Genomic DNA, 113,926 nt, shown 5'->3' on the forward strand with positions numbered 1-113,926 from the left:
TGCAGCGTTGGAGGCCTTCATCTGTTCACCAGATCGATCCAAGATCCTCAGATCGAGTGGTCACAACCCCTCGACCAACGTCTGGGGACATCACAACTAGTGCGGCCCCGCACTGGTGGTCACCCCCGCGAGCCCGGTGTCCTGGTCGCATGAGCACACACCTGAAACGGCTGGCGGCCGGCGTCGTCCTGGTCGCCGCGGCCGCATCCGTCCCCGGTGGCCCCGCCGCGGCCGCCACCAACGCGTGCAGCAACCCCGTCCTGGCGAGCAACCTCAACGGGTGGGGTTCCCTGGACGGCGGCTGGGTCACCCGCGACCCGGTCGGTGATCTCGCCGGTGCGTCCTGGGCGTTCGACACCGGCGGTCACGGGTTCTACATGCCGTCGGTCCCGGTCAGCGCCGGTCAGACCTGGACGTTCGGTGCGCAGGACCGGGTCGTCTACGGCTCGGGCACCGCCCGCCTCACCGTCGAGTGGTACAACTCGTCCGGTCAGTACCTGAGCGAGCAGTCCGGGTCGGCCACGGCACTCCCCGCCTCCACCCCGAGCGGCGGCACGTGGACGCCGGTGAGCGTGACCGCCACCGCGCCGGCCGGGGCCACCTCGGCGCATGTGCTGCAGGCCGGCGACTTCGGCACCGCCACCGGCACCAACTTCAAGGCCACGAAATGCGACTACCAGCTCGGCGCCGCCGCACCCAGCGATGCCGCGGCGGTACGGTACGGCTGGGGGACACCGGTCGCGACCCAGTCCGACGAGTACAACGGCACCGCGGTCGACCTCGCCAAGTGGGGCCTGATGGGCACCGGCCCGGGCAGCACCACCGGCTGCTCCGCCGGGCACGACGGCAACGGTCAGCGGTGCGCCTCGCAGACCCGGGTCTCCGGCGGCTATCTGCAGGTCACCGGCACCGCCGACGGGAAGACCGGCGGGCTCTACAGCCGGATGCGGGCGTTCCGCTACGGCCGGATCGAGGTGCGGGAGCGGGCTCTGCACACCGCGAGCAACGGTGGCCGGTCCTACCACGCCGTTCCCCTGTTGTGGCCGCAGGACACCACCGACTACCGCTCCGCCGAGATCGACTTCGCCGAACGGGACGTGGCCTCGCCGGAGGTGACGCTGTTCGTCCACCATGATCTGTCGCAGTCGTCGTGTGACAGGACGGTCGACTCGACGCAGTTCCACAACTATGCCGTCGACTGGAGCCCGTCGTCGGTGAAGTGGTACGTCGACGGGGATCTCATCTGCACGGTGAACGCCTCCATCACGGCGTGGAACAGCAGCAACGGCGGCGCGCAGCTCGACATGTTCGCGCCGACCGGGACGCTCATGCGGCCGGCGCGACAGGAGATCGACTGGATCCGGATGTACCCGAACGCCGGCACCCAGTACCGCTGAGAACCCCGTCATCGTGCTCTGCGGCGGTCGGCGAGGTAGGTGACCGCCCAGAGGGCGATGCCGATGATCAGCAGGATGCCGGCCACCCGGTAGTCGGCGCCGGCCCGGCCGGAGAGCGGGCTGGCCAGGAAGGCGCAGGTCACCGCGCCGATGACCGGGATGGCGGTCGGGGCCCGGAAGTGCTGGTGCTCCACCGGGTCGCGGCGCAGGACCAGGACCGCGAGGTTGACCACCGTGAAGACGCAGAGCAGCAGCAGGGAGGTCGTGCCGCCCAGGGCGGTGAGGTCGGCGAACCAGATCAGCGCGAAGGCGATCAGGGTGGTGAAGACGATCCCCACCCACGGGGTACGCCGTCCGGGGTGCAGCCGGCCGAGGGCGCGCGGCACCACGCCCTCGTTGGCCATCCCGTAGAGCAGGCGGCTGGCCATCAGCATGTTGATCAGGGCCGAGTTGGCCACCGCGAACATGGTGATGAACGCGAAGACCCACAGCGGGAAGCCCGCCGCGCCGGCCTCGACGACCTTGAGCAGGGGTGCGTCGCCCTCGCCGAGGTCGGCCGGGGCGACCAGGGCCACCGCCGAGACGGAGACGAGGACGTAGATCAGGCCGGTGACGCAGATGCCGAGCAGCATGACCCTGGGGAAGACGCGTTCCGGGTCCTTGGTCTCCTCGGCCATGTTGACCGAGTCCTCGAAGCCGACCATGGCGAAGAACGCCAGCGCGGTCGCCGCGGTCACCGCGAAGAACGGGGACTCGCCGTCGGCGGCGGAGAAGTCGGTCAGCCGGGACAGGTCGCCCTCGCCGCCGCCGATGGCCCACGCGCCGATGCCGATGACGATCAGCAGGCCGGTGAGTTCCACACAGGTCAGCAGCACGTTGAGTTTGACGCTCTCGCCGACGCCGCGGAAGTTGACCAGCGCGATGAGGGTCATGAACGTGAGCGCGACCGCGGTCAGCCCGAGGCCTTCGCCGAGCGTCAGGTCGAACGCCTCGCCGAAGTTCTCGGCGAACGCCTTGGCCGCGCTGGAGGCGCTGGTCAGCCCGGAGCACATCACCGCGAACGTGACCAGGAACGTCAGGAAGTGGATGCCGAACGCCTTGTGCGTGTACAGCGCGGCCCCGGCCGCCCGGGGATACTTCGTGACGAGTTCCAGGTAGCTGAACGCGGTCAGCAGCGCCACCACGAACGCGCAGAGGAACGGCAGCCACACCGCGCCGCCGACCTCGTTCGCGACGCGGCCGGTCAGCGCGTACACCCCGGTGCCGAGGATGTCGCCGACCACGAACAGCAGCAGCAGGCCCGGTCCCATCACCCGCTTGAGAGTGGGCTCCTCCGTCTGTGTCATCCCCATGACGGTAGGTGATGATCCGCTTACCCGCCCGGCGACGTACCGCGGATGTGGTAGCCGGTTGTCCGCATTCGGACGATGCGGCCGGGCCGTTCGCGAGCCATTGTTCCAGAGGCATTGTGTTCCAGAGGCATGGTGTTCCAGAGGGTCCGGTGACGGTGCGGGGTCCGGAGCGACGTGAGGATGTGGGGAATGTGGTGACGGAGACGCCCGCCAGTGCCGTCGCGGTGGTCGCGTGGGCCGGGGACCTCGGCGGTGCGCGGGCCGGGGCGCTGCGGGAGCTGCTCGCCGGTGCGGCCCGGTCCGGCCGGCACGTGGTGCTGGACCTCGCCGACGCGGGGGTGCTCGACCCGGACGGGCTGGCCGTGCTGGTCCGCGCCCGGCAGCAGGTCCGCCACGAGAACGACGGCCGGCTGTGCCTGTCCGCGCCGTCCCGCCTGATCCTCACCGTCCTGCACACCATGCGCCTCGAGCCGGCGTTCCCCACGTTCGCCGACCGGTCGTCGGCGGTGCGGTGGCTCGGCGCGGGGGACGGCACGCCCGCTCCGCTGTGGACCGCCGGTTGACCGACCGGTGGTAAAAGGTCCCGGCGGCCCACAACCGAACCCGGGAATTCCCCGTCTTTGTTCGTGACATGCGGACGGGAGCGGTGATGACTGAGAGTTCGGACGCGGACTACGTCGCCTACGCGCACGGCAGGACACCCGCGTTGCGACGATGGGCGTACCTGCTGTGCGCCGACGTGCACCAGGCCGACGACCTGGTGCAGGAGACGCTGACCACGGTCTACTCGCGATGGCAGAAGGTGTCGCGGGCCGACAACATAGACGGGTACGTGCACCGGATCCTCGTGCGGACGTTCCTCGACGAGCGCCGGCGCCGGTGGTGGAAGGTCGGGCTCTTCGGTGACCACACCCCGGAGCGGATGACCGGCGACCACGGCATCGAGGAGCGCACCGATCTGCGTACCGCGCTGTCCCGGCTGGCTCCGCGCCAGCAGGCGGTGCTGGTGCTGCGGTTCCTCTGCGACCAGAGCGTCGCGGACGTCGCCCTGCAGCTCGGCTGCAGCGAGGGCACGGTGAAATCCCAGACCAGTCACGCGCTGGCCGCACTGCGCAGGATCCTCGGCGACCGGGAGCCGAGCTTGAACACGGGAGGATCGCGGTGACCACGACAGACGAGCGCGACGCGGCCGAACTGCTCGGACCGCTCGCGGCGGACCCGCCGCCCGGCCCGTCACGGGTCGACGTGGCCGAGACCATGCGGGCCGGCGCCCGGCGCCGGCGCAACAGGCGGGTGAGCAGCGCACTGGCGTTCACAGCGGTGGCCCTGGTGGCGGTCGGCGGCGGCTCCTGGGCGATGGCGTCGGCCCGGCGGGACCCGGGCCGGCCGCTGGTGCCCCCGGCCGCCTCGACGGCGCCGGCCCCCCGGAAGTCGGTGGTGCCACGCGCGGTGAGCTGCGAGGTCACCCGGCTGCCGACCGGCGGTATCGAGAAGGCCGTGGTCAGCGGCGCGGACCCCAGCGGCCGGTGGATCGTCGGCCGGACGTACCCGACCAGGAAGTTCAGCTATCCGCTGGCGATCTGGAAGGACAGCAAGCTCGTCGAGTCGGTCGAGATGCCCGGCCAGGACCAGCATCTGTACGACATCAACAGCAACGGTGACGCGGTCGGCTCGAGCTTCGGCGACTCGGACCACGAGACCGCGTACGCGTATGTCGGCGGGAAGCTCAGGACGCTCAAGGGCGGCAACGGCACCGCCGGCGTGATCACCGAGTCGGGCCGGATCGGGGGCCGGCTCAACGAGCCGGGTGCACTCGAGGGCCGGGCGGTGGTCTGGGATTCGGCGAGCGCCGAACCGGAGCTCGTGCCGCTGCCGCCGGGCACCACGGAGTCCGGGATCGTCGGGATCGGTGAGGACGGCACGGTCGTGTTCACCGCCGGCACCGACGACGGCAGGTCGACCGGTTACCTGTGGCTGACCGACGGCACGATCCGCAAACTCCCGCTGCCGGCCGTGGACACCCACGACCTGGGCCGCAAGAAGGCGACGTCTTTTTCGCCGGATGCGATCAACGGCGGATGGGTCTCCGGCACCGCGCGCTACGAGAACGAGCAGGGGATCTACTGGTCCGGCTACCGGTACCGGATCGCCGACGGCCGGACGGAGCTGCTCGGGGACGTGCAGAACCCGGACGTGATCGCGGCTAACGGCTGGATCGCGTCGGGCGGCTCGACACCGGTGCTGTTCACCGGTGACACGGTGGTGAAGCTCCCCGGGTACGGCAAGGGCAGCCGGGAGGCCGGCTACGAGATCCGGGGGATCAGCGACGACGGCCGCACGGTCGCCGGTTACCAGTCGGGCGTGGGCCTCACCAACCATCCCCTGGTGTGGCGCTGCGAGTGACGCCCCGGCCGATACAGTGTTGATCATGGCGTAAGCCCGCTCGTGAGAACAGCCGCCGGACGGATCGAACCGTCCGGCGGCTCGTCCGTTCTCCTGGGTGACACTGTTCATCGCTCCAGTCAGGACGTTCTGGTGAAGTTTCTCCGCCGGCCCCTGCGGGTCCTCGGTGCCCTGGTGGCCCTCGTGCTGGTCGCGGTGGTCGCGATCTACGCGTGGCCGCTGCGCAGCGACCACCTCACCCACGCGACCGCGGCCACCCTGTCGTTCGCCGACGCCCGGGCGAAAGCCACCGCCGTGGTGACCGCCGACACGGCCGACGCCACGGTGACGCCGGAGTGCCGCACCAAGGCGCTGGTGCACGAGGGTCGCGCGGCCAAGGCCGTACTGATGCTGCACGGCTACACCGACTGCCCCGCACAGTTCGACGCTCTCGCCAAGCTGTTCTTCGACCAGGGCTACAACGTGTTCGTGCCGCGCGCGCCCCGGCACGGGGTGACCGACCAGGAGGCGCACGCCGGTCTGCACGCCGATGAACTCGTCGACTACGCCTCCGACGCGCTGACCGTGACCAGCGGCCTCGGCGACGACGTGGGCGTGGTCGGACTCTCCGGCGGGGGCGTCCTGGCGACCTGGCTGGCCGGTTACCGCCCCGACGTCGTCGCACACCTGCTGGTGCTCTCGCCGTTCTACGCCCCGGCCGCCGGCCAGGCGCCCTCGTGGCAGGTCAAACCCTTGATCGTCCTGTACGGCAACCGGTTGCTCCCGGACCACTTCAACGACCACGGATTCTCGTACGCGGCACTGGCGCAGTATCTGCGGATCGCCCGGACCTATCCGGAGGATCCGCAGAACCCGAGGCTCGTCAGCGTCGGGATCGTGACGTCACCCAACGACACGTTCATCGACCTCGCCAAGGCCACCGAGATCCCCCGCGACCTGGCCCTGGCCAACGACGTGACACCGCTGGACCACACAATCCCCGCGGACTGGAACGTCGGCCACGACACGGTCGACCCGGCCGGCCTCGGCACCCACGCCGACGAACTCAACAAGAGCTACCTCAACCTGTACGAGGGCCGGGCCGCGCTCACGCGTTGAGCACACGTCCCGCCGATGTCCCGGATGCCCCGTCGCTGAGTGCGCCCAGCAGGCGCAGCCCGTCCTCGGCGGGGCTTCCGGGGGCCGCGGACAGCACCAGCAGCTCGGCCCCCGAGCCGTCCGGCAGGGCGAAGTTCTCCTGGTGCAGTTCCAGCAGCCCGATCAGCGGATGCCGGTAGGCCTTGCGTCCATGGGTGCGGGCCCGCACGTCCGCGCGGGCCCAGAGGCGGCGGAAGCGCTCGCTGCCGATTGCCAGCTCGCCGATCAGCGCGGCCAGGCGGGGGTCGTCGGGGTGCTTTCCCGCGGTCAGGCGCAGGTGCGCGACCACGTCGAGGGTGCATTGTTCCCAGTCCGCGTAGATGCCGCGCTCGGCCTCCTCGAGGAAGAGGTGCCGGGCGGTGTTGAATCCCGGCATGCCCCGGCCGTAGAGGAGCCCGGCGAGGCGGTTTCCCGCGACCACGTCCATCCGGTGATTGATGATCATGGCTGGTGCGCCCGTGACCAGGTCGAGCACGCGGAGCAACTCCGCCCGTGGGCGCCAGCCGGGTGGTTTCGCCCGGTGCCGGCGCTGCCGGGCGAGCCGGTACAGGTGCCCACGCTCGATCTCGTCGAGGTCGAGGACCCGGGCCAGCGCGTCGAGGACCTGCTCGGAGGGCTGGGTGGCGCGGCCCTGTTCCAGGCGCACGTAGTAGTCGACGCTGACCCCCGACAGATGCGCGACCTCCTCGCGGCGCAGCCCGTCGACGCGGCGGCGGCTGTCGGCGGAGATGCCGACCGCGGAAGGGTCGACCCGGGAGCGCCGGGTCCGCAGGAACCCCGCGAGATCGTCCATGTCCCCAGTATCGCCGCACCGGACCCGGGGAGGGTGGTCCTGCTGTTACCAGGAAGTCCCGTCCGACGGACGCGGCGCCCCTGAACGACACGGCCCCGGAGGCCGAGCATCGGTGGCGACACCCGTCGTCGAAGGGAACACCCGTGAAGACCCTCATCGTGTACGCGCACCCCGAGCCGCGTTCGCTGAACGGCTCACTGAAGGACCTCGCCGTGACCACTCTCGAAGCCGCCGGGCACGAGGTGCTGGTGAGCGATCTGTACGCACAGGGCTGGAAGGCCACGGTCGACGCCGCGGACTTCGGACCGCACGCTACCGGCCCGCTGCGGGTGATCCCGAGCTCGGGTGGGGCGTACGCCGCCGGCGCGCTCACCCCCGACGTGGTGGCCGAGCAGGAGAAGCTGCTGTGGGCCGACACCGTGATCTTCCAGTTCCCGATGTGGTGGTACACGATGCCGGCGATCCTCAAGGGCTGGGTGGACCGGGTGTTCTCCTTCCGCTTCGCGTACGGCGTCGGGGTGCACGACGAGACCCGGTACGGCGAGCGTTTCGGCGAGGGAACGCTGCGCGGACGGCGGGCGATCCTGTCCGTGACCGTCGGGGGCCCGGAGTCCCACTACACCGACCGTGGGATCAACGGCCCGATCGAGGACCTGCTGTTCCCGATCCACCACGGGATCCTGTTCTACCCGGGGATCGAGGTGCTCCCACCGTTCGTGGTCTACGGCGCCGACGGTCTCACCGGTGATGACTTCGAGAACGCCGCGAAGCTGTGGAAGGACCGGCTGCTGTCGCTGCGCACGACCGAACCGATCGCCTTCCGGCGGCAGAATTTCGGCGACTACGAGATCCCGTCCCTGCGGTTGAAGCCGGGCCTGGAAGCACCGGGCCGTCAGGGTTTCGGCCTGCACACCCGCGCTTAGGGCGGTTTATCTCCGGCTTATCGGCCGGTCGCCACGATCAGACGATGCGAGCAAAGACGACCGGCGGCGTCGTGGCGGTGATGATCGGGCTGGTGGTGACCGGGCTGGCGGTGGGGGTTCCCGCACCGGCGCTGGCGATCGCGCACGGTGAGGACGTCGCCGGGGGACGGTACGCGTTCTCGGCGCTGCTCAGCATGACCGGGCTGCCGGCCCCGGATCACGGGCGGCGGGACAGCTCCTGCTCGGGGGCGCTGATCGCGGCGACGTGGGTGATCACCGCCGGGCACTGCTTCCGCGACGGCGACGGGGAACGGGTCGGGCGGACGGTCGCGGAGCGGACCACCGTCACGGTCGGCCGGGCCGAGGTGGGCGGGGACGGCGGGCGGGAGTCCGAGGTCGTCGCGGTCCATCAGTCGCAGACGGCCGATGTGGCGCTGGTGGAGATCGACCCGCCGATCGACGACATCGAGCCGCTGCGGGTGGGCGTCACGCCGGCCGGTGTCGGGGAGGTTGTCCGCCTCACCGGTTTCGGGCTGCTCGACGGGTTGTCGGGGCGGCCCGCCGACCGGTTGCAGACCGGCGAGTTCACGGTCACCGGGGTAGGGGAGTCGACGCTGTCGGTGGCCGGGCTCGCACCCCGGGCCGACACCAGCGCGTGCGCCCACGACTCGGGCGGCCCGTATTTCCGGGCCGGCCCGGACGGGCACGCCGAGCTGGTCGGTGTGGTCAGCCGGGGACCGACATGCCCGCACGAGGGCGACGACGTGAGCGCCCGGACCGACAACCTGACCGGATGGATCTCGGACACGATGGACGGAAAGGACGGCCTGCTCCTGGGTTGGGGCTGGGGATGGTGGGCGGCCCTGGTCGTGGTCTGCGGGTCGGCGGTCGTCCTGATCGTCCGGCTCGCGACGGCCAGGCCGTCAGAGGCCCACGCCGATCATGCAGCCGCCCGTGCCCAGCATCCGGCCCCCCATGATCGGGGCCCGGCCGGCTATGACCGGCAGCAGACCGGCCGGCGAGGGGCAGCTGCGGGGCCGCGGACGACCGTTGCCGGCCGGGGCCGGACCGCGGCCGGGCGACGGCACGGGTGAGGCGGAAGGCGGAGGTGGGCGAGTCCGCGAGGTGGGGGTGGGGGCGGGTAATCGTGGTGCCGGGTGGGGGCCGGGGCGGGTAGCCTGGGCGCCGTCGGACGAGGGTGGGAGCAGTTGTGTCAGGTGACGACGACATCGCGGGGTGAAGGCCCTGATGCGGCCGCCGCAGTGCGCGCGGCCCCTGTTGTCATGCCCTGATCCAGACCATGCCCTGATCCAGACCTTGCCTTGAGCACATCTTGGCCGATCGCTGAGGTTCACCATGTCCATCATCTGCTCCGCGCTGTCCTTTTCCTGGCCGGATGACACCCCGGTCTTCGACGAGCTCTCCCTGTCCGTGCCGGCCGGCCGCACCGGTCTCGTGGCCGCCAACGGGGCTGGGAAGTCCACTCTGCTGCGGCTGATCGCGGGGGAGCTGACTCCCGCCGGCGGGTCGGTCAGCGTTGCGGGGGTGCTGGGCTATCTGCCTCAGCATCTGCCGTTCGCGCTCGACCGGACCGTCGCCGAGGTGCTCGGGGTCGACCGGATCGTCGCCGCGCTGCACGCGGTCGAGGCCGGGGACGCCGCCGAGGAACATTTCGCCACTATCGGGGCCGACTGGGACGTGGAGGAGCGTTCGCGGTCCGAGCTGGACCGGCTCGGTCTCGGGGAGGTGGCGCTGGACCGGCCGCTCGGCTCGCTCAGCGGTGGGCAGGTCGTCTCCCTGGGGCTCGCCGCCCAGCTGCTGAAACGGCCCGATGTGCTGCTGCTCGACGAACCGAGCAACAACCTCGACGGTACGGCCCGGGCGCGGCTGGGCGACGTCCTGCGGACCTGGACCGGGTGTCTGCTGGTGGTCAGCCACGACCGGGCGCTGCTGGACGGGATGGACCGGATCGCGGCTCTGGAGCACGGGGAGGTCCGCTGGTACGGCGGCAATTTCACCGAGTACCAGCAGGTGGCCCACGGTGAGCGGGAGGTCGCCGAGCGGCAGGTCCGTGACGCCGAGCAGGATCTCAAGCGGCAGAAGCGGGAGGCTCAGCTGGCGCGGGAGCGGTCCGCCCGCAAGTCGTCGACCGCCGTGCGCAATCTGAGTGACGAGGGGCTGCCGAGAATCGTGGCCGGGAAGCTGAAGCGGCAGGCGCAGGTGTCCGCCGCGAAGTCCGCCGAGACGCACGGTTCCCGGGTGGACGCGGCCCGGGCCCGGCTGGACGAGGCCGGGTGGGCGGCCCGGCAGGACGACCGGATCGTCATCGACCTGCCCGCCACGCGGGTGCCGGCGGGACGCACCGTGTTCCACGGGGAGGGTCTGCGGGCGCGGGGCGTGTTCAGCGATGTCGACCTGACGATCCGGGGCCCGGAGCGGATCGCGCTCACCGGGGCGAACGGCGCCGGCAAGTCCACGCTGCTGCGGCTGATCACGGGGGAGCGGGTGGCGTATCTGTCACAGCGGCTGGATCTGCTCGACCCGGACCGTACGGTGGCCGAGAACTTCGCCGATTCCGCACCGGGACTGGCCGATGCCGAGCGGATGAATCTGCTGGCCCGCTTCCTGTTCCGGGGCGGCCGGGTGCATCTGCGCGCCGGTGTGCTCTCCGGTGGGGAGCGGTTGCGGGCGACGCTGGCGTGCGTCCTGTTCGCCGAGCCCGCGCCGCACCTGCTGCTGCTCGACGAGCCGACGAACAACCTCGACCTGGACAGTGTCGCGCAGCTGGAGAGCGCGCTGACCGCGTACCAGGGAGCGTTCGTCGTGGTCAGTCACGACGAACGCTTCCTGGACGGGATCGGCGTCGACCGCCGGCTCGACCTGGCCGGGGGCCGGCTCACCGAGCGCTGATCACAGGGCGCTGATCACAGGGCGCTGAGCTCGTCCTCGAACCGTTTGCGCAGCGCGGCCCGGTCGGCGTCCGGCAGCCAGCAGGCGTCGACGCCGGCCAGGGCCATCGCGCGGAGCCGGTCGTGCGGCACGGCCAGGTCCTCGGCGAGGATCCGGTATTCCTCGTTGAGCGAGGTCGGGAACATACCGGGGTCGTCCGAGGCCGGGATCACGTTCAGCCCGGCCTCGAGCATCGCGGCGATCGACGCCCGCCGCCACGGCCGCCAGGAGCGGCGCGACGTGGTGGAGGCGACCAGGAACGGCACCTGCTCGGCCCGCAGCCGGGCGACCACCGCGTCGTCCTCGAGCACGAAGTAGCCGTGGTCGATCCGGTCGCAGCCGAGCACGTCCAGGCAGGTGATCGTGTTCGCGGCGATCGGGGCGTGCTCGGAGGAGTGCGCGGTGCGCCGCAACCCGGCCGCCCCGGCGAGCCGGTAGGCCGCCGCGAACCGCTCGGGCGGCCCGGCGGTCTCCAGGTTGTCCAGGCCGATGCCCGCGACGTACTCGTGCGGGTTGCCGGCCACCTCGCGGACCCGGGCCAGGGCGTCGTCGCCGCTGAGGCTGCGGTCGATCGCGGCGATGAGCCGGCCGGTCATGCCGAAGTCGCGCTCGGCGAGCCGGATGCCCTCCGCGTAGGCGGCGACCGAACCGGCATACCCGAGACCGGCCAGGTGCCCGGGCACGGTGTCGAACGACATCTCCAGGTGGCGCACATTGTTGTGGTGCGCGTCCTCGAACGCCTCGTACACGATCCGGGTCAGGTCGTCGGCGTCGCGCAGGGCCGCGATGACCCACGCGGACACCTGGAACAGCGAGTAGGACACCTCCGGCTCACCCGGCGCCCGGCCCGCGGGCACCGGGATCCGGGTGTTCAGGTACAGCGCCGGGTCCGGGGGCAGCGAGTTGATGTCGGCGTAGATGCGCTCCGGCTCGGCGGGCAGCTCGAGCCCGGCCCGGCGGGCCAGGTCGGCGAACGTGCCGGCCCGGACCGTGCCGATGAGGTGACAGTGCAGGTCGACCTTGGGCAGGTCGGATACGAAGGACATGCTCAGCTGCCGGTGACTTCGCGGGCGAAACGGTCGACCCAGTCCTTGCGGGTGGGCACCAGCTCCTTCGGGTCCAGCGTGGCGTACCCGGCGGCGGTGGGGTCCTTGGCGAGGTCGCCGACCACGGCGGTGAGGTTCGCCGGGACGGTGGCCTGCGGGTTGACCGGCAGGTCGCCGACGAGCTCGGCCGACTTTCCCTGCGCCTCGGTGGACAGCAGGTAGTCGATGAACTTGCTCGCGTTCTCGGTGTTCTTCGAGCTGGTGGGGATCATCGCGCGGTTGGTCGCCATGTACCTGCCGGTGGCCGGCGGGGTCCAGGCGATCTTCTCGCCGGACGCGACCAGCGAGGTGGCGAAGCCGTTGAGCGAGTCCGCGGCGATGATCTCGCCCTGGGTGAGCAGGTTCGTCACCTCGGTGGACGAGCTGTAGAACTGCAGGATGCCCGGCTTCCATCCGGCCAGGGTCTTCAGCGCGGCGTCGATGTCGTACGGCCCGGAGCCGTACGTCGCGGCCACGCCGGAGACCATCAGCTGGCCGGCGGTCACCGAGATGTCGGGCAGCGCGACCTTCTTGGCGTTGACACCGGCATAGACGTCCCACTTCGCGGCGGCGTCGGCGGTCAGCTTCCCGGTGTTGAAGATGGTGCCGTTGAGCTGGTAGCTGTACGCCGGGCCGAGGTAGGACTCCTCCTTGGCGAACGCGGCGATGCCCGACAGGTTCGGCACCTTGTCCGCGGCGACCTGCTGGAACAGCGTGCTCTCCTGGCCCAGCGCCGCGTAGTAGTCGGAGATCAGCACGACGTCGGCGGACGCCTTGTCCCCGGCGGCCTGCAGTTGCGAGAGCCGGTCGGCGTTGGAGCCGGTCTCCACCTCGACCTCGATGCCGGTGGCCTCGGTGAACGGGTCGATGACCGCCTCGGTGAATTCCTCCACCCCGAACGGGAACGTGCTCAGCACGAGTTTGTCGTCGGACGAACCGGAGCCCGACGACGAGCAGCCGGCCGAGGCCGCCACGACGGCCGCGGTGCACGCGGCGAGAAGAACACGGCTCAGGGAAGCCATGGGCTATTCCTTATCTGCGAGGGGTACGAGATGACGTGCGGGGGCGTGCACCGAAGTGCTCACCCCAGGGGTCAGATCGGTGTCGCCACGGACGTCGGCGATGAGGCGCACCGGGGCACCGCTGCCGTCCACGGCGTCGAGGGTCACGAGCCGGTCGACGCCGCGGTAGGCGGTCGACACCACCGTGGCCGGGAGCATGAGCCCGGCGTCGCCGGAACCCAGGGACAGGTGCTCCGGTCGTACGGTGAAGGTCTGGCCGTCGGTGTCCCGCAGGAAGTTCTCGTAGCCCAGGAAGTCGGCGACGAAGCGGTTCGCGGGCCGGGTGAAGACGTCCTGCGGCGTGCCCTGCTGCATGATCCGGCCGCCGCGCATCAGCACCATCTCGTCGGACATCTCCAGCGCCTCGTCCTGGTCGTGGGTGACCAGCACGACGGTGAGCCCGGTCTCGGCCTGGATCCGGCGCAGCTCGGCCCGCATCTGCACGCGCAGCCGGGCGTCGAGGTTGGACAGCGGTTCGTCGAGCAGCAGCAGCCGGGGCCGGATCGCGACGGCCCGGGCCAGCGCGACGCGTTGCTGCTGACCGCCGGACAGCTTCTTGGGCCGGCTGGCCGCGAGGTGGGCGAGCCCGACCAGGCCGAGCGTCTCCTCGACCCGGCGCTGACGTTCGGCTCGGGCGACCTTGCGCAGCTTGAGGCCGTATCCGACGTTGTCCGCGACGCTCATGTGCGGGAACAGCGCGTACGACTGGAACACCATGCCGAGGTCGCGTTTCTCCGGGGGGAGCCGGGTGCAGTCCTGGCCGTGGATCCGGATCGTGCCGGCGGTCGGTGCGCTGTATCCGGCCAGCATCCGCAGCGACGTGGTCTTGCCGCAGCCGCTCGGGCCCAGCAGGGTGGTGAGTTTGCCCTCGGCGATGGTGAGGTCGATGTCGTCGACGGCGGTGAAGTCACCGAACTTCTGGGTGACGCCGGCGAACTCGGCTGCGGGCGTGCTCATCGGTTGATGCCTCCGAAGATCTTGGCGAAGCCGACGGTGCGTTCCGCGATGACGGCGATGACGACGGTGCCGGCCAGGATCAGGGTGGCCATGGCGGCGATACGCGGGTTGTAGCTCTGCTGGACGTAATCGAGCATGGTGACCGGCAGGGTGCGGAATTCCCGGTCCTGCAGCAGCAGCGACAGCGGCACGTTGTTGAACGACGTGACGAAGCCGAGCAGGCTCGCCGAGAAGATGCCCGGGCGCAGCAGCGGCAGCGTGACGGTGAAGAACGCCCGGACGGGGGAGGCGCCGAGGCCGCGGGCGGCCTCTTCCAGCGCCGGGTCGGCCAGGGCTAGGGAGGCGCCGGTGACGCGTACGGCGTACGGCAGCAGCAGCGCGGTGTGCCCGACCAGCAGCGTGGTGGTGTTGTCGAGGCCGAGCCCGATCATGAGTTGCTGGTAGAGAGCGAGGCCCACCACCAGTTCCGGCACGATCAGCGGGGAGAGGAACAGGCCCTCGAGGAGTCCCTTGCCGGGCAGCTTGCCGCGGTGGATGGCGAGGGTCGCCGGCACGCCGAGCAGCAGTGCGAGGATCGTGGCGCCGACCGCGAGTTCGAGGCTGGACAGCAGCGAGTCCATGAACGGGTCGTAGGTGACCGCGGCCTCGAACCATTGCAGCGAGAAGCCCTCGGGCGGGAAGCGCAGCGTGCGGCCGGAGCTGAACGCGGTGGCGACCACGAACAGGATCGGCACGATCATGATGACGTAGCCGAGCACGGCGAGCGTGGCGGCGACCGGGCGGCGGGTCTTCACGAGGTCGCCGCCTTCCTGGCCGCGAGTGACGAGAGCCCGGAGACCAGGAAGACCAGGATGGTCATGATCAGCGCGGTCGCGGCGGCCGCGGACCAGTCGACCGAGACGCTCGCGTAGGAGAACAGCTGCGTCGCCAGCATCCGCTGGGAGGAACCGCCGAGCAGGTACGGCGTGGTGTACGCGGTCACCGAGCCGGCGAACACCAGCGTGGCGGCGACCACGACGCCGGGCAGGGCGAGCGGGAACACCACGGTCCAGAACGTCCGGGCCCGTCCGGCGCCGAGGCCGCGGGCCGCGTCGTCGAGCCCGGGGTCGATCTGGGCCACCGCGGAGTAACAGGAGATCACCGCGAGCGGCAGGAACAGCTGGGTCAGCCCGAGCACGATCGCCAGCGGCGTGTACAGCAGCTGCGGCGGGTCGTCGGTGAGGCCGCTCGCGGTGAGCGCCCGGCCGATCGCGCCGTTGGCGCCGAGGACCACGAGCCACCCGAACGTCCGCACCACGTTGCTGAGCAGCAGCGGGAAGATCGCGATCGCGAGCAGCACCCCGCCCCACCGCGACGTCGAGCGGGCCAGCAGGTATGCGATCGGCAGCCCGAGCGCGACGCAGACCACGGTCACGATCAGGGCGAGCAGCACCGTACGGCCGATGATGCGCAGTTCGTAGGGATCGGTGAGCATCTCGGTGAAGCGGCTGACCACCGTGCCGGCGGACTCGCCGGGGGGTGCGAGGAGCATCGCCACGGCCGGGGCGAGGAACCCGACGAGGAGGAACGCGAGCCCCGGCAGCAGGAGCAGAGCGGTCTTGCGGGACACCCGGTGTCTCCCCTCCTCGGTACTTTATGGTGAATAGTCTGATGCAACCGGTTGCACAACCGGTTGCACGCAGCCTACGACGTCGAAGATCATGACGTGGTAGCGACCGTTGTTAACTCCCTGTTACGGAGGACGAAAAGTGGCGACCCTGGCGGATGTGGCGGCCCTGGCCGGCTTCTCGAAGTCGACCGTGTCCCGCGCGTTGGCCCGGCCCGAGATGGTCGCCCCGGAGACGATCGAGGCGATCACCGAGGCCGCCGCCCGGCTCGGGTACGTGCTCAACCGCACGGCCAGTCAGCTCGCCCGGGGCCGCACCGGGCTGGCCGCGTTCGTGGTGCCCACACTCGAGAACGCGTTCTTCGCGCCGATCATCGACGGCGCCCAGGCCCGGGCCGCCGAGTCCGACCTGCACCTGACCGTGGCGGTCCAGCCGCTCGAGACGGCGGCCCAGGTCGAGGCGCTCAGCACGCTCGCGGCGCAGGTCGACGGGCTCATCCTGGCCGCGCCCCGGGGCTCCGACGCGAATGTCGCCGCGCTCGGTGTGATCAAGCCCACGATCTTGGTCGACCGGGAGGTCGCCGGGCTCAGTTCCGTGGTGGCCGACACGGCGGGCGCGATCGGCACCGTCGTCGAGGGGCTGTTCCGGCGGGGGCACCGGCACGTGGCGTATCTCGGCGGTCCGTCCGGTTCGTGGCAGGACCCCGGGCGCGAGGCGGCGGCCCGGGGCGCCGCCGATCGCTCGGGTGGGAAGCTCACCGTGCTCGGCCCGCTGCCCGCCTCGTTCGCGGCCGGCGTGTCCACCGTGGACGCGATGCTGGCCAGCGGATGTACGGCCGTCGTGCCGTACGCGACAGCCATCGCCCTGGGGTTGATGTTCGCCCTTCGCGGCCGCAACGTCGACGCCCCGGGCGACATCGTGGTGAGTGCCGAGGCGATGGTCGTCGACGCGCTCGGGGCAGCCGGGATCCCCGCGATCGACGTCGACGGTTACGGGCTCGGGCGGGCCGCGATGGACCTGCTGACCAGCGCTTTGCATGGCCCATGCAGTCCCCGCCACCTGCGGCTCCCGGTGGATGTCCACTGGTCCGGCGACTGATTCGATCTTGAGGGGATGTTAGGTTAGGCACCCCTTAGTTCGAAGATAGTTCAGGAGTACCCCCCTTATGCGTTCACACCGGTTCCTGGCCGGCGTTGTCGCCGTGGTTTCCGCGCTGGCCCTCACCGCCTGTGGCAGTTCCTCGGACTCCGACGAAGCCGCCGCCCCGGGCGGCGGCAGCTCCGCGTCGTTCCCGATCACGATCAAGCACGCGCTCGGCACCACCACGATCGCGAAGAAGCCCGAACGGGTCGCCGCCGTGCAGTGGGCGAACCACGAGGTGCCGCTCGCGCTCGGCATCGTCCCGGTCGGCATGGCGAAGGCCAACTTCGGCGACGACGACGGCGACGGCGTGCTGCCCTGGGTCAAGGACAAGCTGGCCGAGCTCGGCGGCACCGCCCCGGTGCTGTTCGACGAGACCGACGGCATCGACTTCGAGGCCGTGTCGGACACGAAGCCCGACGTCATCCTCGCCGCGTACTCCGGGCTCACCCAGGAGGACTACGACAAGCTGAGCGACATCGCGCCGGTCGTGGCGTACCCGACGGCGCCGTGGGCCACCGCGTGGCGCGACACCATCAAGCTGGAGAGCGAGGCGCTCGGGCTCAAGGCCGAGGGCGACGCGCTCATCACCAAGCTCGAGGGTGAGATGAAGGCCAGCGTCGCGAAGTACCCGGCGCTCGCCGGCAAGTCGGCGATGTTCATCACGCACATCGACCCGACCGACCTCAGCGAGATCAGCTACTACACCTCGCACGACACCCGGGCGCAGTTCTTCACCGACCTCGGCCTGACCACCCCGGAGAGCGTCGCCAAGGCGTCCGCCGCGTCGCCGGAGTTCAGTGGCAAGCAGAGCGCCGAGCAGATCGAGGCGTTCAACGACGTCGACATCATGGTCACGTACGGTGACGCGGACAACAAGCTGCTCCCGTCGCTGCAGGCCAACGCGCTGCTGCAGAAGATGCCCGCGATCAAGAACGGCTCGATGGTCGTGTTCGCCGGCAGCACCCCGCTGGCCACCGCCGCGAACCCGACGCCGCTGTCGATCTCCTACGTGCTCGACGACTACGTGAAGATGCTGGCCGACGCCGCCGCCAAGGTGTCATGACCGCTCCCTCGGTATCGCCGGACGTCGCCACCCGGCGGCGTCCGGCGCCGGTCCGGGCCCTGTGGGTGGTCGTCGCGATCGCCGTCCTGACCGGGCTCATGCTCGCCTCGATCGCGATCGGTTCCCGGTCGGTCGGGTGGTCCGCCATTCTCGACGCCCTCGGTGGCGCGGACGACACCATGGACACCGCCGCCGTCTCGCTGCGTATCCCGCGCACCCTGCTGGCGGTCGTGGTCGGCGCGGCGCTCGCGCTGGCCGGCGGCGTGATGCAGGGCGTCACCCGCAACCCGCTCGCCGACCCGGGCATCCTCGGCGTCAACACCGGCGCGTCGCTCGCCGTGGTCACCGGCATCGTGTCGTTCGGCCTCGCGTCGCCGGCCAGCTTCATCTGGGTCGCGATCGGGGGTGCCGGGCTCACCGCGCTGTTCGTGTACGCCGTCGGCTCGCTGGGCCGCGGCGGCGCGACCCCGCTCAAACTCGCCCTCGCCGGTGCCGCCACCTCGGCCGCGCTGGCGTCGCTGATCAGCGCGTTCATCCTGCCCCGTGCGGACCTGTCGGCGAACTTCCAGTCCTGGCAGATCGGCGGCGTCGGCGGGGCCACGTTCGCCACCATCAAGCTGGTGGTGCCGTTCCTCGCCGTGGGCTTCGCGATCAGCCTGCTCGCCGCCCGGTCGCTGAACTCGCTCGCCCTCGGTGACGAGCTCGCCGCCGGACTCGGCGAACGCGTCGCGCTGACCCGGGCGGTGGCCGCGCTCGGCGCGGTCCTGCTCTGCGGCGCCGCCACCGCCGTGGCCGGGCCGATCGGCTTCGTCGGACTGGTCGTGCCGCACGTGTGCCGCCTGCTCATCGGGCTGGACCACCGGTGGCTGCTGCCGTTCTCGGCGCTCATCGGGGCGTCGCTGCTGACCGCCGCGGACATCGCCGGCCGGATCGTGGCCCGCCCCTCGGAGGTCGACGTCGGCATCATCACGGCGTTCATCGGGGCGCCGTTCTTCATCCACATCGTCCGCCGGCAGAAGGTACGCGAACTGTGAGCACCACGACTCTCGAGGCCGTCACCCGCGGCCGGGTCCGCCGTGCCCGGCGCCGGCGCATCGTGCTGAGCGTGCTCGGCGTCCTCATCGTCGCCATGTTCGCCACGTCCCTGATGATCGGCCGGACCAACTACTCCGCCGCCGACGTCTGGCACGTGATCCTCGGCGAGCACGTCCAGGGCGCCACGTTCACCGTCGGGACCCTGCGCCTGCCCCGGGCGGTGCTCGCCGCCCTCGCCGGCGCGTGCTTCGGCTTCGGCGGCGTCACGTTCCAGACCATGCTGCGCAACCCGCTGGCCAGCCCGGACATCATCGGCATCAGCTCCGGGGCGAGCGCCGCGGCGGTCTTCGCGATCGTGTCGCTGTCGCTCGGCGCGTCCGGTGTCTCCTCGTTCGCCATCGTGGCCGGGCTCGCCGTCGCGCTGGTCGTGTATACCCTGTCGTTCAAGGACGGGGTGGCCGGGACCCGGCTGGTGCTGATCGGCATCGGCATCTCGGCGATGCTCGAGAGCGCCACGTCGTACATCCTCTCCCGCGCCGCCCAGTGGGACCTCCAGGAAGCCATGCGCTGGCTGACCGGCAGCCTCAACAGCGCCAGCTGGGACCGGGCCGTGCCGGTCCTCGTCGCGCTCGCCGTGCTCGGGCCGGTCCTGCTGACGCAGGCCCGCAACCTCGACATGATGCGGCTGGGCGACGACACCGCCGGCGCTCTGGGGGTACGGATGGAGCGCACCCGCCTGCTCCTCATCGTCACCGCCGTCGGGCTCATCGCGTTCGCCACCGCGGCCACCGGCCCGATCGCGTTCGTCGCGTTCCTGTCCGGCCCGATCGCCGCCCGGATCTTCGGCCCGGGCGGGTCGCTGCTGGTGCCCTCCGCGCTGGTCGGTGCCCTGCTGGTGCTGGTGGCGGACTTCTGCGGCCAGTTCGCGTTCGGCACCCGGTACCCGGTCGGCGTCGTCACCGGGGTGCTCGGCGCGCCGTACCTCATCTATCTCATCGTCCGCACGAACCGCGCGGGAGGCTCGCTGTGACCACCGACCACAAGCTCGCCGTCGAGAACCTGACCCTCGGGTACCGGGACCGCGACGTCATCGAGCGGCTCGACCTGCTGATCCCGCCGGGGAAGATCACCGCGATCGTCGGCGCCAACGCCTGCGGCAAGTCGACGCTGCTGCGCTCGATGTCGCGGCTGCTCGCCCCGCGCGCCGGCCAGGTGCTGCTCGACGGCAAGCAGGTGCACAAGATGCCGCCCAAGGAACTGGCCCGCACGCTGGGCCTGCTCCCGCAGTCACCGATCGCGCCGGACGGCATCACCGTCGCCGACCTCGTCAGCCGCGGCCGGCACCCGCATCAGCGGATGATCTCGCGGTGGAGCAAGGAGGACGACGTGGCCGTGGCGGCCGCGCTGGACGCCACCTCGACCGCGGACCTCGCCGAGCGCTCCGTCGACGAGCTCTCCGGCGGGCAGCGCCAGCGGGTCTGGATCGCGATGGCCCTGGCCCAGCAGACCGAGCTGCTGCTGCTCGACGAGCCGACCACGTTCCTCGACGTCAGCCACCAGGTCGAGGTGCTCGACCTGCTGACCGACCTCAACCGGGCACGCGGCACCACGATCGTCATGGTGCTGCACGACCTCAACCTCGCGGCGCGGTACGCCGACCACCTCATCGCGCTCGCCGCCGGGCACCTGCACGCGGCCGGGGACCCGTCCGAGGTGCTCACCGCGGACTGCGTACGGGCGGTGTTCGGCCTGGAGAGCCAGGTCATCGAGGACCCGACGTCCGGCAAGCCGCTGATGCTCCCGATCGGGCGGCACCACGTACAAGTCTGACCTTTTCGGGTTGTTTGTGACTTATGGTGACGGCCGTGATCACTCAACGCCGCCGCTGGGCGGGTCTGGCCACGGTCCTGGTGCTCGGCTCGGCCGGCTGCGGCGGTGACGACGACGTCGCCGCACCGGTGACGTACTCGGCCACCGTCGCCGGGGTCGTGCAGGCCGCCGACGCGTTCCTGGCCACCCTGGACGACGAGCAGAAGAAGCAGGTGCTGCTCGACTTCTCGCTGGACAACGCGACCGCCTGGTCCAACCTGCCGTGCGGCTCGTCGTGCCGCCCCGGCATCCAGCTCGGCGACCTGGACACCGAGGAGCTGGCCGCGGCGAAGGCGGTGCTGAAGACCGCGATGGGCACCGCCGAGGGCAGCGGTTCCGACCGGGTCGACAAGATCCGCCTCGCCGACGACCACCTCGGTGAGCTGCAGGGCAGCGACAGCGGCGGCATGCCCTCCGGTGGGATGGGCGGGCCGGGCGGGTCCGACAGCGGGTACTCGGCCGGCACCTACTTCCTCGCGTTCCTCGGCACGCCCAGCACGAACGGCGACTGGCAGCTGCACTTCGGCGGCCACCACCTCGCGGTGAACCTCACCTACAAGGCCGGCAAGGTGGCCGGCGCGGCACCGTTCTTCGTCGGCGTCGAACCGACCAGCTGGACCGGCACCGACGGGGTGTCCTACGCCCCGCTCGACGACATGAAGAAAGCCATGCTCGCCATGACCACCAGCCTGAGCACCGCCGAGCAGGCCAAGGCGAAACTGTCCCAGACCTACAGCGACGTACTGGTCGGCCCGGGCGAGGACGGCCAGTTCCCGAAGACCAAGCAGGGCCTGGCGGTGAGCACGCTGACCGCCGAGCAGCAGAAGCTGGTGCTGGCCGCGGTCGAGCCGTGGGTCCGCAACGCCGACGACAGCACCGCGGCGGCGCTGCTCAAGACGCACGAGTCCGAGCTGGACAAGACGTACATCGCCTGGTCCGGCACGACCGGGCTGACCAAGCACGCCGACTACGTCCGGGTCGACGGCCCGAGCGTCTGGGTGGAGTTCGTCTGCCAGGACGGCGTCGTCATCCGGAACCAGATCCACTACCACACCGTGTACCGCGACCACACCCGTGACTACGGCGGCGAGTTCACCTTCTCGTGATCGTGGCCCTGCTGACGGCGCTCCTGATCGGGGCGCCGCCGGCGGCCGCCCACCCGGTGCCCGGCTCGACGGTGCTGCTGGACCTGCACGCGACGTCGGTGACCGCGGAGCTGCGCCTGCCGGTCCAGGAACTCACCGCGGCGAGCGGTGTGGACCCGCGCGACGCCGCCGCGGTCCGCGGGTACCTGCGGGCGCACCTGCGGCCCACCACGATCGGCGGTCGGCCGTGGCGGGTCCGGATCGGTGCCCCGCGGTCCGCCGGCGGGGAGCAGCCCGGCACCGGCCCGTTCCCGGTCCTGGTCGTCACCGCCGGCCTGACCCCGCCGCCGGGCGCGGACGTGCGCCATTTCCACCTCGGCTACGACGCGATCGTGCACCAGGTGGTCACCCACCTCGCGGTGGTGTCGGTGCGCGACGCCGGGACCACCACGACGGCCGGGATCATCGCCACGGACAACGCGACGATGCGGGTACGCCCGCTCACCCTCCGCGCCGGAGGCCCCGGGGCCGGCCGCGCGATGGGCCTGGCGGCGCGGGCGGCTCGGAGCGTGACACCGGCCTGAACGTCCGGGACACTCCACGGGTGATCGATCTCGACCTGGCGCGCGTGGTGCCCGGGACGCCGCCGCCGCGCCGCTCGCCCCGGACGGCCGTCCGCGCCGTGGTGCTCCTGCTGGCCCTGTGCACGCTGACCGGCTCGGTCCGGGTACCGCCCGGCCTCGACCTCGTGTTCACCCTCCCGCCCGGGTCCCGGGGGTTCCAGCTGTCGTCCTCGGCGGTGTACGTCCTGGCCGCCACCGGGGCCTCCGGCGACGAGTCGCAGATCCGCCGGCACTCCCTGACCGACGGCTCGGCGACCTGGACCACCGTGGTGCCGCAGACCCCCGAGGAGATCACCTCGGCCGAGGCGGCCCGGGTGCTGATCCTGACGTCGCGCATGCAGGAGATCCCGCGGTACTCCTTCGTCGACAGCGACACCGGCCAGGTGCTGTGGCGGCTGGCCGAGTCCGGGACCTGGATCACCCAGGTGACCGGCGACGGCGTGCTGCTGACCGAGCATCCCGCCGGCGGACCGGTGCTGCGGATGGCCGACCTGCGCACCGGGTCGACGATCTGGTCCCGCCCGGTCGGGGAGTCGGACCTCGTCTCGGCCGGCACCGGCCACGTCGTCGTGATCGGGACGGACAACCGGGTCACGGTCATCGGTGTCACCGACGGATCGGAGCTCGCCACGGCCGCCCTCACGTCACCCGCCGCCGGCGTCGACCAGATCGGGGACCGGCTCTACGTGACCAGCCGGGCCGGCGGTGCGGATTCCATCACGGCGTTGCGGCTGCCGGAACTGACCGAGCTGTGGCGCAACGAGCGGCTGCCCCCGGGCATGATCAGCGGGTGCGGCCCGGATGTCTGCGTCGCCGACGACCTCGGCACCGCGTTGCTCGACGGCACGACCGGCGAGCAGCGCTGGTCCGTCCGGGAGTGGGTGCCGGAGTACACCCTGGTGCAGGACCCGCTGCCCGGTCCGGGGGCGCTGGCGGTCCACGTCTTCGCGGAGGTCCCGCGGCAGGGCCTGCTGGACCCGGCGACCGGGCGGCTGCTGACGGAGACCGGGCGCCTGTCCGTCGCCGGGCGCCTGCTGGTGCGCACCGACACCCGGATCCCCGGGCGGACCTGGATCCAGGCGGCCCGCCCGGAGGGCGGCCTGCGGACCGTGGCGTCACTGACCGGGGTGACCGCGGCACGCTGCACCGCCACCGGCGAGCACCTGGTCTGTCCCACGGACGGGGGAGAGCTGCGGGTCTGGCGGACGCCGGGCTGAACCGCCGCGGGCCCGGCTGCGAGGATGGGCGCCATGACCAAACGGATCGAGGAACTGGGCTGGCGCGACACGCCCATGGGCGAGATCAGTCTGCGCCGCCGGCTCGACCCGACCATCGGCGAGCAGGTGTACGAGGTGAAGCTCGGCGACGAGTTCCTCATGTCGAGCATGTTCGTGGTCGCCGAGGAGGAGCTGGCCCGCCTGGGCCTGGCCGAGGTGACCGGTGCCGATCTGGACGTCGTGGTCGGCGGCCTCGGGCTGGGCTACACCGCCCGGACCGTGCTGCAGGACGACCGGGTCGCCTCGATGATCGTGGTCGACGCGCTCGACGAGGTGATCACGTGGCACCGCGAGGGGCTGCTGCCGTTCGCGTCGGCGCTGAACACCGACCCGCGCTCGCGGCTGGTGCACGGCGACTTCTTCGCGCTGACCGCGGGCCCGGACGGCTACGACCCGGACCGCCCCGCCCACCGGGTGCACGCGATCCTGGCCGACATCGACCACAGCCCCCGGCACCTGCTGAACCCCCGGCACGCCCCGCTGTACACCGCGGACGGCCTGCGGCAGCTGGCGACGCACCTGCTGCCCGGCGGCGTGTTCGGGCTGTGGTCGAACGACCCGCCGGACGACGACTTCCTCGCCGTGCTGCGGGAGGTCTTCGCCGAGGTGCGCGCCGAGGTCGTCGCATTCGACAACCCGTTGCAGCGGCGCACCTCGACGAACACGGTTTACCTGGCGACGGTGGTGAACCGCTCCCAGACCCGGTGAGCGGCCATCAGGCGCTGGACGGCGGTGAACGTGTCCGCCCCGGCCTTGCCCTCGACGACGCCGGGGGTGTCGGTCACCTTCGCCTGCTCCAGGACGGAGACGCCGGTGCCCCACGCGCCGATCGCCTTGGCGTGCCGCCAGCACTCCTCGACCATGAGCAGCACCCGCGGGTCCACGCCCTGGGCGGCGGCCGGGGTCGCCCGGGCGTCGGGGGCGGGGACGGGTGCCCCGGCCAGCAGCAGCGCGTCGAATTCGACCGAGCGGCCGGCCGCGAACGTGCGCTGCACGGTCAGTCCGCCCACCTCGCCACCGTGCGGGGCGATCACCAGCGGCGTCATGCCGGCCGCCAGCACGGCCTGCCGGACCTCCGCGACGCCGTCGAGGTCACCGTCCGGGTCGACGACGATCCCGACCGTACGGCCGTCGCCCGGCCAGGTCTTCCCGAGCTGGGACAGCGCCGGGCTGGGCGTGACGTCGGCGAGCGGCACGGCCGGCTCCGGCGCGGGCAGGCCCAGCCCGCTCGCGACCTCGGCGCACAGCACCGGGTCGATGTTGGCCAGCGACCGCAGCTGCCGCTCCTTGATCGTCTGCTCGTAGCACTTGGCCAGCTCGAACGTGTAGGAGCGGATGATGTGTTCCTGCTCGACCGGGGTCATGCTCAGCCAGAACATCCGGACCTGGCTGAAGTGGTCGTCGAACGACGCCGGGTTCGCCCGGATCTTGGGCGCCTCGGCCACCACCACCGGCAGATCGGTGAACGCGTTCTCCGCGTCACCGGCCGGGAACGGGTTGCCGCCGTCGAGCGAGTTCGGCCGGTACGCCGCCGCGCCCCCGTGCACCGCCTGCTGGTGGAAGCCGTCCCGCAGCAGGTCGTTGACCGGGGCGTGCGGGCGGTTGATCGGGATCTGCGAGAAGTTCGGCCCGCCGAGGCGGGTGAGCTGCGTGTCGACGTACGAGAACAACCGGCCCTGCAGCAGCGGGTCGTTCGTCACGTCGATGCCGGGCGGCAGGTGGCCCAGGTGGAACGCGACCTGCTCGGTCTCGGCGAAGTAGTTCGTCGGCGTCCGGTCGAGCACCATCTTGCCGACCAGCTGCACCGGCGCGAGCTCCTCCGGCACCATCTTGGTCGGGTCGAGCAGGTCGATCCCGTCGAACGTCTCCTCGGCGGTGTCCGGGAACACCTGGATGCCGAGCTCCCATTCCGGGTACGCGCCGGCCTCGATCGCGTCGTACAGGTCCCGGCGGTGGAAGTCCGGGTCCATCCCGGCGAGCATCTGCGCCTCCTCCCAGTCCAGGGAGTGCACGCCCAGTTTCGGCTTCCAGTGGAACTTGGCCAGCACGGTCGCCCCGGCGTCGTTGACCAGGCGGAACGTGTGGACCCCGAAGCCCTCCATCGTGCGGTACGAGCGCGGGATACCCCGGTCGGACATGTTCCAGATCGTGTGGTGCTGCGCCTCGGTGTGCAGCGACACGAAGTCCCAGAACGAGTCGTGCGCGCTCTGCGCCTGCGGGATCTCCCGGTCCGGGTGCGGCTTGCCGGCGTGGATGATGTCCGGGAACTTGATGGCGTCCTGGATGAAGAACACCGGCATGTTGTTGCCGACCAGGTCCCAGGTGCCCTCGTCGGTGTAGAACTTGGTCGCGAAGCCGCGGGTGTCGCGGACCGTGTCAGCCGACCCCCGCGATCCCAGGACCGTCGAGAAACGTACGAAGACCGGTGTCTGTTTACCCTTGGCGAGGAACCCGGCCTTCGTGACCCCGTCCGCGCCGCCGTAACCGACGAACGTCCCGTGGGCCCCGGCACCACGCGCGTGCACGACCCGCTCCGGGATGCGCTCATGGTCGAAATGGGTCATCTTCTCGCGGAAGTGGTGGTCCTGCAGCAGCGTCGGCCCGCGCGGGCCGGCCTTCAGCGAGTGGTCCGTGTCACGCAGGCGGGTGCCCTGCGAGGTGGTCAGGAACTCACCCTGCTGGGCGTTCGCGGTGGGCTCGACGCCGGTGACGGCGCCGGTGGGGGTGCGCGTCTCGGGCGTGCCGTGCTCCGGCTTGGGCACGGGCGGGCCCTGCGGGGTGGTCGGTTCCGCGAGCTCCGGGGGCTTGCTGCCGGGCGCACCAGGGATCTTCTCGGTGAGGGCGTCGACGACCTTCGTGGCGGCCTCCTTGATTTTCTTGGCGGGCTTCTTCGATGCCATGCGGACAGCTCCTCCGGAAAACGTCAATTGCGGACCTCACGGCCCTACCCTCGTTGCACTGGGACAAACAACTTCCGGCGACCACTCAATGTGATGACCCGATGGCGTGATGGCGTCAGGGGGTGGCACACATCCCTCTACCGGGCTGGGCCGGTTCGCGTCCGGGACGGGGGCTCTACCCTTGAGTACGTGACAGACCTAGAAGAAGCCGTCGAGACCGAGGCGACCCCCGAACTCATCGCCACTCATTACCTGACGAGCGTCGATGACGTGGTGGAGCACCTGCGTGCCGCCAGCCAGCTCGGCCTCGGCGTCCGCGTGACCTCGTACCTCGAGCAGGACGAGGACAGCGAGGTCTACGCCGAGCGCTGGGAGCTGGACCTGCTCACGTCGTCGCCGGTGCACCACGAAGACGCCACGGCTGAGTGACGACCGCGAACCCGGAGCTGATGATGACTGATTACCCCGACGAGAAGGAGCCGGTCGGCTTCGCCGGTCTGGCACTACGACCGGAGTTGCTCCAGGCCCTTTCCGGTCTGGGGTATGAGGAACCCACGCCGATCCAGCGCGAGGCGATCCCTCCGCTGCTGGAGGGCAACGACCTGCTCGGGCAGGCCGCGACCGGCACCGGCAAGACCGCCGCGTTCGCCCTGCCGCTGCTCGACGCGCTGCCCCCCGGCCCGCGCGGCGAGGGTCCGGGCGCGCTCGTGCTCGTGCCCACCCGTGAGCTCGCCGAGCAGGTGTCGCAGGCGGTCGAACGCTACGGCTCGGCCCTCGGCGTGCGCGTGCTGCCCGTCTACGGCGGCACCCCGATCGGGCGCCAGCTCAGTGCGCTCAAGCGGGGCGTCGACATCGTCGTCGGCACGCCCGGCCGCGTGCTCGACCACCTGGGCCGGGGCACGATCAACCTGGCCGACCTGCGCACGGTCGTGCTCGACGAGGCCGACGAGATGCTCGACATGGGCTTCGCCGAGGACATCGAGGCGATCCTCGACGAGACCCCCGACGAGCGCCAGACCGTGCTGTTCTCGGCCACGATGCCGCCGCGCATCGACGCCATCGCCCGCCGGCACCTGCGCGAGCCGGTCCGGATCCAGATGGGCCGGGCCACCCTGCCCCCCGGCGAGCTGCCCCAGGTCCGGCAGAGCGCCTATCTCGTCGCGCGCCAGCACAAGCCGGCCGCGCTCGCCCGGGTGCTGGATGTCGAGGCCCCCAAGGCCGCGATCGTCTTCTGCCGCACCCGCGAGGAGGTCGACGAGCTCACCGAGGTGCTCAACGGCCGCGGCTACCGGGCCGAGGCGCTGCACGGCGGCCTCAGCCAGGACCAGCGCGACCGGGTCATGGGCCGGCTCCGCTCCAGCCACACCGAGCTGCTGGTCGCCACCGACGTCGCCGCCCGCGGTCTGGACATCGAGCAGCTGACGCACGTTGTCAACTACAACGTCCCGTCCGCCCCCGAGGCGTACGTCCACCGCATCGGCCGGGTCGGCCGCGCCGGTCGGCAGGGCGCCGCGATCACCCTCGCCGAGCCCCGCGAACAGCGGATGCTCACCGCGATCGAACGCCTCACCCGCCAGCCGATCGCGATCGAGTCGGTGCCGTCGGTGGCCGACCTGCGGGCCCGCCGCCTCGAACGCACCCGGGCGTCGATCGCCGAGCGCGTCACCGCCGACGACCTCGACCGGTTCCGCGGCGTCCTCGACGGGCTCACCGAGGACAGCGACCTCGAGACCGTGGCCCTCGCCGCGATCAAGATGCTGCACGAGGCGTCCGGCGGCGACGGCGACGACGTCGAGATCCCGGCGGTGGCCCGCTCCGCCCGCGACAGCAAGGGCCGCCCCGACCGTGGCGTCCGGGGCGGCGACGACCACCGCCCCGACGGTCGTGGCCCGTCCCGCGGCCGCCCGGCCAACGCCGGCTCGGCCCGGCTCTTCCTCGGCATCGGCAAGCGCGCCGGCCTGCGTCCCCAGGACATGGTCGGCGCGATCGCCGGGGAGTCGGGCCTCAACGCCCGCGACATCGGTCAGATCCAGATCCAGGACCGCTTCACCCTGGTCGAGGTCCCCGAACCGGCCGCGGACATGGTCATCGCGGCCCTGCGCCGCGCCACCATCCGGGGCCGCAAGGCCACGGTCCGGCGCGAGCGCCCGAACTGATCCGGCGGACGGCGCCGGGCTCCCGCCTCACCGCGGCAGCCCGGCACCGTCCGGGGTTCACCCGAAGTCGACCGTCCACGGCGAGCCACCGGTGCCGGCCGCCTGGTGCACGATCGGCGCTTCGTTCTGGTCGTCCACCTTCTCCGAGGTCACGGTGTGCGTGACGGTGTCGCTGTCCCAGGTCCGGCGGCGACCGGTCTTCTCCTGGACGGCCCAGCGGAAACTGACCTCGTACTTGTCCAGCCACTGACCCTGCTGGATGCTCCGGTCCGTGGAGAAACCGGGCTCGTCCTTGAACAGGATGGAATTCCGGTTGACCGTGAGCTGCGGATTGTTCGCGTCGTACGGCGGCCGGTACGGCCCGTCGCGCACCCAGCTCCGGCGCTGCACCTTGTCCTGGACCAGCTCGCCCTCGGGGTTGGTGAACTTGGACTCGAACCTGTCCGTGACGTACTGGGTGAAATCGTAGGTCTGGGCCAGCGGCAGGTCGGTGCCGTCCTGGTGCAGCACGGCGGACTGATCGAACAGGATGTTCTGGGCCCGGTCCAGCCGTTGCGGGTCGACGCCCGCGTAGGACGAGCCGAAGGTCAGCGTGAGCGGGCCCAGCTCCGGCTGCGCATTGCGGCCGGAGCGCCGGGTCGGCGCCTTGGGCTTGTCCTCCTCGGGTGTCTCGCTCCGGTCCTTGCGGCCGCGCTTGGCACCCACCGTGGGGGTGGACGTGGAGGCACTCTTGGACGAGGAGACCTTCGGTGCCCGCTGAACGGTGCCGTCCTCCTGCCGCTGGGCGAGGCCACCGGTGACCAGGCTGGTGCCGCCCGCGGCGACCCGGCGGCCGTTCTCGGCGGCCAGCCGCTCACCCGCGTGGCCCGGGTCGGTGACACCGAGGCCCCCACCGAGCTGGTGTGCGGCCTGCTCGACCGGCGCCACGGTGTGGGTGAGCTCGTGTGCGCGGACCGCGTCGGTCACCGGACCGCCGTACACGATGTGCCGCCCGACGGTGAACGCCTCCGCGCGCATCAACGCCGCGGCTTCCCGAGCCTGTGGCCCGTGGTGCTCGCGCACCCCGCTCAGGTCGGCCCGGAAGGTGTTCTGCAGACCGGGGAGCTCGTCCGAGGAGATCGGCTGCCCGGGCGACCGCAGCACCTCACCTGGTCGTCGCGGGCCGCGCGCTGGGCGGTGAGCATGGCGCCGACGGCCTGGTTGCCGGCCAGCCGCTGCAGCTCCAGCATCTCGGCACCGGGCCCGCCGGCCCGGCTCACGGCCGGGGACGCCCCGGACTCGCGGTCGCGGTGAGCACTGCCCCGCTGATGAGATCGCATCTGCCGACGTTAGGAGCATGTCGGGTGTCCCGGCAACCCGCGGCCCCGCGGTCGAGGTGCCCGATCGCAGAGGTATCCAGGTCGGAGCGACGTGCGGTGTCTGGTCGCGCACCGCTTCTGCCCATGAAGGCAACGCCCGCACGGCCCGGCGGCCCGGTGCGCCGGGCCGCCGCGCCGGCCGCTAGCGCCGGGGCGTCCGCGTCTCCGAGCCGATCAGCCAGGCCTGCTTCTCCAGGTCGTGCAGCACGGTGTGCAGCAGGTCGGCGCTGGTCGGGTCCGCGGCGTCGACCGTGTCGTGGATCTGCCGCACGGTGCCGGCCGCCCGGCGGATCATGGCGGTGACCAGGTCGGCCGCGTGGGCGGTGTCGATCTCGGCCGCGTCGAGGTCGCCGATGGTGGCGTGCGCGGCCACCGTGCCGGGACGGGCGTCCGGCACCGCGTCGAGGGCGCGCATCCGCTCGGCGATGGTGTCACTGGCCTCGCGGGTCACGTCGACCAGCTCGTCGAGCTGCAGGTGCAGGTCGCGGAAGTTGGTGCCGACGATGGTCCAGTGGGCCTGCTTGGCCTGCAGGTGCAGGGCGACCAGGTCGACGAGGACCCGCTGCAGGCTCTCGGTGAGGGCCGGGGTCGCGCGGAAGACGGTGTCGGTGGCGGTGCTCATGAGCGTGCTCCTTCGGATCGGCGCGGTGTCCCGGTGGGGTGCTCCGCGCAGGTGGTGCAGGTGCCCCACCAGGTGACCTCGGCTTCGTGGACCGCGGCGAACCCGGGGGTCTCGGCCGGCCGGAAGCAGGGTGCCGTGCCGGCCGGGCAGTCGATGTCGGTGACCACGCCGCAGTCGCGGCAGATCAGATGGTGGTGGTTGTCGCCGACCCGGGTCTCGTAGCGGGTGGGGGAGCCGGCCGGCTCGATGACCCGTACGATCCCGGCCCGGGTCAGGTCGTCCAGCACGTTGTAGAGGCCCTGGTGCGACAGCGTGACCGCGGCGGCGAGCTCGGTCGCGGTGGCGTGCGGCCGGGAGAGCAGCGCCGTCAGCACCGTGCGGCGCTGGGCCGTGCACCGCAGGCCCGCCGCCTTGATGAGCTGCTCCGCCGGGGTCATGTCCCGACCGTACTCTTCTTTTGACTGAGTCAAAAGTAGCGTTGGTCACGCCCGCCCGTCGGCGGCGCAGTGCGGGCACCGCACCGGGCAGGGGTCAGCGCCGCGGTCGCGCCCAGGCCGCTGTCGTGCAGGACGGTGCGCACGGCGTCGTCGAACGTCGCGCTCTGCGGGATGACCACCTCACCGGGCACCCCGAGCAGATCCCGGTACGCGTACCAGCCCCGCATGTCGTCGGCGGTCACCGCGGTCGGCTCGGCCCGGGTGGCGTGCCGGCGTACGGTCTCGTCGAACGCCACGTCGAGGTAGAAGGCGTGCGCGGGCCCGTGGTGCCCGGCGATGAGATCGCGCAGCACCGCGGCGTACCGTCCGGTGTGCAGGATGCCCTCGAGAACGACGTGGTATCCCAGATCGAGCGCGGTCCGGGCGGTGGCGGCGATGAACGCCGGCGCGACCGGCCCGATCCGGCCGCTGTCGTGCTCGCGCAGCACGACGCGCCGCAGGTGGTCCTGCTCCAGCAGGGCGCACCCCCGGCCGTACCGGCGGCGCACCTCGCGGGCGGTGGTCGTCTTGCCGCTGCCGGAGTTGCCGCGCAGCACCACCAGGACGGGGTCGGTCACCGGGCCGGCATGGCGGGTTCGAGCGGGAACAGGTCCGCGTACGCCGCGGACACCCCGGTCCAGTAGTCCGTGCCGCGGGACAGCTCCTCGTCGGTGAGCAGGCATCCGGACAGGATCCGGTCGATGCGTACGGGATCGATGTCGAACCCGATGAACGCCAGGTGCTGGTGCCGGTCGCCGAAATAGGGGTCCCAGGCCAGCGCGGCGGCCGCCCGCCGCAGGTCGTCCTCGGCCGACCAGCGCTCGTCGGGCTGGTCGGCGAGCCAGTGGCCGGCCGGGCGCACGGTCAGCGTGCCCGCCGACTCCCAGGTCAGCACCAGGTCGGGGCGGGTCGCCAGCCACAGGTGGCCGCGGGAGCGCAGCACCTGGTCGGTGACCGTGGGCAGCGCGTCGTGCAGGCGCCCGGGGTGGAACGGGCGGCGGGCCCGGAACACGCAGGAGAGCACGCCGTCGTGCGGGACCGGTTCGTGCGCGCCGACCAGCAGGCCGCGCAGCCCCCGGGTGGCCGGGGCGACCGGGGTGTGCTGCCGGGCCGGGCGGCGGGCGACGGCGGGCAGCGCCGGATCGTCGAGGTCCGGGTGCGCGGCCCAGGGTGCGAGCCGGCGCAGCAGCGTGCGCAGCCGTTCGGCCTCCCACTCGTCGTCGCCGTCGGGCCGGCCGCTGACCAGCACGGTGTCGGCCTGCTCGACCTGCCGGGCCACGACGTCGCCGACGGTCCGCGCGTCGGCGCGGTCCTGCTGCAGGGCCACCGACCGCAGCGAGCTCTCGTCGGTGAGACCGTCGAGCAGCAGGTCGGCGGCGACCACGGTGATCAGCGCGCCGAGCAGCGGCCCGCCCGGCGGGACGTGCGCGGCCCACGCGGCGCGCACCTGGTCGGGTTCGCAGGACTCCGGGACCATCACGATCAGGCCGGGGACCCGGCTCCCGCGCGCGATGGCGAGGACATCGCGCACGAGCGCGGTGACCGGGTCGTCGCCGGTGCCGGTGGTGTGCCCGTCGCGGACCAGGCAGCCGGGCCGGGGCAGCTCGTAGTGCAGCAGCCGGGCCCGCGGCTCCCCGGCGAGCAGTTCCTGTGCCGCGTCCCCGGTGGCATGTGCCCAGAATCCCGACAGCATGACTACCAGCGGTGGCATAGGGCCTCCAGGGTGAGATCGGTGGAGCGCGGACAACTCCTCTACAAAGGACCTGGCCGGGTCGGGCTATTCCGTGATCGTACGGTCACCATCGGTCGGAAATGAAGGGTTCACCTCGCTCAGGCGCCGTGGGCGTACAGGGCCAGCCGGACCCGGTTGGGGCTGTTCGTCTTCGCCATCAGGCTGGTGACGTGGGTCTTCACCGTGGTCACGCCGATGTGCAGCCGCTCGCCGATCTCGGCGTTGCCGAGCCCCTCCGCGACCAGGGCCAGCACGTCGCGTTCCCGGTCGGTGAGGCCCGGCAGGTCGCGGTGCTCGCCGGGCCGGGCGTGCACCGCGCGGTGCACCAGGCGTTGCAGCACCTCGCGGCTGAACGCGCTGTCGCCGGACGCCGCCCGGCGGATGCCGTCGAGGATGTCGTCCGGGGACGCGTCCTTGAGCAGGAAGCCGCACGCCCCGGCGGTCAGCGCCGGGTACAGGTGGTCGTCGTCGCCGAACGTGGTCAGCACCAGGACCCGCACGGTGGGCCGGTCGGCGAGGATGCGGCCGGTCGCGGTGATGCCGTCGACGCCGGGCATGCGCAGGTCCATCACGACGAGATCGGGGACGAGCCGGGCGGCCAGCGTCACCGCGTCGCGGCCGTTGTCCGCCTCGCCGACCACCTCGAGGTCGGGCTGCGCGTCGCAGAGCATCCGCAGGCCGGCCCGGATCAGGTGCTGGTCGTCCACCAGCAGCACCCTGATCACGACGCCACCAGCGCGGGCAGGGCGGTGCGGACGGTCCAGCCGGTGCCCTCGGGGCCGGCCCGCAGCTCGCCGCCGAGCAGCGAGACCCGCTCGCGCATACCGGTCAGGCCGTGACCGCCGCCCGGGGGCACCGTGCCGGTCTCGCCCTCGCCGTCCCCGTCGTCGGTGACCGACCAGTGCACGGTGTCCGCGCCGACCGCGACGGCGAGGCGGACGTGGGTGCCCGCGCCCGCGTGCCGGGCCACGTTGGTCAGCGCCTCCTGGGTCAGGCGCAGGACCGCCAGCGCGCGCACGGCGTCGAGCTCACCCACGGTGGGGGAGATCTCCGCGTCGACCACCAGCCCGGCGCGCCGGGCCGCTTCCACGGCGCCGTCCAGGGCGGTGGGCAGGCTGCCGGGTTCGATCGCGGTCAGGGCGGCCCCGCCGCGTACGCCGTCCGGGTCCCGCAGCACCGAGACCAGCCGGCGCAGGTCGGCCAGCGCGGCGCTGCCGGTGCCGTGCACGTCGTCGAGGATCTCGCGGACCTCCGGGCCGAGGTCCGGCAGCACGTGCCGGGCCACACCGACCCGCAGGACCATCGACGCCACGTGGTGCGCGACGACGTCGTGCAATTCCCGGGCGATGGCCCCGCGCTCGTCGGCGCGGGCCGCCCGGGCCTCGGACTCGCGGCGGCGGCTCTGCTCGGCGGCGCGTTCGGCGGCCTGCCGGCCCAGCTCGGCGGTGGTGCGGATGACCATGCCGAGCAGCAGCGGCACGCCGACCACCAGGTTGAGCCCGTAGAGCCGCTGGGGCAGCTGTCCGAGCGGTTCGCCGATGCCGCCGGCGAGGTAGATCGCGCAGAGCAGGCCCACCGACCACCACCGCCGGGCCGGTGCCGCGACGATGGTGAGCTCGAGCAGCGCCCACCCGGCGCCGACCTCGTTGATCGTCGGGTCGTCGAGCACCAGGAACGCGGTGACCAGCAGCGCCGACTGGACGAGCAGGTTCCCGCCCTGCCGCCGGCGCAGCAGCAGGGCGGCGGTGAACGCGACGACCGCCAGCGCCCACTGCGGTGCCCGCGGGGCGGTGCCGTGCGGGTAGAAGATCAGGTAGCCGACGCCGCTGAGATCGAGCAGGATCATCCGCACGAGGGCGTCCCGTGCGTCGAAGAAGCGCCCGAACCACGTCACGCCGACCACCCTATGCCGCCGGGCCGACCGGAAAACGTCGCCGCACCACGAGGTACGCGAGCAGCCCGACCGGGCCGAGCAGGATGGTCAGCAGCAGCACCGGTGCCATGAGCAGCGCCGGGATGGCCCGCTCCCGGCTGTCCAGGTAGGCCCACCGGCCCACGAAGAGGTCGAAGGCGATCATGTGCGCCCAGCCGGCGGTCGCGCCGTCCGCGCTGCCGAGCAGCTCGCGCACGCCGCCCAGGGTCGGCGAGGCGACCGCGGGGAGCACCTCGCCGAGCGACCCCGCGACGGTGATCGCGTAGATGAGCAGCACCGGCAGCACGATCCACGGTGACGCGACGATCCGCCGGGTCCAGGACCAGTGCGGCAGCACGATCATCAGCGCCCAGAACGGCGCGGCCACGGTGAACGTCAGCCCGAACAGGAATCCCGTCATGCCGTCACAACAACCTTCCGGTCGGCCGCGAGGACCATGGTGGCGGCGGTGAGGGTGCCGGCCACGACGGCGCCCAGAGCGGTGAGGGTCAGCGCGTCGGGAGCCGTGACCGGCTGTCCGCGCAGGGCCTGCCAGGTGAGCAGCAGGGTCAGCGCACCGTACCCGGATCCGGCGACCAGCAGGAGCCGGACCCGCGCGGCCTCGGTGGTCCGGGTGAACCGGGTGAGCAGCAGCGCCAGCAGCGGCAGGGCCTGCAGCGCGTGCAGGCCGATGAAGTGCCCGGCGCGCAGGTCACCGCCGGTCGTGCTCCAGCCCAGCACCGGCAGGCCGGGCCCGCCGTCGGCGACGCCGATGCTGTGTGAGCCGGCCACGCCGCCCACGGCCTCCCGCATCATCGTCATCGGGAGTGCGGCCAGCATGCCGAGCAACGACAACCCCAGGCCCAGCCGTACGCCGGTGGCGGCCAACCGGTCGCCGATCCGGGCCCGCAGCACCACCACGGCGACGACGACCTGGGCCAGGAACAGCACCATGATCGACGCACCCATGAGCGCCCAGAGTGCCGCGTTGAACCCGGTCGTCACGTTGAAGTGGCTGGTCTGCCCGCGGCCCACCTGGGTGAGGATGACGGCCATCTCGGCGACGCTCGTCGCCACGATCACGACGGTCGCCCGTTCGGCCGCCTTGCCTCGGCGGGGGAGCAGGCTGAACATCCACGCGAGCGTGCCCGCGTACAGGATGAACGAGACCGAGAACTTGAACGGTTTGAGCCAGATCGGCACGCCGAGCAGCGTCCGGTCGTCGAGCAGGAGCCCGGCGAGCGTGACGGCGGTGAGCACGACCGCGGCCGCCGTCAGGCCGAGCAGCGGACGGTTCCAGCCGGCGACCTGCGCCCGTACACCCGTGGTTGTCATGCCTTTGATCCTGGGTGTCACCGGTGCCCGGATCGCCCACCTTGCGGCCTGTCCGGTGGCCGCGGGTGGGAGGGGTCCTCCTCCCTGGGGAGGAGGTGGAGGGGGCGAGGTGGGCGCCTCGCCCCCAACGGTGGATGGATGGAGCCGGACGGACTGTTTCTGGGAGCGCTCCCATCGATGAATGTAACAGTCTTCACATGCTCGTAACAGAGGGTCCGGTCAGGTTGTGGCGGTGCACGCCAGTGCGGGCGTGCTCGCGGTGCCCGATCCGGTGAAGCCGAACGAGGTCCGCGCGCCCGCCGCCACGCTGCCGTTGTAGGTCGCGTTGGCCGCCGTGACGACAGTGCCCGCGGTGCTCAGCGTCGCGTTCCAGGACTGCGTCACCGTCGGGGCCGCCGCATAGGTCAGCGTCACCCGCCAGGACTTGATCGCGGTCGGGCCCGCCGTCACCGTGACGTCACCCTGATATCCGCCGGACCACTGCGAGGTCGTCGCGTACGTCGCCGAGCAGCCGCCCGCCGGAGCCGGCGGGGTCGTGGCCGGCGGCGTGGTCACCGGCGGAGTCGTCACCGGGGGAGTCGTCGCGGGCGGAGTCGTCGCGGGCGGGGTCGTCGCGGGCGGGGTGGTGGCCGGCGGGGTCGTGCTCGTCCCGCCGAATGCGATGTCACTGCAGAAGTAGTAGGACTGGTCGAGGTGGCTGGCCTGCCAGATCGTGTAGACCATGGCCCGGCCGGTGCGCCCGGACAGCGCCACCGGGATGTCGACCTGCACGCCGCCGCTCGCGACCGGGGTCCACTGCGCCGCCGGGGTGTTGCCGATCTGGCTGACCAGATCGAGGTCCGACCACTTCAGCGCGGTCGTCACCGGGTTGTAGGACGGCTTGGTCACGTACACCCGGACGTAGTCGGCGCCGTGCAGCGCGCCGTCGAACAGGCGCACGTTGAAGCTGTTGCCGACCGAGGTCGCCTTCCAGTCGCCGACCGTGTCCATGGCGTTGTAGCGGCCGCTCTGGGTGTGGCCGGCGCTGCACAGCTGACCGTCGGGGATCGCGGCCTGGTGGTTGCCCGCGACCCCTTCCCGGAACAGCCCGTTCCAGTTCCACATGGCGTTCGGGTCGGCCTGCCAGGCCTGCCAGCACATCGGGTCCTGGGTGGCCATCGCGGGATTCTGGAAGTCGCTGCCCCAGCGTTCGTAGCAGCCGAAGTTGCGGGAGGCGGGGCCGGTCACGTTGCCGTGCGCGGCGGCCGGCGTGGAGGGGAGGGCGACGGCGATCAGGGTGGCGGCGAGAACGCCGACCACCGCGCTGACCGCTAGTCGTACGCGAAGAATCGGGGACATGGGGGCAGCACTCCTGGACTCGAGGGTTCGGTGAGGACGGCGGGGACTGCCCGGGTCTCCCGCCTGCCGCGCGGCTCCGGCGACAATGCTGCTGCCAGGGTCCCTGAATCAATCCAGATTTGTCAATGAACGAGGCAGCCAGTCCCGGGACAGCGCGGTGACGTCGCCGGGGGTCAGCGGCCGGCCCAGGTCACCGGCTACCGGCCGGGCGCGAAGCCCGTCGATCATCAGCCGGCGATACCGGGCGAAGATGTCCGGCCGGACGTCCCGGCAGTGCTGGGCCACCTCACTGATCATCAACAGCATCAGGGGTACGTCCTCCGCGTTGACGTCCGCGCGCAGCGAACCCTCCGCCTGGGCCCGCTCGATGAGGCGCCGGACCAGCGGTGCCATCCGCTCGCCCTTGCGCGCGTGGTGCTCGGTGCCGAAACCCGCGCTCAGTGCCACGTCACGCAGGCCCCGGTCGGACGCGTGCAGTTCGGTGGCCCGGCCCAGGAACATGGTGAGGCCGTCCCAGCCGGTCGGCGCCGCGAGGGCACTCTCGGCGAGGGCGACCATCTCCTCCAGCCGGTCCTCGAGGATCACCGCGACCAGCGCCTCCTTGGTCGGGAACCGGCGGTAGACCGTGCCGACCCCCACCCCCGCGTGGTGCGCCACGTCGTCGAGCGTGGCGTGCAGCCCGCGCGTCGCGAACACCTCCCGGGCGGCCTCGATGACGCGCTGCCGGTTGCGTTGCGCGTCGCGCCGCAGCGGACGTCCGGCCTCGGGGCTCACCATGGGTGCCAGCCTACGGTTCAGCCCGGCGGCACCATGCACGAAGACTCGTTGACGGTGCACGAGCCGGGCAGGTCGCCACCGCCGGCCCGGCGGACGTGAAAGCGCGGCGCCACCCGGGCGCCGCCCTCGGCCGGCACGCCCGAGCGCCGGCGGCGGCATTTGCCCAGCAGCCCAGCGATCATGCTGGATAGATGAAAGTGAAAGCTTGTTGCCGGTTACGGGCCCGGTTCCGGTCACGGCTAATGTGGACGGTCATGGACGAGATGAAGGCCCGCGGCGCGGCGATCGACAGCACGGTCCCGCATCCCGCCCGCCGGTACAACTACTGGCTCGGTGGCAAGGACAACTTCGCGGTCGACCGCGCATCCGGCGACGAGTTCGAACGTCTCCTGCCCGGCCTGCGCGACGGGGTGCTGGCCAACCGCGGCGTGCTGCGCCGGGCGGTGCGCTACCTGGCCGCCGAGCGGGGCATCCGGCAGTTCCTCGACATCGGCACCGGTCTGCCGACCGCCGACAACACCCACGAGGTCGCCCAGGCCGTCGCGCCGGACAGCCGGATCGTCTACGTCGACAACGACCCGCTCGTGCTCACCCACGCCCGGGCGCTGCTCACCAGCAGCCCCGAGGGCCGGACCGCGTACATCGAGGCCGACCTGCGCGATCCCGCGAGCATCCTGGACAGCGACGCGGTCAAGGACACCCTGGACCTCACGCGGCCGGTCGCGCTGATCCTGGTCGCGGTGCTGCACTTCATCCCGTACCCGGGGGCGGCCAAGCCGATCGTCACCCGCCTGATGGACGCGCTCCCGAGCGGCAGCTACCTGGTCGTCACCCACGGCACCGGCGACTTCCTGCCCCCGGAGATCGCGGCCGCCCACCAGGCCATGTTCGAACAGGGCCGCTCCGACATCTGGGCCCGCCCCCGCGCCGAGGTCGAGGACCTGTTCGAGGGCCTCGAGCTGGTCGAGCCCGGCGTGGTGCCCAACACCGAGTGGCGCCCCGACCCGGACGACCGCACGATCCCGCTGACCTCGGTCGCCGGCTGGACCGGCACCGCCCGCAAGCCGTAGCGGCGCCTCAGTAGGCGACCGAGACCGTGCGGCGGACCGTCGCGAGGTCGCCGAGCACGGCCAGCATGTGGCGGGCGACGTCGGCGCGGGAGATGAACATGCCACCGCGGACGTTGACGTCGAGCGCGGTCCGGTAGGACGGGCGCAGGGCGTGGTCGAGCAGCCGGGGCGGCCGGGACACGGTCCAGTCCAGGTCGCTGTCGCGCAGGACGTCTTCCATGATCGCCAGGTCGAGGTAGTGCGGCCGGAACAGCCGTTTCGCCACCGGGGCGAACATGTGCCGGGTCACGGGTCCGTCGCCGGGGTTGAAGCGCGGCGGGTTCGGCCGCCCGGGTGAGGGCACCGTGCCCACCGACGCGGCGCTGACCGCGATGATCCGCCGGACCTCCGTGACCCGCATCGCCGTCACGAGGGCGCGGGTCCCGCGGGAGGCGACGCCGGCCTGCGCGCCGGTCGGCCCGAGGACAAAAGGGCCGTCCCGTCAAACCGGATCGTCGCCGGTCAGGATCTCGCGAACGCCGCGCAGCGCGTAGAAGGTGCGGGAGCGGACCGTGCCCTCGGGGATCCCGATGTGCGCCGCCGTCTCGGCGACCGTCGCGTCCCGGTAGTACAGCGCCACCAGCACCCTTCGCTGCTCCGGCGTGAGCCGGAACAGGGCGTCGCGCAGGACGTAGCGGTTCAGCATGCCGTCGATCGGGCTCTCGGCGGCGCGTACCCAGGTGATGTCCTCGCTGTGCACCTCGACCGGGCGGGCGAGCTTGGCCCGGGCCGCGTCGACCATCAGGTTGCGGGCCACGGTGAACAGCCAGCGGCGCAACGACTCCGCGTCGACCGGGAGTTCCTCCACCTTGCGCCAGGCGCGCAGCATGGTTTCCTGGAGCAGGTCCTCGGCCGCTTCCTTGTGGCCGTGGGTGAGCCGCAGCAGATACCGGCTCAGCGGGCCGGCGTTGGCGCGGAAGAGCACGATCATGCGTCGTTCCCGGACGACCGGATCCATGACCTCGACGTCGGGAACCGTGGGCATGACCGCCAGTCTGGACCGGGGCGCTGCATGATCGCTCCAGTTCGGCTCCATACGGGCGGTGACGTGCGGCGACGGTTCCCGCGATCGCCCGGCACCCGGGCGGGACGTACCGTTACCGCCGTTCGACGGCATGCCGGACGGATCGGGAGTGCGGTGGTGACGGTGGGGCCTGAGCTGTGGATCGAAGGGATCGGTGCCTTCCGCGGGTACGTCGGGGGCGCCGAGATCGACCTCGGTCCACCCAAGCAGCAGTCCGCGTTCGCGGTGCTGGCGCTGTCGGCGGGCACGGTGGTGTCGCGGGCCGAGCTGATCCAGGCCGTGTGGGGCGAGGCGGCACCCCGGACGGCCGCGGGTGGCCTGCACACGTACGTCTCCGCGTTGCGCCGGGCGCTGGGACCACGGGAGGGTGTGCTGGTCACCGGCCGGGCGGGATACGGCCTGATAATCGACCGGGTGATGTTCGACGTCACCCGGGCCGAGGACCTGACCCACCGGGCGCGGACGGCTCCGCGCGATCATGCGGCGCTCGCCGCGTACGGGTCCGCACTGGACAGCTGGCCGCCGGGGACGCTGCTGGCGGGCGTGACGGGGCCGTTCGTGGAGCGGGCGCGCGACCGGCTCGACGGGTTGCGCCTGCGGCTCGTGGTCGAGCACGCCGAGCTGGTCCCGCCCGAGCTGCTGCCCGAGGCGGCCGGCCGGCTGCTCGCCGAGATCCCGGCGCATCCCCTGGACGAACGGCTGCGCTGCACGCTGATGACCGTGCTGCACCACAGCGGGCGCACCGGCGAGGCCCTGGCCCAGTACGACGACCTGCGCCGGGTGCTCTCCGCCGACCTGGGCATCAGCCCGTCACCGGCCACCGAGGCCGTCTACGGCGAGATCCTGGCCGACAACCGGCGCCGTGCGGTGGCCCCGGTGACCGGCGGCCCGGCCGGCCCGGCACAGCTGCCGCACGACAGCGACGTGTTCGTGGGGCGCGACGCCGAGCTGCTCACGGTGCTGCGCGGCGCCGCCGGGGATGCCGAGCCGCGCCGGCGGATCGTGCTGGTCGTGGGCGTCGGTGGCATCGGCAAGACCGCGCTCGCCGTCCGTGCCGGGCACCTGCTGCGCGACAGCTACCCCGACGGGCAGATCCATCTCGACCTGCGGGGTTTCGACCCGGCCCGGGCCGCGCTGACCGCGGAGACCGCGCTGCGGTTCCTGCTGACGTCGGTCGGCGTCCGGCAGGTCACCGGCACGCACGAGGAACGGGTCGCGCTGTGGCGCAGCCGGGTCGCCGGCAGACGTTTCCTGGTGCTGCTGGACAACGCGGAGTCGGCCGCCCAGATCGAGGAGCTGCTGCCGGGCACGCCCACCTGCCTCGTGCTGGTGACCAGCCGCAACCGCCTGTCCGGCATGGTCGTGCGGCACGGTGCCCGCCGGATCACGCTCGGCCCGCTCAGCGAGCCGGAGTCGTTGCACCTGCTCGGCATCACGATCGGGGCGGACCGGGTGCGGGCCGAGCCGGATTCCGCCCGCCGGCTCGCGGCGCTGTGCGACCGGTCGCCGTTCGCGCTGCAGATCGCGGCCGAGCAGGCCGGGTCCGCACCGGCGACCCGCCTGGAGGAGCTGGCCGGTCAGCTCGAGGACATCCGGCACCGGCTGGACGCCCTGCAGCTCGCCGATGATCCGCTCTGCTCCGTCCGCGGGGTGCTGTCCTGGTCCGTCGCGGCGCTCAGCGAGGCCGAGGCCCAGGCGTTCCGGCTGCTCGGCGTCCTGCCCGGCACGAGTGTCACCCCGCGCGTCGCGGCCGCGCTGGTCGGCACCGGTGTGGTCCGCGGCGCCGACCTGCTGGGCCGGCTCGCCGAGCTGAGCCTGCTGGACCAGGAGGGGGAGCGGTTCCGGATCCACGACCTCACCCACGCGTACGCCGTGGAGCTGGCCCGCGAGCTGACTCCAGCCGATCGGGAGGCGGCTTTGTCCCGGGTGCTGTCGTGGTACCGCCTCACGCTGCTGACCCGGAACGAGGTCGGCGTCGTGGCCCGCGGGTTCCCGGCCGAGGCGCCGTACAGCGAGGTCCCGCCGACCGTGTTCGTGCAGGAGCGCGACTTCCTGCGGTGGTGCGCGGCGGAGCGGCAGAACCTCGTCGCGCTGGTCGGCGCGGCGCACCGCCACGGGCTGCACGGGCCGACGTGGCACCTGGTCAGCCTGATCTTCGAGTACTTCTACATGGCCGGGCAGCCGCTGGAGTGGCTGGAGGTGCTGCGCCTGGCGTACCGCTCGGCCGAGGTGAGCGGCAACGACGTCGGCCGGGCGATCATGGACGGCCACCGTGGTCTCGCGTACTCCCGGCTGGGGCACACCGGGACCGCGGTCCGGCACCTGAACCGCGGCCTGGCGCTCGTCACCGCGCCGGACCAGGGGCGCTACCGGGTCATGCTGCTCATCGTGCTGGCGCTCGCGCTGCTCGAGGCGAAGGACTACGGCGCGGTGCCCGGCCCGGCCGCCGAGGCGCTGGACCTGGCCCGCGCGGTGGGGATCGACTACTACCTGGCGAGCATCCACGCCGTCCTGTGCCGGCTGCACGCCGAGACCGGCCGCGGGACCGAGGCGCTGCGGTACGGCCCGTCCGGTCTGGAGTACGCCCGTCGCTGTCACAGCCCGATGCTCCAGGCGCACCTGCTGCTCGGTATCGGGCTGGCCCGCTCCGGTCTCGGGCAGCTCGCGGACGCCGAACGGTCGTACCGCGAGGCGCTGCGGATCAGCCAGGAGGCCGGTGACCGCTACCACGAGGGTCACGCGCTGTTCGGGCTGGCGCGGGTGGGTGGTCGCGAGCCGGCGGCCGCCGCCGCGCTGGCCCGCCGTGCGCTCGCCCGGTTCGAGGAGCTGCACGCCGACGAGGTGGCCGACGTCCGCGTGTTCCTGGCGGACGGGGCGGGTGCCCGGCCCTGAGCCGAAGAAAATTTCCGGTCGCCGGCTGAACGCGGCGCCGCCCGTTCCCGTCGTGCAGACGGGGTGCGCCGCGCCCGGACGACCGAGAGGACCGCAGGCAGTGAAGACAGTGGACCAACTCCGCCCCGGGAGGCGGATGGCGGCCCTGGTCGCGGCGGTGCTGGCGGTTGGCCTGGTGCTGTCGGCCGGGGGTCCGGCCGCCGCGACCGGTCCCGCGTACGTCCCGTACTACACGGTGGTGGCGGGGCCGGAGGACCTGTCCGGGATCGCCGCCAGGTTCCTCGGCGCCGGCGACCGGGCCGTCGAGATCTTCAACCTGAACGTGGGCCGGCGGCAGGCCGACGGGAGCAGCCTCACCAGCGGCGACCACCTGAAGGCCGGCTGGTCGCTGGTGCTGCCCTGGGACGCGGCCGGCGAGGGCGTGCACTACGGCGAACTGCCGGCGAAACCCGCGACCGCCCCGAGGAAGACAAAGACCACGACCAGGAAGACCACCGTCACGTACGGCGACAGCTGCGCGAAGGTGACCAGGGCCGGCGCGCAACCCGACTGGGCCCGGGCGAAGCTCGACGCCGGCAAGGCGTGGGCCAGCAGCCGTGGCGCGGGCGAACTGGTCGCCGTCATCGACTCCGGCACCGATCGCACCGTCGCGCAGCTGACCGGCCACGTGTCGCAGGGCACCGACGTGGTCTCCGGCACCGGTCGCGGCGACGCCGACTGCCGTGGCACCGGCACCGCCATGGCCGCCATCGTCGTGGCCCGCCCCGGCAAGGACGGCGCACTCGCCGGCATCGCCCCGGACGCCACCGTGATGCCGGTCCGGGTGGTGACGACCGGGACGTCGGTGCCGGCCGCCGACGCGGCCACCGCGATCGCCGCCGCGGTGGCGGCCGGTGCGACCGTGATCGCCATCGGATCCTACGTGGACACCGGGGATCCGCTGGTGTCCCGGGCGATCCAGGACGCGGTCGGCCATGACGTCGTCGTGGTCATGGCCGCGCCGCTGGGCTCGGCGCCGGTCGACCCGGCGTCCGCGCTCGTCCCGGCCGGTGTCCTGCGGGTGGGTGGCGTGGACGAGGCCGGCCGGCCGGCGCGGGCCTACCGGTCCGGGACGGTGGACGTGCTGGCGCCCGGCGAGAAGGTCCGGTCGCTCGGCATCACCGGCACCGGCGAGGTGCTGGTCTCCGGCGACCGGTACGCGGTGGCGTTCGCGGCCGGTCAGGCGGCCCTGGTGCGGTCGGCGTACCCGGGCCTGCCGGCCGCCGCGGTGGTCGACCACATCAGGAGGACCGCCGCCTCACCCGGCGGGGGCGCCGGGCTGCTCGCCCCGGCCGCCGCACTCGCCGCCGCGATCACCGTGGACGGCAGGCTCGCCGCGCCACCCGAGACCGAGCCCCGTTCCGTCCTCCCGCAGCTGCTCCTGCTCGCCCTGCTCGGCCTGGTGCTGCTGGGGGCGCTCATCGCGCTGATCGTCCGGATCCGGCGGCTGCTGCGGGCCGGGGCGACGACCCACCCCGAGAAGAAATGAGCACGGTGACAAGACCCGATCCGGTACGCGCCTGGGGCCGGTTGACGGCCACCCGGCGCGGACGCCTGCAGCTGATCTCGACCGGCGTGGTGCTCCTGCTGCTGGCCGGCGTGGCCTGGGAGGTGGCACCGGCCATCGCCAACGCGGAGAAGATCGAGGGCCGGCCGCTGTCCGCCGAGCAGCTGCCCGCGGTGGTGACCGCGGCGCTCTCCTGCCCGCTGCTCACCCCGCCCCGCCTGGCCGGGCAGCTCATGGCGTTGAGCGTCGACAGGTCCGGGGACGAGCCGGCCGGCCTGATCAGCGACGCGGACTGGAAGACGTGGAAGCCGCGCCGTGACGCGCGGATCGCGGACCCGGCCGACACGGTGCTCGCGCTGGCCCACCAGACCTGCGCGCTGGCCGGGCGGATCCGGGCCGCCGGGACCGAGGGTGACCTGTGGCAGCTCGCGGTGGCCGCCCAGCATGGCGGGATCACCGCGGTCGTCGACGCCGGCGGGGTCCCCGGGGCCGACCGGGCGTTCGTGGACCGGGCCGCCGGCTATGCCGCCTGGTACGCCGGTAGCGGGCAGTTCTCGCGGGAGGCGATCGCGTCGGTGCCGGCCGCGCCGGCCACCGGCACCTTCGCGGTGCCCGGGGAGCTGATCGCCGCGCTCAATGAGAGCGGCCGGATCTGCCCGGGCGTCACGCCCGCGCGGCTGGCGGCCCAGCTCCGCGCGGCGTCGACGTTCGACGCCAACCTGCGCACCGACCGGGGCCAGGGCATCGCCCAGTTCGGCGCGCAGCTGTGGGAGCAGTACGCGAGCCCGGCGCGGTCGGTCTACGACGCCGGTGACGCCATCGCGGTGCTGGGTACGGCCATGTGCGACCTGAGCGGCCAGTTCTCCGGGTTCGGCGGCGACCCTTACCCGCTGGCACTGGGCGCGTTCCAGTGGGGTGCGGACACCGTGCGCCTGGCCGGTGGCCTGCCGCTGACCACCGTGCCGCAGTTCGCCACCGCCGTCCTGAGCCACGTTCCCGAGTACGAGAAGGACACCCGCCTCACCAAGAGCCGCGGCACCGCACCGAAGCCGAGCGCCCCGGCCCGGCCGGGCACCCCGTCGACCGGCGCGCCGAGCTCACCGGCGGCCGGGAAGCCGAGGTCACCGGCGCCCCCGGAACCGGTCACCACCACCACGTCGTCGCCGGCCGCCCCGGAACCCGGGAACCCGGCGGCACCGCAGCTGTACGACCCCACCCGGGCGTACCTGATCCGCAACGTCCACGCCGGCGCCGTGATCCAGATGCCCGGCGACGACGTCGCGTCGCTCGCCTCCGGCACCAAGGTCGAGATGTGGCAGGACCAGGAGTCGCAGGACCGCTGGTGGACCGTCTCGGCCGCGCCGGACGGCGAGCACGTCGTCATCACCAACAAGCTCTCGGGCATGTCACTGGCCGTGGAGAACGCCTCCATGGACGAGTACGCGCTCATCGTGGTGCAGACCACGGACGCATCCGATGAGAACCAGCAGTGGACGCTCGAGGACGCCGGCGACGGGGAGCTCTTCGTCACCAACCGTCACTCGGGCCGGCTGATGGACCTGCACGGCGACGACGTGCCCCCGCCGAACGGCAGCTGGAACGGCTACGACGTGCAGCAGTGGCCGAGGCAGGACACCGCCCGCGACCAGCGCTGGAAGCTGGTGGGTTAGCCGTGCCGATGCCGTTGCTGCCCACCGACCCCGTCCGGCTCGGCGCGTACACGCTGGTGGCGCGGTTGAGCCAGGGCGGGATGGGTGCGGTCTACCTGGGCCGGCACGACAGCCGTGACCGGCCGGTCGCCATCAAGGTCATCCGCCCGGAGTTCATCCAGGACCGGGAGTACCGGGCCCGGTTCCGCAGCGAGGTGAACCGGGTCCGGGAGGTCCCGGCGTTCTGCACCGCGGCGGTGCTGGACGCCGATCCGGACCACGAGACGCCCTACCTCGTCGTCGAGTACGTCAAGGGCCCGAACCTCGACGAGGTGGTCCGCGAACGGGGTCCGCTGGAGGGGGCCGAGCTGGTGAACCTCGCCGTCGGGGTGGCCACCGCGCTGGCTGCCATCCACGGTGCCGGGGTCATCCACCGGGACCTCAAGCCGGGCAACGTGCTGTTCGCCGTGGGCGGGCTGAAGGTCATCGACTTCGGGATCGCCCGGGCGGTGGAGCTGACGAGCGCGCACACCCGTACCGATCAGATGGTCGGCACCGTCGCCTACATGGCGCCGGAACGCTTCGAGGCGAGGAAGGGGCAGGCGGTGACGCCGGCGGCGGACATCTTCGCGTGGGGGGTCCTGGTGGCGTACGCCGCGACCGGGACCACCCCGTTCGAGGGCGACTCGCCGATGGCGACCGGGATGCGGATCCTCACCCAGCCGCCGGAGCTGGACGGGTTGCACGGTGACCTGCGGGCCCTGGTCGAGCGGGCCCTGGACAAGGACCCGCTGCGGCGCCCGGGAGCGCACGACCTGCTCCGGGTGCTGCTGTCGCAGAGCCGTCCGGCCGCCGCCGCCGTCCCGGACCGGCGCCGGTGGCTGCTCGCCGGGCTGTCCGCGGCGGCGGTCGTGCTGGGGGCCGGAGTGCTCGCGGTGGTCGTCCTGATCGGCCGCGTCCTCGCCGGGACGGGCTGATGTCAGCCTATCCTCCTAGGATGCCCAGGGGTGGTGAGGTGGGCGGGACGCCTTGATTTCACATGCGTGTACTTACGGCGGTCATGGCGGACGGCCTACGGTCGATCGGTGGACATCGATCTGCGTCATCTCCGGGTCGTGCGGGCGATCGCCGACGCGGGCAGTGTGAACAAGGCCGCCGCGGTGCTGCGGGTGGCTCAGCCCGCGCTGACCACGCAACTGCAGCGGATCGAGCGGAGCCTCGGCGGCGCGCTCTTCGTCCGCGAGCGCAGCGGCGTGCGGCCCACCCCGCTGGGCGACATGGTGCTGGCCCGCGCCCGGATCCTGATCCCGGCCCTGCACGAGCTGCAGACCGAGGCGAGCGGCATGGTGCGGGCCGGCCGGGTGGCCAGCTTCCGGATCGGGGCCACCAACGGCCCGGTGACCGGCGGCCTCGTGCAGCGGCTCACCGCGAACCGGCCGGAGTCGCACATCACCGTGCACGCCACCTGGTCGGCGGACGAGATCGCCGGCCTCGTGCGCGCCGGCCGGCTCGACTTCGCCCTGGTCGGGTCGTGCGGGGAGTCGGTACCCATGCCGGGCAACGGGCTGGTGTGGCGCACGGTGTGCGTCGATCCGGTATGGGCGCTGCTGCCGTCGGCCCACCCGCAGGCCGGGCGGGCCGAGATCCCGCTCGGGGACCTGGCCGGGGAGCGGTGGGCGGCCGCGCCCGGGGACGGGTGCTTCACCGCCTGCTTCGCGGCGGCGTGCGCCCGGGCGGGCTTCGCCCCGCAGCCGTGCCTGGAGATGGACGTGGGCGGTGTCTTCGACCTGGTCGCGGCCGGGACCGCGGTCGCGCTCTGCCAGGGCACCGTACGTGACGTGCCCGGCGTCACGGCCGTCGCGATAGCCGGTTCCCCGCTGCGGTGGCGGCATCTGCTCGGCTGGGACCCGGCGGGCGCCGCGGTGGCCGCCGCACCGGACGTGCTCGGCCTGGCGGTGCAGTCGTACCGGGGGATCCTCGACCAGCGGCCGAGGTACACGGCGTGGCTCGAGGCCCATCCCGGGTTCGGTGCACACGGTGGTGATTGAGACGGTTTCGGCAGGTGGGGCGCGGGGCACTCGCTGGGCATGTTTCCCGCAGAGAACCTCCGTGACTGGCGTGGCGAGAAGGTCATCGACCCCGAGGACGGCAAGATCGGCGAGCTGGAGGCGGTGTACGTCGACACCGCCACCGACGAGCCGGCGTTCGCCACCGTGAAGGTCGGCATGCTGGGCCGGACCCGGCTGGTGTTCGTGCCGCTGGCCGGTGCGACCGTGACGCCCAAGGCGGTCCGGGTCCGCTACGCGAAGAAGCTCGTCGGCGACGCGCCGCACATCGACACCGACGGTGAGCTGACCGCGGCCGAGGAGCCGGCGGTCTTCGCCCACTACGAGATCCCGTACGTGACGGGTGCGGCCGGGGAACGCCGCCTGGCCCGCCGCTGACGGTTTGCCGGCCTCGGCGATGATGGCCCGATGGAGCCGGACGCGATTGCCGCGCTGACCGGCCCGGCGGTGCACCTGGCGGAGTTGCTGGACCCGGGCCCCCGATGAGTCGCGGCGGCCCGGGCCGATAGGACTGCTGCCCGGTAGGACTACTGCCCGGTTGAGCTACCGCCCGGTGGAGCTACTGAACGGTGACGCCGGAGGCGACGCAGGTGGTGCCGTCGGGCTCGGTGGCGATCTTGACCGGTTCCGCGCCGGTGTCGTTGCCCTCGAAGAGCTCGCAGACGTGCACGTCCCCGGCGCCGGATCCGGTGATGGTGATGTCCGACAGGGTGACCCGGTCGCCGAGGTTGGCGTTGACGCCGGCCAGGACCTTGCCCGGGGCGGTCGCGGTCACGTTCTCGATGGTCACCGTCCGGGCCGCCTGCTCGTCGCAGTTGCCGCAGGAGCGGTACAACTTGCCGAAGTCGCGGACCGCGAAGTTGCGGATGGTGACCGAGCCGCCGGCCGTACGGTTGTCCTGGAAGACCTTGTCGGTGCCACTGGCCGCCGATCCGCCCTCGATGAGCACGGTGGCGTTCGAGCCGCGGAACGTGGCGGCGTCCTCGCCGACGTCCTCCCACGTCACGTCGCGCAGCGTGCAGCTGCCGGCGCAGTGCACGCCGTCGGCGGCGGGGGAGCCGAGCACGACATCGGTGAGGGTGGCGCCGTCGGCGAGTTCGAACAGCGCGTCCTGGCCCTCGGCCTGGCCGCCGTCGCCGAGGTCGCCGCCGCCGATGAAGCGCTTGCCGCCACCGTCGAAGACGCCGTCGACCTGGATCGAGGCGGTGACCACCTCGTCGCCGTCGGCCGCCGATGCGAACTGGGTCGTCACCGTCGCGGCCACCACTGCCACCAGGGCTGCCCCGACTGCGAGCATGCGGGTCGTTCTCTTGCGCGCCACGTGTATCTCCTGCGTCCGGGCGGCCCGCCGTTCACGGGTCGCTGGGGCAGTACACGGATCCGACGGCCGAACGGATCTACGAGGATTGTTTACTTCTATCCCGCTCCATCGGCGTAGGTGCTTCCCACGGCGATCACCGGCATCTGTCATGAAGCTGTGCCCTGAATCGTTCTCACCGGCCCGCTGGAGTGCGGGAACCGGGGTCGGAGCGGCTACAATGGGCGTGCTCGTGCGCCCGGCCGAGCACGAGGTGGCCTCTCCGCGGGAAGTCGCGCTCCTGCGATGCCCTGCGAGACCATCCTGGGAGTGGCCATGACCGTCACAGGTACCGACGCTTCGACCGACACCGATCCCCCCACGGGCTCCGCACCTGAGCCCGACGCCGACTCCGGCGACTTCGCCTGGGACGAGCAGGAATCCGCGTCGCTGGTGCAGGCTCGCGCCGAGGCGCAGCTCGTCGCGTCGACGGACGCCGTCCGTGCTTATCTCAAGCAGATCGGCCGCGTCCCGCTGCTCAACGCGGAGCAGGAGGTCGAGATCTCCAAACGGATCGAGGCCGGCCTGTACGCCACCGAGCTCCTGCGCGCCGCCGAGACCGGCGAGAGCGGTGAGATCGCCCGCGAACGCCAGCGCGACCTGTTGTGGGTCGCCCGCGACGGCGAGCGCGCCAAGTCGCACCTGCTCGAGGCCAACCTGCGCCTCGTCGTCTCGCTCGCCAAGCGCTACACCGGCCGTGGCATGGCGTTCCTGGACCTCATCCAGGAGGGCAACCTCGGTCTGATCCGCGCGGTGGAGAAGTTCGACTACACCAAGGGCTTCAAGTTCTCGACGTACGCGACGTGGTGGATCCGCCAGGCCATCACCCGCGCCATGGCCGACCAGGCCCGCACCATCCGCATCCCGGTGCACATGGTCGAGGTCATCAACAAGCTCGGCCGCATCCAGCGTGAGCTGCACCAGGACCTGGGCCGCGAGCCCACCCCGGAGGAGCTCGCCAAGGAGATGGACATCACCCCGGAGAAGGTGCTGGAGATCCAGCAGGTCGCCCGGGAGCCGCTCTCGCTCGACCAGACCATCGGTTCCGAGGGTGACGCCCAGGTCGGCGACTTCATCGAGGACAGCGAAGCGGTCGTCGCGCTCGACGCGGTCAGCTTCAGTCTCCTGCAGAACGAGCTGGAGTCGGTGCTCGCCACGCTCACCGAGCGCGAGGCCGGCGTGGTCCGGCTGCGCTACGGCTTCAAGGACGGCAAGCCCCGCACGCTGGACGAGATCGGCCAGGTCTACGGCGTGACCCGCGAGCGGATCCGCCAGATCGAGTCGAAGACGATGTCCAAGTTGCGGCACCCGGCCCGTTCCCAGGCCCTGCGCGACTACCTCTCCTGAAACGCGCCCGCGACCGTGGGGCGATGGGCATCGAGCAGCTCCCACAGCGCCGGGTGCTGCTCGGCGGTCGCGGCGACGACCGGGTCCGTGCCGTGCAGGAACGCCAGATGCCGGCACGCGTGCGCCACGACATCGGCGTCCCCGACGCGCTCCGGTGACGGGGTCAGCGGGTCCGCGCCCGCGGCGGGCGGCCGCCCGGCCCCGCGCAGCACCGTCGCGGTCCACGGCTCGGGATCCGGCAGGGCCGCGTACGTCAGCACGATCCGCCCCTCGGCGAAGCGCCACGACGTGGAGTGCAGCAGCCCGTCCGGGCCCACGCCGGCCAGCTCGCGGGCCGCGGCGTCGGGATGCTCGCCGCCCGACAGCCCGCGCCGCGCGGCGCGATAGGTGACCTGGGCATCGACGCTACCCAATACAAAGGTCTCGACGACGACGGCGGAGCCTGGCACGATCGGCTCATCGGCGGTCGGCGGCGTTGCCGACGGATGACGAAGATCCACTCAGCCATGGTGTAGCAATTGCCAAGCATTGGCAACAGACCACACGTGCGAGGGGTTAGATGACGCTGCTGGCGATCATGGGTTCCGGCGAGACCAGCCCGACGATGGTCAGTGTCCACCGCCGCCTCGCCGCACCGCTGCCGGCCGGCGCGTCCGCGATCCTGCTCGAGACGCCCTACGGCTTCCAGGAGAACGTCGCCGACATCTCCGCGAAGGCGTGCGGCTACTTCGCCACGAGTGTCTCGCTCGACGTCGCCGTCGCGCCCGGGCTCCGCACGGTGGACCCGGCGCCGGACACCGATCGGGGCCTGGCGGCCGTACGGTCCGCGGACTGGGTGTTCTCCGGCCCCGGCAGCCCCACCTATGCGATGGACTGCTGGCGCTCCCACCCGGTCGGGCAGGCACTGCGGGACCGCCTGGCCCGGCCCGGCGGCGTCACCGTGCTGGCCTCGGCGGCCGCGGCGACCCTGGGCCGGTGGGCGGTCCCCGTCTACGAGATCTACAAGGTCGGCGCGCCGGCCCACTGGGTCGCGGGGCTGGACCTGATGAGCCGGCTCGGCCTGCCGGTCGCGGTGATCCCGCACTACGACAACACCGAGGGCGGCACCCACGACACCCGCTTCTGCTACCTCGGCGAACGCCGCCTGCGCACGATGGAGGCGATGCTGCCGGCCGAGGCCGCGGTGCTCGGCGTCGACGAACACACCGCGATGATCATCGACCAGGACACCGGCGCCCTCGAGGTCGTCGGCCGGGGCCGCGTGACGGTACGCCGCTCCGGCGCCGGCACCGTCCTGCCCGCCGGAACCGTCACCACGCTGACCCACCTGCGGGCGCTGACCCGGGGCGACCCGGGCACGTGGGCCGCACCAATCCGGTCGGCGCCGCCCCCGGCCGCGGCGACGGTCACCGTCAGCGAGATCGCGGTGCGGTGCGAGCGGCGGTTCGAGGAGGCGCTCGCGCGGCGGGACGCGGCCGGCCTCGGTCAGGCGGTGCTCGACCTCGAGGTGGCCGTACGCGAGTGGAGTGCCGACACCGAACAGGACGACGGTGCGGTGCAGGCCGCCGCGGTGCTGCGGACGCTGATCGTACGGCTGGCCGGGGTCGCGCAGCGCGGCCTCGCCGACCCCGTCACGGTCCTGGCCCCGGTGGTCGATCCGCTGGTGGCCTGGCGCGACCGGCTGCGCGCCGCGGGCGACTTCACCGGCGCCGACGACGTCCGTGCCGCGCTGACCGCCGTGGGCGTGGTGCTGCGCGACACCCCGGACCGGACCCGCTGGTCGCTGCGGCCGGCCGCCTGATCCCGCGTTCAGGCGATCTGGGTCACTTCCGGGTCTGTCGCGCCACTCGCGGCAATCGCCGGCTGCGACGCTGGGCGCATGCATGCAGTCGGGGACGGGCGCCCGCCGTCGGCGTCCGAGGTGACGCTGTCACAGATCATGGACCAGCACGACACCAACCTCATGGGTACGGTGCACGGCGGCCGGATCCTGCTCCTGATCGACTCCGTGGCCGGGGTGGTCGCGGCCCGGCACTCCGACGGGCCCGCCGTCACCGCGGCCATGGACGAGACCGCGTTCCTGCAGGCCGTCCGCGTCGGTGACGTCGTGCACGTGCAGGCCCGGATCACCTGGGCCGGCCGCAGCTCGATGGAGGTGGCCGTCAAGGTGACCGCCGACCGGTGGGACCGGGCCGTCCCGGCGACCACGGTGGCCACGTCGCACCTGGTCATGGTCGCGGTCGACGACGAGGGCAAACCCCGTGGCGTGCCGGCGTTGCTGCCGGAGACCGACGACGACCGCCTGCAGTTCCGCCGCGCCGAGATCCGCCGCCGGCACCGCCTGGCCCTGCGGCAGGCCCTCGCCGACTCCGCCGGGGAGTTCCCGCCGGTCCCCGACGTCCCGGCACCGGGCGGCCCTGTGCCGAGCGGCCCCGCATAGGCGCGGCCCGGCTGGTTACCCTCGTCCGTGATGGACTCCTCCACGCCGGCCCGCGCGCACCAGGTCATGAACGAGCTGACCTGGGACCTCGGCCATGTCACCGACCCCGCCATCGCCGACGCCCTGCGCCTGCACGCCGCCGCGCACCGGCTCGCGGCCAGCTGTGACCAGCTGCTCGGCACGGCGCTCGGTGAGGCCGACCACGCTGCCGAACGGCCGCCCACCGTGGACCGGCTCATCGCCGCGCTGACCGCGTTCGCCCAGGCCGACCCGCTGGAACGCGGGCGGCTCGCCCCGGCGCTGGCCGATCTGGCCCGCTGGGTCCTCGCCACCGAACGGGGCTGGGCCATGCTGGAGACCGGCCTGCCGGCGGCGGAACTCGCCCGCGAGTACGGCATCACCCCGGGTGCGGTCCGTTCGGCGATGTCCCGGGTCCTGCCGGCGCCGCGCGACGACGTTTGAGCCCTCCCGGCCGGCGGGCATGGACAGCACCGACGATCATCGAAGCCGGGAGGTGCATTCTATGCACGCACAGGACTATGTGGCCGCCGTCATCTTCGGCGCGATCATCGGCGTCGTCGCCCGCATCCTGCTGCCCGGCCGTCAGCGCATCGGCGTGATCCTCACCGTGCTGATCGGCATGGGCGCCGCGGTGGCCGGCACCTGGGCCGCCGACCGCTGGAACCTGCACAGCGACCATCTGCTCGACGTCGCCGGCCGCACGTTCGACTGGCTGGTCCTCGCCGTCCAGGTCGGCATCGCCATCGTCGGCGTCGCGATCGCCGCGGTCCTCGCCCGGGCGTTCTCCACCGAGAAGGCCGAGAACTGACGCTCCGGCGCTGGGGTTCACCCGTGAGTACCACCGCCATCTCGGAGTGCCACCGATGCGGGCGGGTGCTCACGGCGTACCGGATGATGTCGGCTTTCCGTCTTGTGATCACGGGCGGTGACTGTCGTCGGCGGCGGCGCGACGAGCAATGATGTAAGCCGACCCGGGGAGGGGGACGGCTTGTACTTCAGTGTGCTGGGACCGGTGCGGGTGTGGCTCGACGACGGCGAGGTGCAGGTCGGCCCCCGTCAGCAGCGGCTGCTGCTCGCCCTGCTGCTGGCCCACGCCGGCGAGCCGGTGTCCCTGGGTGCGGCCGTCGACCTGCTGTGGGGCCAGGAACCGCCCACGAGCGCGGTCAACATCGTGCACCGGCACATCGGCACGCTGCGCCGGATCCTGGAACCCGGCCTGGCCGAGCGGCAGGCCGGCCGGGTGCTGCTGCGCGAGGCCGGCACGTACCGGATGGACGTCGACGCCGGCAGCCTCGACCTGCTGCGGTTCCGGGAGACCCTCGGCGACGCCCGGGCGGCCGACCGCGACGGCGACCCGGCGCGGGCCGTGCGGGCCTTCGCGGAAGCGCTCGCACTGTGGCGGGCGCCGGCCGCCGCCGGTCTGCCCGCCGAGGCACAGGGCCATCCGGTGTTCGCCGCACTGGACCGCGAACGTCTCGCCGCCGTCAAGGAGTTCGCGGACGTGGCGCTGCGGGCCAGCACGGTGACGCCGGCGCTGACCGAGCTGCAGGGCCTCGCTGAGCTGTACCCGCTGGACGAACCATTACAGGCCCGGCTGATCCTCGCCCTGTGGTCCACCGGTCATCAGGCCGAGGCGCTCGACGCCTACCGGCGGTCCCGGTCCCGGCTGGCCGCCCAGCTCGGCGTCGACCCGGGCGTGGAGCTCGCCGCGGCGGGGGAACGCGTGCTCAGCGGTGAGCCGCTGCCCGTACCTTCCGCCGCCCAGCCTTCTGCCGCCCAGCCTTCCGCCCCTCAGCCTTCTGCCGCCCAGCCTTCTGCCGCCCAGCCTTCCGCCGCCCGCATCTCTGCCGCCCCCACCTCGCCCGTTCCGGCGCAGCTGCCGAATGATCTGCCGGCGTTCTCCGGGCGGGAGAACGAACTCGCCCGGCTGCTCGCCCTGCTCTCCGGCGCCGCCGAACGTCCCGGCACCGTGCTGATCAGCGCGATCGGCGGCATGGCCGGGATCGGCAAGACCACACTGGCGGTGCACCTGGCCCACCGGGTCGCCGCCCGGTTCCCCGACGGCCAGCTGTATGTGAATCTGCGCGGGTTCGACCCGTCCGGCCCGGCCCTCGACCCGGCCGTGGCGCTGCACGGCTTCCTCGAGGCACTGGGCGTCGTGGCGGTGCCCGCCGGGCTGGAGGCCCAGGCGGCACTCTTCCGCAGCATGCTGGCCGGCCGGCGGATGCTGATCCTGCTCGACAACGCCCGCGACGCCGACCAGGTCCGGCCGCTGCTGCCCGGGTCGGCCGGCTGCCTGGTGCTGGTGACCAGCCGCAACCAACTGTCCGCACTGGTCGCGACCGAGGGCGCCGCCCCGCTCACCCTGGACCTGGTGTCCCACGCGGAGGCCCGGGAATTCCTCACCCACCGCCTCGGCGCCGACCGGGTCGCCCGCGAGCCACGCGCGGTCGACGAGATCGCCGCCCGGTGCGGCCGGCTGCCGCTCGCCCTGGCCGTCATCGCCGCCCGGGCCGCGATGAACCCCTCGTTCACGCTGACGGCCGTCGCCCAGGAGCTCGGCACCACCGCGGACCGGCTCGACGCGTTGCGCGTCCCCGGCACCGGCACCGACCTGCGGGCGGTCTTCTCCTGGTCCTACGCGGCGCTCGGCCCGGACGCCGGCCGGCTGTTCCGGGTGCTGGCCGGGCACCCCGGCCCGGACATCTCGCTGGCGGCGACCGCCAGCCTCGCCGGGATCCCGGTGCGGCGGGCCCGCGTCCTGATCGCCGAGCTGACCCACGCCTGCCTCGTCACCGAACACCTGCCCGGCCGGTTCGTGCTGCACGACCTGCTCCGGCTGTACGCCGCCGAGCTCGCCGAGGACATCGACCAGCCGGGGGAGCGGGAAGCCGCCCGCCGCCGCGTCCAGGACCATTACCTGCACACCGCGGCGGACGCCGCCGCCCGGTACTCCCGGACCATCGTCCCGGTCGAACTCCCGCCGGCCGAACCGGGCGTCACCGTGGAACCCATCGCGGACCGGCCCCGGGCACTAGCCTGGTTCCACGACGAGCATCTCGTGCTGCGCGAGATCCTGCGCCAGTCCGCCGCGACCGGGCAGCACCGGCACACCTGGCAGCTGGTCTGGAGCCTGGAATTCTTCTTCGACCGGCTCGGCCACTGGGCGGAGGCGGAAGTCTTCGCCCGGATGGCGGTCACCGCGGCCGCCGCCCTGCACGACCCGGTCGCCGGCGCGCACGCCCACTACAGCCTCGGCCGCGCGTTCAACCTGCTCCGCAACGACGACGGCGCCCGTACCCAGCTGCAGCACGCCCTCGATCTGTTCGAACGCACCGGCAACCGCTACGGCCAGAGCGACGTCCGGCTCTACCTCGGCTGGGTAGCCGAACGCCTCGGCGCCTACGAGGAAGGATTGCACCACAGCCGGCGGGCCCTCGACCTCTACCAGGACATGGGCCACCGCCTCGGCGAGGCCATGGCGTTCAACGCGATCGGCAACCTGCTCAGCGAGATGGGCGACCCGGCCGCGGCGCTGCCCTACTGCCGGCAGGCGCTGCGCCTCTTCCAGGAACTCGAGGACCGCCACGGCGAGGCCGCCGCCCTCGACAGCCTCGGCTATACCCTGCACCGGCAGGGCGACTACTCCGAGGCCATCACCCACTACACCGCCGGCCTCGACCTGTTCCGGGAAGCCGGTGCCCGTCACTTCGAGGCTGTGGTCCTCGACCACCTCGGCGATTCCTGGCAGCACCTGGGCGAACCCGGCACCGCCCGCAAGGCCTGGCGGGACGCCGTGATCATCTACACCGGGTTCGACCGCCCGGCCGCCGCCCGCATCCAGGCCAAACTCGACGAGACCCCCCGGGCCCTGCCGGCCGGCCCCCTGATCGGCAAGCTCCGCTAGCCACCGGCCGAGCTTCCGCCCGGGAGGAACTGCGCCACGCAGAAACGGCCGTCCGGACCGGACGCTGTCTCGTTCGAACCGCCGAGTTCGCTCATTCCGCGTCCACGAGCACATCGTCCATGCCGCCGGAGGCCCGCCACTGGCGTAGCAATGCGTGGAAGGCGACCGGCCCGGGCCCGTACGAGTTGCTGACCGGTCGTGGCCTGCCCTCGTTGTTGTAGTAGCCCGGCGTGCATTCGGCCTGGAACCGGTAGTTGTCCGGGGCGACCTCGCGGATCGTCGCCACCCAGTCGGCCTCGGCCTGCGCGCTCGGCTCGATCCAGCGGGCCTTGCGGTCCCGGGCCGCGCCGACGAGTTCGCCGATGTGGGTGGCCTGTTCCTGCAGGACGTGCACGAAGTTCACCGACGCGGCGTTCTGCAGGGAGCCGAGGTGGAACAGGTTGGGGAAGCCGTGGCTGTAGAAACCGTGCAACGTACGCGGTCCCTTGCTCCATGATTCGAGCAGTGTCTGTCCGCCACGACCATGAACGGGCAGCCGTCCGGACACCACTCCTGACACACCGACCTCGAAACCGGTGGCGAAGATGACGCAGTCGACCTCGTACTCGTGGTCGCCGACGACGACGGACGTCTCGGTCATCCGTTCGATGCCGCCGTGGTCGGCGGTGTCGACCAGCGTGACGTTCGGCCGGTTGAACGTCTGCAGGTACAGGTCGCTGAACGCGGGCCGTTTGCACATGTAGCGGTACCACGGCTTGAGCAGTTCGGCGGTGGCCGGATCGTGGACGACCTCGTCGACGCGGGCCCGCAGTTCGTTCATCTTCGCGAAGTCGGCGAGCTCGTCGAGGCGCTCGCGCTCAGAAAGCGACAGCTCGGTGTCGGAACTGCCGGTCATCATCTGGCGTTGCAACCGTGCGGTGCTCGTCCAGCCGTCACCGATGAGGTCCTCGTCGGCGTGCCCGCCGGTCACGATCGTCAGGAAGTTCTCCATCCGCCGCCGCTGCCAGCCCGGCGTCAGCGACGCGGCCCACTCCGGGTCGGTGGGACGATTCGCGCGTACGTCCACCGAGGACGGCGTGCGCTGGAAGACGTACAGCTGCCCGGCGTCGCGACCGAGGTGCGGGATGACCTGGATGCCGGTGGCGCCGGTGCCCACGACGCCGACCCGTCGGCCGGCGAGTCCCCGCAGGCCGCCGTCCTGATCGCCGCCGGTGTAGCCGTAGTCCCAGCGACTGGTGTGGAACGTGTGCCCGCGGAACGTCTCGATGCCCGGGATGCCGGGAAGTTTGGGCTGGGTGAGCGTTCCGCTCGACATCACCACATAGCGAGCGCGCATGCGATCACCGCGGTTTGTCTCCAGCGTCCACTCCGCGGCGTCCTCGTCCCAGCGCATCGACGTCACCCGGGTCTGGAAACAGGCGTCGCGATACAGGTCGAACTGCCGCGCGATCGCCATGGCGTGCCGGCGGATCTCCTCGCCCGGTGCGTACCGCATGCTCGGCACGGTGCCCACCTCTTCGAGCAACGGCAGATAGATGTACGACTCGATGTCGCAATGGACACCCGGATAGCGGTTCCAGTACCACGTACCACCGACGTCCCCGGCCTCCTCGATGACGCGGATGTCCTCGACGCCGGCCTGGCGCAGCCGGGCGCCGGTGAGCAGGCCGCCGAATCCGCCGCCGATCACGGCCACCTCGACCCGGTCGGTCAACGGTTCGCGCTCCACCGGATCCGTGTACGGGTCGTCGGCGTAGTAGCCGAACTCACCGAGGGTCCGCTGGTACTGCGCGTTGCCGTCCGGCCGGATCCGGCGGTCACGCTCGGCCCGGTACCTCGCGCGCAGGGTGTCCGGATCAAACGGTGCTGAGGTGGACATGGAGCCCCTTCGCGAGTGTGGACTTTGGGCGCCTTCGTCCCACCCGAGCTAACCGACCCCGGCAATCTAAGTCAAGTGCTTGAAATCGGCGAGGAGTCCGACACCGTCGGAATCGGCCGCCGGGAAAGGGCAGGACATCGTGTCGACCGCGTCCGCGCCGACCCCCGTCGCTCTCGCTGCCGGGGACGATCGGGTGCCCGTTCGATCCGCCGCCCGGCCTGCGGGAGAATGCGCCCCGCCCTGCGTCGAGACCCGGAGACCACTGTGGACACAGCCCGGTCCTGCCCGCCACCTGGTGACCGTGCGGCTGCCGGGCCGGCAGCCGGCCCGGCAGCCAGGGGGGTCAGCGTGCGGCGGCCTCGATGATCCTGGTGACGGCGTCCGGGTGGCTGACCATGGCGGCGTGCGAGGAGTTGATCTCCGTGGTGTGCGACCCGGCCCGCTTCGCCATGAAACGCTCCAGGTCGGGAGCGATCGCCTTGTCCTGCTTCGCCACGAGGTACCACGACGGTACGGTCTTCCACGTCGCGACGGTCGCCGGCTCAGCGAACGCGGCCGCGTCGAGCGGCCGCTGGGTGGCGGCCATGTCGGCGGCGGTCCCGGCCTTGACGTCCGCGGCGAACTCGGCCCGGAACGCGGACGGCTTGATGTACAGATCGGTGCCCCCGGCGGTCGGCACCTGGTCCAGCGTCAGGGGAGGAATCGGGTGGTCGACCTCCGTCGCACCCAGGGCGCCGAGACTCTCACCCGCGTCGGGGACGAAAGCGGCGACGTAGACCAGCGACTTCACGTTGCTGTTGCCCGCGGCCGCGGCGCTGATGACGGCACCGCCGTACGAGTGTCCGACCAGCACGACCGGCCCGCTGATCGTGCTGACGAGGCTCCGCACCGACGCGGCGTCCGAGGCGATGCCGCGCAGCGGGTTGGCGGCGGCCCGTACCGGATAACCGTCCTCGCGGAGCCGGGCGACCACCCCGTTCCATCCCGACGAATCCGCGAACGCTCCGTGCACGAGCACGACGGTCGGCTTCGGCCGGTGATGCTGTGCAGCGTCGGCGGGCATCGCGACGGCGAGCCCGGCGGTGACCAGGGCAGCGGCGGTGACGCCGATGATCGCCTTGCGGCGGGTGACGTGGGACATGAATGCGGCCTCCAGGTAGAACGAACGTTCTTTCTGCTGGGGTGAAGCTTGCCGGGCGGCGCTTGCCCCTGTCAAGAACGAACGTTCTTTCTCCTGCCCTGCGTGATTCTTTATGCCCGCTCCTTGGCTGCTCACGGCCGCTTCGTGCCAGAAAGAACGAACGTTCTATCTGGTACGACGGCAGGTCCTTCCCGAATGTCGGCGCTACTGATAGCGGGACGGCATCCCGGACCGCTCGCCGCACACGCGCGGTGACGGTGTCGGAGGCTTCTGTGGCGGGTCCGGATGCTCGGCGGCGACCGGGCCCGCGTGAAAGTTTCGCGAAGTGACCACCTGATGTTGTCGGCTAAACGCTGGCGCAAATAGGTTTGCTGTGGAAACCTATTGCCATGACCACCGACTCGCTGCCCGCCGGCGATGATCCCCGGCGCCTCCTCCTCGACATTCGCAACCTGACCGGCCGCGTGCGCCGCGATCAGCGCCTGACCTATGTGGCGCTGCTGGTCCTGGCCGCGGTCACCTTCGTGGCGATCCCCTTCGACTGGCTCTTCATGAAGGTGGATTGCGCCGGCGACGGCTGCACGTTCGCGCGCCGGGGAATGCTCTACTACTGGCCGCCCGCGCTCCTGCTCGCCTATGGGGCGATCGCGGTCAGCTATGTGCGGGCCGCCCGCGCGCGAGGGCTGGGCGCCCGCGTGCTGCCGTACACGATCGCCGGGGCCGTGACTGTCGTGGTGTTCACGGCCGCGTACACGGCGGCGGCCGCCTATTTCCCGGCCCACCCGCCCTTCGGCAGTGGTCCGCTTCCGTTCTGGTGGATCGTGCTGGACCGGCTGATCGCACCGTGGGGCCTGATCGGGCTCGCCCTGCTCGTGCTGGCCCGCCTCGAACGCAACGTCGCGCTGCTGGCGTTCACGCTGAGCTACCTGGTATTGGTACTGCTGGTGTTGCCGACAACCGATGGCATGGACCTCCCGGGCTGGGCCGTGCCGTCGTTCATGTCCGGGGCGAACACGCAGCTCCGGCTGTCGATGGCACCGTCCCAGCTCATCATCGGCGCCGCGCTGCTGGTCGGCGGGATCGCCTTCTCCAAGGCGCACCGGAGTCAGCGGTGACCGCCGGCACCGACACCCCGGACCCGACCGGCCACCCCACCACCGGCCTGGACGAGGTCGTGCACCAGCGGATACGGCTGGGCATCCTCGCGATCGCGCACGAGGCGCGGCGGGTCGAGTTCGGCTACCTGCGTACCCATCTCGAACTGACCGCCGGCAACCTCTCCAAACACCTGAGCGTGCTGGAGGCGGCCGGCCTGGTCGACATCGAGAAGGGCTACCAGGGCAAGCGTGCCCGCACGTGGATCACCCTCACCGCCCCGGGGAACGCCGCCCTCGCCGAGGAGATCGGCCGCCTCAAGACGCTGATCGCCCGCGTCGAGAACACCGCCGAGGACCGCTGACCCCGAGCGGCCGCCACCTGCTCGCCGCCGCCCTTCCCGCCCAGCCGCTTGCTGCGGGGGCCGCCCGGCCGCTTGCTGCGGGGGCCGCCCGGCCGCTTGTCGCTGGGGCCGCGGGCCGCTTGCCGCGGGGCCTGGCCCGGCTGCTTGCCGCGGGGTCCGTCCGGCTTCGTGCCGCGGGGCCCGCCCGGCCGCTTGTCGCTGGGGCCGCGGGGCCGCTTGCCGCCGGGCCCGCCCGGCCGCTTGTCGTCGTCGGCCTCGCCTCGGCCGCGCCGTCTCGCGTTGCCTGCGCCGACCGGCCCGTACCTGATCAGCACCATTTCCCTGTGCCTGATAGCCACGTCGCGCCCAGTTGTCCGCGCCGAGCCCGAGCCCACCCGCCGCCCCGTTCCGCCCAGCAAGAACGAACGTTCTGTCTGCTAAGCTCGCCCCATGCCCACCGCCACCTCAGAACCCCGCGAACGCCTGCTCCGCAAGGCCGCGGACCTCTTCTACGCCGAGGGGATCTCCCGGGTCGGCGTCGACCGGATCATCGGCGAGGCCAAGGTCACCCGGGCCACGTTCTACCGGCATTTCCCGGGCAAGGACGATCTCGTGCTCGCCTACCTGCTGGATGAGGACGCCCGGATCCGGACCGCGGTGACCGGCGCCATCGAGTCGGGAGCGGAGCCCGGCGACGTGCTGCGGGGGATCGGTTCGGGGATCGGGGGACAGATCTGTCAGCCCCGGTTCCGCGGCTGCCCGTTCATCAACGCCGCCGCCGAGTATCCGAACCCCGGCGAGCCCGTGCACCGGGCGGTCACGGACCATCGGGAGTGGTTCCTGCGTACGGTGACGGATCTGATGCGCAAGCACCGCGAAGCCGGCGCCGAGGAGAGCGGCCGCCGTTACCTGATGTTGCGCGACGGCGCGATGGTCTCCGGTTATCTGGAGAACCCGCAGGTCGCCGCCGAGACGTTGATGGCCGGCATCGAAGATCTGCTCAGCCCGCGGTCAGCGCCGGCAGCCTGAGTCCAACCGCGATCGAGGATCTGCTCAATCCGCCGTCAACGACAGCAGCGTGAGCGCGTCGCCGCTGGGTGAGCCCAGCGGCGCGGTCGCGACGATCAGCTGCTGCCCGGGCGCATCGCGCACGTCGAGCGTCTGGTGGGCGAGCTCGAGCCGGCCGACCTCGGGATGATCGATGGTCTTGTATGTGGCGCTCCGCCCGGTCACCGCACGATCGTCCCAGAGCATCGCGAACGCCGCGCTCTCCCGGACCAGCCGCCCGACCAGCCCGCTGACCTCCGGATGGACCGGCCGCTGCCCGGCCGCGATCCGCAACGCGCTGACCGCCGCCCGGGCCACGATCTCCCAGTCGACGAAGTAGCGCCGCGCCTCGGGATCCAGGAACAGGAACGGCACAGGCTGGGACGCGAGCTGCCGCGGCCCGATCAGCGCCTCGGCGGTCGGGTTCGCGGCGAGCACCCGCAGGGCCGGATTCACCACGTACGCGGCGGCGTGCGGGAAAGCGTTCATCAGCCGCAACAGCTCCGGCCCGACCTCCTGCCCCCGACAGGCGATCCGGTAGGCCCGCCGCCGCTCATCCGGGCCCAACCGCAGCGCCCGGCAGATCGCGTCGATCATCTGAGCCGGCGGTGGCGGCTCGCGCCCCTGCTCGAGCCGGGCATAGTGATCGGCGCTGACCCCGGCGAGCGCGGCGACCTCGTCCCGGCGCACGTCGCGGTCCCGCTGCGCGCGCAGGAAGTCTCCGAAGGAGGACATACTCCGAGGCTACATGCCACGAAACCCCAGGCCAGAGACGATCATGTGGGTCCACGAAGGAGGTCGGCCCACCCGAGCAGACGGTCCAGGTCGGGACCACCCCCATCCGGTACGACGTGAGCGAACCCCACCGCGACCTCCCCACTCGTACCGTCGATCGTGATCGTGGTGCCCTCAGCGACGATCCGCCCGCCGGCCAGCACCCGTCCGCTGTCAGCATCCACGCGCAGCCCGGAAGCGGACACGACCGCGGGCATCCCCATGGCCCGGGCGACCACAGCGGCATGACTGGCCGGCCCGCCCCGGGCGGTGACCACCCCGGCCGAGACAGCAAGCCCCCGCACATCAAGCGGCGACGTGAACGGCCGCACCAAAATGATCGCGCCGGTGTCATAGGTCTGCGCGTTCTGACCAAAGGAGCGCGGAGGGGTGTCGCCGGTTGCCGCTTTGCCGGCGGTGGCGTGCGTAGGAGTGTCGCTGGTTGCCGTTTTCCTGGCGGTGGCGTGCGGAGGAGTGTCGCTGGTTGCCGCTTTGCCGGCGGTGGCGTGCGTAGGAGTGTCGGCGGTTGCCGCTTTCCTGGCGGTGGCGTGCGTAGGAGTGTCGCTGGTTGCCGTTTTCCTGGCGGTGGCGTGCGTAGGAGTGTCGCTGGTGGCCGTTTTCCTGGCGGTAGTGCGCGTAGCGGTGTCGTTTGTTGTCGCATTTTGACCGGCCATGCGCACGGCGGATTCCGCGCTCGTCGCGACGCGTCCGGTGACGACGCCGGGGGAGGCGCCGATACCCCGGACAAGGATGTCGGCGCCGCCGGCGATCCGCCGGACCTGTGCCAGCCGCACATCCTCCGAAGTGATCCTCCCGACCGCAGCAGCCCGGCTGATGATCCCCTCGTCAGCCAGGTCCACCGCGACCCGCACAGCCGCCCGCCCGACCAACCCACCGGGCCGGACCTGCAGAAACCACAACCGCCCAGCCTCCACCGTGAACTCCACATGGCAGACATCGCGGTAGTGCCTCTCGAGCATCCGCAGCGCCGGGGTGAGCTCCGCCCAGACCCCGGGTGCCCACGCGGCCAGGTCCGCAAGCGGCCGGGTCAGCGCCGTCCCCGACACGACATGGTCCCCCCGGTGCCCGAACGCGACCTCCCCGTAGGGCACCGGCTCGCCAGTGGCCGGATCGCGACTGAACGCAACACCGCTGCCGCTGCAATTGTCGCGGTCGCCGTACACCATGGTCTGCACGACAACCGCGGTGCCCGGATCGTCTGGCATCGCGTGCAGCATTCTGTACGTCTGTGCGCGCGGGGTGTTCCACGACGCGAAGACGGCCGCAACCGCTTCGGTGATACCGCCTCGCACGTCGACGTCGAGGATCGTGTCCATCATGCCCGGCATGGAAACGGCGGCACCTGAGCGAACGGACACCCGGGACGTGGCGAGACGAGCAATCGCGCTGTCCAGTTCCTGGTCGAATCCGGCGGGAAACCGTCCGTCGCGCAGGAAAGCCCGGCAGGCCGCCGTGCTGATCGCGAACCCGGCCGGCACGCTCAGGCCGAGCCGCATCAGGACGGTCAGCCCGTGGCCCTTGCCGCCGATGACGTCCGCGCCCGCCGTGGAATCGGCCGTGAGCGGATGGACCCAGCTCACGACGACCGAGGGATGCCGAGTGTGACGAGCAGGTCCTCATGCAGCTGGAACCAGACCGCATGATACGAATCCAGACTGTCCGCCAGGTGCTCGAACGCTCCGGCCCGGGCCCGCTCCAACGCCGCACCGAGCCGCGTCCGGTACCGCGCGAACCGGGGAAGTGCCGCGGCCAGATCGGCAATGACCCCCGCAGCCCGCTGATCGAAAACGCCGAAACCCGCCAGCACCCGTGAGCGTTCAACCGTCCGCAACTGCCAAACCGTACACAGATCGAGCAGTTCCGCATTCAGAACGACAAATTCCCCGTACGCGGCACCGACCGACTCTCCGGCCCCGGCCGCCGCCAGCTCCTCGGTCACCCGCGCCGCGTCCACCTCCTTGCCGGCCTCGGTGACGCCCCACCCACTGAAATCACCCGGCAGATAGGTGACCAGCCCGCTGACCGCAAGATCGAGCAATGTGGACTCCACATCGCCCTCCGCCAGCCCGCACGCCCCGGCCACCCGAGGCAGTCCGGCCCATCCCATGCACCGCAACGCATGCAGCACCATCAGCTCATCCGATGTCACCGAGGCACTCAACTCCCACCGTCCCGGCTGCCGCGCGTCTCAAGGCCCCGGCCACCGTTCGGCGTGGCGCCCCGGTCGCCGCCTGACGAGGCGGCTTGGCCGCTGCGGGGTTTCGCGCCCCGGTCGCCGCCTGATGAGGCGGCTTGGCCACCGCGGGGTTTCGCGCCCCGGTCGCCGTTCGGCGTGGTGTCCCGGCTGCTGCTTGGCTCCGGGTCCTGGCTGCCGCCCGGTTCGGTGCCCCGCGCACTGTCCATTTCCGTGCGCGGGCTGCCACTTGGCTTCGTACCCAGGTTGTCATCGGCGTCCGTACCCCGTCCGCCGCGTCCGTACCGCACACCGTCGCTGGTGTTACCTGCGCCAAGGCCTGCCGCATGGCCCGCACCGCGGCCGTCAGCGCGGCTCACGATGTGCCCGCCCATGATCCGTACCGCGCTCTCGGTCTCGTCCCCGGCCTCGACGCCGGTCGCGGCCGCGACCGTGCCGGCGTCGTCGATCACCACCTGGAAGCCCGGCCATCCCGGCGTGGTGACCGCTTGCCGCAGGCATCCGGCCAGGTCGGTGAGCCGGAACCGGACCAGCGCGCCGAGCTCGGCCGGGTCGCCGGTCACCACGACGACGGTGACCCGGTCGCCGTCCCGGGCGGCGCGAACGGCCTCTTCCGCCGCGCCGAGCCGTGCTGTTCCCACGATGAGGATCACCCCGTCCTCGTCCAGCCTCGCCGTGTTGCCGGTGAGGACGTCCGGGAGTCCGCCGGGGGCCACCCATTGTTCGTCGACGGATCGCGCGGGATCGACGTACGGCAGGTGCGGCGGGTTCCAGGTCTCGGCGAGCTCCAGAGTGGACAGATGCCGGCAGGCGAGCGCGACGTCGAACGGATCACCGAATCCGGGTGCGGTCTCCGCCATCCGGGCAGCCCCGTCCAGCACGGTGAGCACCAGCTCGGCCAGTCTCACCCGCCGGCCGCCCGGTCCGTGGGCTTCCAGCGCCCTGGCCAGCAGCAAAGACTCCAGCCGGGAGAGTTGCGCGAGCGCGGCACGCCCCGCCTCGTGCGCGAACACACCGGTGAGCGATCGCAACTGCAGGTTTGCGCCCGCTGCGGTCTCCGCACTGAGCGGAAGCCGTTCGAGTCGTACGCGTGCGAACGCCCCGATTGCCGCCGCCAGCCCAGGTTCGGGGTCGGCGGGTGGGCCGGACGGTGTGGTCATGTCCAGCAGGACGGCCAGATAGAGGGCGCGCTTGCTCGAAAAGTTCGAATAGACGGCGCCCCGTGTCAGGTCCGCCCGGTCGGCGATGCGGTCGATCTTGGCATCGGCGTAGCCGTGGTCGGCGAATTCCGTCCGGGCCGCTGTGAGCACCGCCGCCCGGGTCAGTTCCTGCTGTTGTGCCCGGGTCAGCCGCGCCATCGAGCCTCCTGTAGTGATCTTCTGCCAGTTAAGATACCGTCATCATCCAGATGATGCCAACATCCGAATTTCTTGCCCTTCGGAGGGTGCCAGGTGAGTGAAGACGACGGCGATCTGTACGCGGAGAGCCTGAGCAAGAGCTTCGGCAAGGTCACGGCGCTCGAGGATGTCGGCCTGATCGTGCCGCGCGGGCAGGTCATGGGCCTGCTCGGACCCAACGGCGCGGGGAAGACCACCCTGATCCGGATCCTCGCGACGCTGCTGCGCCCCGACCGCGGACACGCCACGGTGGCAGGCTTCGATGTCCGGCACCGACCCGATGAGGTACGCCGCCGGATCGCGCTTTCCGGTCAGCACACCAGCGTCGACGAGGAGCTGAGCGGCTCGGCGAACCTGGTGCTCATCGCCCGGCTGCTCGGATTCTCCCGGCGTGCCGCGGTGGCGCGGAGCCGTGAACTGCTGAGCCGGTTCGCTCTGGAGAACGCCGCCGCCCGCCGCGTCGACGGCTACTCCGGAGGCATGCGGCGACGGCTGGACCTGGCGGCGAGCCTGGTCGGTCACCCCCGGGTGCTCTTTCTCGACGAGCCCTCGGTGGGGCTCGACCCCGGCAGACGTGAGGAACTCTGGAGCCCGATCCGCACCCTCGCCGACGACGGGGTCACCGTGCTGCTGACCACGCAGTATCTGGAGGAGGCCGATGCGCTCGCCGACACGATCACCGTGCTCGATCACGGCCGGGTCATCGCGACCGGGACCCCCGCGGAGCTGAAGAGCCGGGTCGGCGGGCACACCGTCACCGTCCGGCCGGGGGATCCGGCGGAGACCGCGGCCGCCGCGGCCGTGCTGGCCGAGGTCACCGGCCAGGAGCCGACCCGGTCGGCCCGGGACGAGGTGATGGTCCCGGTGGCCGGCGACGCCGAGTTCTTCGAGATCACCACGCGGCTCCGCGAACGGTCCATCGGCGTCAGCGAGGTCTCACTCCGCCTGCCCAGCCTTGACGAGGTCTTTCTCGCCCTGACCGGCACCCCCGCGGAGGCGAGTACATGAACGACGCAGCGGTAAGTGGTCGCGATCCCGGACCGGGTGCGGGAATGAGCAGCGTCGCAATAACCGGTGCGCGAGTTGCCGCCGGCCCAGCAGGCAGTGCGCGGATGGACGGCGCTCGTATGGAGGTTTGTGCATGACCGGGACGATGCGACAGAGTCTGGTGCTCGCTGCGCGCAGTCTGGCCAAGTCCGCGCGCAATCCGGGGGCCGTGGTGAACGGGATCGTCACCCCGGCGCTTCTCCTGGTGCTCTTCCTGTACCTGTTCGGCACGTCGGTGGCCGGCTCCACCGGTGCCTACCTGCAGTATCTCTTCCCGGGGATCCTTGTCGTGGGTGCCGGGCTGGCCGGGCTGGTCTCCACCGGCACCGCCATCAACCTGGACCTGAAGAATGGGGTCACCGACCGTTTCCGCAGCCTCCCGATCAGCCGGTCGGCGCCGCTGCTGGGCTCGGTCCTGGCCGACGTGGTGCGGTACGTGCTCGCGGTGGCGATACTTTTCGCCCTGGGAACCGCGCTCGGTTACCGGGTGCACGGCGGCCCGGTCGCCGCAGCCGCCGCGATCGGGCTGGCGATCCTGTTCGGGTTCTGTCTGAGCTGGGTCACCGTGCTGCTCGGGGTGCTCGTCAAGGACGCGAACGCGGTGCTGGCCTTCAGTTTCATGACGTTCCTGCCCCTGCAACTGGGCACCAGTCTCGCTGCGCCGACCGATACGCTGCCTGGCTGGCTCGGCGCCTGGGCCGGCGTCAACCCGGTCACCCACGCGATGGATGCCTGCCGGAACCTGTTGAACGGCACGACAACGAACGCCACGGCGATGACCACCACGCTCATCTGGTGCGCGGCGTTGTTTGTCGTCTTCTGCCCACTCGCGGTCCGCGCATACCGCCGCCAGGAGTAGCCACGTCGCCGAGCTGCTCCGGGAGCCCGTCATCGCCGACGTCCCGGATGCCGGTGAGGTTCCGGATCCGGAACCGGTCGATCTCAGAACAGGGTGAGCGGCTCGACCGGCTCCGGGGACGGGAGCGGGTCGAGGTCCGGCACCAGGGCGCGGACCTCGTCGTGGAAGCGGCGGGCCAGCGCCGGGGCGTCGGCGTTGTCCGGGGTGTGCAGGAACATGGTCGGGGTGCGGCCCTCGCGGAGCCACCCGGCCACGACCGGGAGCCAGGGCTGCCAGCCCTCGACGGTCCGGGCCGGGTCGTCGCGGCCCAGGTACCGCACGATCGGCTGGTCGGTCAGCGCGACGTCGCGCAGCGGCATACGCGGTTTCTTGCCCCAGGCCTCACGTTCGGATTCGCTGACCGGCAGGCTGCTGAAGAACGCGGTCGTGTCGAACGGGACCCATTCCGCGCGCACCGTGGCGAGCACCCGTTCCAGCGGCCCGGGGTCGGTGAAGAAGGCCGGATCGCGCACCTCCACGGCGTACCGATGGGTGGGGGGTAAACGGCGCAGAAAGCCGGCCAGGACCGGCAGATCGGACGGGCCGAACGAGCCCGGCAGTTGCACCCAGAGCGCGTGGACCCGCGGGCCGAGCGGCTCGATGGCGTCCAGGAACGCGCGGACCGGAACCTCCGCGCCGGTCAGCCGGTGGTCGTGGGTGATCGTGCGGGGGAGTTTGAGCACGAAGCGGAAGTCCGGGCCGGTCTGCTGGGCCCAGCTGGTGACCGTCTCGCGGGTCGGGGTCGCGTAGAACGTGGTGTTGCCCTCGACCGCGTCGCACCAGCCGGAGTAGTAGCGCAGGCGTTCCTGGGCGGGCGGCAGCGGTTGCGGCAGGAAACGACCCTGCCAGGACTTGAGGGTCCACATGGCGCATCCCACGTGCAGGCGCATGGCTGGAGATCCCCCTGGGGCGACGGAACGGACCGGTCCAATCTACCGGCGGCCCGGATACCGTCGTTCGACCGATGGCGGGCGCCCGGTGCCGGATCATGATCGCGTGGTGAGGAAATCGTTGCTGCTGGTGCCCGCCGGGGTCGCGGTGGCCGGGCTGGCCGCCGTCGCGGTCCTGGTCAGGCCGTCACCGTTGGTGCACGCCGACACGTACGTCGCCGGCGTCGCGGTGGGTGGGCTGGACGCCGGCCAGCTGCGCCGCGCGCTGGACGCCCAGGTGCGGGCCAAGGTCGAACGGGCCGTGCGGCTTCGGGTGGGGACGGACGACGTCGAGGTCCGGCCGGCCGAGCTCGGCATCCGGCTCGACGTCGACGCCACCGACCGCGGGGTGCGGCGCTCACGGTGGCGGTGGCTGAAGCCGGGGCGCCGTGACGTCACGCCGGTCCTCGTCGTCGACCCGGGGGCGCGGGCCGCGCTCGACGACCGGCTGCGGGAATTCCGGTGGGCCGCTCACGACCGTACGGTCACGCTGGCGAAACCGGGCACGGTGCTGGACGGCAAGGGTGACCTGTCGTACACGGCGTCGCGGCGCGGGGTGAGCGTCGACGCGGGATCGGCCGGGCAGGACGTCGACACCGCCGCGGGCCTGCGGGAGCTGACCGCCGCGGTCGCGAGCGGTGCGACCACCGCGCGGCTGGCCGTCACCACCGTCGCGGCCGGCGAGCACGACCCGGCGCTGGCCGGGGTGGACCAGCTCATCGGCACATTCACCACGTACCACCCGTGCTGTGCGCCCCGGGTCACCAACATCCACCGCATCGCGGCGCTGGTGGACGGCACGGTGGTCGCTGCGGGCGCGACGTTCTCGCTCAACGACACGGCGGGGGAGCGTACGGCCGCCCGGGGTTTCGTCGCCGCCCCGGCCATCGTCGACGGTGAGCTGCAGGACCAGCTCGGCGGCGGGGTGTCGCAGTTCTCGACGACGTTGTTCAACGCGGCGTGGTTCGCCGGGCTCGACATCCAGCGGCACCAGCCGCACAGCCTCTACATCAGCCGGTACCCGCCGGGGCGCGAGGCGACGCTGGACTGGCGCGCGATCGACCAGGTGATCCGCAACGACACGGCGGCGCCGATGGTGATCCGGGTCCGGACCACGGACACGTCCGTCACGGTCGGGATCTACGGCCACACCGGCGACCGGGTGGTCGATTCGGTCACCGGGGCCCGTCGCCCCCGGGCGGAGGGCGGCTTCGCCGTCACGGTACGCCGGACCGTGCACCAGGACGGCGACGTGTCCGGCACCGACAGCCTGAACTGGGGTTACCGCGGCCTGGACTGATCGGCCCGGGGCACGACATCGTCGCCGAGCAGGGCGTCGACGACGGCGCGCAGCGGTCCGGCCAGCTCCGGGGCGGTGGCGGAACTCAGCGGCTGGAGGCCGGCCGCCGAGCGGATGACCGCGACGCCCACGCCGAGGGCCACCAGCAGCTCGGCCCGCAGCACCCGCTCGGGGTCGTCCGGCCCGCCGGTGGCGTCGAGGACCTGCTGGGTGAACTCACGCAGGGCTCTGCGGCGCAGCTCGTCGACCTGGTCGTCGGCGGACGGGCGCAGCAGCATCAGGACCGGGTGCTCGCCGAACTCGGGCCATGCCCCGGCGGAGAGCTGCCGGCTGAGCGCCTCGGCGAACGCGGCCCGGTCGGGCGGCACCCCGGCGGCGCCGCCCAGGCTCCGGGGCGCGTCCGCGATCGCGGCCTTGAACAGGCCTTCCTTGGAGCCGAAGTAGCGCTTGATGAGGGCGATGTTGACGCCCGCGTCGGCGGCCACGTCCCGGGTCGTGGTGCGGTCGTAGCCGTACCGGGTGAACCGGATCCGGGCGGCGTCCAGCAGGGCCTGGCGCGTCGCGGTGGCATCCCGCCGCTTCCCGGTCATCGGCCACCCCTCAAGTAATCACGTGTTGACATCTTGCCCGCAGCGTCGTTACGTTAGCAAGTAATCACATGATGACTTACCCTGGAAGGACCACCGTGGCCCAGTCCGCTCTCCTCGTCATGGACGTGCAAAGCGTCGTGCTCAGCCGGTATCCCGACCCGGACTACCTGCCCCGGCTCCGCGAGGCGATCGACGCGGCGCGCGCGGCGGGCGTACCTGTGATCTATGTGGTGGTGGGCTTCCGTCCCGACTTCGCCGAGGTCAGCGCGCGCAACAAGATGTTCGGCGGGATGAAGGCCCGGGCCGGCAGCATGCCCGCGGGAGACCCGGGCCCCGGCATCCACCCGGACGTGGCACCCGCCCCGGGCGACATCGTGGTCACCAAGCGGCGGGTCAGCGGCTTCGCCGGCAGCGACCTCGACATGGTGCTGCGCGCCGGGGAGATCGACCACCTCGTGCTCACCGGCGTCGCCACCAGCGGCGTCGTGCTGTCCACCCTGCGTCAGGCGGCCGACCTCGACTTCACCCTGACCGTGCTCGCCGACGGCTGCCTCGACGGCGACCCCGAGGTGCAGCGGGTGCTCACCGAGAAGGTCTTCCCCATGCAGGCGGCCGTCACCACGATCACGACGTGGGTGCAAGAGCTCTAGGGGCCGCCTGCCACTGCTCGGAGCCGAAGACCTCGTAGTGGATCCGGTCGTCGGGCAGCCCGCGCCGGTGCAGACCGGCCCGGACCGCCTGCATGAACGGGACGGGGCCGCACAGGTAGACCTCGGCGTCCGGGTGGAGCGGGATCTCGTCCGGGTCGAGGCGCCCGGTCCGCGCGCCGTCGCCGCCCTGTTCGTACCAGACGAGGTGGCGGAACGTGCGCAGCCGGGACCCGCTGCCGCTGATGTCGGCGCGCAGCGGGTGCCGGTCGCGGCCGCGGTCCGCGTGCACGGCGGTGACCTCGCGGGTCGGGTCGGTGCGCGCGACGTGGTCCAGGATCGCGGCCATCGGGGTGATGCCCACGCCGGCACTGATCAGCAGCAACGGCGCGGCACCGGCAGTCAGGACCAGATTTCCGTACGGATGACCGAGCCGCAGCCGGTCCCCGGCGTGCACGTGCTCGTGCAGGAATCCGGAGACCACACCGTCCGGTGCGCCGCCGGTCCCGCGGACCCGGCGCACCGTGATCCGCAGCGTTGCGCCGGTCGCCGCCTGGGAGAGGGAATACTGCCGGAGCTGCCGGCTGCCGTCGGGCAGGGTCGCGGCGACCGTGACGTACTGGCCCGGCCGGAACGTGGGCGCCGGCCCGCCGTCCCGCGGCACGAGCACGAACGACACCGTGTCGTGGGCCTCGGCGACCCGGCTCGCGACGGTGTACTCCCGCCACGGGTCGGTGCCGTCCACCCCGGCCTCGGCCGACAACCGGGCCTCCCGGCCGATCAGCCGCGCCGCGAACAGCCAGTAGACCTCGTCCCAGGCCGCCGCGACCGCCGGTGTGACCGCGTCGCCGAGCACCGTGGCGACCGCGCCCAGCAGGTAGCGGCCGACCATCGTGTACTGCTCGGGGCGGATGCCGAGCGCGCAGTGCCGCTGCGCGATCCGCTCCACGATGTGGTCGGACACGGCGGCGTCCGGCCCGGTGCCGATCAGGTGCGACGCGAACGCGGCGACCGCGCCGGCCAGGGCGCTCCGCTGCTCGCCGGTGGCCTGCGCGCTGCGGCTGAACAGGTCGAGCAGCTCGGGGTTCTCGCCGAGCATCGTGTCGTAGAAGACGCCCGAGATCTCCTCGATGTGCTGCCCGACGACGGGCAGCGTCGCCGCGACGACCGGGGTGCTGGTGCTGGAGAGCATCGATCCTCCTCGGGGATCAGGGTTGGCGGGTGCCGAGGGTGAGCAGCACCTGCCGGGTGGGGGGTGCGGCCAGCTCACCGACCGTGATCGGGTCGAGGCTGGCGTAGAACGCTTCCTGGGCGACCCGCAGCGCGCCGCGCAACCGGCAGCCGCCGCGCAGCGGGCAGGGCTCGGCCGGGTCGCCGTCGCAGTCGACGACCTCGGTGGCGCCCTCCAGCTCGCGGACCAGGGCGCCGACCGAGGCGTCCCGCGCGGCGGGGGCGAGGCGGACGCCGCCGCCACGACCGCGGACCGTCTCGAGCAACCGCAGCTTCTGCAGCCGCTGCACCACCTTGGCCAGGTGGTGCCGTGGCACCGCCAGCGACCCGGCCAGCTCGTCGATGGTGAGCTGGTCCGCGCGGGCCGTCGCGAGCATGAGCACCCGCAGGCCGATGTCGGTGGAACGGTTCAGTCGCACAAAACGACCCTAGGCTTAAAGAAGAGTATTAGAGTCCTCTTTATGGTGAGGGTCACAGCACTGTTGCTTCGATCGATATCGACCGCGTTGCATGCGTTGGCTAGACACGGACGCATGCGCAGAGTTCTCGTATCGGCCGCGCTCGCCGCGGCCCTGGTAACCGGAGCGGCCGGGCACGCCTGGGCCGCACCGCCCCCGCAGCAGCCACCGGGGGAGTCCGGCCGGTGGTCCGTGGCGGGTGGCACCCTGACCTGGCGCTCCGAGCGGCCGGTGCCGATCGGTGACGCCGCGGTCGAGTTCTGGGCCGGCGGCAAGCCGCTGGGCCGGCCGCACATCGGCGCCGACAGCAGGACCCTCACGCTCGACCTGAGCGGTGCGGACAACCTCGACGACCTTTCCGTACGGGCCGGGGGCCGGCGCCTCGACCAGGACCCGCCCGCCGCCCGGCGCGGTGCCGCCGCGGTGGCCGGTGTGCCCGCCCAGCAGCCCGCGAACGCCGTCGACCCGGGCGTCAAGGGCCGATACCGGACAGTCACGGGTGAGTACGCGCTCAACGACGTCAAGCTCCCGGAGTTCCCGGCCGGGATCGAGATGCGGGCGGTGGTGGTCGCGCCCAAGGGCGCACCCGGCAAACGCCCGCTTGCGCTGTTCCTGCACGGGCGGCACTCGGTGTGCTTCGCCGGCCAGGACGACGGGCCGTTCGAGTGGCCCTGCCCGGCCGGCTACGCGCCGATCCCCAGCTACCGCGGGTACCTGCAGGCCCAGCAACTGCTGGCGTCGCAGGGCTACGTGACCGTGTCGATCTCGGCCAACGGCATCAGCGCGCAGGACAACGCGGTCGAGGACGCCGGCGCACAGGCCCGGTCCTCCCTGGTACGCCGCCATCTCGCGCTCTGGGCCGGCTGGTCGGGCGCAGACCGTACCCGGGCTCCGGCGATCGTCCGGGCCGCACCCCGCGCCGACCTCTCGCGGGTCTTCCTCATGGGCCACTCCCGGGGTGGTGAGGGTGTCAGCCGCGCCGCGCTGGACTCGTTGACCCCGCCGGCCGCCGCGACGGACGGCTACCGCGGCAAGGTGCGCTGGACGATCCGCGGCCTGCTGCTGATCGGCCCGACCATCTTCGGTCAGAACCCGGTGCCGGACGTACCCTCGGCGACGATCCTGCCGGGCTGCGACGGTGACGTCTCCGACCTGCAGGGCCAGATCTTCGTCGACGGCACCCGCGGCGTCAGCAAGGGCAGGGCCCTGCACAGCTCCCTGTACGTGATCGGGGCCAACCACAACTACTTCAACAGCGAGTGGACGCCGGGGCAGGCCGCGGCGCCCGCCTGGGACGACTTCTGGTCCGACGAGGAGTCACCGGACCCGGTCTGCGACCCGGGCACCGCGACCCGGCTGACCGCGGCGCAGGAGCAGACCGCCGGTGCCACGTACATCGCCGCCGCGGCCCGGCTCTTCGTCGGCGGGGACGACCGGGTGCGCCCGCTGCTGGACGGCAGCGGTGTCCGGGCCCGTTCGGCGGACCCGGCACGGGTGCTCAGTCACGCGCTCGGCGGCCGTCGTACGCCGGTGCTGGCCCCGGATCCCACGGTCGCGGTGAGCGCCGGAGCCCGGATCTGCGAGCAGATCGGCGTGGACGCGGCGACGTCGTGTCTCGACCCGGAGAACTTCACGTCCGGGTCGCCGCACTTCGCGAGCTTCGGCATCTATCCCGAGCCGGGCCGGTACGCGGCCGACGTGACCTGGTCGGCGCCGGGCAGACCGGTGACGTTCACCCCGGCCCGCGCCGCCGGCGTGACCGGGTCGCGGAACCTCGAGCTGCGGCTGGCCGTCCCGCCGAACAGCACGGGCACGCGCTTCGGTGTCGCGGTCGTCGGGCCGGACGGCCGCCGCACCGCACTCGGCGACGTGCGGCTCGACGGGCTGCCCGGCACCGAACGGACCACGTCGTGGTGGGCTCAGGAGGTGCGGGTGCCGCTCAAGGGCGTACGCACGGTCGCGAAGCTGGAGCTGACCCCGCGTACCGCCACCGGCCGGGCGCTGCTCATCGACGCCTGGGGCTGGACCGCCGGCACGCCCGACCCGGCCCTGACGTCGTTGCCGCGCATCGACGTCGGCACGATCCAGGTGCCCGAGGGTGACACCGGGACGAAGAGCTACGAGGTGCCGGTACGGGTCAGCAGGCCGGGCACCGGCCGGGTGCGGGTGTTCCTGCTCGACACCTCGACGTACGCGAGCACGTCGTTCGTGGCCACCGTCCGCCCCGGGGACCGGGTGATCAAGGTGCCGGCCGAGGTCACCGGCGACACGCTGTGGGGCGAGGGGGAGCGGGCGCTGGTGCTCGCGAAGGCCGAGAAGGGTTTCGTGGTCGGCGACTACGTCGGCGGCCTCGACGTACGCGACGACGACCCGCGGCCGGTGATCACCGTGCAACCGGCCACCTCCCGGGTCGCCGAGGGCGAGACGTTGCGCTGGGAGTTCGCGCTCTCGGCGCCGGCCGAGTCCTACATCTGGGCGGCCGCCTACCCGCGGGTCCCGGCGAGCGGCGCCGAACTGTCCAGCACGGACGTCGACGCGGACTGGTTCCGGTCGTACTCCGGTGAGTACCCGGAGCCCTCGCGGCCGCTGTCGCAGACCCAGGCCACGTTGTACCTGGACTTCCCGCCCGGGGAGACCGCCTCCGAGATCACCGTGCCGACCGTCGCCGACGATGTCACGGAGCCCGAGGAACGGATCGAGGCGTCCTTCCAGGACACCGACTTCGCCATCGACCCGCTGATCGGCATCGTCCACTAGCTGTACACATCGGGCGGTACCGGTTCCGGCTGATCCCGGAACCGGTACCGCCTTCCGCTGCCCTTGACAGGTCTCCGGTGCGCCGCCGATAACTAACGTACTGGTTCGTACATCAGGGGGCGGCGTGTCTGCACAGGATCTGCCCGAACCGCTGTCGCTGCGGCGCATGATCGGCCCCGGGGTGGTCGCGGTCGGCATCGGCATGGCGGCCGGCGAGATCATCCTCTGGCCGTACCTGGTCGTGCTGAGCGGTCTCGGCCTGCTCTGGCTCGCCCTCGCCACCCTGGCCGTCCAGTTCGTCATCAACATGGAGATCGAGCGCTACACGCTGGCCACCGGCCAGACCGTCGTGGCCGGCTTCTCCCGCTGGTGGAAGGGCTGGGGCGTGATCATCTGCCTGGCCGGCGCGTTCCAGTACGCCTGGCCGGGCTGGGCCACCAGCGGCTCCACGGTGCTGACCTACCTGGTGGGCGGCGGCGACCCGGTCTGGATCACCGTCATCGGCCTGATCCTGGTCGGCACGCTGCTGTCCATCTCCAAGGTCATCTACACCACGGTCGAACGCGTCGAGGCGGTCAAGGTCGGCCTCACGCTGTTCTTCCTGCTCGTGGTCGTCGTCTTCGTCATCTCGCTGTCCACCTGGCGCGAGGCGGTCACCACCCCGGTCCTCGAGTTCGGCCGCATCCCCGCCGAGGTCACGTTCACCCTGCTGCTGAGCGCGATCGGCGCGGCCGGCGCGGGCGGCGTGCACAACCTCGTGCTCAGCAACTGGATCCGCGACAAGCGCTACGGGATGGGCGCGCACGTGCCCCGGCTCGTCTCGCCGATCACCGGCCGGGTCGAGGCGGCCGGCACCGACCGCTTCACCCCCAACCTGGACGAGGCCGGACTGGCCCGCTGGCGCGTCTGGTGGCGCCGGGCCAACGCCGAGCACCTGGTCACGTTCGTGCTGGTCTGCGCGGTGACCATCACCATCATGAGCATGCTCGCCTACGAGACCCTCGCCGGCCGCGCCGGCCTCGCCAACACCCCGGCCTTCCTGCGGATCGAGGGCGAGGTGCTCGCCGACCGGGTGGGGGACTGGCTGCGCCTGCTGTTCCTCGCGGTCGCCGCGGTGTCGCTGTGGGCGGCGGCGATGGGCCTGCTCGACGTGATCGGCCGGCTGACCGCGGACTTCGTGCGCCGCACCTTTGTGCCGGTCTGGAGCGAACCCCGGTTGTACCTGCTGGTGGTCTGGACCGAGGTGGTCCTCGGCTCGATCATCCTGCTGGCCGGGTTCACCCAGCCGCTCGGGCTGCTCATCATCTCCACCTGCGCGGCCTCGGTGGTCACCCTGCTGTACTCGGTCCTGCTGGTCCGCCTCAACCTCCGCGACCTCCCGCCCCCGATCCGCATGCGCGGCTGGCGCCTCGGTGGCATGCTCGTCGCCATCGGCTTCTACGGCTTCTTCGCCGTGGCCATGGTGGTCACCCAGCTCCAGCGGCTGTGATCGCCGGGTGAGGACAACGGACGTTCCCGGCCCGCACGGCCCGGTGCCGGTACGGATCTACGAACCGCCGGGTCCGGCGCGGGCCGCGCTGCTCTGGGCGCACGGCGGCGGGTTCCGGCACGGTGACCTGGCGATGCCCGAGGCCGACATGGTCGGTGCCGAACTGGCCAGCGCCGGGGCGGCACTCGCGCTCGCCACCGCGGTCCGGGCCCGGGACACCGGGCGGCGCACCCCGGACGTGCTGCTGCTCGCGTACCCGTTCGTGCACTTCCCGGTGCCCACGCTCGGCCTGGACCGGACCCTGGCGAGCATCGAGGACATGGTCCGCAACTACGTGGGCCGGATCAGCGACCTGCCACCGGACGCGTTGCCCGGCGCGGCCCGGCTGGACGCGCTGGCGCCCACCCACATCCTGCTCAGCGAGCACGACGACCTGCGGCCCTCCGGTGAGCTGCTCGGCCGGCAGCTGCGCGAGGCCGGCGTGCCGGTCACCACCCACCTCGCCCGGGGGACGACGCACGGGCACCTCAACCGGCCCGCCGACCACCCCGAGGGCGTCGAGCAGTCCCTGGTCTACCTCGCCGGAGCACTCATGCCGGCGGGGCGCTGACGAGCTCGAAGCCGACGGGTTCGGTGGCGGTGCCGTTCACCTGCAGGGCTATCGCGTGCGGGCCCGGGTGGTATCGGCGGGTGCTGATGACGCGGAAGGAGTGCTCACGGCGTACCTCCAGGGTTTCTCCCGGCCGCAGCGTCGCGGTGGTGAGCTTGAACGTTTTTGCCGTCCGTGCGCCGTTGGCCTTGTGGTGGTGCACGACGTAGTCGATCGCGAGCCGCGCGGGCGCGTCGCCGGTGTTGCGGACGGTCGCGCGGAAGCCGATCGCCTCGCCGACCGCCACGGTGGCGCGATCCACCACCGGCCCGTCGACCAGCAGCGTCGCCGGGGCCGCCGAGAAGCCCAGCAACGCCAGCGCACCCGGGTCACCGCGCTTGACCAGCGTGCGCAGGCCGTGCCGGACCACCCGGGCCGTGGCCGCGTCCGGCGCGGCCGACCAGCGTCCGGCCGTCCGCACCACCAGCGCGGCGTGGTCCCGGCTCAGATCGTTGAGGTGGTTGGCGACCGAGCGGCGGACGTACTCGCTGGGATCGCGGTACAGCGCGTCGAGGACCGGCACGGTCACCCCGGGCCGGGCGATGATCTCCGGCACCCGGACCGACCAGGGCAGATACGGCCGGGTGCCCTCCGACGCGAGCCGCCGCACGTCCGCGTCGCCCGACCCGGTCCAGTCCAGGACGGTGGCCAGCGCCCGGTCGAGGTCGTGGCGCAGCAGGGTCCGGATCGCGAACTCCGCGGTGAGCAACCCGGTCAGCTCGGCCATCATCGCCATCGCGTCGTCGAACGCCGCGACACCCCCGTCGTCGACCGCCTTCGCCGCCACCGCGGCGGTCACCGGCCAGATCATCCAACCGCCGAAACCCGCCGATCCGGTACGGGCTGAGCGCACCACCCGCGCGAGATCGGCGTAACTCCCGGGCACGTCGGCGAGCAGCGCGTCCCGGAGCAGGTCCGCCCGTTCCCGCAACGACAGGTCGCCGAGGCGCGCGGCGGCAGTACCCAGGATGGGCAGCGGGTTGCCGGGTGCTGCCGTGCGGATCGCCCGGGTGAGATCCTCGGCGGTCGCGCGGCTGATGAGCTGGTCGGCGAAAGGCATCAGTGCTTGACCGTAACCGTCCGCCGCTCGGTGAACTCCAGCAGGCCCGCCCGGCCGCTCTCGACGCCGATGCCGGACTGCTTCAGACCACCGAACGGTACGGACGGGGACAGGTGCATGACCTCGTTGACCCAGACGGTGCCGGCCTCCAGGCGGCGCGCCACCGCGAGCGCGGCATCGGGGTCGGCCGACCAGACCGATGCGCCCAGGCCGTACTCGATGGCGTTGGCCCTGGTGATCGCGTCCTCGACGTCGTCGAACCGCAGCAGCGGCAGGATCGGGCCGAACTGCTCCTCCTGGACGATCCGGGCGTCCTCCGGCGGGTTGCCGATCAGGGTGGGCCGGAAGAAGAACCCCTCGGTCGGCCCGCCGGTCAGGATGTCGTAACCCTTGTCCTGGCAGTCCCGGAACAGCTCGGCGACGGTGTCGTACTGGCGGCGGTTCGACACCGGCCCGATCTGGACCCCCTCGTCGAGGCCGTTGCCGACCACCACGCTCCCGGCCAGCTCCACCAGGCGCGCGGCGATCCGGTCGTACACATCGGTGTGCAGGTAAAGGCGTTTCGTGGCCAGGCAGATCTGGCCGGCGTTGCTGAACGCGGCCCAGAACAGCTGCTCGGCGACCTGGTCGGGGTCGGCGTCGGCCAGCACGATCGCCGGGTCGTTGCCGCCGAGCTCCAGCGTGACCCGGGTCAGCGTGGCCCCGGCCCCGGCCAGCACGGCGCGCCCGGTCCGGGTCGACCCGGTGAAACTGATCTTGTCGATGCCCGGGTGCCGGGTCAGCCACGGGCCCAGGTCGTCACCGCCGGTGACGACCGTGAGGACCCCGTCGGGCAGCACGCCGCGCAGCAGCTCACCCAGACGCAGCGACGACAACGGGGTGAACGTCGACGGCTTCACGATCACCGTGTTGCCGGCCAGCAGCGCCGGGCCGACCTTGAACGACAGCTGACCCAGCGGGTAGTTCCACGGCGTGATCGCCGCGACGACCCCCAGCGGTACGTGCTCGGTGACCGACCGCCGCTCGGCGTCGTCCTGGTTGACCGTCACCGGCAGGTCGAGGGCCGCGGTCTCCCGGAACCAGTGGCTGAGCCCGGCGACCTCGGCGACGGCGACCGGCAGCGGCTTGCCCTGCTCCCGGGTGACCAGCCGGGCCAGCTCGACGGCGTTCGCGTCGATCACCCCGGCGATGCTGAGCAGGGCGTCGCGGCGGTCCGCCACGGAACGGGCCGCCCATCCCGGCTGGGCCGCGCGGGCCGCCGCCACGACGGCGTCCAGCTCGGCACGGGAGCAGTCCGGCGCTTCGCCGGTGATCTCGCCGGTGGCCGGGTCAATGACAGAAAAAGTAGGCATGCGGCAATGCTCGGTGCCGGGCGCCGCGACGAGGAGGCCCCAACTTCCGGGGAGTGCCGCACCCCGGCAGGTTTATGATCGTCGCCATGGCACCAGCGAGCCCCCTCGGCGAGTTCCTGCGCGCCCGCCGCGCCCGGGCCGACCCCGCCGACAGCGGCCTCGCCGCGGGCGGCGACCGCCGGGTGCCGGGCCTGCGCCGCGAAGAGGTCGCGGTGCTGGCCGGCGTCAGCGCCGACTACTACGCCCGCCTCGAACAGGGCCGCGAACGCCACCCCTCCGCGCAGATCCTCGACGCGGTGGCCCGGGTCTTCCACCTCGACGCGGACGCGAAAGGCCACCTCTACCGCCTCGCCGGCCTGCTCCCGGCCCGCCCCCGCCCGGTGGCCGGCGACCGGGTCCACCCGGCGCTGCTGACCCTCATGAACGGCTTCCCGCGAGCTGCCGCGTACGTGTTCGGCCCGGCCTTCGACGTGCTGGCGGCCAACCCGCTCGGCGCGGCCCTGCTCGCCCCGTTCGGCGCCCGGCCCGCCATGGCCCGGGTAGTGTTCAGCGACCCGGCGGCCCGCACGTTCTTCGACGACTGGCCCGGCGCGGCCGACGCCATCGTGGACGCCCTGCGCCTCAACGCCGGCCTCTTCCCCGCCGACCCCGACATCCTCGCGCTCCTGGAGGACCTCGAGGACAACGCCGAGTTCACCCGGCGCTGGAACAGGCAGGGCGTCGGAGCGCTGCCCCGCCTGGACAAGACGTTCCACCACCCCGAAGCCGGCCGCCTGGACCTCACCTACCAGGCCTTCGACGTCCGCGACGCCCCCGGCCAGCAGCTGCAGGTGGGCACCGCCCAGCCCGGCAGCCGCAGCGAACAGTCCCTGAACCACCTGATCGCCGTCCACGCCTGATCGCCGTCCACGCCTGATCGCCGTCCACGCCTGATCGCCGTCCACGCCTGATCGCCGTCCACGCCTGATCGCCGTCCACGCCTGACCGGCCGCTGAGGCGTTTGAAGATTGTCGTACGTGTGTTCTAAATTGATGCTCGTGTTGGTTGACGTGCAGCAGCTGGTCAAGGAAGCGGCGGAGTTAGCCGCGGCCCCGCTGTGCTCACCGCTGGACCACGAGATCGTCGGCCTGCTCCGCGCGGCGCATCACCTGGAGCAGGTCGCGATCGTCCTGCAGACCCGCCTGGCCCATGAGGCTGACATCCGTAAGCTGCCCCAGACTCAGGGCGCCCGTTCCCTCAGCGGATGGCTACGACACATCCTGCTGCTGGACCCGCACCAAGCACGTGAACTCACTGTTAAGGCGACCCCGGTGATCGAGCAGGCCGTCCTGGACGGTCAGCTCAACATGCGCCAAGCCTCGGTGATCACCACCACCGTGCAGGCCATCCCCGACGACCTCGCCCCCATCCCTGGTGCCGTGAACGTCCCGAGGGTCGTGCAGGACGCCGAGACCATCATGCTCACGCATGCCGGGCAGTTCCCCGCCTACCAGCTACGCCGTATCGGGGAACGTATCCTCGCCCACACCGCCCCCCACCTCGCCGACCAAGCCGACGAAGCCGCCCTGATCCGGCAGGAAGCCCGCAACCACCGCCGCCGCGGTCTGACCCTCTCGATGCCGGTGGAGGGCCTTGTCCGGGTCTCCGGTCTGCTCGGTGCCGAAGAAGCCGCGACCGTGAACGCCGCCCTGCACCCACTATGCAAACCGGTCCACGATGACACCCGCACCCCCGCCCAACGGCGTGCCGACGCCCTGATCAGTGTTTGCACCCTCGCCCTACGCACCACCGAGCTACCCGACGACGGCGGCGAACCACCCCAACTCGCGGTCACCGTCGCCTACCACCCGCTCACAAGCACCCTGGGCACAGCGACCACTGACACCGGTGAGCGCGTGTCCGCCGCGACTGTCCGCAGACTGGCCTGCGACGCCCGGATCCTGCCCACCGTCCTCGGCAGTGCTGGGCAGATCCTCGACATGGGCCGAAGCAGCCGAACAGCCGGCACAGCCCTACGCCGTGCCCTGCACCTCCGCGACCGTGGTTGCGCCTTCCCCGGCTGCGACAAACCACCACGCTGGACGGACGCGCATCACATCAAACACTGGATCAACGGAGGCACCACGAGCCTGGACAACATGGTCCTGCTCTGCCGACACCACCACCGACTCATCCACCACCCCACCGCCGACTGGACCATCCGACTCAGCCCCGACAGGCACCCCGAATTCGTTCCCCCGTACACGATCGACCCGACCCAGCAACCCCGCCGCAACCTCTACCACCTGCGCATCTGAGCACTTGGTCGGCGAGGACGACAACACGCGATGACAGTCGTCATTGCGTCGAGCAGCATGGTCTACCGCGGACTGCCAGCAGCGATGTGCTACGTCAGAATCGTCTGGATTCGTTCATCAGCCACGGAAATCCGCCGGTCTACGGTGTTCTGTCGGCCCGGGGTGATCCCGCTACGTGTTCATGCCCGCGCGCCCGAAGGCCTGGCTGGACCCGTCTCAGGTCGGGGAAGGTCGTGGCACGGAGCCCGCTCGGTCTGAGCCTGCTGCGCGTGGGGCCCGTCCTGGTTCGGGCCTGTCCGGCATGGAGTGCGTCCACCCCTGGGTGGCGAGCTCGTAGGCGAGACCGGCGCTGACCGGGCGCCGTGCGGAGTGGCCGCTCGAGGTCCCTCGATCGCCACGGAAGGGGTGGACGCTTCACTCAGCGATTACTCGAAGCATAGTCACTTTCCTGTAGGTACCTACTATGTCGGCGGTGTTAGCGTCCCCGCTGTTGCCCCGCCGCCAGGCCCGGCATTCGACGAGCTGACCAGGAGCATGACCATGATCGTCGTTACCGGAGCGACCGGAAATGTCGGCCGACCACTTGTCCAGGCACTCGCCGCAGCGGGTGAAAAAGTGACCGCAGTGTCACGCCGGGTCGGAACTGCGGTGGTGCCGGCGGGGGTACTGACCGTGGCTGCGGACCTGACCGATCCGCCGGACTTACGGCCCGTTTTCGACCGTGCCGGTGCGCTGTTCCTCCATGGCGGTGGTGCCGGCGCGCAGGCGCTGAAGTCTCGAGACATCCTCGACGCAGCCAGTTCAGCCGGGGTGGGCAGGGTGGTGCTGCTGTCCTCGCAGGGAGTCCGCACCCGGCCGGAATCCGAGTCCCATGGGGTGCTTCTGAGGTCTCTCGAAGAGGCGGTGCGGGGCTCCGGTCCGGACTGGACGATCTTGCGGCCCGGCGGGTTCAACTCCAACATGTATGCCTGGTCCGAGTCGGTCCGTACCCGGCGGACCGTCGTGGCACCGTTCGGTGATGTCGGCATGCCGACGATCGATCCCGCCGACATCGCGGGGGTCGCCGCCAGGGCGTTGCGCGAAGACGGTCATGCCGGGCAGATCTATGAGCTGACCTGGTCGGCGCTGACCACGCCCCGGCAGCGCGCGGAGGTGATCGGTGCCGTACTCGGTGTGCCCCTCCGGTTCGTGGAACAGACCCGCGATGAGGCCCGCGTGCAGATGCTGCGGTTCATGCCCGAATGGGCGGTGGACACCACCCTCGCCGTCCTCGGCGTACCAACCCTCGCCGAGCAGCAGATCAGCCCTGCCGTCGCGCAGATCCTCGGTCGGGCGCCACGCACCTTCGCCGACTGGGTCCAGGACCACATCTCGGCTTTTCGGTAGATCCCCCGGCGCGGCCGGGATCGCGGACACGACGCCGCACCGATTCTTGGCCGTCGATTGATGAGCGTGCCCAACACCGGCATCAGCGGCCGTACGGGCCCGGTCTCGCCCGCTTGAGTGCATCGAGGATTGACCTTCGCGGGTGCGGCCGGGGGCTGCGGGCTCTTCGGCCCCGGCCGGCGGTGATCGTCTGGGGTGGAGGACGGATCTCTGCCTGGTGAGCTGCTCTGCGTAACACGACCGTTGACTCCCGGTAATAAATCGATGAGAATCACTCGCGTTGTGTTAACGCTCACATCGGGAGGACATGGATGTCGCACCCCCGGTCCCTGGTTGGGTTGGCAGCCTCGGCGCTGCTGGCCGTGACGCTTACGGGCGCCGCTCCGGTGGCGGCCCGCGCGGCCGAGCCGGACTACACGATCACCGTCGACCCCAAGGCTTCCGGGCCGGCGATCAATGACGACATGTACGGGATCTTCTTCGAGGACATCAACTGGGCCGCCGACGGCGGGTTGTACGCGGAGCTCGTCCGGAACCGGTCGTTCGAGTTCCTTCCGGCTGACAACGCCGCCTACAACGGGTTGACCGCGTGGACGCCCACTGCGGAGACCGGTGGCAGCGGAAGCGCCACGACGGTCAATGACGGTTTTCGGCTGAACGAACGCAACCGGACATACCTGAAGCTGGACCTGACGAATGTCGCCGGTGGACGCTACGGGGTGACCAACGCGGGGTTCAACAACGGGTTCGCGGTGCAGGCGGGGAAGCGTTACGACTTCTCGGTCTGGGCGCGCAGTGACAACCCGGCCGGCACCCCGCTGACCGTCTCGCTCACCGACACCGCCGCGCAGACAGCCACCGGTGCGAACGCGGATGGCGCGGCTGGTGCGCACGCGCAGGCAGCGGCTGGTGTGAATGCGGATGGCGCGGCTGGTGCGCACGCGCAGGCAGCGGCTGGTGTGAACGCGGGTAGCGCGGCTGGTGTGAACGTACAGATAGCGACAGGCGGGAACGCGCAGGCAGCGACAGGGGTGGACGCGCGGCCGGCCGGCGGGGTGGAGGCTCGAGCGGACTCGCGGGTGGTCGAGGGTGCGAGTGTGCACGCCGGCGGCGGTGCGGATGCTCATGTGGACGGCCGGGTGGGTGCGAGGGCTGTTCGTTCGCTCATGGTGCGGGGGGATCGCTGGCGGAAGTACTCGGTCTCGCTGATCGCCGGGCGGACGACGGATGCCGGGCGGTTGACGGTTGTCGCCGGTGGGGGTGGGACTGTTCGGCTGGACATGGTTTCGCTGTTCCCGCGCGAAACGTACAAGGGCCGGGCGAACGGGTTGCGGCAGGACCTGGCGCAGAAGATCGCTGCGCTGAGGCCGGGCTTCGTGCGGTTCCCCGGGGGCTGTCTGGTCAACACCGGCAGCATGTACGGGTACGACGCGGCGAACGGATATCCGCGGGCCCGGGCGTACCAGTGGAAAGATACCGTCGGACCGGTGGAGACGCGGGCCACGAACACGAACTTCTGGGGATACAACCAGTCGTACGGGCTCGGGTACTTCGAGTATTTTCAGTTCTCGGAGGATATCGGCGCGATGCCGTTGCCGGTGGTTCCCGCTCTGGTCACCGGGTGCGGGCAGAACCGGGCCACCGATGACGCCGCGCTGCTGCAGCGGCACATCCAGGACACCCTCGATCTTATCGAGTTCGCCAACGGGCCGGTCACCTCGACCTGGGGCAGGCTGCGAGCTCAGATGGGGCATCTGCGGCCGTTCGGGCTGACCCATGTCGCGGTCGGTAACGAGGAGAACCTGCCGGAGCAGTATTTCGCGAACTTCGAGAAGTTCCGGGCCGCGATCGAGGCGAAACACCCGGGTTTCACGGTGGTGGGCAACTCCGGGCCGGACGATCAGGGGACCACGTTCGACACGCTGTGGGCCAAGAACAAAGCGGCGGGTGTCGCCATGGTCGACGAGCACTATTACAACAGTCCGTCGTGGTTCCTGCAGAACAACAAGCGCTATGACGCGTACGACCGCGGTGGCCCCAAGGTCTTCCTCGGCGAGTATGCGTCGCAGGATGCCAAGTTCTACAACTCGCTGTCCGAGGCCGCCTATATGACCGGGCTCGAACGCAATGCCGATGTGGTCCGGATGGCATCCTATGCGCCGTTGCTCGCGAACATCGACAACGTGCAGTGGCGGCCGGATCTGATCTGGTTCGACAACGACGAGTCGTGGGGTTCGACCAGTTATCAGATGCAGAAACTGTTCATGAACAACGTCGGTGACCGGGTCGTGCCGAGCACCGCCACCGGGGCGGTCGTCGAGGCGAAGCCGATCACCGGGGCGATCGGGTTGTCCACCTGGGCCACCGCGGCGACGTACGACGACGTCGAAGTGACCCGGCCGGACGGGACCGTGCTGTTCGCCGACGACTTCAGCGACGGGAACGCCGACGGCTGGACGCCGGTGCAACCGCGCGGGAACTGGTCGGTGGTGGACGGCGCCTATGTCCAGACGGACACCGCGGCGACGGACACCATGGTCAAGGCCGCGACGATCGGGGAGACCGACTACGACCTGAGCGTCAAGGCCACCAAGAACGCCGGCGCCGAGGGCTTCCTCGTCGCGTTCGGGATCCAGGAGACCGGTCAGTTCTACTGGTGGAACCTCGGCGGCTGGAACAACACGCAGGGTGCGGTCGAGAAGGGCATCACCTCCGCCAAGGAACAGCTGCTCACCAAACCGAACACGGTCGAGACCGGGCGCACGTACGACCTGCGCGTCGAGGTCCGCGGCACGCACGTACGGCTGGTGCTCGACGGGCAGGAGTGGGCGACGTTCGACGACGACCAGGTCACCGAGCCGTTCGCGCAGGTCGTGACGCGCGACGACCGTACCGGTGAATTGATCGTCAAGGTGGTCAACGCCCAGGACACCGCGGCGGTCACGAAGGTCGACCTGGGTGGCCGCCGGGTCGCGCCGACCGCGCGGATGACCGTGCTCACCGGTGACCCGGGCGAGCAGAACACCCGCAGCGCCGAACCGATCCAGCCGGTCACGACGACCGTGCACGGCATCGCGAGCACATTCACCCGCACGTTCGCACCGAACTCCGTCACTTTCCTGCGCATCCGAACCCGCTGAGGGGAACCGACATGACGTTACGCATCAACCGGCGAGCCCTGCTGCACGGAAGCCTGGGCATCGTGGGCGCGGCGGCACTGACCACGAACGAACGACCGACGCTGAGCGATACGACAAAGGCCGACGAGCGAACGCTCACCGGCGGGACGGCAGGATCGGCGGGGACGACCTGGGCGGCGGTCGCGTCACCGCTGATCAGCCGGCGGGCGGATCCGTTCATCACCCGGCCGGTCGCGGGGATGTACTACTTCACCGGTTCGGTCCCGGAATACGACCGGCTCGTGGTCCGCGGCGCCACCACCATCGCGGGGCTCACCGCGGCCACCGAGACGGTGATCTGGCGGCGGCCCGCGTCCGGGAAGATGGGCGGCCACATCTGGGCGCCTGAGCTGCACCGTATCGACAACAAGTGGTACATCTACTTCGCCGCGGGGGACAAGGACGACGTCTTCCGGATCCGGATGTACGTCCTGGAGTCGGCGCTCGCCGACCCCCGCGACCCGGCGGGCTGGGTGCTGCGCGGGCAGATCGTGACCGAGTGGGACAGTTTCGCGCTGGATTCGACCACGTTCGCGCACAAGAACCGTCGCTACCTTGTGTGGGCGCAGAGCGAGCCGGAGATCGCGGTGAACTCCAGCCTGTACATCGCCGAGCTCAGCAATCCGTGGACGTTGAAGACGAAACCGGTGCGGATCGCGACCCCGACCAGGAGCTGGGAGATCCAGGGCTATCGGGTCAACGAGGGGCCCGCGGTCCTCGTACGCAACGGCAAGGTTTTCATCTCGTTCTCGGCCAGTGCCACGGACGCCCGCTACTGCATGGGGTTGCTGAGCGCGGACGCGAACGCGGACCTGTTGCGCAACGCGTCGTGGACCAAGAAGGCCGATCCGGTGTTCGTCACGAACGAGCAGACCCAGCAGTACGGCCCGGGGCACAACTCGTTCACGGTCGGCGCGGACGGGGTGACCGACGTGCTCGTCTACCACGCCCGCGACTACCGGGACATCACCGGTGACCCGCTCTACGACCCGAACCGCCACACGCGCGTGCAGCGGCTCACGTGGAACGCCGACGGGACCCCGTACTTCGGTGTGCCCAGTGGAGGCGCCGGGCCGATCTAAGCCGGATCGATCTAAGCCGGATCGATCTGGGCCGGATCGATCTGGGCCGGCGGCGGCGCGGTGCTGGCCCGGCGGACCAGCGTGGGGGGTACGACCACCTGGTCCACCGAGCCGTCGCCGGCCGGCCGGCGCATGTGCTCGAGCAGCAGCGCGAGGCTGCGCCGGCCGAGTTCGCCGAAGTCCTGGCTGATCGTGGTGAGCGGCGGCAGGAAGAAGCCGGAGTCGGGCATGTCGTCGAAGCCGACGACGCTGACCTCGTCGGGCACCCGGCGTCCGGCCTCGTGCAGGGCGCGCAGCACGCCGAGGGCGATCCGGTCGTTGGCGCAGAAGATGGCGGTGACCGACGGGTCGGCCGCGAACGCGCGGCCCTGTTCGTAGCCGGTGGCCGCGTCCCACCACTGCGGGGTGACCGGGGGCACCGGCGCGCCGGCCGCTTCGAGTGCGCGCCGCCAGCCCTCGCGGCGTTCGTGGGCCTCGGGCCAGTCGCCGGGGCCGGCCGCGTGGTGCACGGTGGTGTGGCCGAGTTCGAGCAGGTGCCGGGTGGCGAGCGCGGCCCCCTCGGCGTTGTCGATGCGTACGGTCGACACCGCCTCGGCGTCCCCGGCCCCGCCGACGGCGACGCAGAACAACTCGGACGGCGCCTGCATGAGCGCGCTGGTGACCGCGGTCTTGGGCGCGATGGCGATGATGCCGTCCACCGCGTGCTGGGCGAGCCGGTCGACGGCGCCGAGCACGTCGGTCTGTTCCAGGTTGCGCACGGTGGCGATGCTGACGAGGTAACCGGCCTCGCGGGCGGCGCTCTCGATGCCGTAGAGCATCGACGCGGGCCCGAACAGCGTGGTCTCGAAGCCGATGATGCCCAGCGTGTTCGACCGCCGGGTGACCAGCGTGCGGGCGGCGAGGTTGCGGCGGTAGTTGAGCGACCGCATGGCTTCCAGGACGCGGGTCCTGGTCTCCGGGCGGACGTGCGGGTGCTCGTTGAGCACCCGGGAGACCGTCTGATGGGACACGCCGGCGAGCTTGGCGACGTCGCGCATGACCGTGCTGCGCGGCCTCGGAACGGCCGGGTCCGTCTGTGCCACCAAAGCGCCCCCCTGGCTGCCGAGCTGCGGTGCTCGGCCTCAGTGTAACGAGGTCGCGACACAGTGGATCCTCCCTGGTCGGCGCGTCGTTCGTGGTGACCCACAGATATCAACTCTTGACGCTGAGGTGGAATGCGGTAACACTCCTGACATCAATGTGGTTCAGGCCACAAAGTTGATCTCGGTCGATCGGTCCTGTGCGGGGTGAGCCCTGCCCAGGCGCGGTTCGCCGTTGGTTGTTAACGCTAACAATCCATGTGTGAACAATCTGCGCGTGACCCATGGGAGGGTGTTGTGTCGAAGAGAGTGACCGCGGCCGTACTCAGCGGGCTGCTGGCGGCCTCCGCGCTGGCCGGCTGTGGTGGTGACGGCGACAGTGGCGACGGTGGCGGCCCGGACAAGCTCACGCTCGGGTTCTCCCAGGTGGGCGCGGAGAGCGGCTGGCGTACGGCGAACACGAAGTCGATCCAGGACTCCGCGGCCGAGCAGGGTGTCGACCTGAAGTTCGTCGACGCCCAGGGCAAGCAGGAGAACCAGATCAAGGCGATCCGCAACTTCATCACCCAGCGGGTCGACGTGATCGCGTTCTCGCCGGTGGTCGAGTCCGGCTGGGACACCGTGCTCAAGGAGGCCAAGGACGCCGGCATCCCGGTGATCCTGACCGACCGCGCGGTCGACGCGCAGGACACCACGCTGTACAAGACCTTCATCGGCTCGGACTTCGTGCTCGAGGGCAAGAAGGCCGGTGAGTGGCTGACCAAGGAGTACGAGGGCAAGACCGACCCGGTGAACATCGTGGAGCTGCAGGGCAGCCCCGGTGCCGCGCCGGCCAACGACCGCAAGGCCGGTTTCGCCGAGGCCATCGCGGCCGACCCCAAGTTCAAGGTGGTCGCCTCGCAGACCGGTCAGTTCACCCGGACCGACGGCAAGCAGGTCATGGAGACGTTCCTGCGCTCCCAGCCGAAGATCGACGTGCTGTACGCGCACAACGACGACATGGGTCTCGGTGCGATCGAGGCGATCGAGGCGGCCGGCAAGAAGCCCGGCACCGACATCAAGATCATCACGGTGGACGCGGTCAAGGACGGCATGACCGCGTTGTCCACCGGAAAGATCAACTTCATCGTGGAGTGCAGCCCGCTGCTCGGCCCACAGCTGATGGACCTGGCCAAGAAGGTCAAGGCCAAGGAGGAAGTGCCCCAGCGGGTGCTCACCGAGGAGACCACCTTCACCCCCGAGCAGGCCAAGGCCGTGCTCGCGGACCGCAAGTACTGATCCTCCCCGATGGCATGTGTGGTCCTGTCCGGCGCGGATCGCCCTTCACGGCGGTCCGCGCCTTGTGCGAACGGAGCGAACGATGGGTGAGCGGCCACCGGTCCTCGAGATGACCGGCATCCGCAAGACCTTCCCCGGCGTCGTCGCCCTCGACGGCGTCGACCTCCGGCTCCGGCCGGGCGAGGTGCACGCCTTGATGGGGGAGAACGGTGCGGGCAAGTCGACCCTGATCAAGGTGCTGACCGGGGTGTACGGCATCGACGGCGGCGAGATAACGCTCTCCGGCACACCGGTGCGCTTCGGCGGGCCGTTGCAGGCCCAGCAGGCCGGGGTCAGCACGGTGTACCAGGAGGTCAACCTCTGCACCAACCTGTCGGTGGCGGAGAACGTCTTCATCGGCCGCGAACCGCGCTCGTTCGGCCGGATCCGCTGGGGCGAGATGCGCCGGCGGGCCGGTGAGCTGCTGGACCGCCTCGACCTGGACCTCGACGTGGCGGCCCCGCTGGGCACCTACTCCCTGGCGATCCAGCAGATGGTCGCCATCGCCCGCGCGATCGACATCGACGCCAAGGTGCTGATCCTCGACGAGCCGACCTCCAGCCTGGACGCCTCCGAGGTGGCCCAGCTGTTCGCGGTGCTGCGCCGGCTCAAGGGCGACGGCGTCGCGATCCTGTTCGTCTCGCACTTCCTCGACCAGGTCTACGAGATCGCCGACCGGATGACGGTGCTGCGCAACGGCCGCCTCGTCGGCGAGTGGCGCACCGCCGAGCTGTCCCAGGTGCAGCTCGTCACCAGGATGATCGGCAAGGAGCTCGAAGCGCTCGAGGAACTCGAGGAGCAGCCCCGGGAATCCGCGCGTGAGCTCGAACGCGGACAACCGATCATCAGGGCCGAGGGGCTGGGCCGCACCGGGGCCATCGCGCCGTTCGACCTCACCATCCACCAGGGCGAGGTGGTCGGCCTGGCCGGTCTGCTCGGCTCCGGGCGCACCGAGCTCGCGCGCCTGCTGTTCGGCGCCGACCGGCCGGACACCGGCAAGGTCGAGATCGACGGTACGGCCATCACGTTGCGTGGTCCCCGGACGGCGATGGCCAAGGGCCTCGCGTTCTCCTCCGAGAACCGTCGCACCGAGGGCGTGGTGGGCGAGCTCACCGTGCGGGAGAACATCATCCTGGCCCTGCAGGCGACCCGGGGCTGGACCCGCCCGATTCCCCGGCGCCGCCAGGACGAGCTGGTCGACAAGTACATCAAGGCCATGGACATCCGCCCGGCCGACCCCGAGATGCAGGTCCGCAACCTCAGCGGCGGCAACCAGCAGAAGGTGCTGCTCGCCCGCTGGCTGATCACCGAACCCCGGCTGCTGATCATCGACGAGCCCACCCGCGGCATCGACGTCGGCGCCAAGGCGGAGATCCAGCGCCTCATCGCCGAACTCGCCGACGGGGGCATGGCCGTGCTGTTCGTCAGCGCCGAGCTCGAGGAAGTGCTCCGGCTCAGCCACAAGATCGAGGTGCTCCGCGACCGGCATCTGGTCGAGGAGCTCGACAACACCGCCGACGACGGTACGGGCCGGGTCGACGCCGATCGCATCATGCGCACCATCGCCAGTGGAGCCACCTCATGACCTTCCTGCGGCACCGACTGTTCTGGCCCGCCGCCATCCTGGTGGTGCTGCTGGTCACGAACGTCTTCTTCGCCTCCACCTTCTTCCACATCACGGTGCTCGACGGCCACCTGTACGGATCGGTCGTCGACATCGCCCGGCGCAGCGCCCCGCTGATCCTGGTCGCCGTCGGGATGACCCTGGTGATCGCGACCGGTGGCATCGACCTGTCCGTCGGCTCGGTCATGGCCATCTCCGGCGCCCTGGCCTGCAAGCAGATCGGGGACCTGGCCAACCAGAACAGTGTCGTCGGTGTCCTGCTCGCGTGCGGGGCGGCGGTGGGCCTCGCGCTCGTGCTCGGCATCTGGAACGGGACGCTGGTGGCGGTGATCGGGATCCAGCCGATCATCGCGACGCTCATCCTGATGGTGGCCGGCCGGGGCATCGCCCAGTTGCTCACCGAGGGGCAGATCCTCAACGTGAGCTCCGGTCCGTACAAGATGATCGGCGCGGGTTACACGCTGGCCCTGCCGGTCTCGGTCCTGATCGCGGCAGCGGTCGTGGTGATCGCCGTGGTCCTGACCCGGCGCTCGGCGCTCGGCCTGCTCATCGAGGCGGTCGGCGGCAGCCCCACCGCCAGCCGGCTGGCCGGCATCCAGGCCCGCCGCCTGACCGTCATGGTGTACGTGTTCGCCGCCGTCTGCGCGGGTATCGCCGGGCTGATCTACAGCTCGAACGTCTCCAGCGCGGACAGCAACGCGGCCGGCAACCTGATCGAGCTGGACGCCATCCTCGCCGTGGTGATCGGCGGCACGGCGCTGACCGGCGGCCGGTTCTCGCTGGCCGGCACCGTCCTGGGCGCGGTGCTGATCGAGACGCTCAACGTCACCACGGTGACCGTCGGCGTCCCGGTCGAGACCACCCTGGTCTTCAAGGCCGTCGTGGTCATCGTGCTCTGTCTCGCGCAGTCCCCGACGTTCCGCGCCAAGGTGTTCAAACGGCGCACGACCACCACCCCCGCGCCTGTGGAGGTCCCGGCATGACCGCCCGCACCGAGCGGCAGATCCCGGCGCGTGCGGACGGCCCCGCAGGCGAGGGCCAGAAGGGCATGCCCAAGGAGGCGCAGTCATGACCGACGTGAAGGCACCACCCACCGCCGCGGTGGAGAAGAGCCCGCGGCGGATCTACCAGCAGAACCGGCGGCACGTCCCGGTCCTGGCCACCCTGGCGCTGCTGATCACCATGTACGCCGTCGGGGTCGCCAACTACGACGGCTTCTCCGATCTCCAGGTGCTGCTCAACGTCTTTGTCGACAACGCGTTCCTGCTGGTGGTCGCGGCCGGCATGACGTTCGTGATCCTCACCGGCGGCATCGACCTGTCCGTGGGCGCGGTGGTGGCCCTGACCACCACCGTGGCGGCCACCCTGCTGCACGCCGGATGGTCGTCGGCGATCGTGCTCCCGCTCGTACTGCTGATCGGGCCGTTGCTCGGTTTCGGTATGGGATCGGTCATCCACTTCTTCAAGGTGGAACCGTTCATCGCCACGCTGGCCGGCATGTTCCTCGCCCGCGGCCTGTCGCTGCTGATCGACCGCAACTCGATCCCGATCACCGACGGCTTCTGGACCACCATGGCCCAGCAGCGGATCCGGTTCGGCGAGGGCGTGTTCATCTCGACCAGCGTGGTGATCGCCGCGGTGGTGGTGCTGATCGGCGCGTTCGTGCTCGCCTACACCCGTTTCGGGCGCACCGTGTACGCCATCGGTGGCAACGCGGACTCGGCGCTGCTCATGGGTCTGCCGGTGGGCCGTACCCGGATCGCGGTCTACACGCTGAGCGGTTTCTGCTCGTCGCTGGGCGGGGTGCTGCTGAGTTTCTACATGCTGTCGGGATACAGCCTGAACGCCCAGGGCATGGAGCTCGACGCCATCGCCGCGGTGGTCATCGGCGGGGTCCTGCTCACCGGTGGGTCCGGCTACCTTTTCGGTACGGTGCTGGGCGTCCTCGTTCTCGGCCTGATCCAGACGATCATCGCGTTCCAGGGCACCCTGAGCACCTGGTGGACCAAGATCTTCGTGGGCACCCTGTTGTTCGCGTTCATCGTCCTGCAGCGCACGGTGACCCGGCGGAGCCGCTGACCCCTCCGGTCATAGGTTGACGCTTCAAGTATTGCCCGCTACCTTTCGACCATGAGTATCGGTCCGGTACGGCTCAACCACGCCGTCCTGTACGTCGCCGACCTGTCCCGTGCCGAACACTTCTACACCGAGGTGTTCGGCATGACGGTCGTCGCCCGCGAGCCCCGCGCCGACGCGGCGTTCCTGCGCCTGCCCCGCTCCGGCAACCACCACGACCTGGGGCTGTTCGGCGTCGGCCCGGGAGCGCCGGCCAAGCGGCGCGGTGGCATCGGGCTGTATCACCTCGCCTGGCAGGTCGACACGATCGACGAGCTCGAGCGGGCCCGCCGGATCCTCGCCGAGGCCGGCGCGTACACCGGCGAGAGCAGCCACGGCGCGACCAAGAGCGTGTACGGCGCCGACCCGGACGCCAACGAGTTCGAGATCATGTGGATGCTGCCCCGCGAGGACTGGGGAGCCTACGAGAACGCCGCCCCCGTCGACCGCCTGGACCTGCCCGCCGAGGTCCGCACCTGGACCGGTGTCGGCACCGCGGGCCGGCTGGTCCCCGGCCCAGCCCTTCCCGCCACCCGGCCGTCCGATCTTTCGTCCGGCGTGCCTGCTGCCGATGGGGTGCGGTGACGTCGGTCCGGGCTGCCGCCGACGAGCTGCGGGTGGCGCGTCTCGACCGGGTGGCGCGGGCGCCCTTCACCGACACCGACCCCTCCCTCGATGAGAGCTGGGGCTATGCCGTCCAGGACCTGGACCGCGCGCGCCGGGTCGCCGCGGGGGAGCGGGTCGTCGGGGCCAAGCTCGGGCTGACGAGCCGGGCGAAGCAGGTCACGATAGGCGTCCATCAGCCGATCGTCGGTTTCCTCACCGACGCCATGGATGCCGGTGCCGGTGCCGGGGTGCTCTCGCGAACCGGGCAGCCGCGGATCGAGCCGGAGATCGCGTTCCGGCTCGGTGCCGCCCTCGACCGGCCGCTGACGTTCGAGGACGTCGGCGACGTGGTCGACGGGGTGGCCGTGGCCATGGAGATCATCGACTCCCGTTTCGCCGGATTCCGGTTCCGGCCGGCGGACGTTCTCGCCGACAACACCAGCGCCGCCGGCTTCCTGACCGGGCCGTGGATCCCACCGGCACGGGCCGGTGACCTGGCCGCCGCCGGATGCGTGTTCTCCGTCGACGGCGAGGTCGCCGGCACTGCCACCGGCGCGGCGATCCTCGGCCATCCGCTGCGGGCCCTGGTCCACCTCGCCGAGCACCTGGCGCGCCGCGGTGAGATGCTGCCCGTCGGCTCGGTCGTGCTCGCCGGGGCCTTCACCGACGCCGTGCCGGTCCGGCCCGGTGCCACGTACCGCGTCCGGATCGACGGCTTCGGATCGCTCACCTGGAGCTAGTGCCCCGTCATCCGCCTCGCGTCGCTATCGTTGACCGGTGACCGGCAACCTCGAGACGTTCCAGGAAGAGCTGGCCGCCAGCGGGTTTCCGCCGCTGGTCAACAAGCTGGCCGGGGCCGGCTTCCGGGGCCGGATCGCCACCCGTGACCTCGGGCCGCTGCGGCTGGTCTCCCTCGACACGCCCGCGAGCGCCTGTGTCGGGCGGGAACGCGACGCCTCCGGCGGCGACATGCTCGCGGTCAAGGTGATGGCCCGCGGCCGGACGCGGATCGAGCAGGGGCGCGGCGACATCGAACTCGGCCCGGCCGACCTGGTGCTGCTCGATCCCACGCGGACGCTCCGGTTCGAGAGCACCGCGGCGGCCCACGTCACCATCCTGGTTCCGCGCCGCGAGCTCCGGATCCGGCCCGCGGAGATCGACCGGCTCATCGGCGTACGCATCGACGGCAGCCACGGTCCGGGCGCTCTTGTCTCCGTGCTGGCCCGGGGGGCGGCACGGTCGGCGACCGCCTTCCGCGAGGCGGAGGCGCTGCGGTCGGCGGCGGCCGTCGTCGAGCTGATCACGGTCGCACTGGAGTCCCGGCTGGGTGACGGACAGCCGGCCCCGGACGAGCGGCTGCGGGACCGGATCGCCGGCTACATCGAGGCCCGGCTGGCTGATCCCGAGCTGTCCCCGCCCGCCATCGCGGCGGCCCACCACATCTCCGTACGCCGGCTGCACAAGCTGTTCGAGGACCAGCCGCTCACCGTCGCGGCCCTGATCCGCCGTCGCCGCCTGGAGCGCTGCCGGGCCGAGCTGACCGGAAGCGGACGCACTGTCACCGCCGTGGCCGCCCGCTGGGGATTCCCCGACCCCACCCATTTCAGCAAGCTCTTCACGACGACGTACGGCTACAACCCCCGCGCACTGGTAACCAGCAACCGTGCACGGACGACCAGGACGCGCACAGCCGGCCAGGAACAGGATGGTGGTCACCAAAGCAGGTAACAGACAGGAGAAGTCATGGCGAAGGTGAACATCGTCCGTCCCGGTGAGGGCGAGATCCTCGGCAGCGGGGCCCAACGGATCCGGATCCTGGAGAACGGCGAGCACACCGACCACCGGCTGGGGTTCGCCGAGGTCACCATCCCGCCAGGCACCCCGAGCCCGTTGCAGCATCGCCACGCCCAGCACGACGAGGGCTTCTACGTGCTGGCCGGAACGTTCCGGTTCACCGTCGGCGAGGACCGGTACGACGCCGGCCCCGGCACCTGGGTCATCGTGCCGACCGGGGCGCCGCACACGTTCGCCAACATCGGCGACGAGAACGCGGTCATGCTGAACACGTTCACGCCGGACCTGTACGTGCAGTACTTCCGCGACTTCAAGGCCATGATCGATTCCGGGCAGCCGGTCAACGCCGAGACTATGAGACCGCTCTGGAAGAACTACGCCACCGAGATCGCGGACGAATACGCCTCGTGAGGTCTCCGTCCGCGCCCGGGCGACGCGGTACTCGGTTCCGGCATGCGGGGGCGTTCGCCGCGATGGTGACGGCCCCGCCTGCCGCAACCCCTGCGGTCAGGCCGGCTCGGCCACCCCGGGATCGTCCGGGACCGGTGGTTCCTCGACGACCGGGTCCGGGTCGCTGAGCTGGTCCTTGACGTAGTTCCAGACCACCGCGAGGATCGCCGCCACCGGTACGGCCAGCAGGCTGCCGACGATGCCCGCGAGGCTGCCGCCCAGCGTGACCGCCAGCAGGACCACCGCCGCGTGCAGGCCCAGGCCACGGCTCTGGATCATCGGCTGGAAGACGTTACCCTCGAGCTGCTGCACCGCGATGATGATGGCGAGCACGATCAGCGCGTCGGTCCAGCCGTTCGAGACCAGGGCGATGAGCACCGCCACGAAACCCGCGAACAGCGCGCCGACGATCGGCACGAACGCCGACACGAACGTCAGCACCGCCAGCGGCAGCACCAGCGGCACACCGACGATCCACAGGCCGAGACCGATGAAGACCGCGTCGAGCAGACCGACGAACGCCTGCGAACGGACGAACGCGCCGAGCGTGTCCCAGCTGCGCGCGGTCACGGCCGGCACGTCGGTGGCGAACCGGCCGGGGAGCTGCCCGGTCAGCCACGGCAGGAAACGCGGCCCGTCCTTGAGGAAGAAGAACATCAGGAACAACGCCAGTACCGTCGTGACGATCCCGTTGACGACGGTGCTCACGCCGGTCACCGCGTACGTGACGATGTCGTTGACACTGTTCTGGATCCGGGCGACCGCGGTGTCCAGGGCACTGGTGACCTGGTCGTCACCGATGTTCAGCGGCGGCCCGGAGGCCCACTCGCGCAGATGCTGGATACCCTCGACGACCCCGGTGGCAAGCTCGCCGGACTGCGACGAGACCGGCACCACGATGAGCACGATGATGCCGGCCGCGATCAGCAGGAACGCCACCGTGACGGTTGCCGCGGCCAGGGCGGGCGCCCACCCGTGCCGGCGCAGGAACCGCACCGGGGGCCAGGTCAGCGTCGTCAGCAGCAGCGCCACGACGAGCGGCCAGATGACCGACCACATCCGGCCGAGGATCCACAGCGAGACCGCCGTCATCAGCAGGACGAGCAGGACTTCCAGGGACACCCGCGCGGACGTGCGCAGCGCCTGCCTGGTCTTGGTCGGATTCAGCGTGCCAGCCATATGATTACCCTAAGGAAGCCGGTCGGCGCGGGTCACCCGCCGCGCGGGTCTGGTCCCGCTTTGCAATCAACCCGCGACGATCCACCGCTGCCGGCAGGCGTTCCCGGGGGCAGCCCTCTGCTGCCGGGCCGACGTCCAGGCGGCCGGTGGCGGGTCACGGATGACGCGATCCGGGCCCGGGTACGCTGACCCGGCAGGTCGACCCGGCGGTCGCGGCACGGGTCGCGACCGGGTGGCAGGTCCGGAAGATGCAATAGCAGAGTTCTTGGGAGGCACGTGACCGGCGGCACCGGATCGGGCCCGCAGCGTTCAGGCCCGCAGTCCCCGGACCCGTCGCATTCAGGTCCCGAGTTCCCGGGTTCATCGCCTCCGGGCGCGCAGTTCCCGGGTTCACCGCGTCCCGGCTCGCAGCTCCCGATTTCGGATTCCCCGGACGTGGCCCCCCTGGGGCCGGACCTTCCCAGCGCGGAGCCTTCGGGTGTACGGCCATCGGGGCCGGGGGCCGAGGAACCACATTCGCCAGGTCAACAGTTGTCCGACTCGTTTTCTTCATCCGACTCTTCCTCTTCAGGTGAGTCGCGTCCAGGTGGTCGAGGTTCGGGTGGCCCGGGTCCGGCTGATCAGGGTTCGGCCGGCCTTGGTCCAGGTGACCAGGACCCAGGCGGTCGGGGCCCAGGCGGCCAGGACCCAGGCGGTCGGGGCCCAGGCGGCCAGGACCCAGGCGGCCAGGACCCAGGCGGCCAGGACCCAGGCGGCCAGGACCCAGGCGGCCAGGACCCGGGTGGTCGGGGCCCGGGTGGCCAGGACCTGGGTGGCCAGGGCCCGGGTGGCCAGGGCCGGAGTGGCCAGCGCCCGGGTGGCCAGGACCCGGGCGGTCGGGGCCCAGGTGGTCGGGGCCCGGGTGATCGGGATCTTGGCGGTCGGGGCGCGGGTGGCCCTGGCTCGGGTGGGCGGGGTTCGGGGCGGCCGGTTTCGCGGCGGCGGGGGCCTCGGGGGCTGGAGCCGCACCGGATGGCGTTGGCTCTTGCCCTGGCTTCGGCCGCGCCGCCGCTGATCATTGTGCATGGGTGGAAGGCCGTGCCGGTGGCGATCGCCGGGGTGCTGTACTCGGCGTGGCTGCTCATCGGTAAGAAACTGCCGGGGCGGCGCCGGCGATAAGTGCCTGTTCAGTGATGGCGGTCAATGTTTATTCGTCATCTGGCAGAAATGATCCGGACATATTGTGTCGCTTGTTGTGAGCGGTAACAGTGTGGAATGACCAGATTCCGAGCACTCCCCGCCGCGATCATGGTTCCCCTGCTCGCGCTCGCCGCCGCTGCCAACCCGGCCGTTGCCAACCCGGCCGCTGCCAACCCGGCCGCTGCCAACCCAGCCGTTGCCAACCCAGCCGTCCCTGCCGCTGCCGCCCCCGCCGGCTCGGTCGAAGCCGCTGCCAACCTGGCCGCTGATGTCCCTGCCGCTGGCTCGGTCGCGGCTGGCTCGGTCGCCGCCAGATCGGTCGCCGCTGGCTCGGTCGCCGCCAGATCGGTCGCCGCTGGCTCGGTCGCCGCCAGATCGGTCGCCGCTGGCTCGGTCGCCGCCAGATCGGTCGCCGTCGGCTCGGCCGCTGCCGATCGGGCTGCTCTGGCCGCGTACCCGAATCCTGGGTATGTCGCCGGTGACACCGGGATCCATGATCCGGCGATGGTGAAGACGCCGGCCGGTGGGTATCTCGCGGCCTACACCGGGGCGAACATCCAGCTCAAGACGTCGGCCGACCGGACCACGTTCCGCAACGCCGGCGCCGTCTTCCCCGGCGGCGCGTCCTGGACCACCGCCTACACCGGGGGCAGCAACCAGCTGTGGGCACCCGATCTTTCGTACCGCAACGGCCGATATTACCTGTACTACTCTGCCTCGACCTTCGGCTCGAACCGGTCGGCGATCTTCCTGGCCACCAGCACCACCGGGGCGTCCGGGTCGTGGACGAACCAGGGGCTGGTGATCGAGACCTCGTCGTCCAACGATTACAACGCTATCGACCCCAATCTTTTCGTCGATCCGCAAGGGCGCTGGTGGCTGACGTTCGGGTCGTTCTGGTCCGGGATCAAAATGGTCGCGCTGAACCCGTCGACCGGGAAACGTTCGGACACCACGGTCCGGTCGCTGGCCGGGCGCGGGGGCGGGGCGATCGAGGCTCCGTACCTGACCCAGCGTGGTTCCTACTACTACCTGTGGGTGTCCTTCGACCTGTGCTGCCGCGGTGCTTCCAGTACGTACCGTGTGATGGTGGGCCGATCGACCAGCGTGACCGGTCCGTTCGTCGACCGTAACGGGGTCGCCATGACGGCCGGTGGGGGCACCGAGATGCTGGCGTCGCACGGGTCCATCCATGGCCCGGGTCATCAGGCGGTCTTCACCGACACCGACGCGGATGTGCTCGTCTACCACTATTACGCGGACAGCGGCGCGTCGTACCTTGGTATCAACCTCATCGGATACGACTCGGCGGGATGGCCCTATGTCTACTGAGCTCTCGGTCGGCGGCACACCCGTGGCCACGATCGTCGCCGACCCTCAGCTCGACATCCGTCTCGGTCCCCGGCCCTATCTGCATCCGGTCCGGACCCTCGGCGGCACCGTCGTCACCGACGCGCTCTGCGAGGATCATCCCTGGCACATGGGTGTCTCGGTGGCGATGCAGGACGTCGACGGGGTCAACTTCTGGGGCGGGCGCACCTACGTCCGCGACCAGGGTTACACCTGGCTGGACGATCACGGCCGGATCACCCCGGGCGGCGAATGGCAGGACCAGACCGGGCGAGCGCTGCTCAGCGAGAAACGACAGGTGACGGCCGCCGCGACGCAGGACGGTTGGGAGCTGACCTATGAGTACGCGCTGACGGCTCCCGCTACCCGCGATGTCACCCTCGGCAGCCCCGCCACCAACGGGCGGCCCGGGGGAGCCGGCTACGGGGGCTTCTTCTGGCGCGGCGCCCCGGTCCCCGGGGCCGAGGTGGTCGCCTGGACCGCCTCGGCCGACGGGGAGGCCGCGGTCAACGGGAGTGCCGAGCCGTGGGTCGCCGTTCGTGCCGGGAACGCGTACACCCTGGTCTTCCGGGGTCTGCGGGACGACGACCGCTGGTTCGTCCGCACGGGTGACTATGTCGGGGTGTGCGCGGCCCTGGCGTTCGAGCGGCCGCTGACCATCCGGGCCGGCACCACGCTGAGCCGGGAGATCAGGGTGTCAGTGACCGACGGTGCGGCGGGACCGCCCAGGCCACTGCGGCTTCGGAGGGCAACACCGCCGTCCGGGCCGTTGCCCGCAGCACCGCGTTGATCCCGGGGATCACCCGGACCCCGTCCCGCTCCCGCGCCTCCACCAGCACCGGTGGGGGCAGGGCGGGGTCGGTCAGCGCGGCCAGCACGGCGGTGAAGGTCAAGGTCCGGGACAACGGCGACAGCAGCGGTACGCCCGCAGCGGCGCGATGGGCGATCAGATTCTCCAGCAGATCGGTGCGCCCCTCGACCCGCCGCGGTTCGGATTCGCCGGGCAGTGCCAGGCGGTCGGTCGGGTATTCGAGGACCGCCCGCCCCGCACTGCCGTCCACGATGATCTCGCCGGCGATGAAGTCCTCCCCGGCCAGCGTCGCCGCCACGACCAGCACCAGCCCGCCGGCGAAGGTGAACCGGGCGAACGCGGTGTCGTCGACCTCGATGGGCCGGGTCCGGTAGCGTTCGATCTCGACCGACACCGGCGCCCCGGCCCCGGCCGCCGCGGCGGTCGCGAGGCTCTGCATCACCGCGTGGGCCAGCGGGTTCACCAGCACACCGTCGACCACGGCCCGCCCGCCGACGCTGCGCCGCCCGGCCCACGGCGCCCGCGCGTAGTACGAGTCGTCGCGCTGCCACGACGCGACCGCCGCGATGCCGGTCACCTTCTCCCGTGCGACCGCGTCCCAGAGCAGCCCGGCGGCCCGCGACCCGAGCGCCTGGAAGCCGACCTGGCACGCCCGGCCGGTCTCCGCCAGCACCGCCATCAGCCGATGATGCTCGTCGACCGTGCGGACCGGCGGCTTCTCCAGCAGCACGTCGGCGCCCGCACGCAGGGCGTCCTCGGCGATCGCCAGGTGCGTGTGCGGCGGCGTACAAATGATCACCACATCGGGCGCGGCCGCCGCGAGCATCTCCCGGTGACCGGTGAAGACGCGCACCCCGTCCGGCAACGGCGGATCCGGTTCGACCGGCTGCGTGTCGGCGACCGCGATCAGCCGTACGCCGTCCAGCTGAGCGATCCGCCGCCGGTGATGCTTGCCGTGCCCGTTGGCCCCGACCAGACCGACCGTGGTCATGCCGCACCCGCCACGATGGCCGCGACGCTGTGCCGGTTGGCTGCGGTCAGGGTGGCCGTGGTCATGCTGTACCGGCCTGTGGTGGCCGCGACGTCGTGCCGGTTGGCTGCGGTCAGGGTGGCCGTGGTCATGCCGCACCTGCCACGGTGGCCTCGACGCCGTGTTTGTCGAGCGCGGTCAGCCACGTGACCAGGGCTGTGCGCACGGTGTCGTCGCCGGCGAACTCGGCCGGGAAGATCTCGCGCAGACCGAGCAGGGAGTCGACCACACCGTCGGGCGTCGAGGGGCCGTCGGCGAGCCGGGCCCGGATCCGCCCGGCGAGCGGATCATCGAGCAACAACGGCCGGCCGTCATCGTCGATACCCTGCACGAAACGCATCCAAGCGGCCACGACGAGCGCCGCCCAGGTCGCCTCGGCTCCGGCGGCCCGGCGGTCCATGATGGTGTGCAGCACGCGCTGCGGCAACTTCTGCGACCCGTCCATCGCCACCTGGACCGTACGATGCCCGATCGCCGGATTCGCGAACCGTTCCAGCACCGACGCGCCGTACCCGGCCACCGTGACCCCGGCCGGCGGAACAAGGCTGGGGGCGATGTCCTCAGCGATGAGCCGGCGCATGAGCGCATCCATCCCGGGCATCGCCAGCGCCTGCGCGATGGTCTCCCGCCCGGCGACCGCACCCAGGTAGGCGAGCGCGGAATGGACCCCGTTGAGGGTACGCAGCTTCAACCGTTCCCAGGGCTGGGCATCCTCGGTGAGCACGGCCCCGGCAAGCTCCCAGGCCGGTCGCCCACCCGGGAAATCATCCTCGATGACCCACTGCCGGTACGGCTCCCCGCAGACAGCGGCCAGATCTTCGACACCCAGCGCCCCCGAAGCGACAGCCAGCGTCTCCTTCGTCGTGGCCGGCACGATCCGGTCGACCATCGTCCCGGGAAAGCTCACCTGGGTCCGCAACCACTCCCGAAACCCGCCGTCCCCCCGAAACCCCACCCCGCCCCTGCCGCCGATCCCGCCATCGCTGGTCCCGCCGCCGCTGGTCCCGCCGCCGCTGGTCCCGCTGCCGTCGGTCCTGTAACCGCTGGCCTTGTTGTCGCCGATCCCGCCATCGCTGGTCCCGCCGGCGCCACCGGTGGGGTGCCCGGCGGTGAATCCGCCGCCGAGGCGGTTGACGGTTCGTTCGATGACCGCTCGTAGGTAGCGGCCGTTCGAGGGCAGGTTGTCGCAACTGACCACGGCGATCGGTCCGGCGTCTGCGCGATAGCGAGCGATCAGTGCGCGAACGAGCAGTGACGGCATCGCCGCGCCGTCCGCGTAGCCCTTCTCGGTGATCGTCAGCGTCACCACTCGCACAGCCGGGGAGGCCAGCAGTCGTACCACCTCGTCCGGTGCGGACGGTGCGTGCAGCAAGCCGGACATCGCGGCGATCACCCGGGTGTCGCTGCCGGCCGCCGACCGGCTGGTGACGCTGAAGAGCCCGTCCTGGCCCCGGAGCGCCTCCAGCACCCCGGACGAGCTCGGTGCGACGCCGGTGATGCCCCAGTCGCCGCCGCCCGCGGCAATCGCCTCCTCGGTGTATATCGCCTGGTGGGCACGGAAGAAAGCGCCCAGCCCGAGGTGCACGATGCCGGTCGGGACCTCGCCGGGGGTGATCGCCGGGCGGCTCGCCCCGGGAAGGCGGGCGAGCGTGCCGTGGCCGAGCCTCATCGCCACACCGGGCCGTCCGGGAAGCCGAACTCGGCGATCGACTCCGGTTTGATGGTCGCGCTGTAGCCCGGTTGTTCGGGCAGGACATAACGGCCGTCGCGGGTACGGACCGGGTCGGTGAAATGTTCGTGCAGGTGATCGACGTACTCGACCATGCGTCCGTCCAGACTGGTGCCGATGCGCAGATAGTCGAAAGCGAACAGGTGCTGCACCAGTTCGCACAGTCCGACACCGCCGGCGTGCGGACAGACCGGCACCCCGAACTTGGCCGCGAGCAGGAGTTCGGCCAGGACCTCCGGCACCCCGCCGACGCGGCAGGCGTCGATCTGCAGCACCCGGACCGCATCGGCCTGCAGAAGCTGTTTGAAGATGACCCGGTTGGCGGCCACCTCGCCGGTGGCGACCCGGATCGGGTCGACGGCCCGCTGGATGCGGGCATGGCCGAGCACGTCGTCCGGGTGCGTCGGTTCCTCGATCCAGTACGGGTCCACGGCAGCGAGCCGCTGCATCCGGGTGATCGCCTCGTCGACGTCCCACACCTGGTTGGCGTCCATCATGAGCAGCGCGTCCGGGCCGATCTCGGCGCGGATGATCTCCGCCCGGCGCACGTCGTCGTCCGGGTCGCCGCCGACCTTCATCTTCATCGCGCGCCAGCCGTCGGCGTACGCGGCCCGGGCCAGCTCACGGACCTTGTCGTCGGGATAGCCGAGCCAGCCGACACTGGTCGTGTACGAAGGGAGCCCGTCGCGCCGCAGCTCGGCGAGCCGCTCGTCGAGCCCGGTGAGCCCCTTGTCGAGGATCGCGGTCGCATCCTGTGGGGTGAGCGCGTCGGTGATGTGGTGGAAGTCGACGCAGGCGACGAGTTTCTCGGTGGGGAGCTCGGCGAGGAACTGCCACAGCGGCTTCCCGGCTTCCTTGGCGTGCAGGTCCCACACGGCGTTCACGATGGCGCCGGTGGCCATGTGGATGACGCCCTTCTCCGGGCCGAGCCAGCGCAACTGGACATCCGCACTGAGCGAACGCGCAAAACCGACCGGGTCCGCCCACAGCTCGTCGAGCGTTCGGCCGTCCACATGATGAGCGAGTGCGCGCACGGCGGCACAGGTGAGCTCGTTGCCCCGTCCGTTCGTGAACGTGAACCCGGCCCCGACGTGCGGCCCGTCGGTACGAAGCTCGACATAGGTGGCCGAGTAGTCGCCGCGATTGATCGCATCCGACCCGTCGCCGGCCGCCGCGGTCGGGAAACGAACATCATGCACGTCCACACCGACAATCCGCGTCATCGTCCCACCACTCCATCCTTGTTCGCGCCGTCTGTGTTCGTCCTGCGCGTGTTCGCGCTGTCGGTGTTCGTCCTGCGCGTGTTCGCGCTGTCGGTGTTCGTCCTGCGCGTGTTCGCGCTGTCTGTGTTCGTCCTGCGCGTGTTTGCGCTGTCTGTGTTCGCGCTGTCCGTATTCGTCCTGCGCGTGTTTGCGCTGTCGGTACCCGCCCCGGGCGTGGTGGGGCCGTGCACGTGGATGCGCGATTGAGCGTTCGCGCCGACGGTCTGCACGGCTTGTTCGCTCGGCCGGGTGTTCGGGCCGCTCGGATGCTCGGCGTGCGTGGTCGGGGAGCTTGTCGTCTCTCCCGAGCGGGAGTGGGGGCCCGGTTCGGGCGGGGATGCGGTGCGGTCCAGGCGGAAGATGCGTTTGGGCAGGTGGTAGGACAGGTCGGCGATGGTCTCGGCGGCCTCGTCGAAGGGGAGTCTGTCCTGGACCACCAGGGAGGCCAGGTAGGCCGCGTCCACCCGGCGGGCCACGTCGTGGCGGACCGGGATCGAGCAGAAGGCCCGGGTGTCGTCGACGAAGCCGGCCGTGTTGTAGAAACCGGCCGAGTCCGTCACCGACTCGCGGAAGCGGCGCAGGCCGTCCGGGGTGTCGAGGAACCACCAGGGTGCGCCGAGGTACAGCGCCGGGTAGCCACCGGCCAGGGGGGCGAGTTCGCGGCTGAACGCGGTCTCGTCGAGGGTGTAGACGACCAGGCGCAGGCGTGGGTCGTTGCCGTGTTCCTCGAGCAGCGGGCGCAGCGCGTTCACGTAGTCCGTGGCCTGGGGGATGTCACCGCCGCGGTCCGGGCCGTACGTTTCGTGCAGCCAGGTGTTGTGGTTGCGCACCGCGCCGGGGTGCAGCTGCATGACCAGGCCGTCGTCCAGCGACATCCGTGCGAATTCGAGCAGCATGTGTGCACGGAACGTCTCGGCGTCGGTGGCGGTTGCTTCACCGAACACTGCTCGATTGAACAGTTCGGTGGCCTCGGCGTGGCTCAGGGATGCCGTACGCGCGGTCGGGTGGCCGTGGTCCGATGATGTCGCGCCGGCGGCGATGAACGCCTCGCGGCGCGAGCGCAGGGCGGCGAGGTAGCCGTCGTACGTGGCGGTGTCGTCGCCGGTGATCTCGCCGAGGCGGGCCAGTTTCGCCGCCCAGCCGGGGGCCTCGACGTCCACGACCTCGTCCGGGCGGAACGTGGTGATGACCCGGCCGCCGGGTCCGCCCCAGCCGTCGGCCTCGAGTTTCGAGTGCCGGGAGAGGTCGTCCAGCGGCGACTCGGTGGTGGCGAGCACCTCGATGCCGAACCGTTCGAACAGCGCGCGGGGCCGGAACGCGGGCTCGCTCAGGCGGGCCGCGATCGCGTCGTACACGTCGTCGGCGGTTCCGGAACTCAGCGGGGTCTCGATGCCGAACACGGTGGTGAAGGTGCGTTCGAGCCAGAGCCGCGACGGCGTACCGCGGAAGAGATGCCAGTTGTCGGCGAGCAGGCGCCAGATCGCCCGGCCGTCGGTCTCCACAGCCTCGCCGGCGGCAGAACCGGCGGCCGGGGAAAAGCCGCCGAAGGGAGAGACAGCGCCGGGCCGGGTGGGTACGCCCAGACGGGCCGGCGCGATGCCCTGGCTGAGCAGCATCCGGGTGACGTAGTGGTCGGGGACGATGAGCAGGTGGGCCGGGTCGGGGAACGGTTCGTCGTCGGCGAGCAGGCCGGGGTCGACGTGGCCGTGCGGGCAGAGCAGGGGGAGATCACGGACCAGCGCGTGCAGCTCGCGGGTGATGTCACGCTGCCGTGGGTCGGTGGCGAAGACGGGCTCGGGCACGGTCACCTCGGTTCGGGGGGTGCGGGGTCGAGATCGAGCAGGTCGGCGACCCGGACCGGGGTGCCGGTCCGCAGGGAGCGGTTGGCCGCCAGCCCGGTCAGCAGCGCGAGGGTGCCGTCGCGGGCGGTGGCCGAGCGGTTCATCGGGTCCTTCTCGGTGCCGAACAGGACCGCGATCATGCGGGCGTCCGCACCGCCGTGGCCACCTTTCTCGTACGGGGCCAGCGGTATCTCCCGGGCCGGCGCCCAGAACGGGTGCAGGGTGAGGCGACGGTGGCCTTGTTCGGGGTTATCGGTGACGCCGTGGATCGCCGCGCCCTTGAGCTCACCGGACGCGGCCGGGCTGACGTGGTCGCTCTCGACGACCTCGAGTTCGAGCCGGCCCTTGCTGCCGTTGACCATCACCCGGTAACCCTCCCAGGGCGAGTATGCCGTCAGGTGGTACGTCATGGTGGCGCCGGAGTCGTAGCGGGCCAGCACCGCCATGTCGTCCTCGATGGACACCCCGGGCGCGAAGACGTTGCGGTCGCGCTGGTAGCCGTCGTCCTTCTCGGCGTCGAGGTACAGCTCGCGCAGCCGGGGGTTCTCCGCCAGGTGCAGGGCGAACGGGTCGTCCTCGGCGGCCGGGCTGCCGTGGACCCGGTCGTAGTCGCGGGCGTAGCCGTGCTTGACGCCCGGCGGGCCGTAGAAGAACAGCCGGCCGGAGGCGTACACCTCCACCGGTGCGGCGCCGAGCCACCAGTTGACCAGGTCGAAGTGGTGACCGGCCTTGTGCACGAGCAGGCCGCCGGAGCGGTCCTTGTCGCGGTGCCAGCGCCGGAAGTAGTCGGCGCCGTGCCGGACGTCGAGCAGCCATTCGAAGTGGACGGACCCGATCTCGCCGATCGCCCCGGACGCGAGCAATGTGCGTACCTGTTCGTGCAGGGGGTTGAAGCGGTAGTTGAACGCGACCGTGACCTGGCGCCCGGTGCGCTCGATGGCGTCGAGGATGCTCCGGCAGCCCTCGGCGTCGACGGTCATGGGTTTCTCGGTGATGACGTCGCAGCCGGCGTCGAGAGCGGTGACGATGTGCCCGGCGTGGGTGGCGTCGACGCTGGTGACGATGAGCTGGTCGGCCCGTTCCCGATCGAGCATCGTGGCGAGTTCGTCCGCCGGGTAGGTCGGGACCGGGTCGTGGCCGGCGGCGCGCAGCCAGTCGTTGTGCACGTCCATGCGGTGCTGGTTGGTGTCGGCGAGGCCGACGAGCTGGTTGCCGGCCGTTACGGCCTGGATGAACATCTCGGCGCGGGCCCCGGTTCCGACCAGGGCGATACGTCGGGCCATGCGGACCTCCGCACTACAAACGTTTGCAGAAAAACTAGACACGTCGATGTCCCGGCGTCAATGAAATCGCGCTCGAACACACCCTTTTGTCCGCATAGGACCGTCTAAGTGCACGCTCTGAGCACTCCCCGGTCATGCTGCGGCAACAAACGGGCATTGACACTGCTGCAAACGCTTGCATTAATGGTGCGACGCAGTGACCCCCGTCACTGTGTGGATCTTCGTCAGGAGGCGGTGACCGTGCCGGCCACGATCCGCGACGTCGCCCGGGCCTCCGGGGTGCACATCTCCACCGTGTCCCGGACCTTCTCCGCACCGCACCTGGTCAACGTGGAGACCCGGACCCGGGTGCTGGCCTGTGCCGAGCAACTGGGATACCGGCCGAACCGGGCCGCCCGCGCGCTGATCACCGGCCGGACGTTCAACATCGGACTGATCATCGCGGACATCGCCAACCCGTTCTTCCCGCCGTTGATCAAGGCCGCGGAGAGCCAGGCCCGCAAGCACGACCACCACATCTTCGTCGCCGACACCAACGAGGACGCGATCGTCGAGGAGGAACTCGTCCGCGCCCTCGCGAAACAGGTCGACGGCGTGCTGCTGTGCAGTCCCCGGATGAGCAACAGCCTCATCGAACAGCTCAGCCGGGAAGTGCCACTGGTGGTGGTCAACCGTCAGATCGCCGGCCTGCCCGCGGTGGTCATGGACGTCGCACAGGGTGCCCGGCTCGCGATCGAGCACCTGACCGGCCTGGGGCACCGCACCCTCGCCCTGGCCGCCGGGCCACGCGGTTCCTGGACCAGCAAGGAGATCCGCCGGGCCGCGGCCGCCGCGGCCCGCTCCGCCGGTGCCGACCTGACGGTCACCGGTCCCAACCAGCCCACCGAGGACGGCGGCCTCGCGGTCGTCGACCAGATCCAGCGTGCGGGCGCCACCGCGGTGCTCGCCTACAACGACCTCATGGCCCTCGGGCTCATCGAAGGACTTCAGTCCCGGGGACTCCAGGTCCCGCGGGACGTCAGCGTGGTCGGCATCGACGACATCGCGCTGAGCCGTCTCACCCGGCCCAAGCTCACGACGGTGGCCACGCCCACCGCCGCGGCCGGCCGGGCCGCCGTCGACATGTTGCTCGCCTACGGCGACGACCGGCGCACCTCAGCACTCATAAACCTGCAGACCGAACTGGTCATCCGCGACTCCACCGGCCCGGTGAGAAGTCCGGCACCCGGCGTCGCCTCCCATCCCGAGGAGTAAGTGCCATGTCTCGCACCACGACCCAGCGGGGGAGCGCGCTGCCCGCGCACGCTCCCCGTACCTCCCGTCGCCGTCTGATCGCCGCCGCCCTGGTCCTCCCGTTGCTGCTCGGCGGGGCCGCCGCCTGCGGTGGCGACGACAGCGACGACGGCAAGATCGAGCTGAACGTCTTCTGGTGGGGTGCGGAGGCCCGCGCCGGACTCACCGAGAAGGCGCTCGCGCTCTACGAGTCCAAGCACCCCGGCGTCACGTTCAAGAAGACCTGGCAGGCCAACCAGGGCTACTTCGACAAGCTCGCGACGCTCACCGCCGGTGGCAACGCCCCCGACCTGTTCCAGATCGACGACAACTACATCGCGGAGTACGCGTCCCGCAACGTCACGCTCGACCTGACGCCGTACAAGGAGGACGGGCGCCTCGACGTGTCGAAGTTCCCGGAAAGTCTCTGGAAGTACGGCGTGGTCGACGGCAAACTCGCCGGCGTCGCGTTCGGGGAGAACACCCAGGGCCTGGTCTACAACAAGACGCTGCTGGAGAAGTTCAAGCTGCCCGAGCCGAAGACCGGGCAGACCTGGGCCGAGCACATCGCCTGGGCGGAGAACGTCACGAAGGTCACCAAGACCCCGGGCACCCAGGACCCCAGCGGCAGCTACCAGGCGTTCTGGGTGTGGCTGCGCCAGCAGGGCAAGGACCTGTACAACGGCAAGGAACTCGGCTTCACCGCGCAGGACGTGACCGCGTGGTTCGAGCTGTGGAAGGGCGCCCGGGACCGCGGGGCCACCCCGACCGCCGACGTCATCCACGAGGGCAACGCCACCGACATCAGCAAGCAGCTGGTCGTCACCGGCAAGGCCGGCACGTCGTGGGTCTGGGCCAACCAGATGCCGGAACTGAAGAAGAACACCAAGGACGAGCTCGGCGTGGTCGCGTTCCCCGGCGACCCCAGCGCCCAGTGGGCCCGCGCCTCGATGTACCTCTCGGTCTTCCGGGGCAGCAAGCACAAGGACACCGCCGTCGACGTCGCCAACTTCCTGGCCAACGACCCCGAGGCCGGCAAGATCCTGGGTACGGACCGGGGGCTCCCGTCCAACCTCGACATCCGCAAGCAGGTGGCCGACACGGTCACCGACCCGGCGATGAAGCAGTCCATCGCCGTCGAGGCGGAACTCGTGCCCAAGTTCGGCCCGGCGCCGGCCGTCCCGCTGCCCGGGCACAGCAAGGTGAAGACCGAGCTCGTGAAGGCCGCCGAGGAGGCCCAGTACGGCCGGCAGACCCCGGCCGAGGCGGGCGCCGCGTACTTCGCCGCCGCCAAGTCGGCGATCGGCCAGGGCTGACCGGATGGCCGTCATGAGTCCGGCGCCACCCCGGGAGCCCGCCGTCGACCGGCGGGCCCCCGGGCGCACCCGGCGCCGCGAGAACCTCCCCGGATACCTGTTCCTCAGCCCGTGGCTGATCGGGCTGATGGCCATCACGGCGATCCCGATGCTGCTCTCGCTGTACCTGAGCTTCACCGACTACGACGTGCTCGTGCCGCTGTCCGAGGCCAACTGGGTCGGCTGGGACAACTACGAGCGGATGTTCACCGCGGACGACTCGTTCTGGCATTCCGTACGCGTCACGGTGACGTTCGCCCTGGTGGCCGTGCCGCTGAAGCTCGCCGCCGCGCTCGGCGTGGCCATGCTGCTCAACCGCGCGTTCCGCGGGGTGGGGTTGTTCCGCGGGCTGTTCTACCTGCCGTCGCTGCTCGGCGGCAGCGTCGCGGTCGCCATCGTCTGGGTCAGCATGTTCAACCGCGACGGCTCGTTCAACTCGTTCCTCGCCCTGTTCGGCATCGAGGGCGCGCCCTGGGTGAGCGACCCGAAATGGGCGCTGCAGACGCTGATGCTGCTGGCGATCTGGCAGTTCGGCGCCCCGATGATCATCTTCCTGGCGGGGCTCAAGCAGGTGCCGGTCGAACTGTACGAGGCGGCCTCCGTCGACGGTGCCGGCGCGTGGCGCCAGTTCGCGCACATCACGCTGCCGATGCTGTCACCGGTCATCTTCTTCAACCTGGTCCTGG

Annotated in this window: 103 protein-coding genes and 3 pseudogenes (1 of these 106 cut by a window edge); 61 read left to right on the forward strand and 45 right to left on the reverse strand. The window is 71.4% G+C overall.

Translation table 11 applies throughout. The annotated features are described in order from the left end of the window. Nucleotides 1–149: 149 nt before the first annotated feature. On the forward strand, nt 150–1,397 hold the full coding sequence (locus ACIA6A_RS38850; RefSeq protein ID WP_396103121.1) for a glycoside hydrolase family 16 protein: 1,248 nt from the start codon (nt 150–152) through the stop codon (nt 1,395–1,397). Between the two features lie 8 nt (nt 1,398–1,405). On the opposite strand, the gene ACIA6A_RS38855 is transcribed toward ACIA6A_RS38850, so the two are convergent. Then, nucleotides 1,406–2,743: an APC family permease gene (locus tag ACIA6A_RS38855; RefSeq protein ID WP_396103122.1), complete on the reverse strand. Its 1,338-nt coding sequence runs from the start codon at nt 2,741–2,743 to the stop codon at nt 1,406–1,408. A gap of 200 nt (nt 2,744–2,943) precedes the next feature. On the opposite strand from ACIA6A_RS38855, the gene ACIA6A_RS38860 reads away from it, so the two are divergent. The 4 genes from ACIA6A_RS38860 to ACIA6A_RS38875 all read left to right on the forward strand — a co-directional run bounded on the left by ACIA6A_RS38860 (nt 2,944) and on the right by ACIA6A_RS38875 (nt 6,250). Beyond that, complete coding sequence (locus tag ACIA6A_RS38860) at nt 2,944–3,312, forward strand: STAS domain-containing protein (RefSeq protein ID WP_396103123.1); 369 nt, start codon at nt 2,944–2,946, stop codon at nt 3,310–3,312. An 86-nt stretch (nt 3,313–3,398) separates the two neighbouring features. After that, the gene (locus ACIA6A_RS38865; protein ID WP_396103124.1) at nt 3,399–3,914 is read left to right on the forward strand and encodes a SigE family RNA polymerase sigma factor; all 516 of its coding nucleotides are present in this window, start codon (nt 3,399–3,401) and stop codon (nt 3,912–3,914) included. Further along, nucleotides 3,911–5,152 carry a hypothetical protein gene (locus ACIA6A_RS38870; RefSeq protein ID WP_396103125.1) on the forward strand — a complete coding sequence of 414 codons (1,242 nt, stop codon included), beginning with the start codon at nt 3,911–3,913 and terminating at the stop codon, nt 5,150–5,152. The genes ACIA6A_RS38865 and ACIA6A_RS38870 overlap by 4 nt, the downstream gene beginning before the upstream one ends. Nucleotides 5,153–5,284: 132 nt before the next feature. Continuing rightward, on the forward strand, nt 5,285–6,250 hold the full coding sequence (locus tag ACIA6A_RS38875; protein WP_396103126.1) for an alpha/beta fold hydrolase: 966 nt from the start codon (nt 5,285–5,287) through the stop codon (nt 6,248–6,250). Here the strand turns inward: ACIA6A_RS38875 and ACIA6A_RS38880 are convergent. After that, nucleotides 6,240–7,082: a helix-turn-helix transcriptional regulator gene (locus ACIA6A_RS38880; RefSeq protein ID WP_396103127.1), complete on the reverse strand. Its 843-nt coding sequence runs from the start codon at nt 7,080–7,082 to the stop codon at nt 6,240–6,242. The two genes, ACIA6A_RS38875 and ACIA6A_RS38880, sit on opposite strands and share 11 nt — an antisense overlap. 143 nt (nt 7,083–7,225) lie before the next feature. On the opposite strand from ACIA6A_RS38880, the gene ACIA6A_RS38885 reads away from it, so the two are divergent. The 3 genes from ACIA6A_RS38885 (at nt 7,226) to ACIA6A_RS38895 (ending at nt 10,915) form a co-directional block, all read left to right on the forward strand. Then, nucleotides 7,226–8,005 (forward strand): NAD(P)H-dependent oxidoreductase, encoded by a 780-nt coding sequence (locus ACIA6A_RS38885; RefSeq protein ID WP_396103128.1) that lies wholly within the window; start codon nt 7,226–7,228, stop codon nt 8,003–8,005. Nucleotides 8,006–8,049: 44 nt separating this feature from the next. Next, complete coding sequence (locus tag ACIA6A_RS38890) at nt 8,050–9,099, forward strand: S1 family peptidase (RefSeq protein ID WP_396103129.1); 1,050 nt, start codon at nt 8,050–8,052, stop codon at nt 9,097–9,099. A 262-nt stretch (nt 9,100–9,361) separates the two neighbouring features. Then, a complete protein-coding gene (locus ACIA6A_RS38895) occupies nt 9,362–10,915 on the forward strand; it encodes an ABC-F family ATP-binding cassette domain-containing protein (protein WP_396103130.1) in 1,554 nt (517 codons plus the stop codon). A 14-nt stretch (nt 10,916–10,929) separates the two neighbouring features. Here the strand turns inward: ACIA6A_RS38895 and ACIA6A_RS38900 are convergent, their stop codons facing one another. The 5 genes from ACIA6A_RS38900 to ACIA6A_RS38920 are packed head-to-tail and all read right to left on the reverse strand — an operon-like array spanning nt 10,930 to nt 15,666. After that, nucleotides 10,930–12,000 (reverse strand): adenosine deaminase, encoded by a 1,071-nt coding sequence (locus ACIA6A_RS38900; RefSeq protein ID WP_396103131.1) that lies wholly within the window; start codon nt 11,998–12,000, stop codon nt 10,930–10,932. Nucleotides 12,001–12,002: 2 nt separating this feature from the next. Next, entirely contained in the window at nt 12,003–13,061 is a 1,059-nt protein-coding gene (locus ACIA6A_RS38905; protein WP_396103132.1) for an extracellular solute-binding protein, read from the reverse strand. A gap of 3 nt (nt 13,062–13,064) precedes the next feature. Beyond that, nucleotides 13,065–14,057, reverse strand: a complete 993-nt coding sequence (locus tag ACIA6A_RS38910; RefSeq protein WP_396103133.1) for an ABC transporter ATP-binding protein — start codon at nt 14,055–14,057, stop codon at nt 13,065–13,067. Beyond that, nucleotides 14,054–14,851 (reverse strand): ABC transporter permease, encoded by a 798-nt coding sequence (locus ACIA6A_RS38915; RefSeq protein ID WP_396103134.1) that lies wholly within the window; start codon nt 14,849–14,851, stop codon nt 14,054–14,056. Before ACIA6A_RS38915 ends, ACIA6A_RS38910 begins: the two co-directional genes overlap by 4 nt. Beyond that, nucleotides 14,848–15,666, reverse strand: coding sequence for an ABC transporter permease (locus ACIA6A_RS38920; RefSeq protein ID WP_396103135.1), 819 nt, complete (start codon nt 15,664–15,666; stop codon nt 14,848–14,850). The genes ACIA6A_RS38915 and ACIA6A_RS38920 overlap by 4 nt, the downstream gene beginning before the upstream one ends. 139 nt (nt 15,667–15,805) lie before the next feature. Here ACIA6A_RS38920 and ACIA6A_RS38925 point away from each other — a divergent pair, with 139 nt between their 5' ends. From ACIA6A_RS38925 to ACIA6A_RS38965, 9 genes are all read left to right on the forward strand, one after another. Next, nucleotides 15,806–16,762 carry a LacI family DNA-binding transcriptional regulator gene (locus ACIA6A_RS38925; protein ID WP_396103136.1) on the forward strand — a complete coding sequence of 319 codons (957 nt, stop codon included), beginning with the start codon at nt 15,806–15,808 and terminating at the stop codon, nt 16,760–16,762. Nucleotides 16,763–16,829: 67 nt separating this feature from the next. After that, nucleotides 16,830–17,870: an iron-siderophore ABC transporter substrate-binding protein gene (locus tag ACIA6A_RS38930; protein WP_396103137.1), complete on the forward strand. Its 1,041-nt coding sequence runs from the start codon at nt 16,830–16,832 to the stop codon at nt 17,868–17,870. Then, on the forward strand, nt 17,867–18,904 hold the full coding sequence (locus ACIA6A_RS38935; protein ID WP_396103139.1) for a FecCD family ABC transporter permease: 1,038 nt from the start codon (nt 17,867–17,869) through the stop codon (nt 18,902–18,904). Before ACIA6A_RS38930 ends, ACIA6A_RS38935 begins: the two co-directional genes overlap by 4 nt. Further along, nucleotides 18,901–19,935: a FecCD family ABC transporter permease gene (locus ACIA6A_RS38940; RefSeq protein WP_396103140.1), complete on the forward strand. Its 1,035-nt coding sequence runs from the start codon at nt 18,901–18,903 to the stop codon at nt 19,933–19,935. The genes ACIA6A_RS38935 and ACIA6A_RS38940 overlap by 4 nt, the downstream gene beginning before the upstream one ends. After that, the gene (locus ACIA6A_RS38945; protein WP_396103141.1) at nt 19,932–20,735 is read left to right on the forward strand and encodes an ABC transporter ATP-binding protein; all 804 of its coding nucleotides are present in this window, start codon (nt 19,932–19,934) and stop codon (nt 20,733–20,735) included. The genes ACIA6A_RS38940 and ACIA6A_RS38945 overlap by 4 nt, the downstream gene beginning before the upstream one ends. 35 nt (nt 20,736–20,770) lie before the next feature. Beyond that, nucleotides 20,771–21,880, forward strand: coding sequence for a DUF3500 domain-containing protein (locus ACIA6A_RS38950; RefSeq protein WP_396103142.1), 1,110 nt, complete (start codon nt 20,771–20,773; stop codon nt 21,878–21,880). Nucleotides 21,881–21,882: 2 nt separating this feature from the next. Next, entirely contained in the window at nt 21,883–22,443 is a 561-nt protein-coding gene (locus ACIA6A_RS38955; protein WP_396103144.1) for a hypothetical protein, read from the forward strand. A 20-nt stretch (nt 22,444–22,463) separates the two neighbouring features. After that, a complete protein-coding gene (locus ACIA6A_RS38960; RefSeq protein WP_396103145.1) occupies nt 22,464–23,699 on the forward strand; it encodes a PQQ-binding-like beta-propeller repeat protein in 1,236 nt (411 codons plus the stop codon). A 33-nt stretch (nt 23,700–23,732) separates the two neighbouring features. Further along, nucleotides 23,733–24,467 carry a spermidine synthase gene (locus ACIA6A_RS38965; protein ID WP_396103146.1) on the forward strand — a complete coding sequence of 245 codons (735 nt, stop codon included), beginning with the start codon at nt 23,733–23,735 and terminating at the stop codon, nt 24,465–24,467. Here ACIA6A_RS38965 and ACIA6A_RS38970 read toward each other — a convergent pair. Continuing rightward, on the reverse strand, nt 24,428–26,659 hold the full coding sequence (locus ACIA6A_RS38970; RefSeq protein ID WP_396103147.1) for a catalase: 2,232 nt from the start codon (nt 26,657–26,659) through the stop codon (nt 24,428–24,430). The genes ACIA6A_RS38965 and ACIA6A_RS38970 overlap by 40 nt on opposite strands. 189 nt (nt 26,660–26,848) lie before the next feature. Between ACIA6A_RS38970 and ACIA6A_RS38975 the strand changes: the two genes are divergently transcribed. After that, on the forward strand, nt 26,849–27,088 hold the full coding sequence (locus ACIA6A_RS38975) for a hypothetical protein (protein WP_396103148.1): 240 nt from the start codon (nt 26,849–26,851) through the stop codon (nt 27,086–27,088). A gap of 23 nt (nt 27,089–27,111) precedes the next feature. Beyond that, on the forward strand, nt 27,112–28,815 hold the full coding sequence (locus ACIA6A_RS38980) for a DEAD/DEAH box helicase (protein WP_396103150.1): 1,704 nt from the start codon (nt 27,112–27,114) through the stop codon (nt 28,813–28,815). A gap of 57 nt (nt 28,816–28,872) precedes the next feature. Here the strand turns inward: ACIA6A_RS38980 and ACIA6A_RS38985 are convergent, their stop codons facing one another. From ACIA6A_RS38985 to ACIA6A_RS39040, 12 genes are all read right to left on the reverse strand, one after another. Beyond that, nucleotides 28,873–29,958 carry a DUF4157 domain-containing protein gene (locus ACIA6A_RS38985; RefSeq protein WP_396103151.1) on the reverse strand — a complete coding sequence of 362 codons (1,086 nt, stop codon included), beginning with the start codon at nt 29,956–29,958 and terminating at the stop codon, nt 28,873–28,875. 357 nt (nt 29,959–30,315) lie between these two features. Then, nucleotides 30,316–30,795 carry a Dps family protein gene (locus ACIA6A_RS38990; protein WP_396103153.1) on the reverse strand — a complete coding sequence of 160 codons (480 nt, stop codon included), beginning with the start codon at nt 30,793–30,795 and terminating at the stop codon, nt 30,316–30,318. Further along, nucleotides 30,792–31,232 (reverse strand): Fur family transcriptional regulator, encoded by a 441-nt coding sequence (locus tag ACIA6A_RS38995; protein ID WP_396103154.1) that lies wholly within the window; start codon nt 31,230–31,232, stop codon nt 30,792–30,794. Before ACIA6A_RS38995 ends, ACIA6A_RS38990 begins: the two co-directional genes overlap by 4 nt. Before the next feature lie 29 nt (nt 31,233–31,261). Beyond that, nucleotides 31,262–31,849, reverse strand: a complete 588-nt coding sequence (locus ACIA6A_RS39000) for an AAA family ATPase (protein ID WP_396103155.1) — start codon at nt 31,847–31,849, stop codon at nt 31,262–31,264. Continuing rightward, complete coding sequence (locus ACIA6A_RS39005; protein ID WP_396103156.1) at nt 31,846–32,982, reverse strand: GTP-binding protein; 1,137 nt, start codon at nt 32,980–32,982, stop codon at nt 31,846–31,848. Before ACIA6A_RS39005 ends, ACIA6A_RS39000 begins: the two co-directional genes overlap by 4 nt. Before the next feature lie 119 nt (nt 32,983–33,101). After that, complete coding sequence (locus tag ACIA6A_RS39010) at nt 33,102–33,728, reverse strand: response regulator (RefSeq protein ID WP_396103157.1); 627 nt, start codon at nt 33,726–33,728, stop codon at nt 33,102–33,104. Next, nucleotides 33,725–34,897 (reverse strand): sensor histidine kinase, encoded by a 1,173-nt coding sequence (locus ACIA6A_RS39015; protein WP_396103158.1) that lies wholly within the window; start codon nt 34,895–34,897, stop codon nt 33,725–33,727. Before ACIA6A_RS39015 ends, ACIA6A_RS39010 begins: the two co-directional genes overlap by 4 nt. A 10-nt stretch (nt 34,898–34,907) precedes the next feature. After that, the gene (locus tag ACIA6A_RS39020; RefSeq protein ID WP_396103159.1) at nt 34,908–35,336 is read right to left on the reverse strand and encodes an ABA4-like family protein; all 429 of its coding nucleotides are present in this window, start codon (nt 35,334–35,336) and stop codon (nt 34,908–34,910) included. After that, the gene (locus tag ACIA6A_RS39025) at nt 35,333–36,250 is read right to left on the reverse strand and encodes a hypothetical protein (protein WP_396103160.1); all 918 of its coding nucleotides are present in this window, start codon (nt 36,248–36,250) and stop codon (nt 35,333–35,335) included. Before ACIA6A_RS39025 ends, ACIA6A_RS39020 begins: the two co-directional genes overlap by 4 nt. Before the next feature lie 219 nt (nt 36,251–36,469). Continuing rightward, the gene (locus ACIA6A_RS39030) at nt 36,470–37,588 is read right to left on the reverse strand and encodes a lytic polysaccharide monooxygenase (RefSeq protein ID WP_396103161.1); all 1,119 of its coding nucleotides are present in this window, start codon (nt 37,586–37,588) and stop codon (nt 36,470–36,472) included. Nucleotides 37,589–37,696: 108 nt separating this feature from the next. Further along, nucleotides 37,697–38,365 carry a TetR/AcrR family transcriptional regulator gene (locus ACIA6A_RS39035; RefSeq protein ID WP_396103162.1) on the reverse strand — a complete coding sequence of 223 codons (669 nt, stop codon included), beginning with the start codon at nt 38,363–38,365 and terminating at the stop codon, nt 37,697–37,699. A gap of 17 nt (nt 38,366–38,382) precedes the next feature. After that, entirely contained in the window at nt 38,383–38,547 is a 165-nt protein-coding gene (locus ACIA6A_RS39040) for a hypothetical protein (RefSeq protein ID WP_396103163.1), read from the reverse strand. A 72-nt stretch (nt 38,548–38,619) separates the two neighbouring features. On the opposite strand from ACIA6A_RS39040, the gene ACIA6A_RS39045 reads away from it, so the two are divergent. Then, complete coding sequence (locus ACIA6A_RS39045; protein WP_396103164.1) at nt 38,620–39,435, forward strand: SAM-dependent methyltransferase; 816 nt, start codon at nt 38,620–38,622, stop codon at nt 39,433–39,435. A gap of 7 nt (nt 39,436–39,442) precedes the next feature. On the opposite strand, the pseudogene ACIA6A_RS39050 reads toward ACIA6A_RS39045, so the two are convergent. Together ACIA6A_RS39050 and ACIA6A_RS39055 are read right to left on the reverse strand one after the other, a co-directional pair. Continuing rightward, nucleotides 39,443–39,862, reverse strand: a pseudogene (locus tag ACIA6A_RS39050) (NAD(P)-dependent oxidoreductase); the annotation flags it as partial. 54 nt (nt 39,863–39,916) lie between these two features. After that, complete coding sequence (locus ACIA6A_RS39055; protein WP_396103165.1) at nt 39,917–40,459, reverse strand: sigma-70 family RNA polymerase sigma factor; 543 nt, start codon at nt 40,457–40,459, stop codon at nt 39,917–39,919. A 156-nt stretch (nt 40,460–40,615) separates the two neighbouring features. On the opposite strand from ACIA6A_RS39055, the gene ACIA6A_RS39060 reads away from it, so the two are divergent. From ACIA6A_RS39060 to ACIA6A_RS39085, 6 genes are all read left to right on the forward strand, one after another. Next, nucleotides 40,616–43,390, forward strand: a complete 2,775-nt coding sequence (locus tag ACIA6A_RS39060) for a BTAD domain-containing putative transcriptional regulator (protein WP_396103167.1) — start codon at nt 40,616–40,618, stop codon at nt 43,388–43,390. Nucleotides 43,391–43,490: 100 nt separating this feature from the next. Continuing rightward, nucleotides 43,491–44,918 carry a S8 family serine peptidase gene (locus ACIA6A_RS39065; RefSeq protein ID WP_396103168.1) on the forward strand — a complete coding sequence of 476 codons (1,428 nt, stop codon included), beginning with the start codon at nt 43,491–43,493 and terminating at the stop codon, nt 44,916–44,918. A 5-nt stretch (nt 44,919–44,923) separates the two neighbouring features. Continuing rightward, nucleotides 44,924–46,606, forward strand: a complete 1,683-nt coding sequence (locus ACIA6A_RS39070; RefSeq protein ID WP_396103170.1) for an RICIN domain-containing protein — start codon at nt 44,924–44,926, stop codon at nt 46,604–46,606. Between the two features lie 8 nt (nt 46,607–46,614). Next, entirely contained in the window at nt 46,615–47,562 is a 948-nt protein-coding gene (locus tag ACIA6A_RS39075; protein WP_396103252.1) for a serine/threonine-protein kinase, read from the forward strand. A 108-nt stretch (nt 47,563–47,670) separates the two neighbouring features. Next, a complete protein-coding gene (locus ACIA6A_RS39080) occupies nt 47,671–48,633 on the forward strand; it encodes a LysR family transcriptional regulator (RefSeq protein WP_396103171.1) in 963 nt (320 codons plus the stop codon). A 39-nt stretch (nt 48,634–48,672) separates the two neighbouring features. Beyond that, nucleotides 48,673–49,029 (forward strand): PRC-barrel domain-containing protein, encoded by a 357-nt coding sequence (locus ACIA6A_RS39085; protein WP_396103172.1) that lies wholly within the window; start codon nt 48,673–48,675, stop codon nt 49,027–49,029. Nucleotides 49,030–49,210: 181 nt separating this feature from the next. Here ACIA6A_RS39085 and ACIA6A_RS39090 read toward each other — a convergent pair whose 3' ends face one another. Then, nucleotides 49,211–49,972 carry a pectate lyase gene (locus tag ACIA6A_RS39090; RefSeq protein ID WP_396103173.1) on the reverse strand — a complete coding sequence of 254 codons (762 nt, stop codon included), beginning with the start codon at nt 49,970–49,972 and terminating at the stop codon, nt 49,211–49,213. 393 nt (nt 49,973–50,365) lie between these two features. Here ACIA6A_RS39090 and ACIA6A_RS39095 point away from each other — a divergent pair. After that, nucleotides 50,366–51,355, forward strand: a pseudogene (locus tag ACIA6A_RS39095) (RNA polymerase sigma factor); the annotation flags it as partial. Here ACIA6A_RS39095 and ACIA6A_RS39100 read toward each other — a convergent pair. After that, complete coding sequence (locus tag ACIA6A_RS39100; RefSeq protein ID WP_396103174.1) at nt 51,343–51,855, reverse strand: hypothetical protein; 513 nt, start codon at nt 51,853–51,855, stop codon at nt 51,343–51,345. The pseudogene ACIA6A_RS39095 and the gene ACIA6A_RS39100 overlap by 13 nt on opposite strands. Before the next feature lie 59 nt (nt 51,856–51,914). Here ACIA6A_RS39100 and ACIA6A_RS39105 point away from each other — a divergent pair, with 59 nt between their 5' ends. The 5 genes from ACIA6A_RS39105 (at nt 51,915) to ACIA6A_RS39125 (ending at nt 57,723) form a co-directional block, all read left to right on the forward strand. After that, nucleotides 51,915–53,156 (forward strand): hypothetical protein, encoded by a 1,242-nt coding sequence (locus ACIA6A_RS39105; RefSeq protein ID WP_396103175.1) that lies wholly within the window; start codon nt 51,915–51,917, stop codon nt 53,154–53,156. A 78-nt stretch (nt 53,157–53,234) separates the two neighbouring features. Beyond that, nucleotides 53,235–53,795: an acyl-CoA thioesterase gene (locus ACIA6A_RS39110; RefSeq protein ID WP_396103176.1), complete on the forward strand. Its 561-nt coding sequence runs from the start codon at nt 53,235–53,237 to the stop codon at nt 53,793–53,795. Nucleotides 53,796–53,825: 30 nt separating this feature from the next. Beyond that, nucleotides 53,826–54,257 carry a hypothetical protein gene (locus ACIA6A_RS39115; protein ID WP_396103177.1) on the forward strand — a complete coding sequence of 144 codons (432 nt, stop codon included), beginning with the start codon at nt 53,826–53,828 and terminating at the stop codon, nt 54,255–54,257. 61 nt (nt 54,258–54,318) lie between these two features. Then, nucleotides 54,319–54,624, forward strand: coding sequence for a GlsB/YeaQ/YmgE family stress response membrane protein (locus tag ACIA6A_RS39120; RefSeq protein WP_396103178.1), 306 nt, complete (start codon nt 54,319–54,321; stop codon nt 54,622–54,624). Between the two features lie 180 nt (nt 54,625–54,804). Then, nucleotides 54,805–57,723: an AfsR/SARP family transcriptional regulator gene (locus ACIA6A_RS39125; RefSeq protein ID WP_396103180.1), complete on the forward strand. Its 2,919-nt coding sequence runs from the start codon at nt 54,805–54,807 to the stop codon at nt 57,721–57,723. Nucleotides 57,724–57,814: 91 nt separating this feature from the next. Here the strand turns inward: ACIA6A_RS39125 and ACIA6A_RS39130 are convergent, their stop codons facing one another. Then, nucleotides 57,815–59,602, reverse strand: a complete 1,788-nt coding sequence (locus tag ACIA6A_RS39130; protein ID WP_396103181.1) for a flavin-containing monooxygenase — start codon at nt 59,600–59,602, stop codon at nt 57,815–57,817. 343 nt (nt 59,603–59,945) lie between these two features. After that, nucleotides 59,946–60,743, reverse strand: coding sequence for an alpha/beta fold hydrolase (locus ACIA6A_RS39135; protein WP_396103182.1), 798 nt, complete (start codon nt 60,741–60,743; stop codon nt 59,946–59,948). A 389-nt stretch (nt 60,744–61,132) separates the two neighbouring features. Here ACIA6A_RS39135 and ACIA6A_RS39140 point away from each other — a divergent pair, with 389 nt between their 5' ends. The 3 genes from ACIA6A_RS39140 to ACIA6A_RS39150 all read left to right on the forward strand — a co-directional run bounded on the left by ACIA6A_RS39140 (nt 61,133) and on the right by ACIA6A_RS39150 (nt 63,210). Continuing rightward, nucleotides 61,133–61,858: a hypothetical protein gene (locus ACIA6A_RS39140; RefSeq protein WP_396103183.1), complete on the forward strand. Its 726-nt coding sequence runs from the start codon at nt 61,133–61,135 to the stop codon at nt 61,856–61,858. Then, nucleotides 61,855–62,202, forward strand: a complete 348-nt coding sequence (locus ACIA6A_RS39145) for a transcriptional regulator (protein WP_396103185.1) — start codon at nt 61,855–61,857, stop codon at nt 62,200–62,202. The genes ACIA6A_RS39140 and ACIA6A_RS39145 overlap by 4 nt, the downstream gene beginning before the upstream one ends. A gap of 429 nt (nt 62,203–62,631) precedes the next feature. Then, nucleotides 62,632–63,210, forward strand: coding sequence for a TetR/AcrR family transcriptional regulator (locus tag ACIA6A_RS39150; RefSeq protein WP_396103186.1), 579 nt, complete (start codon nt 62,632–62,634; stop codon nt 63,208–63,210). Between the two features lie 24 nt (nt 63,211–63,234). Here the strand turns inward: ACIA6A_RS39150 and ACIA6A_RS39155 are convergent, their stop codons facing one another. From ACIA6A_RS39155 to ACIA6A_RS39170, 4 genes are all read right to left on the reverse strand, one after another. After that, entirely contained in the window at nt 63,235–63,963 is a 729-nt protein-coding gene (locus ACIA6A_RS39155) for a helix-turn-helix transcriptional regulator (protein ID WP_396103187.1), read from the reverse strand. Nucleotides 63,964–64,004: 41 nt separating this feature from the next. Beyond that, nucleotides 64,005–65,519 carry a PEP/pyruvate-binding domain-containing protein gene (locus ACIA6A_RS39160; protein WP_396103188.1) on the reverse strand — a complete coding sequence of 505 codons (1,515 nt, stop codon included), beginning with the start codon at nt 65,517–65,519 and terminating at the stop codon, nt 64,005–64,007. 80 nt (nt 65,520–65,599) lie between these two features. Further along, on the reverse strand, nt 65,600–66,172 hold the full coding sequence (locus ACIA6A_RS39165) for a transcriptional regulator (protein ID WP_396103189.1): 573 nt from the start codon (nt 66,170–66,172) through the stop codon (nt 65,600–65,602). 8 nt (nt 66,173–66,180) lie between these two features. Continuing rightward, nucleotides 66,181–67,575 (reverse strand): TetR/AcrR family transcriptional regulator, encoded by a 1,395-nt coding sequence (locus ACIA6A_RS39170; protein ID WP_396103190.1) that lies wholly within the window; start codon nt 67,573–67,575, stop codon nt 66,181–66,183. A gap of 93 nt (nt 67,576–67,668) precedes the next feature. Here ACIA6A_RS39170 and ACIA6A_RS39175 point away from each other — a divergent pair, with 93 nt between their 5' ends. Continuing rightward, on the forward strand, nt 67,669–68,622 hold the full coding sequence (locus tag ACIA6A_RS39175) for an ATP-binding cassette domain-containing protein (RefSeq protein WP_396103191.1): 954 nt from the start codon (nt 67,669–67,671) through the stop codon (nt 68,620–68,622). A gap of 133 nt (nt 68,623–68,755) precedes the next feature. Beyond that, complete coding sequence (locus tag ACIA6A_RS39180) at nt 68,756–69,520, forward strand: ABC transporter permease (RefSeq protein ID WP_396103192.1); 765 nt, start codon at nt 68,756–68,758, stop codon at nt 69,518–69,520. 83 nt (nt 69,521–69,603) lie between these two features. Here the strand turns inward: ACIA6A_RS39180 and ACIA6A_RS39185 are convergent, their stop codons facing one another. Beyond that, nucleotides 69,604–70,425: a DUF72 domain-containing protein gene (locus ACIA6A_RS39185; RefSeq protein ID WP_396103253.1), complete on the reverse strand. Its 822-nt coding sequence runs from the start codon at nt 70,423–70,425 to the stop codon at nt 69,604–69,606. A 133-nt stretch (nt 70,426–70,558) separates the two neighbouring features. Between ACIA6A_RS39185 and ACIA6A_RS39190 the strand changes: the two genes are divergently transcribed. Then, nucleotides 70,559–71,788 (forward strand): VanW family protein, encoded by a 1,230-nt coding sequence (locus ACIA6A_RS39190; protein WP_396103193.1) that lies wholly within the window; start codon nt 70,559–70,561, stop codon nt 71,786–71,788. Here ACIA6A_RS39190 and ACIA6A_RS39195 read toward each other — a convergent pair. Beyond that, complete coding sequence (locus ACIA6A_RS39195; protein ID WP_396103194.1) at nt 71,770–72,378, reverse strand: TetR/AcrR family transcriptional regulator; 609 nt, start codon at nt 72,376–72,378, stop codon at nt 71,770–71,772. The two genes, ACIA6A_RS39190 and ACIA6A_RS39195, sit on opposite strands and share 19 nt — an antisense overlap. 71 nt (nt 72,379–72,449) lie before the next feature. On the opposite strand from ACIA6A_RS39195, the gene ACIA6A_RS39200 reads away from it, so the two are divergent. Further along, complete coding sequence (locus ACIA6A_RS39200; RefSeq protein ID WP_396103254.1) at nt 72,450–73,028, forward strand: cysteine hydrolase family protein; 579 nt, start codon at nt 72,450–72,452, stop codon at nt 73,026–73,028. Here ACIA6A_RS39200 and ACIA6A_RS39205 read toward each other — a convergent pair. Continuing rightward, nucleotides 73,003–74,217 (reverse strand): globin domain-containing protein, encoded by a 1,215-nt coding sequence (locus tag ACIA6A_RS39205; RefSeq protein ID WP_396103195.1) that lies wholly within the window; start codon nt 74,215–74,217, stop codon nt 73,003–73,005. The genes ACIA6A_RS39200 and ACIA6A_RS39205 overlap by 26 nt on opposite strands. 16 nt (nt 74,218–74,233) lie before the next feature. Further along, nucleotides 74,234–74,674 (reverse strand): RrF2 family transcriptional regulator, encoded by a 441-nt coding sequence (locus ACIA6A_RS39210; protein ID WP_396103196.1) that lies wholly within the window; start codon nt 74,672–74,674, stop codon nt 74,234–74,236. Between the two features lie 114 nt (nt 74,675–74,788). On the opposite strand from ACIA6A_RS39210, the gene ACIA6A_RS39215 reads away from it, so the two are divergent. The 3 genes from ACIA6A_RS39215 to ACIA6A_RS39225 all read left to right on the forward strand — a co-directional run bounded on the left by ACIA6A_RS39215 (nt 74,789) and on the right by ACIA6A_RS39225 (nt 79,569). Continuing rightward, the gene (locus ACIA6A_RS39215; protein WP_396103197.1) at nt 74,789–77,470 is read left to right on the forward strand and encodes an alpha/beta hydrolase family protein; all 2,682 of its coding nucleotides are present in this window, start codon (nt 74,789–74,791) and stop codon (nt 77,468–77,470) included. A 124-nt stretch (nt 77,471–77,594) separates the two neighbouring features. After that, the gene (locus tag ACIA6A_RS39220) at nt 77,595–78,959 is read left to right on the forward strand and encodes an Nramp family divalent metal transporter (protein WP_396103198.1); all 1,365 of its coding nucleotides are present in this window, start codon (nt 77,595–77,597) and stop codon (nt 78,957–78,959) included. A gap of 7 nt (nt 78,960–78,966) precedes the next feature. Next, on the forward strand, nt 78,967–79,569 hold the full coding sequence (locus ACIA6A_RS39225) for an alpha/beta hydrolase fold domain-containing protein (RefSeq protein ID WP_396103199.1): 603 nt from the start codon (nt 78,967–78,969) through the stop codon (nt 79,567–79,569). On the opposite strand, the gene ACIA6A_RS39230 is transcribed toward ACIA6A_RS39225, so the two are convergent. Both ACIA6A_RS39230 and ACIA6A_RS39235 read right to left on the reverse strand, forming a co-directional pair. Further along, entirely contained in the window at nt 79,550–80,668 is a 1,119-nt protein-coding gene (locus ACIA6A_RS39230) for a DNA alkylation repair protein (RefSeq protein WP_396103200.1), read from the reverse strand. The genes ACIA6A_RS39225 and ACIA6A_RS39230 overlap by 20 nt on opposite strands. Further along, nucleotides 80,668–82,020 (reverse strand): aldehyde dehydrogenase family protein, encoded by a 1,353-nt coding sequence (locus tag ACIA6A_RS39235; RefSeq protein ID WP_396103201.1) that lies wholly within the window; start codon nt 82,018–82,020, stop codon nt 80,668–80,670. Before ACIA6A_RS39235 ends, ACIA6A_RS39230 begins: the two co-directional genes overlap by 1 nt. Before the next feature lie 86 nt (nt 82,021–82,106). Between ACIA6A_RS39235 and ACIA6A_RS39240 the strand changes: the two genes are divergently transcribed. The 5 genes from ACIA6A_RS39240 (at nt 82,107) to ACIA6A_RS39260 (ending at nt 89,964) form a co-directional block, all read left to right on the forward strand. Further along, nucleotides 82,107–82,919, forward strand: coding sequence for a helix-turn-helix domain-containing protein (locus tag ACIA6A_RS39240; protein ID WP_396103202.1), 813 nt, complete (start codon nt 82,107–82,109; stop codon nt 82,917–82,919). Between the two features lie 132 nt (nt 82,920–83,051). Then, complete coding sequence (locus ACIA6A_RS39245) at nt 83,052–84,317, forward strand: DUF222 domain-containing protein (protein ID WP_396103203.1); 1,266 nt, start codon at nt 83,052–83,054, stop codon at nt 84,315–84,317. 534 nt (nt 84,318–84,851) lie between these two features. Beyond that, a complete protein-coding gene (locus tag ACIA6A_RS39250) occupies nt 84,852–85,703 on the forward strand; it encodes an SDR family oxidoreductase (protein WP_396103204.1) in 852 nt (283 codons plus the stop codon). A 311-nt stretch (nt 85,704–86,014) separates the two neighbouring features. Then, the gene (locus ACIA6A_RS39255) at nt 86,015–88,843 is read left to right on the forward strand and encodes an alpha-L-arabinofuranosidase C-terminal domain-containing protein (protein WP_396103205.1); all 2,829 of its coding nucleotides are present in this window, start codon (nt 86,015–86,017) and stop codon (nt 88,841–88,843) included. Nucleotides 88,844–88,854: 11 nt separating this feature from the next. Next, nucleotides 88,855–89,964 (forward strand): family 43 glycosylhydrolase, encoded by a 1,110-nt coding sequence (locus ACIA6A_RS39260; protein ID WP_396103206.1) that lies wholly within the window; start codon nt 88,855–88,857, stop codon nt 89,962–89,964. 11 nt (nt 89,965–89,975) lie between these two features. Here the strand turns inward: ACIA6A_RS39260 and ACIA6A_RS39265 are convergent, their stop codons facing one another. Then, the gene (locus ACIA6A_RS39265; protein WP_396103255.1) at nt 89,976–91,001 is read right to left on the reverse strand and encodes a LacI family DNA-binding transcriptional regulator; all 1,026 of its coding nucleotides are present in this window, start codon (nt 90,999–91,001) and stop codon (nt 89,976–89,978) included. 300 nt (nt 91,002–91,301) lie between these two features. Here ACIA6A_RS39265 and ACIA6A_RS39270 point away from each other — a divergent pair, with 300 nt between their 5' ends. The 8 genes from ACIA6A_RS39270 (at nt 91,302) to ACIA6A_RS39305 (ending at nt 98,910) form a co-directional block, all read left to right on the forward strand. Continuing rightward, nucleotides 91,302–92,321, forward strand: a complete 1,020-nt coding sequence (locus ACIA6A_RS39270; protein ID WP_396103207.1) for an ABC transporter substrate-binding protein — start codon at nt 91,302–91,304, stop codon at nt 92,319–92,321. Nucleotides 92,322–92,403: 82 nt separating this feature from the next. Further along, entirely contained in the window at nt 92,404–93,945 is a 1,542-nt protein-coding gene (locus tag ACIA6A_RS39275) for a sugar ABC transporter ATP-binding protein (RefSeq protein WP_396103208.1), read from the forward strand. Further along, entirely contained in the window at nt 93,942–94,967 is a 1,026-nt protein-coding gene (locus tag ACIA6A_RS39280) for an ABC transporter permease (RefSeq protein ID WP_396103210.1), read from the forward strand. Before ACIA6A_RS39275 ends, ACIA6A_RS39280 begins: the two co-directional genes overlap by 4 nt. Nucleotides 94,968–95,052: 85 nt before the next feature. Then, the gene (yjfF, locus tag ACIA6A_RS39285; protein ID WP_396103212.1) at nt 95,053–96,063 is read left to right on the forward strand and encodes a galactofuranose ABC transporter, permease protein YjfF; all 1,011 of its coding nucleotides are present in this window, start codon (nt 95,053–95,055) and stop codon (nt 96,061–96,063) included. Nucleotides 96,064–96,114: 51 nt separating this feature from the next. Next, nucleotides 96,115–96,684, forward strand: coding sequence for a VOC family protein (locus tag ACIA6A_RS39290; RefSeq protein WP_396103213.1), 570 nt, complete (start codon nt 96,115–96,117; stop codon nt 96,682–96,684). Continuing rightward, a complete protein-coding gene (locus ACIA6A_RS39295) occupies nt 96,681–97,445 on the forward strand; it encodes a 2-keto-4-pentenoate hydratase (protein WP_396103215.1) in 765 nt (254 codons plus the stop codon). The genes ACIA6A_RS39290 and ACIA6A_RS39295 overlap by 4 nt, the downstream gene beginning before the upstream one ends. A 37-nt stretch (nt 97,446–97,482) precedes the next feature. Continuing rightward, nucleotides 97,483–98,433, forward strand: a complete 951-nt coding sequence (locus tag ACIA6A_RS39300; protein WP_396103216.1) for a helix-turn-helix domain-containing protein — start codon at nt 97,483–97,485, stop codon at nt 98,431–98,433. Between the two features lie 15 nt (nt 98,434–98,448). Beyond that, nucleotides 98,449–98,910, forward strand: coding sequence for a cupin domain-containing protein (locus ACIA6A_RS39305; RefSeq protein ID WP_396103217.1), 462 nt, complete (start codon nt 98,449–98,451; stop codon nt 98,908–98,910). Between the two features lie 96 nt (nt 98,911–99,006). Here ACIA6A_RS39305 and ACIA6A_RS39310 read toward each other — a convergent pair whose 3' ends face one another. Together ACIA6A_RS39310 and ACIA6A_RS39315 are read right to left on the reverse strand one after the other, a co-directional pair. Continuing rightward, nucleotides 99,007–100,128, reverse strand: coding sequence for an AI-2E family transporter (locus ACIA6A_RS39310; RefSeq protein WP_396103218.1), 1,122 nt, complete (start codon nt 100,126–100,128; stop codon nt 99,007–99,009). 567 nt (nt 100,129–100,695) lie between these two features. Further along, complete coding sequence (locus ACIA6A_RS39315) at nt 100,696–101,136, reverse strand: hypothetical protein (protein ID WP_396103219.1); 441 nt, start codon at nt 101,134–101,136, stop codon at nt 100,696–100,698. A gap of 3 nt (nt 101,137–101,139) precedes the next feature. On the opposite strand from ACIA6A_RS39315, the gene ACIA6A_RS39320 reads away from it, so the two are divergent. From ACIA6A_RS39320 to ACIA6A_RS39330, 3 genes are all read left to right on the forward strand, one after another. Further along, nucleotides 101,140–101,286, forward strand: a complete 147-nt coding sequence (locus ACIA6A_RS39320; RefSeq protein ID WP_396103221.1) for a hypothetical protein — start codon at nt 101,140–101,142, stop codon at nt 101,284–101,286. Between the two features lie 525 nt (nt 101,287–101,811). Then, on the forward strand, nt 101,812–102,639 hold the full coding sequence (locus tag ACIA6A_RS39325) for an arabinan endo-1,5-alpha-L-arabinosidase (RefSeq protein ID WP_396103222.1): 828 nt from the start codon (nt 101,812–101,814) through the stop codon (nt 102,637–102,639). After that, the gene (locus tag ACIA6A_RS39330; protein WP_396103223.1) at nt 102,629–103,447 is read left to right on the forward strand and encodes a PmoA family protein; all 819 of its coding nucleotides are present in this window, start codon (nt 102,629–102,631) and stop codon (nt 103,445–103,447) included. Before ACIA6A_RS39325 ends, ACIA6A_RS39330 begins: the two co-directional genes overlap by 11 nt. Here ACIA6A_RS39330 and ACIA6A_RS39335 read toward each other — a convergent pair. The 6 genes and pseudogenes from ACIA6A_RS39335 to ACIA6A_RS39360 form a co-directional block, all read right to left on the reverse strand. Then, entirely contained in the window at nt 103,347–104,459 is a 1,113-nt protein-coding gene (locus ACIA6A_RS39335) for a Gfo/Idh/MocA family protein (protein ID WP_396103224.1), read from the reverse strand. The genes ACIA6A_RS39330 and ACIA6A_RS39335 overlap by 101 nt on opposite strands. Continuing rightward, on the reverse strand, nt 104,456–104,590 hold the full coding sequence (locus tag ACIA6A_RS39340; RefSeq protein ID WP_396103225.1) for a hypothetical protein: 135 nt from the start codon (nt 104,588–104,590) through the stop codon (nt 104,456–104,458). The genes ACIA6A_RS39335 and ACIA6A_RS39340 overlap by 4 nt, the downstream gene beginning before the upstream one ends. Beyond that, nucleotides 104,587–106,167, reverse strand: a complete 1,581-nt coding sequence (locus tag ACIA6A_RS39345) for a mannitol dehydrogenase family protein (protein ID WP_396103226.1) — start codon at nt 106,165–106,167, stop codon at nt 104,587–104,589. Before ACIA6A_RS39345 ends, ACIA6A_RS39340 begins: the two co-directional genes overlap by 4 nt. Then, on the reverse strand, nt 106,164–107,450 hold the full coding sequence (locus ACIA6A_RS39350) for an enolase C-terminal domain-like protein (protein ID WP_396103227.1): 1,287 nt from the start codon (nt 107,448–107,450) through the stop codon (nt 106,164–106,166). The genes ACIA6A_RS39345 and ACIA6A_RS39350 overlap by 4 nt, the downstream gene beginning before the upstream one ends. Nucleotides 107,451–107,839: 389 nt before the next feature. Next, a pseudogene (uxaC, locus tag ACIA6A_RS39355) lies at nt 107,840–109,297 on the reverse strand (glucuronate isomerase); the annotation flags it as partial. Further along, nucleotides 109,294–110,613, reverse strand: a complete 1,320-nt coding sequence (locus ACIA6A_RS39360) for a Gfo/Idh/MocA family protein (RefSeq protein ID WP_396103228.1) — start codon at nt 110,611–110,613, stop codon at nt 109,294–109,296. The pseudogene uxaC and the gene ACIA6A_RS39360, both read right to left, overlap by 4 nt. A 240-nt stretch (nt 110,614–110,853) precedes the next feature. On the opposite strand from ACIA6A_RS39360, the gene ACIA6A_RS39365 reads away from it, so the two are divergent. The 3 genes in view from ACIA6A_RS39365 to ACIA6A_RS39375 are tightly spaced (at most 5 nt apart) and all read left to right on the forward strand, a layout consistent with a single transcriptional unit that may run on beyond the window. Then, nucleotides 110,854–111,867 carry a LacI family DNA-binding transcriptional regulator gene (locus tag ACIA6A_RS39365; RefSeq protein WP_396103256.1) on the forward strand — a complete coding sequence of 338 codons (1,014 nt, stop codon included), beginning with the start codon at nt 110,854–110,856 and terminating at the stop codon, nt 111,865–111,867. 5 nt (nt 111,868–111,872) lie between these two features. After that, entirely contained in the window at nt 111,873–113,201 is a 1,329-nt protein-coding gene (locus ACIA6A_RS39370) for an ABC transporter substrate-binding protein (protein WP_396103229.1), read from the forward strand. Between the two features lie 4 nt (nt 113,202–113,205). Then, nucleotides 113,206–113,926: the 5' portion of a carbohydrate ABC transporter permease gene (locus ACIA6A_RS39375; protein ID WP_396103230.1), read on the forward strand. The gene runs 242 nt beyond the window's last position; only the first 721 of its 963 coding nucleotides appear in the window; it begins with the start codon at nt 113,206–113,208; its stop codon lies beyond the right edge, outside the window.

The organism is Actinoplanes sp. NPDC051494, from assembly GCF_044454705.1.
Taxonomy (GTDB): Bacteria; Actinomycetota; Actinomycetes; order Mycobacteriales; family Micromonosporaceae; genus Actinoplanes.

Bases quoted from the DNA above. Each gene is read 5' to 3' on its own strand.
- ACIA6A_RS39185 (WP_396103253.1), bottom strand. From the start codon at position 70,425: ATGTGGACCCTCAAGTCCTGGCAGGGTCGTTTCCTGCCGCAACCGCTG.
- ACIA6A_RS39040 (WP_396103163.1), bottom strand. From the start codon at position 38,547: ATGATCGCTGGGCTGCTGGGCAAATGCCGCCGCCGGCGCTCGGGCGTG.
- ACIA6A_RS39280 (WP_396103210.1), top strand. From the start codon at position 93,942: ATGACCTTCCTGCGGCACCGACTGTTCTGGCCCGCCGCCATCCTGGTG.
- ACIA6A_RS39255 (WP_396103205.1), top strand. From the start codon at position 86,015: ATGTCGCACCCCCGGTCCCTGGTTGGGTTGGCAGCCTCGGCGCTGCTG.
- ACIA6A_RS39325 (WP_396103222.1), top strand. From the start codon at position 101,812: ATGGTGAAGACGCCGGCCGGTGGGTATCTCGCGGCCTACACCGGGGCG.
- ACIA6A_RS39160 (WP_396103188.1), bottom strand. From the start codon at position 65,519: ATGCGGCTCGGCCTGAGCGTGCCGGCCGGGTTCGCGATCAGCACGGCG.
- ACIA6A_RS39345 (WP_396103226.1), bottom strand. From the start codon at position 106,167: ATGAGGCTCGGCCACGGCACGCTCGCCCGCCTTCCCGGGGCGAGCCGC.
- ACIA6A_RS38905 (WP_396103132.1), bottom strand. From the start codon at position 13,061: ATGGCTTCCCTGAGCCGTGTTCTTCTCGCCGCGTGCACCGCGGCCGTC.
- ACIA6A_RS39110 (WP_396103176.1), top strand. From the start codon at position 53,235: ATGCATGCAGTCGGGGACGGGCGCCCGCCGTCGGCGTCCGAGGTGACG.
- ACIA6A_RS39150 (WP_396103186.1), top strand. From the start codon at position 62,632: ATGCCCACCGCCACCTCAGAACCCCGCGAACGCCTGCTCCGCAAGGCC.
- ACIA6A_RS38895 (WP_396103130.1), top strand. From the start codon at position 9,362: ATGTCCATCATCTGCTCCGCGCTGTCCTTTTCCTGGCCGGATGACACC.
- ACIA6A_RS39245 (WP_396103203.1), top strand. From the start codon at position 83,052: ATGCTCGTGTTGGTTGACGTGCAGCAGCTGGTCAAGGAAGCGGCGGAG.
- ACIA6A_RS39135 (WP_396103182.1), bottom strand. From the start codon at position 60,743: ATGTCCCACGTCACCCGCCGCAAGGCGATCATCGGCGTCACCGCCGCT.
- ACIA6A_RS39200 (WP_396103254.1), top strand. From the start codon at position 72,450: ATGACTTACCCTGGAAGGACCACCGTGGCCCAGTCCGCTCTCCTCGTC.
- ACIA6A_RS38990 (WP_396103153.1), bottom strand. From the start codon at position 30,795: ATGAGCACCGCCACCGACACCGTCTTCCGCGCGACCCCGGCCCTCACC.
- ACIA6A_RS39180 (WP_396103192.1), top strand. From the start codon at position 68,756: ATGACCGGGACGATGCGACAGAGTCTGGTGCTCGCTGCGCGCAGTCTG.
- ACIA6A_RS39020 (WP_396103159.1), bottom strand. From the start codon at position 35,336: ATGACGGGATTCCTGTTCGGGCTGACGTTCACCGTGGCCGCGCCGTTC.
- ACIA6A_RS39310 (WP_396103218.1), bottom strand. From the start codon at position 100,128: ATGGCTGGCACGCTGAATCCGACCAAGACCAGGCAGGCGCTGCGCACG.
- ACIA6A_RS39205 (WP_396103195.1), bottom strand. From the start codon at position 74,217: ATGCTCTCCAGCACCAGCACCCCGGTCGTCGCGGCGACGCTGCCCGTC.
- ACIA6A_RS39105 (WP_396103175.1), top strand. From the start codon at position 51,915: ATGACGCTGCTGGCGATCATGGGTTCCGGCGAGACCAGCCCGACGATG.
- ACIA6A_RS38880 (WP_396103127.1), bottom strand. From the start codon at position 7,082: ATGGACGATCTCGCGGGGTTCCTGCGGACCCGGCGCTCCCGGGTCGAC.
- ACIA6A_RS39340 (WP_396103225.1), bottom strand. From the start codon at position 104,590: ATGACCACGGCCACCCTGACCGCAGCCAACCGGCACGACGTCGCGGCC.
- ACIA6A_RS39155 (WP_396103187.1), bottom strand. From the start codon at position 63,963: ATGTCCTCCTTCGGAGACTTCCTGCGCGCGCAGCGGGACCGCGACGTG.
- ACIA6A_RS39250 (WP_396103204.1), top strand. From the start codon at position 84,852: ATGACCATGATCGTCGTTACCGGAGCGACCGGAAATGTCGGCCGACCA.
- ACIA6A_RS38965 (WP_396103146.1), top strand. From the start codon at position 23,733: ATGACCAAACGGATCGAGGAACTGGGCTGGCGCGACACGCCCATGGGC.
- ACIA6A_RS38910 (WP_396103133.1), bottom strand. From the start codon at position 14,057: ATGAGCACGCCCGCAGCCGAGTTCGCCGGCGTCACCCAGAAGTTCGGT.
- ACIA6A_RS39330 (WP_396103223.1), top strand. From the start codon at position 102,629: ATGTCTACTGAGCTCTCGGTCGGCGGCACACCCGTGGCCACGATCGTC.
- ACIA6A_RS39320 (WP_396103221.1), top strand. From the start codon at position 101,140: ATGGCGTTGGCTCTTGCCCTGGCTTCGGCCGCGCCGCCGCTGATCATT.
- ACIA6A_RS38935 (WP_396103139.1), top strand. From the start codon at position 17,867: ATGACCGCTCCCTCGGTATCGCCGGACGTCGCCACCCGGCGGCGTCCG.
- ACIA6A_RS39035 (WP_396103162.1), bottom strand. From the start codon at position 38,365: ATGGTGAGCCCCGAGGCCGGACGTCCGCTGCGGCGCGACGCGCAACGC.
- ACIA6A_RS39350 (WP_396103227.1), bottom strand. From the start codon at position 107,450: ATGACGCGGATTGTCGGTGTGGACGTGCATGATGTTCGTTTCCCGACC.
- ACIA6A_RS39240 (WP_396103202.1), top strand. From the start codon at position 82,107: ATGGCACCAGCGAGCCCCCTCGGCGAGTTCCTGCGCGCCCGCCGCGCC.
- ACIA6A_RS39120 (WP_396103178.1), top strand. From the start codon at position 54,319: ATGCACGCACAGGACTATGTGGCCGCCGTCATCTTCGGCGCGATCATC.
- ACIA6A_RS39305 (WP_396103217.1), top strand. From the start codon at position 98,449: ATGGCGAAGGTGAACATCGTCCGTCCCGGTGAGGGCGAGATCCTCGGC.
- ACIA6A_RS39170 (WP_396103190.1), bottom strand. From the start codon at position 67,575: ATGGCGCGGCTGACCCGGGCACAACAGCAGGAACTGACCCGGGCGGCG.
- ACIA6A_RS39130 (WP_396103181.1), bottom strand. From the start codon at position 59,602: ATGTCCACCTCAGCACCGTTTGATCCGGACACCCTGCGCGCGAGGTAC.
- ACIA6A_RS38980 (WP_396103150.1), top strand. From the start codon at position 27,112: ATGACTGATTACCCCGACGAGAAGGAGCCGGTCGGCTTCGCCGGTCTG.
- ACIA6A_RS38865 (WP_396103124.1), top strand. From the start codon at position 3,399: ATGACTGAGAGTTCGGACGCGGACTACGTCGCCTACGCGCACGGCAGG.
- ACIA6A_RS38970 (WP_396103147.1), bottom strand. From the start codon at position 26,659: ATGGCATCGAAGAAGCCCGCCAAGAAAATCAAGGAGGCCGCCACGAAG.
- ACIA6A_RS39230 (WP_396103200.1), bottom strand. From the start codon at position 80,668: ATGCCTTTCGCCGACCAGCTCATCAGCCGCGCGACCGCCGAGGATCTC.
- yjfF (WP_396103212.1), top strand. From the start codon at position 95,053: ATGACCGACGTGAAGGCACCACCCACCGCCGCGGTGGAGAAGAGCCCG.
- ACIA6A_RS39215 (WP_396103197.1), top strand. From the start codon at position 74,789: ATGCGCAGAGTTCTCGTATCGGCCGCGCTCGCCGCGGCCCTGGTAACC.
- ACIA6A_RS39140 (WP_396103183.1), top strand. From the start codon at position 61,133: ATGACCACCGACTCGCTGCCCGCCGGCGATGATCCCCGGCGCCTCCTC.
- ACIA6A_RS39025 (WP_396103160.1), bottom strand. From the start codon at position 36,250: ATGACAACCACGGGTGTACGGGCGCAGGTCGCCGGCTGGAACCGTCCG.
- ACIA6A_RS39030 (WP_396103161.1), bottom strand. From the start codon at position 37,588: ATGTCCCCGATTCTTCGCGTACGACTAGCGGTCAGCGCGGTGGTCGGC.
- ACIA6A_RS39290 (WP_396103213.1), top strand. From the start codon at position 96,115: ATGAGTATCGGTCCGGTACGGCTCAACCACGCCGTCCTGTACGTCGCC.
- ACIA6A_RS39195 (WP_396103194.1), bottom strand. From the start codon at position 72,378: ATGACCGGGAAGCGGCGGGATGCCACCGCGACGCGCCAGGCCCTGCTG.
- ACIA6A_RS38900 (WP_396103131.1), bottom strand. From the start codon at position 12,000: ATGTCCTTCGTATCCGACCTGCCCAAGGTCGACCTGCACTGTCACCTC.
- ACIA6A_RS39115 (WP_396103177.1), top strand. From the start codon at position 53,826: ATGGACTCCTCCACGCCGGCCCGCGCGCACCAGGTCATGAACGAGCTG.
- ACIA6A_RS39260 (WP_396103206.1), top strand. From the start codon at position 88,855: ATGACGTTACGCATCAACCGGCGAGCCCTGCTGCACGGAAGCCTGGGC.
- ACIA6A_RS39075 (WP_396103252.1), top strand. From the start codon at position 46,615: ATGCCGTTGCTGCCCACCGACCCCGTCCGGCTCGGCGCGTACACGCTG.
- ACIA6A_RS39085 (WP_396103172.1), top strand. From the start codon at position 48,673: ATGTTTCCCGCAGAGAACCTCCGTGACTGGCGTGGCGAGAAGGTCATC.
- ACIA6A_RS38890 (WP_396103129.1), top strand. From the start codon at position 8,050: ATGCGAGCAAAGACGACCGGCGGCGTCGTGGCGGTGATGATCGGGCTG.
- ACIA6A_RS39055 (WP_396103165.1), bottom strand. From the start codon at position 40,459: ATGCCCACGGTTCCCGACGTCGAGGTCATGGATCCGGTCGTCCGGGAA.
- ACIA6A_RS39235 (WP_396103201.1), bottom strand. From the start codon at position 82,020: ATGCCTACTTTTTCTGTCATTGACCCGGCCACCGGCGAGATCACCGGC.
- ACIA6A_RS39370 (WP_396103229.1), top strand. From the start codon at position 111,873: ATGTCTCGCACCACGACCCAGCGGGGGAGCGCGCTGCCCGCGCACGCT.
- ACIA6A_RS38850 (WP_396103121.1), top strand. From the start codon at position 150: ATGAGCACACACCTGAAACGGCTGGCGGCCGGCGTCGTCCTGGTCGCC.
- ACIA6A_RS38995 (WP_396103154.1), bottom strand. From the start codon at position 31,232: ATGACCCCGGCGGAGCAGCTCATCAAGGCGGCGGGCCTGCGGTGCACG.
- ACIA6A_RS38855 (WP_396103122.1), bottom strand. From the start codon at position 2,743: ATGACACAGACGGAGGAGCCCACTCTCAAGCGGGTGATGGGACCGGGC.
- ACIA6A_RS39045 (WP_396103164.1), top strand. From the start codon at position 38,620: ATGGACGAGATGAAGGCCCGCGGCGCGGCGATCGACAGCACGGTCCCG.
- ACIA6A_RS39275 (WP_396103208.1), top strand. From the start codon at position 92,404: ATGGGTGAGCGGCCACCGGTCCTCGAGATGACCGGCATCCGCAAGACC.
- ACIA6A_RS39335 (WP_396103224.1), bottom strand. From the start codon at position 104,459: ATGACCACGGTCGGTCTGGTCGGGGCCAACGGGCACGGCAAGCATCAC.
- ACIA6A_RS39270 (WP_396103207.1), top strand. From the start codon at position 91,302: ATGTGTGAACAATCTGCGCGTGACCCATGGGAGGGTGTTGTGTCGAAG.
- ACIA6A_RS39265 (WP_396103255.1), bottom strand. From the start codon at position 91,001: ATGCGCGACGTCGCCAAGCTCGCCGGCGTGTCCCATCAGACGGTCTCC.
- ACIA6A_RS39360 (WP_396103228.1), bottom strand. From the start codon at position 110,613: ATGGCCCGACGTATCGCCCTGGTCGGAACCGGGGCCCGCGCCGAGATG.
- ACIA6A_RS38930 (WP_396103137.1), top strand. From the start codon at position 16,830: ATGCGTTCACACCGGTTCCTGGCCGGCGTTGTCGCCGTGGTTTCCGCG.
- ACIA6A_RS39005 (WP_396103156.1), bottom strand. From the start codon at position 32,982: ATGCCACCGCTGGTAGTCATGCTGTCGGGATTCTGGGCACATGCCACC.